This window comes from Streptococcus hepaticus, assembly GCF_043656315.1.
GTDB classification, from domain to species: domain Bacteria; phylum Bacillota; class Bacilli; order Lactobacillales; family Streptococcaceae; genus Streptococcus; species Streptococcus hepaticus.
This window is the reverse complement of record NZ_JBINIY010000001.1, coordinates 115344-229030: the sequence shown is the minus strand read 5'-3', so window position 1 is coordinate 229030 and position 113687 is coordinate 115344. Positions and strand designations below refer to the sequence as shown.

Below are 113687 nucleotides of genomic sequence, written 5' to 3'. Positions count from 1 at the left end.
GCCCTTCAAAATCCTTTAATTTAATATCCATTTTTTCTAAATTTTTCCAAGCTCGTCATCGACTTGAGCCCCAATTCTTTGACTAATTCTTCCAGACTTTTCCCCTGCTCAAGAGCATGTAAGATATACTGTTCCCGTAACTTTTGGGCTGTCCAAGTTGGTTGACCAAGAGAAGCCACATATTGGGACAATCGATTGAAAAACCATTGTCGTGAATAAGTATGTCCCTTTTTATCAAAGAGAAAGAGAGCACCTGTCTGATGTTCGAGATAGGGAATGATTTCCTTGGTCAGACTGACCACACGTCTGACCTGGTCTCGCTCCACCGTTAAGACCGAAAAATCTAAGACCAGATCTTCTGAACGAATTCCTGCAATTTCTGCCGGTGTCAAGCCCACCACTGCTATCAAGAGGGCAATCAACTGCCCTTCCTTCAAGTCGCTTTCTAACCAAAGGTCTGATAGGTCTTCTACTTTCAATGCTTGGTTTGTCTGCTTCATGGTTGCCTGCTTGATTTTCAATTTGACAAAGCGATCCAGCTGACCTTCTTCATACAGAAAATAGAGAAATTGATTGACTGCAGACAATTTTCGTTGCTGGGCAGTAGCTTTCAGTTGCTGTAAAGAAGCCAGATAAATTTCCAATTTCCCAGCAGAAAACTGCCCCTCACAAACCTCCCAAAACTGCTGAAGATCGTATTGATAGGCTAATTGTGAATTCTTAGAAAGATTCTTTTGCTGGAGAAAGGTGGAAATTAATTGGTTCATAAAACTTTCTATTTTTCTTCAAAATGAAAATGGTGGACTAGCGCATTGACCGCCTTGAGGATGGATTTTCGAGTAATAATTCCCAAAAACTCCTGATTAGGACCGACAACAGGTAGGAAGGCCTCGTCAATCAGCTCGCGCATAACCTCTTCTAAATCATAATCAGCCGGAACTGTTGGCCCGTCGGTCTTGGCAATCAAAGAAATATCCCGATTCAGTTCATCATCTGATAAGCCATTTTCAAGCTGATAAAGAGAAATTTCTCTGAGACTAATCGTGCCAAAATAGCGATTGTCCTCTGTCACAACAGGGACCCGTGAATAGGTCATGTGGCTAAGAAGGAGCTTGGCATGGTCAATATTATGACTATCTACGATGACAGCTAGTTTTTCTGCTGGCGTCAGAAAGGTTCCTTCTTGTTGCAACAAAAACTCTTTTATCTTAGGTGTAATCATCGGGCAATTTCCTTTGTCAGTGGAGTAAATACTTGATGATTACGGTTGAAGTATTCCACCAAGAAATTTTCGTCCGTCACTGTCACCAAAGCATAGAGGCATTCTCTGATCAGTCCACGTGGTTGACTAACAGAACCTGGATTGAGAAAGAGAGTTCCGCCTCGCACTTCCGCATCAGGCACATGGAGATGACCATAGAGACAGATATCTGATTCCATTTCCTGCGCCCAATAGTCTAACTTCTGCCAACCATAATTGATTCCGAAAAGGTGACCATGTGTTTGGGCAATACGCAGTCCATCCAAGTCTGTCAAAAGTGTATCTGGATAGCCACCAAAGTAGTCACAATTTCCACAAACGACCTGAATCTCGTCCCAAATGGAATCATCTGCTGGCAATTCTGAGTCTCCATTATGAAAAATAGCATCCACTTTTCCTAAGTAGGTCTTTTTAATCTCTTCCACAATCCCACGATCTCCGTGAGAATCACTCATGACTAAAATTCGTTTGCTTGCCATACTGGAAATACCTCCAAGAGTTTGTTCAATGCTTTCGCGCGGTGGGAAATCTTATTTTTTTCTTCCACGGTCAATTCGGCAGAGCGTTTACCCGTTTCTCCAACAATAAAGAGAGGATCGTAGCCAAAGCCGTGCTCACCCTTGGCTTCAAAGGCAATATAACCTTCCCAATCTGCTTCAACCACTAAACTATCTCGTTCAGGCGCTGCAATGACCAAGCAACAGTGAAACTGAGCAGTACGATCTTTTTGCTCGAAAACCATAGACAATTCATGCAAGAGCTTAGCATTGTTGGCTTCGTCTGTCGCATCTGCCCCTGAAAAACGAGCTGACCAAACGCCAGGCAGACCACCAAGTTTATCAACTTTTAGACCAGAATCATCTGCCAAGACCATTTTCCTAGTCAACTGAGCAATGGTTTCTGCCTTGAGTCGAGCATTTTCTTCGAAGGTCATACCTGTCTCAGCTACATCTGGTAAATCTGGATAGTTATTGAGATTTTCAACTTGATAGCCTAATTTTTCAAAGAATGAACGAAATTCCTTGGTCTTGCCTTCATTTTTAGTCGCAATCAGAATGGTATCTCCCAAAGTTTTCTCAGAAAAATTTCTTAGAAAATCAGCTAATTGAATACCGCCGGCTGGTAAGAGAACAGACAAAAGCTGGTCACCCTCTGTTACCAAAACTGTCCCTTGATGACGACGGACTTGGAGTTTTCGGTCAAATTCTTGATTAATCATATCCGTCAAAAATGACAAGAGTTGATAGTCCGAAGCCATTTTGACTACATGAATCTGAACGCTTGGTCCTTCGTCAAAACGTTTATATCCTGTATCTTCTAATACCTTGTAAATCATTTCAGAAATACGAGAAAATGAAGTATCATCAAAAAAACTGGTCACATAAGGATAGTCCCCAAGACTTGCAATAAACCAATTTTCCGCGTCTTTGTATTCGTAAATTTTCTTGGTCATAATGTCACATGCTCCACATCTATTACTGAACCGAGCCAGCTTTCCGCAATTTCTCGAAAGGCTGCCGGACTAGCTGTTGTATAAAATTTATGCCCTTTTTTCTCTGCTGTTCGGCTATGATTAATTTCAAAATAATTGAGCAAGACTGAAATATCCCGCGCGCATTCTGCACCACTGTCAATCAACTTAACACCTTGTCCCATGACATTTTGGATAATAGGACGCAAGAGAGGGTAATGCGTACAGCCCAGAACAAGCGTATCTACCTTGCCTTTCAGCTGTCCTAATGTCTCATAAACCACCTTTTTGGCCAGACTAGACTGGTGAGAATTAGACTCAACAAGAGGTGCAAACTTAGGGCATGCAAGGCTCAAAACCTGCGTCTCAGGGGACAGGTCCTGGATTTTTTGACGATAAATATCTGACTGAATGGTCATAGGAGTTCCCAACACACCTACGTTTCCTGCTCGAGTCGCCTTGATAGCCGCAGAAGCTCCTGGTAAAATCACGCCCAAAACAGGAATATCCAGTGCTTCTTTGACCTCTTCCCAAGCAACAGCTGTCGCCGTATTGCAGGCAAAGACAATCATTTTCACGTCCTTGGTCAAAAGAAAGTTGACCAACTGCCACGTAAACTCACGGATTTGTTCCGCTGGTCGAGGCCCATAGGGCGCTCTTGCCGAATCTCCAATATAGACAATTTCTTCATGTGGAAGCTGGCGCATGAGCTCACGCGCAACTGTCAAGCCCCCCACACCAGAATCCAAAAAACCGATTGGTCGATTATCCATCATTTCCTACTTTCGCTAAAAAAGGACTGGGATGTTCTCCCGAGTCCCATTTATGCTTATTTTTTGCTTGCAGTCTTTTGTGAAGCCTTGATTTGACGAAGTGTTTGTTGCACTTTTGCTTCGCTAGGCTTTTGACCCATTTGGCTCATCATCAAACGAAGAGCATTTTCATCCAAAACTGGCTTGTCCGCGATGTAGTCTTGTACTTGCTTACGTGAAAGGTACATACCCAAAGCCACACCACCAGCCAAAGCTGCCAAAATTAATACAATTGCTAATGCTAAATTCATATTTCTAAACTCCTTGATTTTCTTGTACTATTATATCAGAAAAATCAAAGTTTTCCAAGGTTTTATTATGGTTTTCAATCAGGCTCTTCCACAACAGAGAAATCCATTTGGCGCTTTCTTTATTAGAACTAAGCCGTCCCCTAAATCCTGCTCATTTATTGAAACATCGCAATCTCAATACTGGTGAGATAGTTAGATATTGATTTGTTAAACTTCTCATAGTCCGCCAAGCTGAACTCTTCTCCTACAGCAGCGATGCTAACATCGACATCTGGTACTTGATTATAGAATGTAATGGAGAGAGGAAGACCAAATATTTTGGACATTCCTCGAAAGGTTAGACTGGTACCTTCAGCTATACTTGCTATTTCTGTACTATCAGAAACTCCGATTTCTTGATTACCAACTAGCACTTGAGGTTGTTCATAAAACGGATAAGCCCGTTCTAATCCTTTTAATAATTGTTCCCAAGAAACACGATAGGTCAAGTGCCAGCGAGACATCAGCCAATTATTTTCCTTTGTTACTCCGATTAGTAGCATCTGACAATCCTCCTACTCCTCAAAATCAAAGCCATACAAGGTTGCGAAGTAGTCCTCTGGTGTCTCTGCGCGGCGAATCATGCGGGCTGTTCCGTCTTCTTGGAAGAGGATTTCAGCTGAGCGGAGACGGGCATTGTACTGGTAACCCATGGAAAATCCATGCGCTCCTGTATCGTGAATGACAAGGGTATCGCCCACACGCGCCTCAGAAATTTCACGCCCCTTAGCAAATTTATCATTGTTTTCACAGAGCGATCCAACTACATCCACGACTTCCAGCTGACCAGCAGGATTGGTCATATTGCTGATGTGATGGTAAGAGCCGTACATAGCTGGACGAAGCAAGTTAACCGCAGAGGCATCCACACCCACATAATCACGATAGGTTTTCTTGCGATGAAGCACCTTGGTCACTAGAACCCCGTGCGGTGCCAACATGAAGCGTCCCAACTCAGTGAAAATCTTGATATTTCCAAGACCATTTGGCGTTAGGACTTCCTCATAAACCTTGCGCACACCCTCACCGATGACAGCAATATCATTGGCCACTTCTTCAGGACGATAGTTGACCCCAATTCCGCCAGATAGGTTGATAAAGCTGAGTTCGACTCCCGTTTCTTCCTTGATTTCCACAGCAAGAGTAAAAAGCTGGCGCGCCAATTCAGGGTAATAATCGTTGGTCACTGTATTTGAGGCCAAGAAAGAATGAATACCAAATTCCTTGACACCTGCAGCCTTCAAATCCTTAAAACCTTGGATGAGCTGGGCCCGTGTCATACCAAATTTGGACTCCTCTGGATTGTCCATGATATCCGTTCCCAAAGCAAATACACCACCGGGATTGTAGCGGAGAGAGACCGTTTCTGGTAAGCCAGCTACTTCTTCCAAAAAAGCAATTTGCTCGTAAGCGTCCAAGTTGATAGTCGCACCAATCTCACGCGCATAACGGTATTCTTGGGCTGGTGTATTGTTAGATGAAAACATGATATCGGTAAAGCCCAATTTATGACTCATGAGCAATTCAACCTCAGTTGCACAGTCCACACCGCAGTTTTCTTCCTGTAAAATCTTCAAGATAGCTGGATTGGGCGTTGCCTTGACCGCAAAATACTCCTTAAAACCAGGATTCCAGGAAAAGGCTTGATTGACAGCGCGAGCTTTTTCCCGAATCCCTTTTTCATCATAAAGATGAAAGGGGGTTGGAAATTGATCTGTAATCGATTCTAGTTGCGAAGCTGTGATAAATGGTGTCTTGGTCATAGGTCTCTCCAAAATTCAGAATATTTAGTCATCATTATACCATAAAATGGAAGTTTTCTGCTAAATTCGTCTCAAAATCAAGTCCCGACTTGCATTCTAACTTCAAAGTCTTATAATGGAAGGGTAAAAAATTTATAGAAATGGAGTTATTATGACAGAATTAACACAAAATTTCACCGACAAACTCTACGCTGATTACTTGGCAAATCCAAAATATCAGGCTGTAGAAAATGCTGTTACCCACGCTGGGCTCCTCAAGGCCTTAAAAACTCGCCAAAGCGAAATCGAGACAGATCCTGTCTTTTCAATTGATTTGACAAAAGACGCCGTCTCAAACCAAAAAGCTTCTGGTCGTTGCTGGATGTTCGCAGCCCTCAATACTTTCCGCCACAAACTTATCAGCGAGTTCAAACTGGAAAACTTTGAGCTGTCACAAGCACACACCTTCTTCTGGGATAAGTACGAAAAATCAAACTGGTTCTTGGAACAAATCATTGCAACAGCAGATCAAGAACTCGGTAGCCGAAAGGTCAAATTCCTCTTGGACGTTCCTCAACAAGACGGCGGACAATGGGACATGGTCGTTGCCCTCTTTGAAAAATATGGTGTTGTACCAAAATCAATCTACCCAGAGTCAATCTCATCTAGCGCCAGCCGTGAAATGAACCAGTACCTCAATAAACTTCTCCGCCAAGACGCACAAATTCTCCGCGAAACTCTTGCAGCTGGCGGTGATGTTCAGGCTAAAAAAGAAGAACTTCTTCAAGAAATCTTCAACTTCCTGACTATGAACCTTGGTTTGCCACCGCGCACATTTGACTTTGCCTACCGCGACAAGGACAACAACTTCCACTCAGAGAAAAACTTGACACCGCAAGCCTTCTACGAAAAATACGTTGGCTTGAAACTGGAAGATTACGTCTCTGTTATTAATGCTCCAACTGCTGACAAACCTTATGGTAAATCTTATACTGTTGAGTTACTTGGAAATGTGGTTGGTAGCCGTGATGTTCGCTACATTAACCTAGACATGGACCGCTTCAAAGAATTGGCTATCGCTCAAATGCAAGCTGGCGAGTCTGTCTGGTTTGGTTCTGATGTCGGTCAAATGAGCGACCGCCAATCTGGTGTCATGGCGACAAATACCTATGATTTTGAATCTGCCATGGACATCAAATTAACCCAAGACAAGGCTGGTCGCCTTGATTACAGTGAAAGTCTTATGACTCATGCCATGGTCTTGACTGGTGTTGACTTGGACGAAAATGGCAAAGCGACCAAATGGAAAGTCGAAAATTCATGGGGGGACAAAGTTGGTCAAAAAGGTTACTTCGTAGCTTCTGATGCTTGGATGGACGAATATACTTACCAAATCGTTGTCCGCAAGGAATTCTTGACTGCCCAAGAACTCGCAGCCTATGAAGCTGAGCCAATCGTACTTGCACCGTGGGACCCAATGGGGGCACTTGCAAAATAATCTATCCGTCAATCAGTCACCTCAACGGTGGCTGATTTTTTGCATGCAAAAAGGCCAGGACAAGAGTCCTAGCCTCATTTTGTTATACTTTAACCCAGTGAAATCCAGTGATTGGTTGCTCCGCAATATCAATTTGTCACACTTCCTAATCTCTTGAACCAAAAAGCCGAAGAAGATTTAAGAAAAGGTTGATAAAATCAAGATAAAGCTGGAGAGCCATAGAAATAGCCCATCCTTGATTCACTTGTCCATTTGTTTCTTCAAAAACGTAACGGATACGTTGGTTATCATAGGCAATCAAGCCTGAGAAAATCAAGACAGACACGATTGAAATCATAAAACTCATACCTGAGCTGCTAAGAAACAGATTAACAAGGCTTGCAATGATAATCCCCCAAAGAGCTGCACGTAAAGCCTGACCCATAGCTGATAAATCCTTCTTAGTCGTCGCACCAATCACTGCCATGACTACAAACATAAGAGCTGAGGAAATAAAAGCATTCATGACTGCTGTTTGTGTGTAGAACAGAAGCACAAAACTCAAGGTATAACCGTTCAAAACAGAGTAGCCTAAAAACATAGGTAAAGCTGCTGGACTATTTTTAGCTGCCATGGCTGACGCTGCAAATACTAACCCGATTTCCACCAACATGAGCATCATGATAATACCAGAGCCTCCGCCTCTCAACAAACTAATTGTTGCATCTTGGAAAACTGTCAGCGCCAAAAATGATGTTAGAGCTGACAGACCAATTCCCGCAGCTACAAATCCGTAGATTTTTGCAAAAAAACGATTGAGGCCAACTGTATCGACCTGATTGATAATAAATGGATTGTTATTCATATATTTCTCCTCATTCTTTTTATGGTAATTTCAAATGTCTTGGTTTTCTTCGTTTAAAACGATGTCGTAAAGGCAATGTGGCTTCTCGAACCGCCCAGTACTTATCCACACAAGTGACAATCCAAGTCTCTTTGTAACGTGGTGGAGCGATGGTCGCACCAAACATATGCTTGACGATAATATCTTCTTCAATAGGATTGATATCCGTCAACTTCCTAGCATTTCTTAGGGCAATCCTTGGATGAACCCAAGCGTGACTTTTGGCAAATTTTTGTTCCCGCCAGTCATAGTAAAACAAATCATGAAGCAAGCCACCACGCGCAGCTGACCGAGCATCCCAGCCAAATTTCTTAGCCAGACGATAGCTTGTATAGGATACATTGATAGAGTGCTCTAAGCGATTTGAATAATAATGATGGGTAATATCAATCAGCTTCTGCACCTTAGGTGCCGCCAATAGGTGCCCCACATGTTCCATATATTCTGGATCATTTTTATAAGAAGTCATAGGCCAGCCTCCTTTGCCACTATTATACCACAGTATGGCACAAGCGCCTTAAATAAAGCTGAATAGCAGAATCCCTGCCGCCACAGCTACATTGAGACTTTCCGCCTGTCCCGACATACTGATGTGGACCAATTGGTCTGCCTCATGCGCTACCAAGTTGGAAATCCCCTGTCCCTCATTGCCCATAACGAGAACAAAATTTGCTGGCGCTGAGACCTCTTTATAATCTACCGACTCTTTTGATAGAGTAGTAGCCAGCATCTTCACACCATTTTCTTGGCAAAGGCGGAACAGCTCCTCCGTCGCTAGACGATAGATGGGCAGATGAAAATGACTTCCCTGCATGGAGCGCAGAACTTTGAGATTATAAATATCAGCTGACTTATCCGAGATGAAAACTGCATCATAGCCTGCTGCATCTGCAGTCCGAATCATGGTCCCGACATTCCCAGGATCCTGCACATCCTCTAAAAAGAGAAATTTCCCTTTTAACGCTGTCGGAAGTTCTTGTTCAGGAAGAGAGACTTGAGCCACCACTCCCTGAGGTGTCTGGCTATCTGCTAGGTCGATTAAGATTTCTCTAGAAACCGCGGTCACATTTGTAAGGTCTGCTACCCGATCTACATGGTCTTCCAAGACAAAAATGCGTTCAATCTGAGCACCACTTTTTTGTGCCTCTTCCAATAAATGCCATCCCTCAATCAAATAGGATCTTTTGCGGTATTTTTTCTGGTGTAATTTCTTAGTTTGCTTGACCAGTTGGTTGGCCTTCGAGCGAATAACTTCCATGATTTCCTCTTTTTCTTTGACTATTTCCCATGATATAATAAAGTGAAATACTTGTCAAAAAGAAAGAAGGACTCAAGCATGCATAAGGTAAAAATGATTGCTTCTGGTCGTGTGCAGGGAGTTGGATTCCGCTGGTCTGTCCAATTTTTAGCAGGAGAAATCGGAGATATTTATGGACGAGTGTGGAACAATGAAGATGGTACTGTCACCATCCTCGCTCAATCTGAAAAATCTGAAAAGCTCAGCCAATTTATCCAAGAAGTCCGAAAAGGTCCCTCACGCCTGTCCAAGCTCACCTATCTCGATGTACAATTAGCCAACTTCTCTAACTACCATGATTTTAAGGTGCAATAACCATCTTTAACTTGTATATTTTCCTCAAAAACAGTAAAATAGAAGGTATCTTGACAAAAAAGGAAGAGAAAAGTGAAACAATCTAAACGTTTATTTTTATCGGGCATGGCCCTCTCAATGTTAGTATTCTTATCTGGCTGTGTACAGCAGAAAAATGGTGTTCCAACTGGTGAAGGCTGGGTTTACAAGTTCTTGGTGGAGCCAATGGGGCATCTCATCAAGTTCTTCGCGGTTAACCAAGGACTCGGATTTGGTCTTGCTATCATCATCGTAACCCTCCTTGTTCGTACATTGATTTTACCACTTGGTGTTTATCAGTCTTACAAGGCTAGCTACCAATCTGAAAAAATGCGCTTCTTGAAACCAATCTTGGACCCAATTCAACAACGCATGCGCAATGCTAGCACCCAAGAAGAGCAAATGGCTGCACAGCAAGAATACATGGCTGCACATAAAGAACTCGGTGTCAGCATGTTCGGCGGTATGGGATGCTTACCAATCCTCATCCAAATGCCTTTCTTTACAGCTCTTTTCTACGCTGCTAAGTTTACTGAAGGTATTGCAGATGCAAACTTCTTTGGTATCGACTTGGGCGAACGTAGCTTGATTCTCGTGGCTATCGCAGGTGTCCTTTACTTCTTCCAATCCATGTTGATGACAGTCGGACTTGACGAAGAACAAAAGAAACAAATGCGCTCTATGCTCTATATCAATCCGATTATGATTGTTATGTTCTCGATTTCTGCTCCTGCTGGTGTGACTCTTTACTGGGTAGTCGGCGGTCTCTTCGGTATTATCCAGCAAATCTTGACAACCTTTATCATCAAGCCAAAAATTCGTAAACAAATTGAAGAGGAATTTGTAAAAAATCCTCCAAAACTATCAAAAACAGCAACTGTCAAAACAGCTGAACCAATCATTGACCAAGCTATCATCGCACCTAAAAAAGAAAAGCGAAACGCTGGCAAACAACGTTCAAAATGATACTTACCGAGGCTTAGACTAATGTCCAGCCTCTTTTGCCATCCTAGATCTTCATTACAAAAAGAAGCAAACTTAGGAAGTTGCTTCTTCTTTTTATATGGAGTTCTTAGTAAGAGTAGTCAATTAGTTGATTGCTGCAAGCTCTTGCAAAGTACGTGTGTAGCCTTCCAAAAGTGACAACTTCGTATTGACATCATTGCTCACTAGAACATTGTCATAGTTAACAGCTCCCTCAGATAGAAGGTTGTCAAATTGTTGTGCAATGACACGACCTTGTGTGCTTGCTTCATCATATGTTGCATAGTAGTCTTCATTATCAAAACCATACAGCTTATTTTTAACAATATTAAATTCACTAATCGCATCGTTCAACTTATTAACAAGTTCTTGTCCAAGTTGTTCTTTACGATCTTCCAAGTTTGCTCGTAAGACATCCAAGCGGTCTGTTGCACGTATCAATTCCGCTTCTGAAACAGCTTTAGAATCACTCAAGGCTGCTTCCAATTCTTTGAAGACTTTATTTCCCTCCGCAATCAAACCTGCTGCAGTTTCGTCAAAGTTATAATAGTGCATACGATTACGCATCTCAGCAAATTCTGTCATCACACGGTCTGCTTCTGCCTTATAGTAGCTAGAAAATTCATTCTTAATAACTGGCTCTGAAACTTCAACCACTTCTACTACTTGAGTAGCTACTTCAACTGAAATCGCTTCTACTTTTATTGGATTACCTCCCTCATCCAAATCATAGTAAACCTCTTTAGGAGAAACTGGCTGACCTTTTGAACTATCAATTGTTTCTCGCAACGAATCCCATTTTTTATCGATTTGTGATATTTTATCTGCATAATTTTGATTTGAAATTCTTGAATCAATCTCTTTTTGATATTCTTCAATCATAGGAATCTCAATTTTTTTGTTTAATTGAGTATATTTATTGTAAATGAATTCAAGATCTTTAATTTTATCATCAACTGCTTTAATTGTTGGCAAATCTTCTGCTAAAACAACTCTGTTCTTCGTAACAACATTGACAGTATCTTTATTTTTATCTAAAGCAATTTTATATTCTAATCTTAGTTCTTCAGCATTAGGAGTAGTTTGAATTAACGTCTCAAGTTTTTTTGCTGTACCATTCAATTGTTTCACTTTCGAAGTATATTCTGTCTCGTAATAAGTTGTATAAGAAATTAATTTCTGAAAGTTTTTAGAATGATGATCAAAATATCGATAAAATTCATCATAATAGCCATAGTCTAAGCGGCCTTGCATATATCCCATAGAAAGATTATTTTTAAAGTAAAGCGGGAAAGTAATTAAGTCTAAATTTTCAATTTGAATCTCAACGACATTATCAGCAAACTTGCAAATTGCTCTCTCTAAATTCTGAATCAACTGGGCATACTGTTTATGAGTTAGACTAGCAACTTGGTTTTCTTTCTTGGCTTTCACCTTATCAGTCTCTAAACTAACATTTTCTGTAACGTTGACATTTTTTAAATAATCATGGTGACTTAAAATAGTTTTCTTCAATTCTTCAACGCTTGTTTTATAGGCAGGATGAGAAAACTCTTCTTTAGAAAATAAATATCCACCCAAACCAAGCAAGAAATCAATTTCTGTTTTCTTTTGCTCAAAATATCCTCCAACATGATGCCCATAATTTAATGATTCCATTTGTGAGGTCAAAGTTTTGACTTCATCTTCATAATAATTTGTCACCGCACTTGCTGGTTGGGCCATTCCAAAAGCTGTGACGGCTAAGGATAATACTGCGACAGATTTGAGTGTAATTTTTTTCATTCTTTTCTTTTTCTCCTATAATTTTATTTTTAATTGTCAGAATGTAGTTGCAATGTTCGGATCTCGCTTGAACACTTTTCGTATTCTAGCGGAATTTGTTTTAGAAAACAATCAAAATCTTCCAGATTAATACATTTATTACCTTGTATAAAGGTTCTTTAGTTTATCTTAATCTTGTTTTGAAAGACTAAATCCTATTCTATCAACACTTCAACCATTTCTCCTATTCTTCTTAAACCCCAAAACCTTTCAATAACAGTCATTATCTATCACTTTATGTATCTTTCTGAATAATATTACAGAATACATCAAAACCACTATACAAAAAAGAAGACCGACTGATCTTCTTTTTTACTTATTTTGTCTTCTCTACCTTAAGGATTTTGATATCGTAGCTTCCTGCTGGAGTTTGAACAGTTGCTACTTCACCTGTCTTCTTACCAATCAAAGCTTGGCCAATCGGACTTTCATTTGATACTTTGTTTGCAAAAGCATCAGCACCTGCCGCACCAACGATATGGTAAACTTCTTCGTCAGTTTCTCCAACTTCTTGAACTGTTACTGTTTTACCGATAGCCACTTCATCTTTTGCAACTGCATCGCTATCAACGATTTCCGCGTAACGGATTTTTGTTTCAAGAGTTGAGATTTGGCCTTCTACAAAAGCTTGCTCGTCTTTAGCTGCTTCGTATTCGCTATTTTCTGACAAGTCACCGTATGAACGCGCGATTTTAATACGTTCTACGATTTCTGGACGACGGACCAATTTCAAGTCTTCGAGTTCTTGCTCTAATTTCAATTTTTCTTCCAAGGTCATTGGATAGGTTTTTTCTGCCATTATGATTTCCTTCTCTCTATTTCTGAAAACAAAATTATGCGGGAAACCCACATAACTTTGTTCAATTCTTTTAGTTATTAATCTGACTGTTTACATAGGTTGCAACGTTTTGTTCATGTTGCTCCAAGGTTTCAGAATAGTAAACAGTACCAGTTTTAACATCAGCTACAAAGTAGTAATTATTTGTTTTGTTTGGGTTAAAGGTCGCTTCGATTGCTGCCTGACTTGGGCTATCCACTGGACCAGGCATGAGGCCTGTATTGGTGTAGATATTGTAAGGCGAATCAATATTGGTATCAATTGTCGCATCTTCTGCCAATGTTGTTTTCTCACCTAATTTACCCATTGCATAAAGAATTGCAATGTTAGACTGCAAAGGCATGCCTGCGTTGATACGATTGTAGAAGACTCCTGCAATGGTACGACGGTCTTCGTCTGTAGAACCTTCTTTCTCAACCAATGAAGCCATGGTCAAGAGGGAATTAACGTCCAATCCCTTGGCTGCTAATTGATCATAGTAAGGTTTCAGACGCTCATCCATAGCCGCAATCATTTTTTCAACCATTTCTTCTACGGTTGTTGAATCCGTATACTCATAAGTCGCTGGGAAAAGGTAGCCTTCCAAACGATAAAGAACACCACTATCTGCTGCTGGGAGGCTAGCAAATAATTTTGGATAGGCTGCGGCCATTTTCTGGATAAAGGCCTCGTCTGCTACCAATTTCAAGAAATCTTCTGAAGTAAATGGTGTCTTGTCATCTGTCTTCTTAGTGTTGACATTGTTCGTCATAGCTTGGGCGATTTGTTTGATGGTTGAACCCTCAATAATTAAAACTTTACCAGCAATCGGCTCTTGAGGAGTTGCTGTTCCGCTTTCCTGCAAGGCTTTAGACAATTCGTCAACTGACATAGATTGGGACAAATTGTAGAAACCACTTTGGAAGTTATTGTAACTCTTTAACTTGGCATAGTAGTTAAAAATCGTTGCATTCTTAATCAAATTGTTTTTCTCAAGAATTTTACCGATCTCAAGTGTCGTAGAACCTTCTGGAATCTCAATTTGAAGTGCCTTTGTCGCCTTAGTATTGATTGGCTCGAGACTTAATTTGACATAGGCATAGCCTGCCACACCTGTTAGCACCACTGCCAACAAGACAACTGTTACAACGGTCATCACGATACGCGTTGCTGTCTTTTCTTGTTTTTTGCGGTGTTGTTTAATAGACGCACGACTTCTTGCATGCTTACGGCTTGCTTTTTCGCTCTCTTCTGCTACTGAAACTGGAGATACGAGTGTTTCTTCCAAAGTAGTTGTAGCTTCTGCCAGCGCGGCTTCATGCCCTTCCATTGAGAAATGATGTACAACTGTCGCATCCAAATCTTGCTCTTCTGAAAGAACTGGTACAACCTCTTCTACTGCTGGAATCTCTGATGCTACTTCCTCATTGTCTACAGCTGAAATTGGCTCTGCCACTTCTTCTCGTTCAAAGTTTGGAACGACTTCTTGGATCTCAGTTGCAGTTTCAATAACTTCCTCAGGAATTTCTTCTACTGAATCTTCTGAAACTTGCTCAACCAAAGGTTTTTCTGAAGTTTCTTCAAGTAACAAATCAGCTGCTTTAGCTGGTGTTTTGTCCATTTCTACACGGTCAACATCAAAACGCTTTCTCAAATCATCAACAGAAGGCATGGTCTCTTCTGCTGGTTGTTGTGCTAGACGTTCCTGTTTCAATTGTTCCAAATCTCGTAAAATCTGGTCCCGAAACGAGGATTTTTGTGTGTCTTTGTTTTCTAAGTTATCTGCCACACTTATTCTCCTTTCACACAATTACATGATATTATATCCTAAATAGGCTATAAAAGCAAGAAGAACCTTACTCTGATGGGCTTTCCCAGTACATTTCCACCCATTCTTCACCACCTAATTGGGACGACGAGAGACCCATTTCAGAAAATCCATTCATTTGGTAGTAGGAAATCAATTCTTCCTTACAAGTCAGACAAATCCCTTTAAAATGAGCAGCTACAGCAACTTCCTTGAGCGCAGCCAATAGGAGAGTCCCTAGCCCCTGTCCCTGATATTTTTTTGCAATTGATAAACTAGAAATCCCCAGATAAGATAAATCTCCCTTAGGCAAGGCAGTTTGTTCAAAAACAAAGTCCGTCAAACTAGATTCTGGCATAGGCGTCGCCAGTAAATGCCCCGCAACAACTCCCTCATCCTCTACTAACAAACAAGTCTGACCCAGATGTTCCACATAAAAAGACAAAACTTCACGTGCCATGCATTCCTGAGGCGGAAAATTCCCTTCTTCTAAGGCAATAATCGCCGGCAAATCAGCTGCTGTTACAAAACGTATTTCCATATTCTTTTCTCCATAGAAAGAACAGACAGCTGTTGGCTGCCTGTTTCAGTTTTATTGTACGTTGTTTGCAAGGTTGGACAAGAGTTGTTCAAAGGAATACTCATAAGATTGGATGTCGCCTGCTCCCATGAAGACATAAACTGCATTTTCATGATCCAAAAGTGGAGATGTATTTTCTACAGTGATGACTGCACCTTTTTTGTTAATCTTAGCCGCCAAATCTTCCACCTTGACTTGACCATTATCTGTTTCACGGGCTGAACCGTAGATTTGTGCCAAGTAAACAGCGTCAGCGTCGTTCAAAGCGCCAGCAAATTCATCCAAGAGAGCAATCGTCCGTGTGAAAGTATGTGGTTGGAAGACTGCTACGATTTCCTTACTTGGGTATTTTTGACGAGCTGCATCAATGGTCGCAATGATTTCTGTTGGATGGTGGGCGAAATCGTCGATAATCACTGTTCCATTGACTACTTTTTCAGTAAAGCGGCGTTTCACCCCACCAAAAGTCTTCATATGCTCTGCAACGAGTGCCAAGTCAAAACTAGCTACGTAAAGGTTCGCGATAACTGCTGTCGCATTCAAGATATTGTGACGACCAAAGGTCGGAATTTGGAAAGTACCCAATTCTTCTTGGCCATGACGAACTTTAAACGTTGAGCCAGTCGTTGAAGGCTGCAAATCATAAGCTACAAAGTCATTTTCCTCACCAAAACCATAGTAGTAAATTGGTGCTTCTGCTGTAATCTTGCGCAATTCAGCATCTTCTCCATAGACGAAAAGACCTTTAGTCACTTGTTTTGCATAGTCATTGAAAGCGTTGAAGACATCTTCTAGACTTGTGAAATAGTCTGGATGGTCAAAGTCCACATTAGTGATAATGCTGTATTCAGGATGATATGGCATAAAATGGCGTTCATACTCATCCGATTCAAAGACAAAATACTGAGCATTGGCCGAACCACGTCCTGTTCCATCACCAATCAAGTAACTAGTATCCGTGATATTTCGCATCACATGGGCTAAAAGACCGGTTGTTGATGTTTTTCCGTGAGCTCCTGCCACCCCAAAACTTGTGAATTGGCGCATAAATTGGCCTAAAAATTCATGGTAACGTTTGTAAGTGTAACCTTGAGCATCTGCGTAAGCAATCTCAACATTATTATCTGGACGGAAGGCGTTCCCTGCAATGAGTTCTACATCAGCAGAAATATTTTTTTCATCAAAAGGCAAAATGTCAATGCCTGCTTGCTCCAAGCCACGTTGTGTAAAATAATATTTCTCAACGTCACTTCCTTGAACATTATGACCCATTTGGTGTAACATGAGCGCAAGTGCACTCATTCCTGAGCCTTTAATTCCGATAAAATGATAGGTTTTGGTCATTCCATACCCTCTTCCATATGTGTTAAATTCAATTCCTGCGCAACTTGACGTTCCCGTCTCACTTGGCGTTCAGGATAATCATAAACTTGGCTGCGTTTCAAGAAATCATAAGAATTTCGTTGAAGGGGAGCCTCTTCTTTTGCCCGATCTTCTTTTTCCAAAGAATAAACCGCAGGCATGTCTGCTAAAATATAGCTATCTTGACGCAGTTTATCTGCTAAATGACTCAAATGTGTCATCTTATGCTCTGCTACTAAGGGCGCGGTCACTGGTTGACGAAGGGGCTTATGTAAACTAAGCTTTTCATCCTGTAGATACGCAGCTGATTTTTTGCGTTTCAAGTCTTCACGCGCCTGCTCACGCGCCAACTGTCCCTGTGTTTTCTCAGAATAAACTGCACGAGGTGGTGTCGGACGTTGGAGACGTTCTCGTCTTGAATAGCCACTTGGCTGACTAGAAAAGAGCGGTGGCAACAAGTCTTCTTGAGCAACTTCATGAGTCACTTTTTCTACACCAACCGGCTGACTAAAATCCTTGTCTTGATAAGGCCCTTTGATATTGCTGATGAGGTCTGATTCATCATAGAGAGTCATCTGCGGCGCTGGGCCAACTAGAACTTCATCATCCGCAATCAAGGGAAACATATTCTGTCGTCTCGTCATACACTTTTCCTTTCAATCTAGTATTATAGCATAATTAGCACATTTTCGGAAAATCTGGCTTAAGAAATCCCCAAAATCTCTCGTATTTCATCTACAGTCATGTTTACGCGGCTTTCATTTCCATCCAAAACAGTAGTGACAAGATTTTTCTTACTTTCTTGTAATTCCTGAATTTTTTCTTCAATGGTTCCGCGGGTAATCATACGATAAAATTCAACAGTCTCAGTCTGTCCCATACGGTGAGCACGGCTAATAGCCTGCTGTTCTGCAGCTGGATTCCACCAAAGGTCAACTAAAATAACCGTATCCGCTCCTGTCAGATTGAGCCCCACGCCACCTGCTTTCAGAGAAATCAAGAAAACATCGCGACTACCTGTGTTAAAGGCCGTCGTCATCTCTTGACGAAGATGAGTTGGCGTCGAACCTGTCAATTTATAACTAGTTAAACCAAGCTGATCCAGTTCGTGTTCAATAATATCTAACATCTGCTTGAACTGAGAGAAAATCAGCACACGATGATTGCCTTCCTTGAGTTGAAGCAATAATTCTTTCAAATTTTCTAGCTTGCCACTCTGACCATCAAAATCATCCATAAACAATTTTGGCGTATCGCAGATTTGGCGTAAACGCGTAATCCCAGATAAAATTTCAATCTTTTGGCGATTGATTTCAGACTCACTGGCTGTAGCCACCCGTTCTTGCATTTGGCGAAGTTGAGCCAAGTAAATTACCTTTTGGTCATCAGACAGTTCGTTGAGAACATTGACTTCAATCAACTCAGGCAACTCTTCTAGCACATCCTCTTTTTTCCGCCTGAGGACAAAGGGGCGAATAGTTTTAGCCACTTCTTCAGCTGACATTTTTCCAAAAGTTAATTTTGCTGGTAAAAGTCCCGGTAAGACGATTTGGAAAATAGACCAAATCTCATTGAGGTTATTCTCAATCGGTGTCCCAGACAAGGCAAAGCAATTTCCCACTTCAAACTCCCTCAAATGCTGGGCAATCTTGGTCTGAGAGTTCTTCATGACTTGCGCTTCGTCTAAGAAAAGATAGTCATAAGATTTGGCCTGATAGAGCTCAATATCCTGACGGAAAGAGGCATAGCTGGTCACTACAACTTGATGATTCTCCGCCAGCAAACTTTCTCGCTCTGCCTTATTGCCATAAATAACTGCCACATCCAACTGAGGAGCAAACTTATGGCACTCCTCCTGCCAGTTGTAAATGAGACTAGACGGCGCTAAAATCAATACCCGCGAGTCAGCTGTCGTATGACTTACTAGAAAGGCAATGGATTGCAGCGTCTTTCCAAGCCCCATATCGTCCGCTAAAATACCGCCAAAGCCATACTTGTCCAAGGTAGACAGCCACTGAATCCCCCGTTTTTGATAATCACGAATCTCCGCCTGAATTGGTAAATCCGGCAAGACCAAGTCCCCTGGGTGAGTCAGCTCATAGGCCATAGTCTGAAAATTCTCTGTAAAAGAAATGCGATCCTGACCCGAGAAGGTTTCAAGTAGTTGGTAAGAAGCCAGAGCCGATAACTGCAGACTGCCATTTCCAGCCGACTTCGCTCGTAAAAATGCCAAGGTCTGGCTGACCTTTTTACTCTCTTCATCGAAGACCAAGACACGGCCTGTTCGGCTAGTAAAATAAGCTTCCTCTGAAAGAAGCGCCTCCAAAGCTTCTTCTACTTCGTCTTCTTCAATCCCTGTAAAGTCAAAAGAAACATCCAAAAGCGAACCGCTACGGTCAATTTCTATCGTCGGCGGCTGCTCAACAAATAAGTATTGGATAGCATTTGACAAGACAACCTGTCCCAATCGCTTCAAGCCAGGAAGAGTTTTTACAAAAAATTCATACCAATCCTGCGCTGCTAAATTGGATTTCTGCCCTTGAAAATGCCTTGAAAAACCAGCCTCATGCAGAAGACTAAAAACCTGCTCCAAATGTTGATAATGATAAGCAAAGGGGAGTCTGTCCAACTCTTCTTGACTGCTAATCTGACACTTCTCAAATTTCAGCACAAGTTGAAGAGAAATACCATTCATTCCCTCTTTGTCAAACTGGAAGATGGGCTGAAAATCCTGGATGGTAAATCTCTTAGGCGCTGTGATTGTGCCAATTTTTCCAAATTCCAGGAGACTGATCGCTAACTTATCTCTATCTTGAAAATCAACTTGAACCGTTTTTCGTCCCTTGTCATCTTTGGACAAAATCTCTTTTACAGCCTTTATAATCCGCTCCTCTTGGGGCTGTACTTGGTAGAGACGGTTATCAACGATAACGTAGTGACCGTACAGCAGTTCCCGCTTAGGCTTCTCCTCAATCTGCAACTCAATCAGCTGGGGCTGCACCTCAACGCTAAAATGATAGAGTCCCGCATGGGCATCCAAAATTTGTAGCTCTACATTATCATAATCCACATTTTCATGATGAAAGGTAAAGGCTGACAAATCTTGCAAGAGGTCCAATCCTTCTTCAAAAAAAGCCAGAGGCAAACGAAGGTGACGACCAAAGTTCACCAAAACTTCACTTTCTAAAAGGGACTTTTCTGGAACGAGGCGCCATAAAAATTGCAAAAGATCCTGACTAGCATCATCAAAAGCCGTAAAGGATAGCTTTTCATAATAATTCTTACCAATCTGATAAGAAGCACCTTTTTGTACAATCTTCAAAAAAGCACCTATATCACGGATGATATAGGACCGCTGATCAGGTAAGCGGCTGATTTTCAAAGTCCAATCAATGTTTTGATCATAGAGCATGAGTTGCCCCTCAGCAGACAACTGATAACGCACTCCCACTTCTTCTTTAGAGGGTAAAATCTTATCTAAAAAAACACCGCCAAAATAAGTCCGTCTTTCTCTCTCTTCTTCTTGAGCACCAGTTTGTGTCAGGTTTTCAATAACCTCTTTTCCCTCTGGATCATTTTTTAAATAATATTCTACAGCTGCCAGGTGAGGACAGTAGGATCGTTGCGCGAAAAATGAACAAGAGCAACTGACCTTTTCTTCGTCCAGGGCATAGGAAAATTGCTCCCCCTCAATCTCAAAATCGAGACTTGCATGAGCAGATTTTATCAGCTTTAATTTTCCAGCCTCATAGAGCTCAATTCCCTCTTGACGGACCCGTCCCGGCATCATTCTGGCCATAGTTTCTCCTTTTCCTTATCTCTCTATTATAGCACAAGAAAAGGCTTTATTACAGGATTTGCTAGCAAAAAAGAAGGCCTAGACCTTCTTTGCTTTATCAAAAAATGGAGCCAAGGGGGATCGAACCCCTGACCTTTTGGCTGCCAGCCAAACGCTCTCCCAGCTGAGCTATGGCCCCGTGACTCCAGTTTAGCATAGACGAGGAAAACTGACAAGACTTGATTACTGGGTAAAATGGAAAATATTTTTCTCTAAGACAAATTGTAAGGCAAAGGTCATGGTTTTGTCGCCATAGAAGGTCACAATTAGCTTTTCATCTGTGAGATCCTTAATCTGTCCTGCCCCAAATTGAGGATGAACCACCATGCGTCCTCGGTAAAATTGTTTTTCTAGCACCTGACGGAAGGTCGGTAATTCTTCTTGAAAATCTGCTCTTCGTTCTCGATAAATAGCACATCTCGCAGAGCCCTGACAACGATTTTCCAGCTTCAAACATAAGCCCTTTTCAAAAAACTGGCAACGCCCTCGGTGACGCTTTTCATCACCCTCACTCCGCGTAAATTTCCCAACATGCCAAGAAGTCCCAGTTAATTGTCCCAATCCCATATACACACCTCTTTCAGATCAGTTCTTCTATTCTAACAATAAATAGGGAAAATCGCTAAATTTTAGTAAGAAAAAACCTCCCAAAGGAGGTTGGCTTCATTTATTTCCGCTTGCGGGCAATCAAGTGAATCGGTGTTCCTTCAAAGACGAAGGCTTTACGAATTTGATTTTCCAAGAAACGCATATAGGAGAAGTGCATGAGTTCTTCTTCGTTGACAAAGACCACAAATGTCGGCGGTTTTGTCGCAACCTGAGTCGCATAGAAAATCTTGAGGCGTTTACCCTTATCTGTTGGTGTTGGGTTGATGGCAATGGCATCCATGATGACATCGTTCAGCACAGCTGATGGAATACGGGTATTCTGGCTTTCGCTGATTTGCTTGATCAAGGCTGGCAACTTATGGAGACGTTGCTTGGTCAAGGCAGACACAAAGATGATTGGGGCATAAGATAGATATTGGAACTGGTCACGAATGTTGTCTTCCCAATTTTTCATGGTGTGATTGTCTTTTTCAATGGTATCCCATTTGTTGACAACGATAATCATACCTTTTCCAGCTTCATGGGCAAAACCAGCAATCCGCTTGTCATACTCTCGAATGCCTTCTTCTGCATTGATGACCATGAGCACTACATCCGAACGGTCAATGGCACGCATGGCACGCATCACAGAGTATTTCTCTGTATTCTCATAAACCTTACCAGATTTACGCATACCTGCAGTATCAATCATGGTAAATTTTTGACCTTCTGCATCAGTAAAATGTGTATCAATGGCATCACGAGTGGTCCCTGCAACTGGACTAGCAATAACACGGTCCTCTCCCAAAATCGCATTGATTAAACTTGATTTACCAACATTTGGACGACCAATTAGGCTGAATTTGATCATATCTGGATTTTGTTCTTCCACTTCATGTGGTAGGTTTTCTACGATTGCATCCAAGACATCCCCTGTCCCAATCCCGTGGACAGATGAAACTGGGTATGGATCCCCCAAACCAAGCGCATAAAAATCATAAATGTCACTGCGCATCTCAGGGTTATCAACCTTGTTAACTGCTAGGATGACAGGTTTATGGGTCTTGTAAAGAATGCGGGCTACATATTCATCCGCATCGGTAATCCCTTCTTTACCAGACACGACAAAGACGATGACATCAGCTTCATCCATAGCAATCTCAGCCTGGTGCTTGATTTGATCCATAAATGGCGCGTCAACATCATCAATACCACCTGTATCAATGATAGAAAATTTGCGATTGAGCCAGTCAGATGTCGCATAAATCCGATCACGTGTCACGCCTTCTACATCTTCCACGATGGAAATGCGCTCTCCCGCAATCCGGTTAAACAAAGTCGATTTGCCGACGTTAGGACGTCCGACAATCGCGATAGTTGGTAAAGCCATATGGCCTCCTTTATTTCAATAATTTCTGTTCTTTCAAAAATGCTGCTGTCATCGGATGTTCTGGATGACCAAACTGCTGAGCAATCCTCTCTGACCACAATTCCGTCTGACGAGCACCTGCGTAGTCTGTCATAACCTGGTCAAAATCCTGAATGACCTTTTCAGACTGCTCTTTGTAAACTTCATCAAAGACCAAGACTTCCTGTGGTAATCGAGGTTTGACTTCATTGTGCTTTTTAGGAACACCCAAAGCAATCCCAAAAATAGGATAAGTATAGGTTGGAAGTTGCAAAATGCTAGCAATTTCATCTGCATTTTGACGAATCATACCGATGAAGACACCACCATAGCCCATGCTCTCTGCAGCCAAGAGGACGTTTTGTCCCACCAAAGCTGCATCAACAGAAGTCACCAAGAGATTGTCCACACCATCCGCATGAAACTCCTCTTGATATAAGGTTACTGCTTTTTCCGCCCGATTAAGATCCCCTAGGAAAATCAAAAAAGTATCACATTTTAAAATCCATGGTTGAGGATGCACATCATATATTGCTTGTTTTTGTTCTGCCGAACGCACCTTGATAATCGAGTAGGACTGGAAATTTTTCCAGCTAGAAGCAGCTTGACCAGCCTCTAATATCGCTGTCAGGTCAGCAGCTGGAATAGTCTCCCCCGTAAAGGAACGAACAGAGACATGCCTTTTCATCAATTCAATAGTTTCATTCATGACGACGATTTCCCCCTTCTAAATGAAGTTCACGAGCTAGATAACGAATGCGCTCCATGACACGCTTGGCTTGCCAGGTTTCGTCCCCCGATTTCCCTGCTGAAAAATGTCGTTCCAAATCTGCAAATGAGAAATTAGAAGTGAAGAAAGTCGGCAAATTTTCCTGCATACGGTACTGTAGGATAACCTGCAAGACATCGTCTCGTACCCAAGATGAATGCTGCTCCGCACCAATATCATCTAAAATCAAGACTTCTGCTGTTTTAACTTCATCGATCCGTTCCTTAACTGAACCCGAACTAATGGCATTCTTAATATCCACAACAAAGGTTGGGTAATGAAGCATGGTCGTTGACATTTCATGACGAAGGGACAGCTGATGAGCTAGGTAGGCCATGAGATAACTCTTGCCAATTCCAAAATTTCCAAAGACATAGAGTCCTTTGTTATCACGTCCGACCCGACTCAAAAATTCATTAATTGCTTCGTAAATCGGCATACGATTGACATCTTCAAAGTCTAAATCTACTGCTGTGATAGACTTGAGACTAGCTGGCAACGAAATCAGCTGAATCCTGTTTTTAATAGCTTCTGCCTTGCGGTACTCGACCAATTCCAGCGTTTCTTGGTAAGAAACATCTGCGTACCCTTCATTCATAACCAAAACAGGCTTGTAACCAAGAGCAATGTAGGTTGGATCCTTGGCTAGGAATTTTTTCCGTTCATTGAGGTATTCAAAAAACTTAGAAAGGGAGCGACTGACCTCCTCTTCCGTCAAGCCATGCTGTGCGATAAAATCCGCCACTTCCACATCACTGACAATCTCAGCATAGAGCTCTTGAAATGATTTCCGTCCGCGATTTTCAGTTTTCATGTTTTCTTGCACTGGATTCATAGGTCACCTCCCTTACTTTCTTGCCCCAACATCTGGCGACGAAGCGCCTCCAGTTTTTCTTGATCTTGGGCTGTTTTTTCTTGCTTAACTTCTTTTTTGCTCCATTCAGGTACATTGCTACTTGTCGGAGTTTTTGAGTTTGGTTTGACAGGCTTTGTACCTTCACGTAGAGCTAATACAGCTGCTTCTGCCGAGTTTATGCCACGATAAGAGAAGTCATTGGCCACCTTGAGAGCATATTTTTCATTGAGATTGGCTGAATCTACCCGATTGTAGGTGTAAAGAACGATAGCGTTGATGACCTCATCAAGTAAACCTAGCTGCGCCATTTCTTTTAAGCAGGTTCGCTCAGTTGCTGTCATAGCTGCCTTACGACTATTTTTAAGCAACTGTAAGAAATCAACTGGCTTGTGTTTTTTACTTTCTTGAATCAATGAAAGTTCTTGACTAGAAAATTGCCCCTTGCTCACAGGTTTATTCTGTACTTTTTGTTCCATCCGCTTGGTGGAAATGACAAAATCAATCGCCGTTTCCTTAGCAACTTGATAGGCTTCAAACCAAGTCCATCCAGCTTTCTCAGACAAATGGTGTAAAGCCAGTGTATCTGCTTGTTCATCGTGAAAACGCAAGTAATCCCGTGCCATTAACTGCTTAAAAGAAACCATATCGAAGTCTTTTAAGGGCTTAATTGAAATCTGAACTTGTCCTTCCATTGAGAAAACATCTGAAAATTGCTTGGTGATTTTCTGCTCAATTGCGGGTAAATCCTGAGAGAGTAACTGAACTGCAGGTTCCCCAATTTTTTTCACGAGAAGAGAATGGTAGAGAGTATGTTTGAGAAATTCCTGCTTAGATAGGGGAGGGAGAACTTGCAGACGCACTTCCTCATCTACCTGATAAACGTCCAACAGTTTCATAGCAGACAAGAGATCCATAGCCGCTTCAACAGCCTGCGTCCCCAAGCCCAAATGATTGAGTACACGGCTAAATTTATAACGACCAGCCCCATTGTCATAAAAAGACCAGAGGTAATGATAGAGTGCTGTCGCCTCCAAACCTAGAATAGGCTGGTAACAAACTGCCAAACTAGCAAAATCTGGTGTCATCTGCTGACCAGCCAAGTAGGCATAGGTATCGTTTGGTTTCATAGCTTAATCCTGCTTTTTGTGCTTGCCCGATTTAGTAATCTGCTTAAGCAAAATTTCCAACTCACTGACATCCTTGAAAGAGCGATAGACAGAAGCAAAGCGAACGTAGGTAATCTCATCTAAATCCACCAGTTCTTCCATGACGAGGTTACCAATGACATCACTTTCCACTTCGTTGTCACTTTGGGCACGAACTTTTTGTTCAATGCGATTAACAACGTCATCAATTTCTGCACTAGAAACTGGTCGTTTTTGCGCAGAGCGGATAATACCGTTAAAGATTTTTTCACGCGAAAATTGCTCACGCGTGCCATCTTTTTTGACCACAACCAGCGTTTTTTCTTCTACGCGCTCATAGGTTGTAAAACGATAATCGCACTTTTCACATTCACGACGACGACGGATTGTATTGCCATCTTCAGCCTGCCGACTATCTACCACACTGGACTTCAAGCTATTGCATTTTGGACAACGCATCTTCTCTCCCCCATTTTATCATTATCATCTCATTGTACCATACTTCTAGGCATAATAAAAGGGAGTAAGCTGAACTCACTCCTCTTCCAAACTCTTTTTTTCCGCCAAGCGGTCATAGGTCCATTCACGAACCAAGCGATATAGAACTGCGAAAATCGGCGTAAAGAAAACCATTCCCAAAAGACCAAAGAGATTTCCACCGATTAAGGCTGCAGCGAGGGTAAACAAAGTCGGAAGACCAACGGATTGCCCCACCACACGCGGATAAATAACATTCCCCTCAATCAGCTGAATCAACTGAAAGAGAACAATAGACCACAGGGCCAAGAGCGGATTTTGCACCGCCACAAAAAGGGCACTAATCAAACAAGCCGACAAAGGACCAATGTAAGGCACAAAGGAAAGCACACCCGCCAAAATCCCTGCCATCGCTGCATAAGGAATCCCTGATAGCGAATAGCCTGTAAAAACCAAGAGTCCGATAATACAGGCTTCCACGATTTGGCTCATGAGAAAGCGGTCGTAAGTATCAATAATCACTTCCCCCACATAGGTCACATTCTGAACCACTCTTCTTGGAAAAATTGCATGGAGCAACTTAGAGGTCATATGCTGTAAGTGTTCCTTGCTGGCTAGAATACTCAGTGTGAAAAAGAAAGCCATAATCAAGGTTAAGACATTTGAAAAAATTCCCGAAACATTGCTTGCCAAACCTGTTAAAAACTTGGTAAGATAGCCCGACAAGCTATCCCAACCCGTAAACTTGCTGACATATCCATTAACCTGTTGCCCTACCTTACTTGATAGAATGCCATTTTCTTGTAGCGTAGAGACAAGCTTAGGAATCGCCTCATTGGTTACACTAACGAGTTGAGAGATGGTGGTCGTCAAGGTCGGCAGGATAATCATGACCAAGCCCGTTACAATCAAAGCAAAGGCTACCAAAACCCCAGCAATAGCTACGGGACGGCTGGATTTTTTTAAAAACGGCACCTTCTCGATAAGGTGCTCTAATTTTTTCATGGGAACGTTGAGGACAAAAGCAAAAATAGCTCCGATCAATAGCGAATTGACGCTTCCTAACAGAAGAGAAATCAACTTCAACATTTCCTCATATCGCAGCACCGCTAAGAGTACCAAGGCAGAAAAGGTAATCAGCAGTATTTTTTCTTTAAATGTAGTCTTCATAGAACTTCCTTTTTCACGAAATTTTTAACTATTATACACTAAATCTACCAAAAAATCAGATGAGAGAACCCTCATCTGATTGCAATTGATATTCCATTAGTCACGCATGGCATAGCCAACACCACGAATGGTTTTAATATAGGATAATTGACCTGGCAAATCTAGTTTTCCTCGAAGATAACGAATGTAAACATCCACGACATTTGTCTCCGTTCCAGATTCATACTGCCAGACCTTTTCCAGTAACTGTTCCCGTGTCATGGTATCCTGACTGTTCATCAGAGTCGCCAATAGGTCATATTCGCGACGGGTAAGGGAAATTAATTCTGCCCCACGCGTCACCGTCCGATTTTGAAAATCAATCTTTAAATCACGATAAGCCGCATGCAATTTCACCTGCTTACAATGCTCATCAATAAAATCACGACCACGGAAAATCATATCTACTTGACCAACCAAGTCTTGAATGACAAAGGGTTTTATGGTGTAAGAAACCGCATAAGAACGGATTTCATCACCATATCGTTCCGCTTCATCCGGCTCCGCAACCACAATGATGACCGTTGCTGGCTTGATTCTAAGAATACTAGCAGCCAAGTCCTTACTGGTCATATCAGATAACTGAAAACTCATGATAATAAGATCAAAATCTGTTTCATTTGCAAGCTGGAGCGCTTCTTGCCCCGTCGCTGCGTAATCCACAATATAGTCTTTTTTCTGCAATTCCATGGATACAAAATGCGACAGATTTCGCTCTTTACCTGCAATTAAAATCTTCTTGGCCATATCTTATTTTTCATCATACCATGAGTAATGGAAGATCCCTTCTTTGTCTTTACGTTCATAAGTGTGGGCACCGAAGTAGTCACGTTGTGCTTGGATTAAGTTAGCTGGCAAGTTTTCTGCACGGTAGCTATCGAAGTAAGTGATAGCTGCTGAGAAGGTTGGCACTGGCACACCTGCTTGAATAGCAAGACTCACAACGTCACGAACAGATTGTTGGTACTTAGCCGTTACATCAAGGAAGTATTCATCCAAGAGAAGGTTAGCCAAGTCTGCTTCACGGTTGTAAGCATCCGTGATTTTTTGCAAGAAACGTGAACGAATGATACATCCTGCACGCCAGATTGACGCGATATCTGCAAATGGCAAGTCCCAGTTGTTTTCTTTAGAAGCCACACGGAGCTGTGCAAAACCTTGTGCATAAGAAATGATTTTTGAGAAGTAAAGGGCTTGACGGATTTTTTCAATCAATTCAGCCTTGTCGCCTTCATAGTTAAATTGAGCTGGCTTTGGAAGAACCTTGCTAGCATGTACACGCTCTTCTTTGTAAGTTGAGATATAACGCGCAAACACAGACTCAGTGATGAGTGACAATGGCACACCCAAATCAAGTGATTGTTGGCTTGTCCATTTACCAGTCCCTTTGTTACCAGCGGCATCAAGAATATAATCTACGATTGGACCATCTTGACCTTCATCATCTTTGCGTTTCAAGATATCAGAAGTGATTTCAATCAAGTAGCTATCCAATTCACCTTGGTTCCACTCAGTAAAGATTTCAGCCATTTCGTCTACTGACAAACCAAGCAAGTGTTGCATAAGGTCATATGACTCAGCAATCAATTGCATGTCACCGTACTCAATACCGTTGTGCACCATTTTTACGTAGTGACCGGCACCGTTAGGACCGATATAGGTCACACATGGAGCCCCATCTTCTGGTGCTTTTGCTGAAATTTCTTCCAAGACATCCGCCACCAATTCGTAGGCTTCTTTTTGACCACCAGGCATGATAGAAGGACCTTCGAGGGCACCTTTTTCACCACCAGAAACACCTGTTCCGATGAAGTTAATACCTGAGTCAGCCAATTCATTTGAACGACGGATGGTATCTTCAAAGTAAGTATTCCCACCGTCAATTAAGATATCACCCTTGTCCAAATAAGGAAGAAGAGATTGAATCGTTGCATCAGTTCCCTTACCAGCTTGCACCATGAGCATGATACGGCGTGGTTTTTCAATCGAATTTACGAAAGATTCCACATCATAACTTGGTACTAATTTTTTACCTGGGTTGCTAGCAACCACATCTTCTGTTTTATCTGCTGAACGGTTGTAAATGGCAACTGTGTAACCACGTGATTCAACGTTGAGGGCGAGGTTGCGACCCATTACGGCCATCCCTACTACACCAAAGTTTGCTTTTGTCATGAGTTTGCTCCTCTGTAATAGTTTATCTTGTTTATTGTACACCAAAAGGGGCGATTTTGCAAATATTCTGTCAATTTCATTCTTGGTCAAAAAGCCCTTGTAACTGGGCAAAAGGACTAGCTGCTTCTTTTTTCTCCTGCTGACTTTCTTGGAAATCTTCTTCGGTCAAAAGAGTCCAGTCACTTCCAGAAGGCAAGTCTGCCCCTGCTTCTTCTTCGGGCGTTAAAATTTTCATCGGAATATTGAGTAAGATGTTGTCCGCTACGCTTTCATCCAAGCGAATTTGTTCATCTTCTACCACCAAGACCATATCTGCGTCCACCAAGTCTTTTTCCTTTAGGACGGATTCATCTGCCACAAAAATTTCATTAACCGTCACCGTTTCTACCTTCTCAACAGGCTTGAGCGAGCGACTGGATGCCAAGGTAATGGTATAGGACATGATATAGTCTAAGAAGTAAAAACCTGCTTCAAAGCGGACACTTCCTTGAGCATGAACAGCTGATAAATCAAGGATTTCACTATTTCGCGCCTTGAGCTCTTCCGTCACTTCTAGATTTTTCTCAAAAGAAATGCCTTCTGGATTTTTTTGAATATCATAAATATGAAACATGGTCCACCTTCTATCCTTCCAAGGCTGTCAAGTAATTGTAGACTTGCTGGCCAGCCATAGCGCCATCTCCAACAGCTGTTGTCACTTGGCGAAGGTGTTTTTGACGGATGTCGCCTGCGGCAAAAATCCCTGCTTGGCTTGTTTCCATCAGATCATTGGTTACAATCCAGCCAGCCTCATCTGTTATGTTCAAATCAGCTACCGCTTCTGTCATTGGATCTAGTCCGACATAGATAAAGACGCCGCCAAAGGCATGTTCTGACACTTCACCAGTTTTAACATTTTTCAAGACAACAGATTGAACCTTACGGTCGTCGCCCTTGATTTCTTCTACCACACTATCCCATATGACATTGATTTTTTCATTGGCAAAGGCACGATCTTGAAGAACTTTTTGCGCACGAAGTTGATCACGACGGTGAACAATGGTTACTGATTTGGCAAATTGAGTCAAGAAAGCTGCTTCTTCCACTGCAGAATCCCCTCCACCAACAACCAAAAGGTCTTGTTCTCGGAAAAAAGCTCCATCGCAGACAGCACAGTAAGATACACCGCGGCTGTTATATTCCGCTTCGCCAGGGACTCCTAGAAGACGGTGTTTAGCACCCATAGCAAGGACAATCGATTTTGTCTCCAAAGTCTCATCTTCGGTAATGACTTTCTTGACTAATCCCTCGTTTTCAATGCGAACTACTTGTCCAAAGAGGTGTTCTACACCAAACTTCTCAAGAGGTTCAAACATTTTTTCAGACAATTCTGGGCCTGAAATATTAGCATAGCCTGGATAATTTTCAATATCAGCCGTATTTTGCATCTGACCGCCGTAAATCCCACGTTCCAAAAGCGCCACTTTGAGGTTACTGCGACCAGCATAGAGAGCCGCAGTCATCCCTGCTGGCCCCGCTCCAATAATAATTGTATCGTACATATTTTCTACTTTCTAAACCTTAAACATGATGAGAATGCCGACAATTCCAAAAGCAAGTATCGGGATTGTCATAACATTAATCATCAACAAATCCATTAAAAACTGATGGCGGTCGTTAGCAGTCCTATCTAGCCCCTTCCCAGCTCGTCTTGCAAACCAAATCAGGCTTAGAAGCAAGACAATAATAGCTGAAAAAAGGAGACTTTGCAGATAGAGGCTTAAAATCATTTGCAACATATGCCCACCTCAATTAAAAGCTTTGGCGTTTAGCTTTACGCTCTGCACGTCCTTTAGCACGCGCTTCTACGCGCTTAGTCTTACGGCGTTTTTCATCCACAGCCCACTTAATTTTCTTTTTGTAACCTGGCTTGATTTTTTTCTTTTTCTTCTTGATCAATCCAATCATTTCCAAGTCCAGTTTCTCATTTGACTTTTCACGATTGGCACGACGGTCACGATCATAGGTATCTTGGAATTCGCCGTCTTTGATTTCCTTAGGTTGGAACTTGATATTCATCTTCTCCAACTCACGGATATCCGCATCATCGCTTGGTTGATAAAGAGTAATGGCAATTCCAGACAAGCCATTTCGCCCTGTACGACCGACACGGTGAACAAAGAAGGACAAGTCTTGCGGAATCGCATCGTTGATGACATGGCTGACACCTTCAATATCAATCCCACGCGCCGCTAAATCTGTTGCTACGATATACTCAAAATCCAAGTTTTTCACTTGGTTCATAATGCGTTTGCGTTCACGCGGTGGCACGTCTCCGTGAATTTTTGCCACTTTTAAGCCATTTGACAAAAGGTAATTGTGCAATTCGTCTGCACGTTCCTTGGTGTTGACGAAAATCATTGCCAAGTAGGGTTGCATGATTTTTGTCATTTGGAGAATTTGTGCATTCTTGTCACGACCTTTTGTCGATACCAACCAATTTTCAATAGTATCAGCAATGACAGTCTGAGTCTTGATTTTTTCCATGACAGGATTAGACAAATATTTCTTCAAAAATGGCTGCAATTTTTGCGGAATAGTCGCTGAAAAGACCATAAATTGCAAGTGTTTTGGCAAGCTAGATGCAATCTTATCTACTGTTTCTAAGAAGCCCATATCCAAGGTCATATCGGCCTCGTCCACCACAAAAGTTGTTGCCTTGTGAATCGCCAAATCACCAGATTTCACCAAATCGTAAATCCGTCCTGGTGTCCCGATAACGATGTGAGGCTGACTAGACTGCAACTTCTCAATCTGACGGTTCTTATCCGTCCCACCAACATAATTCACCACACGAATCTCTGTCTCAGAGTGGTCAGCAATTTGCTTGGCCGCTTGGTAAATCTGCGTCGCCAACTCACGCGATGGAGCAGTGATTACTGCCTGTACAAAGTCTTGATTCTCATCTAATTTTTGGAAAAGCGGAATCAAGAAGGTGTGTGTTTTCCCTGAACCAGTCTTGGACTCGCCAACCAAGTCACGTCCTGATAAGACAACCGGAATCAACTTTTCCTGTACTTCTGTCGCCGTGATAAATTGGATAGCTACTAGAGCTTCCTGAATGTAATTTTTTAATGTAAATTCTGTAAATTTCATAGTTTCCTCTTTTTCTACTTATTCCTATTATAGCAAATTTTTTCCTTTACTGGCAAAATCTGAACTGACCTTCTCTGACAAAAACAAAAACCAGCACTAGGCTGATTTTTTAAATTACAAATATAGAAAAGCTAGAGTGATCAAACTCATGACCAGACCAACTCCCCAAAGGAAGAAGTCAACTTGCCATTCCGACCATTTTTTAGTTTTACCAGTCAGGCCACCTAATTCCAAATGGTGATGGAAAGGAGTCATACGGAAAATCCGACGACCTTCCCCATATTTTTTCTTAGTGTACTTGAAGTAGCTCACCTGCATCATAACCGATGAGGTTTCAAAGACATAAACCAAGCCGATAAAGAGCAAGGTCCATTCTTGATGGAGGGCAATTGAAATAGTTGCAAGCATCCCGCCTAGAGCTAGACTTCCCACGTCACCCATAAAAATCTTAGCTGGCTTGTGGTTGAAGACAAAGAAGCCAAGAAGCGCCCCAATCATGGTTACACAGACAAGAAGAATATCGTATTGACCTTGTTTAACTGCAATAACTGAATAAGCTATAAGACTAATAGCAACCGAAATAGAGGCTAAGCCATCAATACCGTCTGTCAGATTAACGGCATTTGAAAAACCGACTAGCCAGAAGAGGACGAAAGCGATGTAGAGAATGCCCAAGTGAAGGTGATAACCGAAAATATTCAGTTCACCACCACCATTTCCAGCTACATGAACTGCATAGAAGACCAATCCTCCAACAATCTGCAAAATCAATTTTTGCTTTGGATTCAAACCTTCGTTGATTTTACGAAAAATTTTCAAGAAATCATCCAAAAAACCAACCACTCCGTAGAGCATGAGGATAAAAAGAACACCAAAGACTGCCCCTGTCATCCTATTTGAAACAAGAGCAAAGAGAAGACTGACCAGAATGGCTACTACCAAGAAGACAGTTCCACCCATTGTGGGGGTACCAGCCTTAAATTGATGTTGCTTGACATCTTCGTGCATCTGTTGACCTTCTATCCGCTTTTTCTGATAAAAGGTGATAAATTGTGGCATGAGGAGGACGGTTGCGACAAAGGCAACAATCCCTGCTAAAATAGCCGAAAACATATTATTCTCCTAGTGTAATGGTTAATTTTTTCAATTTTTTGAGAGAGGTGCCAGTGTCACTACTTTGCGCGGTAACCTTATCTCCACTTCCTTGGTAGGTGATTTCAATCCCCGTCCATTTTTCAAATATCTTGACATTTTCCTTGGTCCAACCGTACATATCAGGCAGTTCTGTAAAATCCGTGGTCAGTAGCAATATCTGCTGATCGGCTGATACGTTGCTGCCTTCTTTGACAGATACCTTCTTGATTTTTGAACCATTTCCTAAAATAACAGGTTGTACCAAATGGCGACGAAGATCATCTGCTGTTGTACCTGGACTTTGACCAACGATATTTCCTAATTTGTACTCTGTCTCACCGATGACAGTCGTCAAGGCTTGCGCTGGTGTATCCAAATTTAAACTATCCTTCAACAACATCGCTTCTTTTAGGACAGGATTAACAATTGATTGCCAAGAAAGAAGGGTGAAATTCGTTGGTTGCTGCAGGGTCACATACATAATGAACTGTGGATCTTCGGCAGGAATCATGGCTACAACTGAGTTGATGTAGTCGTTATTTCCTTCCATATAACCCGTCCCATCTAACTTGGCAATTTGGGCAGTCCCTGACTTAACAGCAATATCATAGCCATCTACTGTGATGACTGCCCCACCTGCCGCCTTAGAATAAAGCGTTCCATAATAGGGGTCTGTACCGACAGCAATCATATAATTTCGTGTCTGTCTAGCAGCATCAGCTGAAACAGGATTTCCCACCACTTCCTTCTGTGAAACCCGTGAAGTATCCGTATTGGGATCATAGGTTCCCGTGATAAATTTGGGTTCCAGCATAACCCCATCATTGGCAATCGCATTAAAGGAACGCAGCATTTGTAAATGGGTTACGTTAATAGCTTGACCGAAGGACGTCATAGCATAGGAAACGATGTTCTCTTCTGGCAACATCCCCCCTGACTCATCTGTCATTCCAAAACGTGTTGGAAAACCATAGCGGAATTTAGACAAGTAATGGAGCCAAAGGTCATCTCCCATAGCCTGCTCCAAACGTGTCATTCCCACGTTACTTGACAGGGCAAATCCTTGGGCATAGTTCAGGTATTGCGGTTCGCGACCAGTATTGACAGTCCAGTCTTTAATGGTTGCGTCGGCGATATCATACTTGTCATTATAGTAGACTTCATTGGGCTTGAATTTCCCACTATCAATAGCTGCTGCCAGCGTCATCACCTTCATGGTTGAACCAGGCTCATACTGAGATTGATAGAGAAGAGATAGCCATGAAAAGTCTTTTTCACTCAAGCCTTCCTTGGTATCTGCATCAAAAGTCGGGCGTTGCGTCGTCGCCAAAATTTCCCCTGTTTTAGCAGAAACTAGGGTAGCACTGGCATTAACAGCCTTTGTATCCTTGTAAAAGACATCCATATTGGTTTCCAAAGATCGTTGCAAATCAGCAGATAGCGTGGTATAAACATCCTGACCATCAATCGTTTCTTTTTTGATGTCAGCTGTATCTGGCAAAATCCGACCCTTGCTGTCTTTTTCATAGACAATCTCACCATCTTGACCAGACAAGATTCCATTCAAGGCAGATTCCATTCCCGTTTGACCAACCAGACTTTGTGAGCCATCATCATTGTCCGCTAACTGAGCGAGACCGACAAAAATACTAGCAAAGTTACCGTTTGGATACATCCGACCTGGGCTGGTGTCAAAATTAATCCCTTTAACTCCCGCCTTTTTCATGGTCGACTGAATCTCCGTCATGGTTGAATAGGAAATATTTTTCCCTGCAGTTCCAAAATAAACTTGGCTCAAATTAGGAAGATTCAACTGCTGGATGACAAACTCTTTCTTCATTCCCAACTTCTTGTTGAGAATTTCAGCTACCTTGTCAAATTGACTGCTTTGCACATACAGCGGTTCCTTCAAGGCCGAGACGTAATCCTTGTCAATAATTGCGTAGATCGTATAGGTTGTTGAATCCTGAGCAATCGGCATTCCTGTCCGGTCGTAAATTGTTCCCCGCTTTGCCTGCTTGGTAACCGTCATCCGATGGACTCTCGCTGCACCTTCAGATAAATTTTGACCAAACTTGGTATCTGTTCCAATGATAATCGCAAAATTTATCAAGAAAACAAAAAAGATAAAAACTGTCAAAAGAATGAGGCTTTGCCCCACTCTTCGACGGTTTTTAGAAGGATAGGAACGGTTCTTTAGCGCATACCGTATTATTCTATTTTTCCTATTTGCCATACTACTCAGCTACTCCGATATTGTTGTTATTAAAGGTCAAGCCAGCCTTCCCTGCAATTTCTGTCAAATGGTTCTTTCGAGTTAATTCATTGATAGCTTGCTGTGCGTCGCTTAACTCAGCTTGCTTGGCACTGATTTTTTGGTTGACCGTTGCCATATCTGACTGGACTTGCAAAAGACGGGTCTGAACAAAGACAATGCCAATAGCTAATACAAGACCTGAAAAAACAATACTAGCATAAAAAGCCTTTTCCACTCTTGAAAAAGTTCTAATTTTTTCCTCAATCACTCGTCTTGCGACATCTCTTCGTTTATCTTGTAACATGGATTTCTCCTAGTGTTTATGTACTTTTTTAGCCACACGTAATTTAGCAGAATGAGAGCGATTATTGGCTTCCAATTCCTCGATACTTGGCAAAATTGGTTTACGATTGACCAACTCAAGTGGCGCCTTCAAATCATCTGGAATGAAGGGCAAACCTTTCGGCACATCCACCGTACTGTATTCTTTGAATAATTGCTTGGTCAAACGGTCCTCCAAAGAATGGAAGGTAATCACCGAGATCCGACCGTCCAAAGCCAACAAATCAATGGCTTGCTGAATAGACTCATCGGCAGCGCCCAATTCATCATTGACCTCAATTCGGATAGCTTGGAAGATTTGCTTGGCAGGATGACCTTTTTTCTTGAGCTCCTTAGCAGGCTTAGCTGACTTAATGATGTCTGCCAATTCTGTCGTCGTCTCAATAGGTTTAACTTCTCTAGCCTGCTCAATTTTACGAGCAATTTGCTTAGAAAACTTATCTTCTCCATACTTGAAGAAAATACGCACCAAATCATGGTAGTCATAGGTATTGACCACCTCAAAAGCTGATAAGCTCTGGTCACGATTCATGCGCATATCCAGCGGAGCATCCTTTTTATAAGAAAAACCACGTTCCCGCTCATCCAGCTGTGGACTTGAAACTCCTAAATCATAGCAAATGCCGTCAATTTCACTTACACCTAGCTCCCCTAGACGTGACTTGAGATTGCGAAAATTATCCTTAATAAAGGTCACCATCCCCTTTTCAATAAAGGGCGCTAAACGAATGTGGGCGTTGTCAATCGCCGTCTGGTCTTGGTCAAAAGCATACAAATGCCCCTTGTCGCTCAACTGGCTCAGGAGATACTCACTGTGTCCAGCTCCACCCAAGGTTGCATCAACATATATACCATCTGGATTAATATCTAGTAAATCAACTGTCTCATGCAAGAGCACAGTTGTATGGTTAAATTCCTTTGTCATATCTGTTTATTATATCACACTTCCTAAAAAAGCTCCTTAAATTCCTGCCTTGAAAACTTTTTCAAAAAATATGTCAGATATAATTGACACACTTCTTCAAAAAATATGTCAGATATAATTGACACACTTCTTCAAAAGTTGTAAACTATCTGTATCAAATATAGTTGACTTTTTGGTAGAACACCAAAAAAATTTTATCCCAAAGTGTCGTGTATAATTGACACTATTCAGGAGGTCTTATGAATCGCGTTAAAGAATTTCGAACCAACTCCGGCTTGTCACAGCTAGCCTTGTCACAAGCTATTGGCGTGTCTAGGCAAACAATTAATATGATTGAAAACGACAAATACAATCCCTCCCTAGATCTCTGCATCAAATTAGCAGAAACACTAGAGACTGACCTCAATAGCTTATTTTGGAATAGGTAGGTGATTTGGATGAATGTTATAAAATGGATCTTTTCTAGTCAAGATTTACAATTACCAGAAGAAGAAACAATTATTAAACGCAGTAAAATCGTCTTGTATGCACTTCTGATTTTCACAGGAGCGGTGATGCTAAATAGTTTAATTCATAGCTTGTCAGGAAGTACTACGCCACTTCTCCTACTCTTGCTATCTACTCTTACCTTTCCACTATTCAGTGCAGTCCTTCAATACCAGAATGCTCTTTTCAAACACTGGTCTGATTTGGATGAAAAGATAAAGAAAACTTTACGCCTGCATTGGTACCTCATCCCTACCGTGCTTGCCTGGGCATGGCCGTTAAACAGCCTCCTGCAATATATTACAGGGAAGACATCTTTCTGTAATCCTATCGGTACCATTCCCGTGACCTTCCTCATTATCACTATCACTCAAACAGAAGCTCGTCTCAAAGAATTAGATAAAAAATAGGAGAAATATGATGAACAAAGAAACTTTCACAGAAAAGATGATTAAACGATTTTATGGTATTACTGGCCCACTTGATGAATACAAGCACCGCGAAGCTGATCGAATTGGCAATGTCTGCTTCATCTACTTATCTTGGTTGATTATAATTGGCAATGTCTTGGCTATCTTTCTTGGGATGAGATTTCCTGAGGTCGTTGCGATTGCCTATCCTGGTTTTCTCATGTTGGGGCTATTTGCCACCTTCTTTTATGTCATGATCAAATCAGATTTGACCGATATTAAAAAATTTGATGAAGAAGAACTCACTCCAGTCGAACGAAAAAAAATGAAGCACGCAGGACTCAAGTCCGGGCTCTTCTTTGGAATTTTCATGTATTTTTACCTTAGCATTCAAACAGCATGGTCAGACAACATCGCCTTTTTCCCACTCCTCCTAAAACCTCAATTCATCATCGGTGGAATTCTTGGTGGACTTGTCTTCGGCGCCTCTATGTCACTGATTGTCCGTGCTTACAAAGGAAAATAGGCTCAAAAGTTACCAAATTGGTAGCTTTCTCTTTCTTTTTTCTTAGAATGTGGTAGAATATCTTCATATTTAATTTTAACAGAAACTTTTTGAGGGAATCATGCCTATTTTTAGGACTAAACTAACCCCCACTCAGCGAATTATCATGAGTTTTCTTGGGGTTATTCTAACAGGATCTATTTTACTAAGCCTGCCTGTTTCCCAGCAAGCCACTTCACAGGCATATTACTGGGATAATTTATTTACTACCGTATCAATGGTCTGTGTAACAGGACTCTTTACAGTTCCCGTTGCTGAGACCTACACAACATTTGGCCAAATCATTTGTATGATGCTCATGCAAATTGGCGGGCTCAGTTTGATTAGTTTTATCGGCTTGTTTTCATTGCAAGCACGCCGAAGACTGAGCTTTATCAATATTGCAACACTACAAGAAAGTCTCAGCCGAGACGATACCCGTAACTTCCAACAATTTATCTTTTCTGTTTTTCAGTTTACCTTTGTAGTAGAACTGCTGGGAGCCTTGCTACTTTCTCTCCATTTCATTCCCAAATTTGGGCTTGCAAAAGGACTCTTTACTTCCTTGTTCTTGGCTATCTCTGCTTTCTGTAACGCTGGTTTTGATAATATGGGAGCAAGTAGTTTGATTGACTATGCGACTGTTCCAATCATCAACTTGGTGATTGCAGCTCTGATTATTATGGGTGGGCTTGGTTTTTCCGTCTGGTTTGACTTGAAAACCCATTTAACAAAGCAGGGACATTGCCGAAAGCTATCTTTCCATACCAAGGTCGTCGTTAGTTTAACAGCCTTTATTCTCGTCACTGGAACAAGCCTCTCTCTCTTAACAGAATTTAACAATCCAGCAACCATCGGTAACTTTTCTTTGGGACATAAGGTTCTCGCAAGTTTCTTCCAGACAGTTACAATGCGAACAGCAGGCTTTGCTACGATTGACTACACAAAAGCTAATCCGTTCACGCTTCTACTCTATGTCTTTCAAATGCTCTTAGGGGGCGCACCTGGGGGGACAGCTGGTGGATTGAAAATCACCACCTTCCTTGCATTAGTCCTCTTTGCTCGGAGTGAAATCCTTGGTTTAACCCATACAAATTTCATGTCACGGACCATTGACACTGTGACGATTCGAAAAACTGTCGCTCTCTTCAGTGTCTTTCTTATGACCTTTATCCTAGGCCTCTTCGCCATTACGATCACAGATCCTGAAAAACCACTTCTCTTTCTTATTTTTGAAGTCATGTCTGCCTTAGCAACTGTCGGAGTAACTGCAAATCTCACGCCTACTTTGTCCCATGCTGGGCAGGCTGTTATCGTAGCCCTCATGTTCTTCGGTCGTATCGGTCCTATGTCTATTCTCATGAGTATTTCAAACCGTAAATCTTCTCGCGAAGAAAATATCCAATATGCAAAATCAACTATGATCGTCTAAAAGGAGACAACATGCCTGTACAAACTATCGGAATTCTTGGCTTGGGAGTCTTTGGAACCAATATCGCCAAAACCCTCGCCAAATATAATAGCCATATCATTGCCGTTGACAACCATGAAAGCCAAATCAATCAAATGGAAGCCATTCTTGCTCGCGGTGTCGTGGGTGACATTACTGACAAGGATTTGCTTCGTGCAGCTGGTATCGGTTCTTGCGATACAGTTGTGGTTGCCACTGGTAATAACTTAGAATCAAGCGTCTTGGCTGTTCTGCACTGTAAAGCGCTTGGAGTCCCAAAAGTGATCGCAAAGGCAAAAAGTAAAACGACTCGCGAGGTTCTTCTCAAAATTGGTGCTGACCGTGTCATCTCACCCGAACGCGAAACAGGAATCTCTCTTGCTAAACACCTCCTCCACCACGATACAACAGAGTTGGTAGAACTAGATGGTAATATTTCTATCGTTGAATTCCAACCACCAACAAAATGGTTAGGAAAAACACTTGCTCAACTGAACCTGCGTCAAAAATACATGATGAACATCATCGGTTACCGCAGCAAATATGACAAGGATCGCCAACTTCATATTCAGCTGACACCTGATTATGTCTTCAACGAAGACGAACTCATCATGGCAGTAACAGATAATAATACTGTCGACCACTTTGAAGAATATACAAATAAGATCCTCTAAACCAGACAATTGTTCTGGTTTTTTTGATTGCAAAAATCCCCTCGCAACGATTTGCGAGAGGACCAGTCATTCTATGAATTCGGATCATCCAAACTACGACCATGGAGACCCTTTTCGCGTTGGACTTGGCGAAGTTTTTCAGGAGTCACATCATTTCCCTCTTCGTCCACCAATTTGATTCCTTCAACGTGGTGACGAACAGAACGACGGAAACCTTCAATGTATTCTTCGCGTAATTTAGCTTGCTCAACCTTTTCTTCACCGGTCAAGCCAACTGTTTTTTTCTTTTTGGCAAGCTCGTTAATACGAGCGATTTTTTCTGGTGACATTTAAGATACCAAGAGCGACCAGAAAGTGACTGAATTTTAGGAAAATCACTAGAAATCAGAATTTCTAGTGATTTTATCTAAATTCCTAGCTTTCCACTCGGGTTCAATTCCTTTCTCAATTTATAGTAAATCAATCTCCTATTTCGTATTCAACAAATTAAAGACAGCAACTTTCTTAGCTTTGGCAACTAGGCTGGCAAGGAGAGCCAAGCGGTTATTCTTCACAGCTTCATCTTCTGCCATAACCATAGTGTTGTCGAAGAAGTCGTTAATCACTGGGCTGAGGGCGAAGAGTTTGTCCAAGTTCGCTGCCATGTCGTCTGTCAATTCAAGTGAAGCGACAGCCTGTTCAAGGGCTGCTTCTTGGGCATTTTCAAAGAGTGAGTTGTCAACTGACACAGAAGCATCAGCTTTTTCTGCCAAGTTAAAGGCACGTGACAAGCTCTCAACAGCGGCCTTGTAGCCGCCTTCTTTGCTCTTTTGGGCAATGGCTGCGCTAGCTTCAAGAACGAGGCGGACCACATAAGTGTCTGACGCAAGAACCGCATCACGAATATCCTTAGCAATGGCTGAATCAATCATCTTCTCAATACGAGCTGAAATGAAAGTCATAACTTCTTCTTGATTAGCGTAAGTCAAGCTGTCAAATGACAAGTTGTAAAGGCTAGCCACCAACTCATCAAGTGGAATTTCCCAACCAAAAGCGTCAAGGATACGAACGATACCTTGTGTCGCACGACGAAGGGCATAAGGGTCGTTTGAACCACTTGGAATCAAGCCAACTGAGAAGAATGACAATAGGGTGTCCAATTTGTCAGCAAGGGCAAGAACGGCCCCAACCTTGCTTTCTGGAAGGTCACCATCAGCTGATATTGGCATATAGTGTTCACGAATAGCTGTGGCAACCGCTGCTTCTTCACCTGCAAGGAGGGCATATTTTTCACCCATGAGACCTTGAAGCTCATCAAACTCACCAACCATACCTGTCAAGAGGTCAAATTTGTAGATGTCTGCGGCACGAAGAACGGCTGCTTTCTCATCTGCAGCAAGACCTGCTTGGTCAGCAAGGTAGTCAGCAATAACTTTGGCACGGCCCATGTGTTCATGTAAGGAACCAATTTTTTCATGGAAGGTAACCTTTTTCAGTTTTTCAACCAAATCAGCGATAACCAATTTTTGGTCTTCATTCCAGAAAAATTCACCATCTTCAAGACGGGCAACAAGAACTTTCTCATTCCCTTTGATGACATTTTCGATATGCTCAGCGTTACCATTACGAACCGAGATGAAGTTTGGCAAGAGTTTGCCTTCTTGGTCACGAACAACGAAGTAACGTTGGTGGTTTTTCATTGAGGTTACCAAAACTTCTTCTGGAACATCAAGGTATTTAGTGTCAAATGAACCTACAAAAGCAGTTGGGTATTCAACCAAGTTAAGCACTTCGTTTAACAAATCAGCATCAATTTCAACTTGAACATTACGCTCAGCTTCAATAGCCTTGATTTGGTCAACAATCATTTGCTCACGTTCTTTAGCGTCAGCGATGACAAAGACTTTGCGCAAATCATCTTCATAAGAGTTGGCTGAAGCAATTTCAGTTTCTTGACCCAAGAAACGATGACCGCGACTAACACGTCCTGACTGAATATCAAGGAAGTCCATGTCCAAAGCTTGGTCATCAAGAAGCACTGTCAAAGTATGGACAGGACGGATGTACTCAAATGAGTTTCCAGCCCAGTGCATGTTCACTGGGAAAGTCATGCTAGCAAGAACTTCTGGAACACCAGCAAGAACTTCTACCACAGGTTTTCCAGCTTCATGTTTAGTGACGTAAACGTACTCTTCACCTTTAATCTCGCGGAATTCAATATCATCAACCGTCAAGCCTTTACCACGAACAAATCCTTGGGCTGCTTTTGAGAAGTTTCCTTCTGCATTCAAAGCAATCTTCTTAGATGGGCCTTTGAAATCTTCTGTCAAATCTGTTTGTTGGTCAGCCAAGCCTTTAACACGAACTGCCAAACGACGTGGGGTTGAAAAAGTTTGAACTGACTCAAAAGACAAGCGATTGTCTTCCAAGAATTTGGCCATTTTTTGACCCAATTGTTGCTCACTCGGTGTGACAACGTAGGCTGGTAATTCTTCTAAACCAAGTTCAACTAATAAATCTTTCGTCATGTGTTACTCCTTACTGGTAAAATGTTGCAAAAACAGCATCTAAATCTTTGGATGCCTTATCTAAAACGTGTTGAGGGTCAAGAATACTTGTCCCTTCTGCTCGGACAATTTGAAAACTTGCAAAGCCCATGAATTCTTCATAGATGGCTCTCAAATACATGGCTGGAAATTCATAAGGCGTGTAACGACCATTATCTGAATAAACAGACCCCGAAGCCTCTAAAAGCACCACGCGATAGTCATCTGACATGAGACCGACAGAACCATCTTCCGTGTACTTGAAGGTCTCGCCAGCAATCAAAATATTATCAATATATGATTTAGCACGGGCAGTCACATTGAAATTGTGCATGGGTGAGACAAAGACTTGACGCTTATGCGCCTTAAACTGCTCCAAAAGAGCTTTTGACTGCTCTGCCATTTGATCCTCAGCAGCGGTCAAAGATTCTCCTGCTCCCAATTTCTGCCAAATGGTCAACAAACCTTCCTTGGAAATTTCAGGAATAAGCGTATCGTAGAGGTTAAGAACCGTTAGCTTACTCTGCGGAAATGCCTGCGCAAATTTCTCACAAAAGAGGGACTGGATACGATGGGAAAAGGAATGGGAATTGTTAAAATCTGGATGACTGTTAATAATCAGCGTATCCATTAATCTTCCTCAGACAAAAGTTGCGCACGTGTCGCTTCATCCAAGAGTGGGAAACCATGTTTTTTACGTTCTGCCACAAAGGTCTTAGCCACCACACGTGCCAAGTTACGGATACGAGCGATGTAGCCAGCACGTTCTGTTACGGAAACCGCACCACGGGCATCAAGCAAGTTGAAGGTGTGTGAACATTTGAGAACATAGTCATAGGCTGGGTGAACCAAGCCTTCTTCCAAGGCACGCGCAGCTTCTTTTTCAAATTTCTCGAAGTTTTCAAGAAGCATATCTTGGTCCGAAATCTCAAATGAGTATTTTGAGTGCTCATATTCAGGTTGCGTGAAGATTTCACCATATTTAACACCTGGTGCCCATTCGATATCATAAACAGAATCCACTTCTTGGATGTATGATGCCAAACGTTCCAAACCATAAGTTACCTCAGCCGTTACAGGACCCGTCTGCAAACCACCAACTTGTTGGAAGTAAGTAAACTGAGTGATTTCCATCCCGTCAAGCCAAACTTCCCAACCAAGACCAGCTGAACCAGTTGATGGGTTTTCCCAGTTATCTTCAACGAAACGAATGTCGTGTTCAAGTGGATTAATGCCAAGCAATTCCAATGATTTAAGATAAAGTTCTTGGATGTTTGATGGTGATGGTTTCATAACCACTTGGAATTGGTGGTGTTGGTAAAGACGGTTAGGGTTTTCACCGTAACGACCATCCGCAGGACGACGTGATGGCTCTACATAAGCCGCATTCCATGGCTCAGGTCCGATAGCACGAAGGAAGGTGTAAGGTGACATGGTACCCGCCCCTTTTTCGTTATCATAGGCTTGCATGAGCATACAACCTTGGTCATTCCAATATTGTTGCAAAGTTAAGATAATTTCTTGGAAAGTTAGTTTTTTAGACATAAGTTTCTCTCTTTCTTAAATAATAATTTCTTGCGACATTTGTTAGTCAAAAACGATATTTTTTTGACTAACAAACTAGTGCATCGACTAGGTAAGTCGCCCCAGCGATTGCCGTTAGCTACTTAAAACTTTAGGTTTAGCATACAAGAAAAGAACCACGTCCTTCACTCCTATGCCATCTGACATAGGGGCGTCGAAACGCGGTTCCACCCTAATTTATTACTTCATTTATGTGACAAAAATACCGAAAGCGCCAGTTCATCAGGTAACCCGACCCGTCTTCCACTACCACGGGCTCGCTAGACAAGCGTCCTAAGACTTTCTTTCTTAGCGACTATTGTAGCAGAAAATAGGATATTTGTCTAATAATTATCTGCTAAAAATTGGTTTCATCAGGATTATAAGCCCCCGTCACGCCTTGGATAGCTGTAATTGATTCAATATCTTCAGCCGATAAAGCAAGGTCTTGGAAATCTAGATTTTCAACAATACGGCTATCCGTCACCGACTTAGGAAGTGGCAAGAAACCGTGCGCCCACGACCAAGAAAGGGCAATCTGAGCAACAGACTTACCATACTTTTCAGCCAAGGCAAGCATGGTCGGATGAGAGAATAATTCCCCACGACCAAGCGGGCTCCAGGCTTCAATGACAATGCCCTTATCTTTACAGTAGTTGACAATCTCTTCCTGATAAACACCTGGTGCTAGACGGATTTGATTGACCGCAGGAACAATTTTAGCTGTTTTCAAGAGCTCTTCCAAATGGTGAACCATAAAATTGCTGACACCGATTGTGCGGATAAGACCTGCTTCTAGCATATCTTCCATCGCTCTCCATGTTTCAGCATTGGCCGATTGCCAACGGTCACGAAGATTGACTGGATTTGGCCAATGAATGAGGTAAAGGTCCAAATAGTCTAACTGCAATTTTTCCAAAGAAGTTGCAAGCGCAGTTTTTGCTTCCTCATAACCATGGGCGTCATTCCATAATTTTGTCGTGATAAAAAGCTCTTCGCGCGGAAGGCCTGAATCCTTCAAAGCACGACCGATACTTTCTTCATTACCATAATAGGCAGCCGTATCGATATGACGGTAACCGGCCTTAAGAGCTGTCAAAACAGCATTGTAAACTTCCTCACCGTCGGCTGAATTAAAGGTTCCAAAACCCACCGCTGGAATGGTCAAACCATTGTTCATTGTATATGTTTTCATCTTCTACTCCTATTTGTGGCTCACTTTACGTGATAGGAAATCTCCGATAAACTGAATGGCGAAGATAATCAATAATATCAAGATAGTTGCTAGGAAGGTAACATCATAGTTGAAACGCTGTTGTCCGTAAACTAGGGCCACCATTCCCAAACCACCCGAACCAATGGCACCTGCCATAGCTGTATAACCAACCAAGGAAACCAGCGAGAAGGTTGTAACACGGATGATTTCTGGCAAGCCTTCACCCAAGTAAACCAAGACGATATCCCAGAAAGTTGCGCCTGAAGCTTCAGCCGCTTCAATAACACCGCGGTCCAATTCCGCCAAAACTACCTGTACTTGACGGGCGTAGAATGGAAAAACAGAAAGGGCAAGTGGCACCAAGGCTGCGTCTGTACCAATGGTTGTCCCTACAATTAACTTAGTCAATGGGAAAATCAAGGCCAAGAGAACGATGAAGGGAACCGCACGAAGAATTGATGAAACAGTATCCAAAATCCAGAAAAGGACCTTGTTTTCACGAATCCCACCAGGACCTGTTACCACCAAGGCTAAACCTGTCACCAAGCCCATGACTCCACCAACTGCAAAGGAAGCAAAGGTCATATAGAGAGTCAAGTAAGTAGCTGTCCACCAACCTGTCTGCCCGTCCCAGCCAATCTTGTAAACATCTGGGAAATTGGTTTGAATATACTGTAAAATGGAATCCAACATTTAGTTTCCCTCCTTCAAAATAGCTACTTCAACATTAGCCGTCTTAATTTCAGCCAAGGCAGCTTCAACATTTTCAAGCTGACCTGATAAGATGACGACCATTTCCCCAACAGGCGTATCATCCAAAATCTCAATATTAGCATAAAGAATATTAGCTGTAACCTGGTGATTCTTATAAACTTGATTGAGCAAGGGTTCGTCCGTCGCATGCCCAGCGTATTTAAGCTGAACTAATTTTTCACTAGCTTGCAAGTTGCAGACCACATCTTGTTTGTTTATTTTGACCATGGCTTCATCAATTCCTGTTGCAGTTGTAATAAAGTCTTGAGTCAAACTTTCTTTTGGATGTGAGAAAATTTCTAATACAGAACCTTCTTCAATGAGCTGACCATTTTGCATGACCGCCACACGATTGGCAATGTCTTTGACAATCTGCATTTCATGGGTAATCAGAACGATGGTCAAACCCAGTTTTTGATTAAGTTCTTGCAAAAGCGCCAAGATTTGCTTGGTTGTCTTAGGATCCAAGGCAGATGTTGCTTCATCTGAAATCAAGATTTTTGGATCGTTGGCCAAAGCACGCGCGATTGCGACACGCTGTTTCTGTCCACCTGACAATTGTGACGGATAGTTTTCCGCACGATCTGCCAAGCCAACCAAATCCAACAACTTGGCAACTTTCTCTGCCTTTTCAGCTTTTGATAAACCAGAATGTTTGAGGGCAAAGGCTACATTTTCTGCAGCTGTTTTTTGTGCCATTAAATTGAAATGCTGGAAAATCATCCCAATTTCACGGCGTTTTTGCCGAAGTTGACTCGGTTTCAAGACCACCTTGTCTCCTTCAAAGATGACATCTTCATCAATGGTAATCTTCCCCTTACTAGGTACTTGCAAGAGATTGACAACACGGACCAAGGTTGACTTACCCGCACCAGAATAACCCACAATCCCATAAATATCACCTTGATTGATGTGAATGGTCACATCTTTCACGGCTTCAATGGTGCGTTTTTTCTGGTGGAAGGTCACATCAATATGATCCAACTGAATCATTTTTTTACTCATAACTTGTGATTAACTCCTCAATTAGTTCAATGTGGCTAACATAGTCTGCAATACGGACATTTTCGTCGCCAGCGTGGTCACGGCTATTGGCATTGCCCATTCCAAAACCAGCTTGTGGTACACCAAGAGCATGGAAAACAGTATGCATCGGGCCAGTTCCTGGTGAAGTTGGCAAGATAGCCACACCTTCTGGGGTCAATTTTTTAGCCAATTCAATAACGTTCAAGATAGACGGTGCAGACATGTCGCTGCGGTAACTCATTTCTCCTAGGGTAAAGTCTACTTGAACCTTCTCAAAGTTATATTTTATCAAATGTTGACGAATCTTGTCCAGTACATCATGAGGTTCCAAACCTGGTACTAAGCGGACTTCCATTTTTGCAGAGGCTTGCGCTGGAATGATAGTTTTGACCCCTCGACCAAGATAGCCTGTGGACAATCCTTCAATGGTCATAGAAGGCTCGAAATAAAGGCGTTTGAGAAATTCCTTACGGTCCTCTACCAAGGTTGGCAAGGTCAATCCGTAAACATCCGTCACCGTTTGGCTGGTCGCTAAGGCAAACTCTTCTACTAAGGATAATTCACGTTCGTTAGGTTCTTGGACATTTTCATAAATGCCATCTACTAAAATGCGTCCGTCTGCAGCCCGCATAGATTGAAGGGCATTGAGCAAATACCAGGCCGCTGAGTCAATAACCCCACCAAAGGATGAGTGAATATCTAAATCCGCACTCTTGACGGAAACATCAAAGGTCACGATTCCCTTATTTCCACCAGAAATTTCCAGCTGGTCAAGAACATTGCGTGAACCTTGTTCCCAGACTAGCAAGTCAGCACCGACTAAGTGAGACTTGTATTTTTCTAAATATTTGTCCAAGTCAACAGAAGCCGACTCTTCAGCCCCTTCCATAATAAAGGTAATATTGACAGGAAGCTGACCGTGCTGTGCCAAGTAGCTCTTGACCGCCGTCAAGCGAGCAATGATATGGCCCTTATCATCATCCACACCGCGACCATAGATATGCCCGTAACGGACATCCACTTCAAAGGGTTTCCCTGTCCAAATCTGGTCCCCATCTGCTGGTACTGTGTCATAGTGATTGTAGAAGATAATGGTCTTGGCATCAGGCACTGGACTTTTGAACTTGGCCATGACAAAAGGCGCTGCATAGGAATCATCTAAGGTCACTTCGGCTCCTTCAGCTTCAAACAAGTCTTTCAAGAAAGTCGCAACCTCCAAAAGCCCGATTTGCTGGGCAAAGATAGACTTTTTCGAAATCAAGACTTTTAACACTTCAAAATAGTGCTGGATCAATTCATCCGACTCAAATTTTTGAATTTTTTCTACTTTTCCTGACATGGCTTACTCCTTTATAATAAGGCAAATGAGGCGTATGTGTTCACACGCCCCTTGTTATACGATCGTATTCCTGTTGTTGCTTTTTACCAAACTGGTTCATCCAAACCGTCTGAAGATTTTTCGATAACTTTTTTCACATCATCTGTGTGGTAAGCTTCGATAATTTTTTGGATTGCTTCAGCTTTATCAGATTTTTTCCAGTCTTTTTTAGCTGCAATGACGTTGTACCATTGCTCTGAATTTTCATCTTTTACTTCTTTGTAGATAGCATTTTTATAGTCCAAACCTGCTTCTTGTACGAAGGTATTGTTTACAACTGCTGCTGCTACTGATTGAAGAGATGAAGCAGTTTGGCTTGCGTCCAATTCTGTCACTTTCAATTTTTTAGGATTTTCTTTGATGTTAACAACAGTTGCCAATTCAGTACCTGATACATCCAATTTAATCAAGCCAGCTGATTGAAGGAGGTAAAGGGCACGGCTTTCATTTGTTGCGTCGTTTGGTACAGCAATCTCAGCTCCGTTTGGAATTTGGTCTACTGAAGTGTATTTGTTTTTTCCATTTTCAGTACCTGAGTAGAGACGGATTGGAGAGATGATAGTATCCGCGATTGCAACTAAGTCACCGTCATTTTCTTTGTTCCAGTTGTTCAGGAAGTTGTGGTGTTGGAAAGCGTTGATATCTACTTCACCTTCAGCAACGGCACGGTTTGGTTGTGAGTAGTCTGTGAACTCAGTGAACTCAACTTTGACATCATCGCCCAAGAGTTCTTGGATTTTATCCCAACGAGCTTCTTCGGTTGCGCTCAAGCCCATAACTCCAATTTTAACAGTGTTGCTGTCTGACTTACTTTCTTTCTTCGAACCACATGCTGCAAGAGCACCAATTGACAAGGCAGCAACCGCTGCTAATCCAAATACTTTTTTAAAATTCATAACTCTTCTCCTTTTTAAATGTGAACCATCTCTAGATACTTTCACATTCCTAAGTTTTTTAACTGTTCTTATCTTATCATAAACCAATAGCCCTGCCTAATATAGAATTTTTAAGTGCCACTTAAATTTCTTTTATCTCTTTTTTGTAAACGTTATAGTTAAAAACTATATCTGTTTTTGTAAAAAAAATCGGACCTTCATCCGACTTCATATTTCTAAAATTCTTGCACCAAATACTCAAAGAGGCGACGGTTGGCTTGGCTATTTTCCATGAGAAATTCTGGATGCCATTGGAGACCTAAAAGGGAATCTCCTTCATAGGCTTCAATCGTCTCGTCACGTGGATCTTTAGCTGTTACAACCAAGCCTTCTCCCAAGGTTTTGATACTTTGACGGTGAAGAGAGTTGACTTGACGACTTTCTTGAAAAAGACGGCTGACACGGCTACCAGGTCGAATCTGCAAATCATGTGAGGTGCCTGTCAAATCCTCCTGCCAATGATTTTCAATATCTTGATGAAGACTACCACCCAAGGCAACATTGAGCAACTGCATGCCACGACATACTGCAAAAATGGGCTTCCCTTGCTTCAAGGCTTCTTGGATAAGGGCCAGTTCAAATTCATCACGTTCAAGCGAATAATCGTCGCTATCAATGGATTTTTCTTCACCGTAAAATTTAGGGTGAACATTTTGCCCACCAGACAAAATAAGCTTATCAATCATGGCAACATAGTTTTTTGCTAAATCTGGCGTCCCCATAGGAATAACAATCGGAAGACCGCCAGCATGAGTCACGGCTTGAGAGAGATCTCGGCCTACCGCATCATAAACCATGCCTGACATGGCTGGTAGCACCTTGACATTTCCTGAAATTCCAACAATTACCTTAGCCATATCTAGTCCTCCTCTTTTTTGATATTCCTATCTTAACATGGGTAAATTTCTTCGTCTAATATATAAAATTTAAGAACAAATAAAGAATTTTAATAGGAAAAGCTGAGATTTTTATCCCAGCCTAGGTTTATTTATTTTTTCTAACAAAATGTCCTTCTTCTACCTCAACCCAGTCAAATGCTTCCGTCAAGGTAAAGTCTGAGACTTGGCTAGATAACTGACTTAATTGCTCTTTTGCACGAGCAGGATTCAGAGGCAGATTAGCGGCCAAAAGGTATTGGGTATAGGGATGTTGTGGATTAGCAAAAAGTTTATCCGCAGGTGCTAATTCGACCAATGCCCCCTTGTAGAGCACCGCAATCCGATCTGAAAAATGCTCTACCACTGTCAAATCATGCGAGATAAACAAATAAGATAATTGAAATTCATCCTGCAATTCTGCCAACAACTCTAAAATCTGAGATTGAATAGAGACATCCAAGGCTGATGTCGGCTCATCACAGACAATAAATTGTGGACGACTGACCACCGCACGCGCAATCCCAATCCGCTGGCGTTGTCCACCACTAAAGGATTTTGGTCGCTTATGAACGTCATTGCCACTGATACCAACCCGCTCTAAGACAGCCAAAGCCTGTGCTTCCGCCTCTTCCTTAGGCAATTTGAACAAGGGTTCTTTAACACTATCTAAGGCTGACAGGTAGGGGTTCAGGGCTGAAAATGGATCTTGGTAGATGATTTGAAGTGCTTGATTCTTCAATTCTTGATCTGTCAGACCCGGATAGGAAATTTGACCAGAACTTGGTTTTTCCAAACCTAAAATCAACTTAGCAAGCGTGGATTTCCCAGAACCCGACTCACCAACCAAGCCCAGGGTTTCCCCTTTATAAAGGTCCAAACTAACCCCATTTACCGCTAGGTGGCGCTGTTCTTGTCCTAGAAGATTTTTCTTGGCGTAAACTTTCTCTACATCACTTACCTGAATAAAGCTTGGCTTAGTCATGAACAATCTCCTTTCTAACACGATGAGTTGGAGTTAAGGCCACTAGCTCCGTTGCCCGCGTTGCTTGCATATCTGTAGTGACAGTGCTTGCCTCCAGACAAGCTGCTCGCAATAATTCCTGTGTATAGGAATGCTGAGGATTGTCGAAAATCTCTTCAACACTGCCCTCTTCCACAAACTCGCCTTGACGCATAACCTTCACTTCATCACAAAGTCCAGCAATCACACTGAAATCATGGCTTACGATAACAACCGTTAAACCAAGCGTTTCCTGCAACTCCTTGAGTAGCACCAAAATTTGGGCCTGAATGGTCACATCAAGTGCGGTTGTCGGTTCATCCGCAATCAAAACCTTGGGATTTGCTAATAGAGCCATGGCAATGAGAATCCGCTGGCGCATGCCTCCTGAAAACTCAAAAGGATATTGTTTGAGACGGAGTTGGGGATTTTGAATCCCTACTCGCCCCAACATTTCCAGCATTTTTCCCTGGCGCTCTTCCTTGGTCAAATTTGGCTGAAATCGTTTGAGCACTTCTTCTAGGTGATAGCCGATTTTTCGCAAAGGATTGAGCGAGGTCATGGGGTCTTGGAAAATCATCGCTACTGGAAGCGAGGATTGATTTTCAATCGGCAACCCTTCCACTTTGATGGTATCATAGGTAGCCTTCAATCCTTTTGGCAAGATACCTAAGACGGACTTCATGGTCAGACTTTTCCCACTACCAGACTCGCCAACAATTCCTAGAATACGACCCGACGTCAGAGAAACATCCACCCCTTTGACTAGAACTTGATTGGACTTCTTCCCAATCTTTTCAATTTTTAAATTTTTAATGGCTAAACTAGTTGTCACCGACAGTCACCTCCTTCTGTAGACTATCTCGGAGCAAGTCACCAAGATTATTGAAAGAATAAATAGTGAAGAGGATAAAAAACCCCGGTAAAATCGCCATATAGGGTGCACTTTGCAGGGTTGACTGGGCATTTTGCAAAAGACTTCCCCAGGAAGCCAGAGGCTGCTGAATCCCGATTCCCAAGAAGCTAAGAGCTGACTCGGTCATGATAGCCGAGGAAATGCTGGCTGACGCGGCTACAATCAAGGTTGGCAGAATGGCAGGTAAAATATGACGACGAATAATCACCGACTTTTTCACACCGATAAAGTCCGCATATTGCACATAATCATGAACCTTAGCAGCCAATGTTTCCGCACGAAGCAGACGAGCGATGGACATCCAAGAAAAGCCACCGATAACGATGATAATGGTCGTCAGACCTGGTTTCAAAAAGACACTGAGCACAATGACCAACACCAACCAAGGAATAGAAGACAAGCCATCCACTAGTCGCATGAGAACATTGTCCACTTTCCCTCCGAAAAATCCAGCAATAATCCCAATCACACTCCCAATGGTCACAGAAGCCAACATGGCTAAAACGCCAACCAAGAGCGACACACGTCCTCCATAAACAACGCGAATAAAGTAGTCTCGCCCAACATTATCTGTCCCAAAAATGTGCTCTAAACCGGGCGCTTGATTCATCTGACTGACATTGGTTGCATTAGGATTAATAGGAATAAGTGGTGCCACCAAAGACAAAATCAAAATAAGCAAGAGAAATCCCGCTGAAAAAAGGTAGAGAGGCGAAGCCAGTAACTCTTCTTTGAGATGTTTCAAAAATGTCATCCCTGACCTCCTTTCGTAATGCGTGGATCAACAAGTGAATAGAGAATATCGGATAAAAGATTACCCAAAATCACCAGAATAGCTGATAAAAGCATAGCTGCCATGATAACAGGATAGTCCAAACTCCGCGTCGCCGTCGTCAGATAGGGACCAACACCTGGCCAAGCAAAAATCGTTTCCGTAATCAAGGCTCCCGTTACCAACATGGGCAGAGCCATACCGATTTGCGTCACGATAGGAATCAAGACATTACGCGAAATATGTTTGCCAAAAATAGCCGCGCGCGAAGCCTGAAAAGCCTCCTGCACCGTCACATAGTCCTTATCCACTTCGACAATCGCTGCCGTTCGAATATAACGAATCAACTCTGGCATAAAAGCCATGGTCAGCGTGATATAGGGCAAAGTGAAATGAGCAAGAAAGTCTCCTAACTGCCCTTCTTTGCCCAAGGTATACATGCCGATAAATGGCAAAGCATTGAGACGATAGCCAAAGATATAAATCAAAATCATGGCAAACCAAAATGTTGGCACTGCAATCCCAAAGGAAGCAAAGCCATCAATGAAGCGGTCTGCCCATTTCCCACGATTGGCTGCAGACACCAAGCCCAAGACTATGGCCAAAACCAAGGCTGTCAGATAGGCTGGTAAGACTAAGGAAATTGTATGAGGAATTTTTTCTGCCAAATCTGCAGCAATACTATGCTGGGTCAAGAGCGAGTTTCCAAAATCACCCGTCAAAATCCCCTTGAGCCAAATCACATACTGGCTCAAAAAAGGCTGATTGAGACCGTGCTGCTCCTTCAAAATCTCTATCTGCTCTGGCGTCATATTGGGTGTTGTCAAAGAGTCAATGACATCATAGGGTGCCAGCTGAATCAAAGAAAATACGATAAAGGAAATAACCAAAAGCAAGGGGATGGCTTGGGCAATTCGCTTTAAAATATAGTTGAACATTTTTTCTCCTATAAATGCCTAAAACTGGAGCAATGTCCAGTCTCAGGTCTATGATTTTGTCCGTCTTAGTTTTCTACTGTCAATTTTGACGGATCTTCAAAAGTATAAATTGGAATCAAACCAGCTTTTTCAACGTTTCCAATCCGTTTGTTAACAGCCAAGATTTTCTTGTTGTCAACGATTGGGTAGATAGCTGCTTGATCTGCCAAACTTGCTTGCAAATCATCATAAATCTGATGACGTTTTTCCTTGTCCAATTCAACAGCACCTTGGGCAAAGAGCTCATCTACCTTGCTCGAATTCAAGTGGAAGTAGTTTGAACCACCGCCTGTTTTGAAGAGGCGAGCGTATTGGTCAGGGTCATTTCCCATGATATAACCATTCAAGAAGAGGTCATACATGGTTGAGTCTGGTTTGCGAATTTCAGTTGAGATAGCTGTTGAGTCACCACCAGCCAATTCGACGGTAATACCAACTTTGGCCAATTGTTCTTGAATCAAGGTTGCTTGCAAGGTTTGAGCAGCGTCAGAAGCTGAGTAGGCCAAATTGAGTTTCAAGTTAGAAACGCCTGCTTCTGCCAAGAGTTTTTTAGCCTTATCTACATTTTGGCTGTATTTCTCAACCTTCTTAGTCTGGTAAGGATTGGCAACTGGTAAGAATGAGTAAGGTGTTTCATAATATTCTTTGTCCAAATAAGCCGCTTGGTTCATCTCATCCTTATTGAGAGCGTAGAGAACCGCTTGGCGCACGCGCACATCTTTCAACTCATCAGTCAGAGTATTCAAGCCCATGTAGCCAACTCGATTTTCTGTATAGGCATAGGTCGCAATACTATTTTTATCCAAGTCTGCAATATCTGTTGGCAAGACGAAAGCTGCATCGACTTCACCTGTTTGAAGGGCAACTTTTGTGGTATCTGCGCTGGTGATAATTCGTAACACAAGATTTTCAATGCTCGCCTTATCCTTATAGTAATTCTCATTGGCTGCCAACTTGATGTACTCACCGTGCTTGTATTCAACCAGTTTGTAAGGACCAGTCCCCACTACATCATTGGTCAATTGGCTAACTGAGAAATCTGGCTCATCATTGTAGGCATGTTGAGGAATGATATAGGTTTCTGTAACGATATTATCCAAGGCCGCTGCACTGACAGACGGAAGGATGAATTTAACCGTGTAATCATCTACCTTTTCTACGGTAACCGGCTTGTCATTGATCCAAAGACCATCAGCATTGCCATTTTCTTTTTTCACTTTTTGCTCATAGGTAAAGACTACATCATCCGCTGTAAATTTCTCACCGTCTGACCATTTGACATCTTGACGCAATTTAACTGTAATGCTGAGACCATCTTCAGCAATGTCATAACCATCTGCCAATTCATTGACATAAGAACCGTCTGCTTCCACACGGACGAGCGGTGAATAGACCATATTTGCAAAGGTCAAGCCCCAGCGGTCACTCGTATTAATCGGATTTGTTGAACTCGGATCTCCATTGATGGCATAAGTAAAGGTATCTGAGCTTGCTGCTGAACGAGAGGAACTTGTCTTGCTACTATTGCCTGATCCACAAGCTGCTAGAGCCAAAACGGCTACAGCTGAGAGAAGGCTTGCTACTATTTTTTTCTTCATGTACTCTCCTTAAACTTTTCTTAATTGATATGGTCCTTATCTTAACAGTTTCACTAGTTCTTGACAAATATATAGTTTTAAAGAGTAATTAAAAAATTTTAATCGCTAAATAATTGACACAAAAATAGGGAGCAGACTCAGTCGTCTTCCTCCCCACTAACAAATAGCCTAGTTTATATCTTTTCGTAAGATAGGCATGTCACTCAATTTAACATTGGAAAATGCTGTGTAAAACTTCTCTGCCTCTTCATTATCAGCCCGAATCAAAAAATACTGATTTACCTGATTATCAACACAGATAGCCTCGAATGTTTTAAATAAGTATTGCGCAACTCCCTTGTGGCGATAGGCCGGTAAAACATATACCCAATTGACATAGGCCATTTTATACTGGTCTTGTATACAGGTATAAAAATGATATTCTAGTCTTCCGATAACTTGGTCCTGCTCAAAAGCTAGTAATGACTTGCAGACTTCGCTAGACTCTTTAGCTAGGGCTTCTACTATCTCTTTCTCATCAACAATATCCGTTGTCATCATTTCAGGCTCTAAGGAGAGAGCTAACTGTAAATAGTCTAAATACTTGCCCACATTTTGAAGTGACAATGTTTCAATCCTCATATTTTCACCCTTTTCAACTGTCCCATTGTTCTATGAAGTATTCCAAAAAAGCCAAGGAATATTCCCCAGCTTTTTCTCTCTTTAAAATCCTTCTACGTTTGTGTAGATTTTTTGTACGTCTTCATCGTCGTCCAAGGCATCATAAAGTTTTTCAAACGTTGCCAAGTCGTCGCCTTCAAGCACTACTTCTGATTGAGGAATCATTTCCAATTCAGTCACTTGGAATTCTTCAATACCGTTGGCACGAAGGGCTTCAATTCCTTTGTGAAGATCAGTTGGGGCAGTGTAAACAGTGATTGTACCATCTTCTGCTTCCACATCATCTACTTCGACATCTGCTTCCAACAATTGTTCAAAGACAGCATCCGCATCATCACCGGCAAAGACGATAACCCCTTTTTTATCAAAGAGGTAAGACACTGAGCCAGATGCACCCATGTTACCACCGTTTTTTCCATAGGCAGCACGAACATTAGCCGCAGTACGGTTGACATTTGATGTCAATGTGTCCACGATAATCATTGAACCGTTTGGTCCAAAGCCTTCGTAACGACCTTCCACGAAAGTCTCATCTGTATTTCCTTTGGCTTTGTCGATGGCTTTATCAATTACGTGACGTGGCACTTGTGCTTGTTTTGCACGGTCCACAACGAATTTAAGGGCAGCATTTGTTTCTGGATCTGGATCACCTTTTTTAGCTGCTACATAGATTTCTACACCAAATTTTGCATAAACTTTTGAGTTAGCACCGTCTTTAGCTGTTTTCTTAGCTACGATATTGGCCCACTTACGTCCCATGGGATTCACCTCATCTATATTTGTTTTTTCTTATTTTGAAAATAGCAGAGCTAGTTTCAGACTGCCCTATTATACCACATTCTTTCAGTTTTGAGAAGAAAGGAAATGGTCTCAACTATACAGTTGACATGTATAGTCTGATGATATATAATACAATTATAAAGTTCAACTGTATAGAAAGATAAAAATCCATCACTATGAAACGAAATAAATATTTACCACTGACCGAAACCACCTACTATATCCTGCTGGCACTTTTAGAGCCTGCTCACGGCTATGCAGTCATGCAGCAGGTGGAAGAAATGAGCGACGGTGATGTCAAAATTGCTGCCGGAACCATGTACGGAGCCATTGAAAACCTATTAAAAACTGGCTGGATTGTCGCTGTTCCTAGTGAAGACAAGCGTCGGAAAGTCTATCAAATAACAGCTAGTGGCAAGGAAATGCTTCAGTTAGAAACGGACCGCATCCGTAAACTAAGCAGCATTGCGCAAAAATTAAATTTTTAGGAGTTTATCATGAAAAAGCACAAAATTTTTACCTCATTGCAAGACGAAGAAAATTGGATCAACAGTATCCAAGCTCAAGGCTATCGACTGACTAAGGTCAATCCTTGGTTAGCCAGCTATACCTTTGAGCCAAGCCAAACAGAAACACAAGCTCTTATCCGCTTAGATTTTCGCGAAAGTTTTAAAAAGGAAGCCTACTTAGACTATCTGACCCTCTTTGCGGATAGTGGCTGGCAACTGATTGCCGGCAGTCGCTTTAGCGGAACCCAGTATTTTCGCCAGACAGAAAAAGCTTCGTCTGACCAAATTTTTTCTGACAGCGAATCTAAAAATGCCTTCTACACTCGTTACCGCAACTTTGCCTACAGCTATTTTCTTGTCTTTTTATCCATCTACTTTTCACAGACAACTGTGATGCACCAACACCATTACCAATTCTTTGCACCTAAAACCTGGTTCCTTACTCCTGGTATCTGGGACAGGCAGGGGTATCATTTTTGGGTTTCCTTTTTATTTGAACTTCCCTTTGCTATTGGAAGAAGCGGTATCTTCTCTTATTTCTTCCTTATCCTTGCTATTTTTTATTTCCAAATTGCCTATAAAAGCAAAACAAAAAAGAGTTGAGAAATGTCTCAGCTCTTTTTAGATGATAATCCCCTCCAAATGGTCCAGTTCATGTTGGACAATCTGGGCTGGAAAATCTTTTAAGGTCAACGTTTGCTTCTTCCAATCTTGATTGAAAAAGCTGACTGTGATTTCTTGATAACGTGTCGTCGGACGGCTACCAACCAACGATAGACAGCCCTCTTCTGTCTCATAAGGACCAGCCTTGCTGAGAAGAACTGGATTGTACATAACCAAATTGGTAAAACCCATATTGACAATGATAATCCGTTTCTGCACTCCAATCATGTTGGCTGCCATACCTACACAATGCTCCTGATGAGCCCGCAAGGTATCTTGCAAGTCAATCCCGACCTGTAAATCCGCCTGCGTCGCCACTTGTGACGGCTGTTGGAGAAAGAAAAAATCTTTCATAATTGGTTGAATCATCGCATCTCCTATTTTATTTTGCTCTGTGCCTTATGCAAAGCAGTAACAACTGGATTTAGTCGATAAAGCTGTGCATCAGCGTCTGTCATAATCGCTAAAATATAAGGACCACTTTTTGCATAGACGATTCCAGCATCACTAGCTGCGTGATAGCCTGGATAAGCAATCCAACCCGCTTTTGATTGCGTTCTATATTGGTCGCCAAGCACTGACTTGATGGGCGATAAATTTGGATTTTCAAACCAAGTACCGACTTGTTGACCAGTCTTACCATTCGTAAAATAAGTATAATTGCGTTGCCATAATTTATGTAATTCGCGACTACTGTAATATGGATAAAGAGCATCTACAACACTTTCTCGTACGCCTGCTTCTCTTGTCCAAGCGCGTAAACTAGAATCTCCATATGTATCTACACGTAAAGACCAGTAACCTTCATTGCTAGAATATTGCAAAACAGATTGCATCATAGCCTTTGAATAACGAATGGACATTGGATTTTTTGCCGCCAGACTTGCAACAAATGGCCCTTTCACGGTACTAGCAGCATAAAACTTTTGATCTGCATTAAATTCTAGACCTTGCTTCGTACGAACATCAACCATGATAAATCCTAATTGATAGCCCACATTTTGTATACTTCTAATAGCCTTTAATAAGTCTTTTTTGGTATCATAATCAATCTGATAGCCACCTATAGACTTAATTTGTGCAGCCAAGGCCTCATCGGCTGCATACTGTGTCCGAATTGGTTGACCTAAACGAACCGCCTGAAACTTAACACCTTCCTGACGCCAACCATGTTGTCGCAAAATATTGTACTCATTTTTATCTGTTGTCCAATGGTGGAGACCACGAAGTACTTGATTGTAGATGCGATAAATCGAAACCTCTCCCCCAGAATAAAATACTGGGCGACCATTATTATCCTTCGTCCAGCCATGTTGAAGGGTTAAGACATTCACTTCATTTGTATCTGTTGTATAGAGATGATTTTGCAATCCACGATTATAAAGACGGTAAACTGGAACTCCCTCGACTGGTGCAAACCAAGCAATCCCTTCATAGCCCCAGCCATGTTTTTCATAGAGAACAGTTTTCTCATTAGCATCCGTGGTATAAAGATGTTCTCCATTTTGAGAATTATACAAACGATAAACAGGTTTGCTTTCAATTTCTTTAGCTAGTGTAGCACTTTCTTCCTCGTTTTTTTCAGACTCAGTTGCTGGACTTGGAGTTGATGAGTCCCCTGTATCAGATGAAGGGACGGGCACAGAGTCATCAGACGTTAGCGCTGGCTCCTCTTGACTACTACTCTCCATCGTATCCGGATTAGTTACCGTCGTTCCTTCCGCATCCTGATCACTTGTAGAGTCCTCTTCCAATTCTACAGCTACTGTAATTTCATCTGCTTCTACAGCTTCTACAGGAACAGATGAAGAAGGTTGTGTGGCACTCTCTGTTCCTCCATTGCTCACTTCTCTTGCTGCGACAAAGTGGGAAGAGCCCAGTAGCATGATTCCAACCAGACTAGCTAAGGCAAAATAGAGCCACCGATGGATAATCTTGTCCATTTTAAAACAATCTCCTAAAAAATTTTACCTCTTCATTATATGCCACTTGATTCGTTTTGTAAATAGAGAAACCGCCCTGAAAGGCGGTTCTTTTATACTGCACAAACTACAGACAGTTGTAGTAAGCGACGTTTAAAACATATTAGGCTGCACTGATAAGCACTTGATTATCCACCAAATCAGCCTTAAGGTGCTGGGCATCTGTATGGTCTAGGTAAAAATCAGTGACCTTATCACGAATTTGATTTTCAATGACGCGACGGAGGGGGCGTACTCCCATGGTTTCATCATAACCTTCTTCAATCAAGTGCTGAACAACTTCATCACTGACCGACAAAACCAAACCTTTCTTGGCCAACGTCTGATTAACTTCCTTAAGCATGAGGTCTACAATCGCGCGCAGGTCTTCCTTGGTTAGTTTGTGGAATTCAATCACGCCGTTGAAACGATTGAGAAATTCAGGACGGAAGTAGGGTGCAATCCGCTCCATGATAGACAGCTCTGCCATTTCCCCAGAAGGATCATAGCCAAAACCAGCATTGGACGTCGCGATAATCACGGTGTTCTTGAAGTTAACGGTATTACCCTGACCATCTGTCAAATGGCCGTCATCCAAGACTTGGAGGAGAAGGGTAATGACCTGAGGAGCCGCCTTTTCAATCTCATCCAAGAGAATGATAGAGTACGGATTGCGGCGCACGCGCTCGGTCAAGGTATGCGAGTTATCATCGTAACCCACATAGCCAGCTGTCGTGCCAATCAGCTTAGAAACCGCAGTCCGGTCGCTATATTCCGACATATCCAAACGAATAATGGCTTCCTTGGTCCCAAACATATCCAGTGCTAACTGTTTGGCTAATTCCGTCTTACCGACCCCTGTTGGACCAACGAAAAGGAAACTACCGATTGGTCGATTGCCATCATCAAAGCCAGCACGATTACGACGAATAGCACGTGCCACAGCTTCAACTGCCTGATCCTGACCAATGACTTTTCCTTCTAAACGACTGGCCATTTCTTTGAGACGTTCAATGTCAGAAGTTCCCATTTGTGAAACAGGAATACCTGTCAAGCGCTCTACTGATTGAGCGATATCATTGGTTGTTGCCCTTACTTTCTTATTCTCAGTGTGGTTTTCGATTTGTTTTTGCAATTCTTCGATACGTACTTTGGCTTGGAGAGCTTTTTCATAGTCCTCCTCTTGGGCAAATTTTTCCTGTAAATCTTTCTGGCGAGCAATCTCTTCCTCAATAGACTTGACATCTGTCACAGGATGCTGTGCTGCCAAGTGAGCGGCCGTCATATCCACCAAGTCAATGGCCTTATCTGGCAAACTCCGTTGCGGAATGTATTGGATAGAATAGTCTACTGCCGCTTTCAAGACCTCATCTGGCAAGATAACATTGTGGTGATTCTCGTACAAATCGCGAATACCTTTTAAGATAGCCAAAGTATCTTCAGCCGACGGCGCATTGACCTTGACTTCATTGAAACGACGCGCCAAGGCTGCATTTTTCAAAATCGTATTGCGGTATTCATCCTGAGTAGAAGCCCCAATCACTGTCAACTCACCACGTGAAAGTGCAGGTTTGATCATATCCGCCAACCCCTTGGAACCAGAATCTCCACCTGTTGAACCCGCTCCTAAAATCTGATGAATTTCGTCAAAGAAAAGGATAATATTTCCAGCTACCTTGACCTCTTCCACCAATTTTTGGATATTTTCCTCGAAAGCCCCACGGTACTGAGTGCCCGCTTCCAAGCCTGAAATATCAATACTGATAATTTCTTTGTTTTTGATAGCAGCCGGTACATCACCAGCGACAATGGCCTGCGCTAAACCTTCGACAACGGCAGTCTTACCAACCCCAGCATCACCGACCAAGACTGGATTGTTCTTGGTACGACGAGAAAGAATTTCCGCAGTTTCTTGAATTTCCTTGTTACGTCCAATGACCGGATCAAGCTTCCCTTGCCGAGCCTCTTCTGTCAGATTAGTTCCTAACTTGCCTAAAATTCCATCTTCTTTTACAGTTCCATTTTTTTGTGAAATAGCTTGCGCGCCGTCTTCTTGTGGCAACTGACCCGTTTGACGGTAAACCGCAAATTCCTCCGGTGTCACCTCGCGACCATTGATGAGGTAGCGACGATTTTCAGAACGATAGCCTCCCATATTCCCCATGAGTTGATTGAAAATATCGTCCATATTGTTAAAGTTATTAAAATTGTTGTTCATGTGTTTGCTCCTTTTTGACTATTGCTGACCTTTTCTCTAAAAATAAAAACTAGGCCTGTCTCGGAATAATTTCAGGTTCAGTAATGTGTGTTTGACCAAAACTGACCTTTACTTCAAAAATGAAATGACTTGTCATACAGCCACCTCCAAAATCTCAATTCACTAAGGTTTTCTAACCTTATGTTGTTATTATACACCATTGATCAGCAAAGGTCAATGTTTTTGTTTGACTATTTTTGACCTATTGTAAAAAAATAAAAAATCACTCGAAACTATCGAATGATTCTCTATCAGTTTACCAACCAAAGGCATCTGTCGGCGCCTCTAAATAATCCAGCCAGATAGCCTCTTTCAGGCGACAGAGGGTAATCGACAGACCAGCCATATCCAAGCTCGTAATCAAATGACCTGCCTTAGAAAAGACAATATCCAGTTCATCTAGGGTCAAAAAATCAAGGACATCATTGGTGAAAATCAACTCTTCCATTTTAGAAGTGGCCCCCAGATTGTTGATCAGTAAGATAAATCGCTCTCCGTCCTGCCACTTCAACTTCATTTTGAGTTTATTAATCAATTCATTGGCAAGAACTTCGGAAGAATCAAATGGGACCGTCCGATAACCTGGTTCACCATGAATCCCAATCCCGAAGGAAATATTCCCTGGTTCCAATTGGAACATAGGATGATTGTCCCCTAAAATAGTAGCTGGTTTTGTTGCAAAACCTAGGGTCGCCATGGAAGTTGCAACCTCCAATCCCAAGGCCTCTAAATCATCCAAACTAGCTCCTTGATAGGCTGCTTGGCCTAAAATTTTATGCAGTAAAATTGTTCCTGCAACTCCACGGTGACGTAACTTGAAATTAGACGTCTCCACAGAAATATCATCATGGGCTACGACGTATTTTACTGGAATCCCTTCCGCACGCGCAACATGAATGGCCTGAGAAAATTCTTTTAAATCCGCTTCAAAATTCTTAATGATAACAAAAACACCCTTGCCACGATTCAAAAATCGAATCACTTCTAAAATATCCGCTGCACACGGTGGGATAAATATCGGACCACTAATAGCAGCTGTTAACATGCCTTGTCCCACATAGCCAAAATGAGCTGGCTCATGGCCACTGCCTCCACCTGATAAAATCGGGATTTGTTCCGCACCTACCTGGCTATTATAAATGGCTGGTAGATTGCCAATTTGTTTCAAATGTGGATGGATACGAGTGATAGCTTTGATACTTTCCAACACAAAATCCATTCCCTTATTACATACCTGTACCATACATTTCACCCTAATAATTTTCTAACGATGTTGTAATCAACTGCACAATCGCCTGATTGTCCAACTGACAAGAAGTCGTTGAACACGTTAACAAATGCTTGATGAGATTGGCCAAAGCTAAACTATGATAGGTCAAAAACAGTTCCTTCTCTTCTTCTGTCTCAAAGGTCCGAATCTGATAATCTGCTATCAACTTAGCAATCAATTGTTGACAGTAACCTTCAAAATAGGAAGAAAAATCATTCTGATCTTCAATTTCAAACAATTTTCTATAGAAATCCCGATTGCAATGGAAAAAATGCAAGAGTTCCGTCAATAATTGAATGCCTGAAATATAATCCAAATTATCCGTCACTTGCTCACGCAGCTCTGTTTGAAAAATCCACTCCAGCAGCTCATACTTATCCACAAAATGATTGTAGAAAGTCTGTCGCCGAACTCCAGCTTCTTCCATAATCACACTGACAGAAATTTTTTCAAAAGATTGACGAACAAACAACCTCTTGAAAGCCTTGGCTATCCGCTTTTTCGTAATCAATGAGGAGACCATACTTTCCCCCTTTAAACCGTAATCTATTTCCTCTAGTCTACCATGTTTTCTCCAGACTGAAAACTAATTCTAGGCGGACAGAACTTCTCTTTTGTCCATTCCAATCTTAGTCCCTCTTTTTTATAATAAATGTGTAAAAATCAAAAAAGGAGTTAGACTCATGAAAAAAATTATCAACAAACCAACAGACGTGCTCCCTGAAATGCTTGACGGTCTTGCCTTTGTCCACAGCGATTTAGTGCATCGTGTGGAAGGCTTTGACATCATTGCACGTAACGCTGAAAAAACGGGCAAAGTCGGTATCATCTCTGGTGGTGGTAGCGGTCACGAACCATCTCACGCTGGTTTCGTCGGTGATGGTATGCTTTCTGCAGCCATCTGCGGAGCAGTTTTCACTTCTCCTACACCTGACCAAGTCTTTGAAGCTATCAAAGAAGCTGACGAAGGCGCTGGCGTCTTCATGGTTATCAAAAACTACTCTGGTGACGTCATGAACTTCGAAATGGCCCAAGACATGGCTGAAATGGAAGGTATCAATGTAGCTAGCGTTATCGTTGACGATGACATTGCCGTTGAAGACAGCCTCTACACTCAAGGCCGTCGCGGAGTTGCTGGAACCATTCTTGTTCATAAGATTCTTGGGGAAATGGCTCGCGCTGGTAAATCTCTTGACGAGATCAAAGCTTGCGCTGATGAATTAGTGAAAAATATCCACACCGTAGGACTTGCCCTCAGTGGTGCAACGGTTCCTGAAGTTGGTAAACCAGGTTTCATTCTCGAAGATGATGAAATTGAATTTGGTATTGGTATCCACGGTGAACCAGGCTACCGCAAAGAAAAAATGCAAAGCTCTAAAGACTTGGCCAAAGAATTGGTTGATAAATTAACAGAGTCATTTGAGGCTAAAGCAGGAGACAAATTCGGTATTCTCATCAATGGTATGGGAGCTACCCCTCTTATGGAACAATATGTCTTTGCTAATGATGTGGCACAGCTAATGGCTGAAAAAGGACTTGACATCACCTACAAGAAATTGGGTAACTACATGACTTCAATTGATATGGCTGGTTTGTCATTGACCTTGATTAAATTGGAAAATGAAGACTGGCGTGCTGCCCTTGAAAGCCCAGTAACAGCCATCGCTTGGGGATAGGAGATACTTATGGAATTACAAACTGCAACAGCTTGGATGGCAGCCTTCAATGCTAAAATCCAAGAACATAAAGATTACTTATCAGAATTGGATACTCCAATTGGTGATGGCGACCACGGTGGCAACATGGCTCGTGGTATGGCTGCTGTTATGGAAAACATGGACGGCGCTGATTTTGCTAGCGCAGCTGATGTCTTAAAGATGGTATCCATGCAACTCTTGAGCAAAGTCGGTGGCGCTTCTGGACCTCTTTATGGCTCTGCTTTTATGGGCATGACCAAGGCAGAAACGGCTGGCACTGACATGGCCGATGTCCTAGCTGCTGGTCTAGAAATGATTCAAAAACGCGGCAAGGCTGAAACCAATGAAAAAACCATGGTTGATATTTGGACTGGTGTGATTGAAGCCATCAAATCAGGTACCTTGTCTGAGGAAGTCATCGATGGTTTGGTGGAAGCGACTAAAGACATGAAGGCAACCAAGGGCCGTGCCTCTTATGTAGGTGAGCGTTCTGTTGGTCATATCGACCCAGGTTCTTTCTCATCAGGCTTGCTCTTCAAAGCCCTTCTTGAAGTGGGAGGTGTCTAGATGGCAGATGTTGGAATTGTTGTTGTCTCTCACTCAAAAAACATTGCTCAGGGCGTCATTGACCTGATTTCTGAAGTGGCTAAAGATGTTTCTATCACTTACGTTGGCGGGACAGAAGATGGCGGTATCGGAACTTCATTTGACCAGGTACAAGCTGTGGTTGATCAAAATGACAAAGAGACCCTGCTAGCCTTCTTTGACCTAGGCTCTGCCAAAATGAATTTGGAAATGGTTGCTGATTTTTCAGATAAGGAAATCATTGTCAACTCAGTTCCGATTGTCGAAGGTGCCTATACAGCTACTGCTCTCTTGCAAGCTGGCGCTGACCTTGACAGTATTCAAGCCCAATTAGCGGAATTAACCATCAATAAATAAAGGAGATTATCATGACTCAATTTTTCGGTGAATTTATCGGAACCTTTATCCTAGTGCTCCTCGGAAATGGGGTTGTTGCTGGGAATATCCTCAGTAAGACAAAAGAAGAAGGCACTGGCTGGGTAGCCATCGTTCTTGGCTGGGGGATTGCTTGTACCGTAGCGGTCTACGTTTCAGGACTTTTTAGCCCTGCCCATCTCAATCCAGCTGTAACCCTTGCAATGGCTTCCATTGGAGCTCTTGCTTGGAGTCAAGTGGTGCCATTTATTTTGGCTCAGTTCCTCGGTGCCATGGCAGCATCTCTAGTCCTCTGGTTACACTACTACCCACATTGGAAGGAAACTAAGGATAAAGGGCTTGTCCTTGCTAGCTTCTCAACTGGACCTGCTATCCGCCATACACCTTCAAACTTCCTTGGCGAAGCCCTTGGAACAGCTGTCCTCATCATGACCATCATGGCTATCGGACCAAATAAAGTTGCTGCTGGCCTTGGTCCAATTATCGTTGGTTTGGTCATCTTCGCTGTTGGTTTCTCACTTGGTCCAACAACAGGTTATGCCATTAACCCTGCACGTGACCTCGGTCCACGTATCATGCACGCCATTCTCCCAATCGCTAATAAAGGCGATTCAGATTGGTCATACGCTTGGATTCCAGTTGCAGGTTCAATTGTAGGTGGTATCCTTGGTGCTCTCATTTACAACCTAGCACTCGGTATGCTTTAAGAAACAATCACCCCCCAGAAAGCTGACTTTCTGAGGGGTTCTTCTATTTACTGATTACTGACAATAGACTTCAATAGCTTCTGAGATAAATTGTGCTGTTTCTTGGCCACCTGTAGCGTCTATGTTTTTTAGAAAGCGCTCATCAGCCACATACATGAGCCCCAAACCTGCTAAAATATCATTGGTGCAGGTGTAGAAGTTGGCAGTGATGTAGTCCTGCAAAACCTTGACTTGCGCCTGAACCGCTTCATCTGATACTGGCAAGTCCTTCAATTTCCCGAAGCCTGCCATGATTTGGTTCATTTCTTGAGGGACTTGGGAAAAATCGCTGTCGCTGTGTTTGCGTTCAAATTCTTGATAAGCTGATGTCTGTCCCCAACGCTCTTTGGCTTCCTCTTGGAATGCGTCTAGTTCTGCCTGATCATAGGCGGTAAAATCGGTCATGTCTAGCCCTCCTTTCATGGCTTTAGCCTGATTAATCACGCACTCCAAGTGTTGTTTTTTGAGTTCTAACCATTTGATTTGGTCAGTCAACGCTTGGTTGCGGTCATAGTTTGGGCTATCCATGATTTCTTTAATTTTTTTGAGAGGGAACTCCAGCTCTCGAAAGAGAAGAATCTCCTGCAAACGAGCAAAGCTGTCGTCATCATAGTAGCGATAGCCATTTTCCCCTACAAAAGCAGGCGACAAAAGGCCAATCTGGTCATAATAGTGAAGCGTGCGCACGCTGATGCCTGTGATGGTGCTCATCTCTTTAACTGTCTTCATAGTTACCTCTCTATCAGTAGTATAAGCTATGACCTGACGTGAGGGTCAAGCAGTAAATGGAAAAAACGATTATTTGTCATAATCGCCTCTTCTCATCTGAGCCTACTCGCCAAACCAAATGGCAATTTCACGCTTGGCTGCTTCGACAGAATCTGAACCGTGAACCATGTTGCGCATGTCACCATTGTCATCAGGCCCCTGAGCAAAATCAGCACGGATAGTACCAAGTTCAGCTTCAGCTGGATTGGTCACCCCCATCGTCTTACGCCATGTTTTCACCGCATCTGAACCACAGAAAGTACCGACAACAATTGGTCCCTCCATCATATAGGTTTCAATCTGATGATAGAAAGGTTTCTCCAATAAATCCTCATAGTGCTGAGCTAAAATTTCCTTGCTAGCTTCTCTCATGACCATACGTGTCAATTTAAAGCCACGTCGCTCAATGCGTCGTAAGACCTCACCAACTAAACCACGTCTCACACCATCAGGTTTAATGATAAATAATGTCTCTTGCATAAGATACCTCCGTGTTTTTCTTTTATTATAACAGAAAAGGCTTTCATTGAGAATACTTCTTCTCCATATCCTCAACTCACCTCTCAATGACCATACCTTGCTTTCTATTTCTGCCTCTCACTCTCCTTTAATTTCATTCAACTATCCTGCTGTTATAATCCCCGCCGGTAAAGCAACAATAGCTATTCCCAACAGAGAAGATCGCATAGTAAAAACCTTACCCCAAAATGATACTGCGAAAGTATCCCCATAGCCAACCGTTGTTAATGTGACTTAAATGGAGTCGTAAGGGGAATTAATTATTTAACCTCCTAAGCCTTCTCCAATTTATGCTTTAGTAATCGGCACTCGTCCCCATGTCTGCTCCGCTATCCTCTTATCCCCCGACTGATAAACAGCGTCAGCCTGCTGGCTCACTGCGTCCCATGGCTCTGCTCCAATTCGAGCTACGATATCCACAGAATTTTTCACCGTTTTGAGGTGTTGGCGGCCTTTTTGTGTAAAACCTAGAACATAAACAGATTGAGGGAGTGGGGTTTCCACAGCGTTGACCAAGATGTAGGTTAAAATCCGTCGCACACGTGCTTTGGTATAGCGTTTTGTGGCTACCTTATCCACTAATTCTTCCACTGTTTTCACATGGCGGATGTTGGATTTGATGCGATTTGCTAGCTCATCATTAACTTGGTAAATCTGAGTCAGATCTGGGTTGGTTTGGATTTGATATTTGAGCAAATTAAAATAATTGTCCCATGAAACCTGCGGACTTGCAAAAAGAAGCTCTGCGTTTGGCATAAATGCATTCACGAAGTCCTTGTCGGCTTTGTGCTGACGGATACTTGTTGCCGAAGCATATGCCACGTTTTTTTCCTTGGAATGATAGCCTGCACCCTGACGTTGAATGGGATTCAAGCGGATGCCCTTTTGGCTTGCTGCCTTGGTGTAGGCAAGCCCCAAAATATGATTAGGGGTGTCACCTGAGAACTGGATGCCTGTGAAATGCTCCCACATGGCCTGGGTTTTCTGTGGATAAGAGAAGTGGGCGGGCTGATTGGCCAAAAAAGCCACCATTTCCTGGGCTTTTTCCACATAGATATCCCCAATGTGGTTGTAGTCTAGGACGGACTCGGTGCCGAAGGTCAAGTTGTCCACACCCAGCTTGGCAAGGATGTCAACAGCACCTTGGGCGAAGTAGTCAGCCGACTGGACCGCAACTAGAAAAGGGAGCTCAACCACCAGGTCGGCTCCATTCTCCAGCGCCATCTGAGCACGGGTCCACTTGTCAACAATGGCAGGCTCGCCACGCTGCATAAAATTGCCTGACATGGCAACGATTTTGACCCCCTCTGCCTGCTCTAAGAGGTACTTATGCCCGTTGTGAAAGGGGTTGAATTCGGCGATGATGCCTGTGATTGTCATAAGCTATTTCTCCACCACAAAGAACCAACGTGCCGATGTTTCAGTAGGTTCTTTATCTTCAAAATCTGCATAGAGTTTGAAAGACTTAAATCCAGCTTGCTCTAAGAGGATATCATAGGTCAAGACCTCGTAAGTGCGCTCTTCATGAATTTCATCATGACGGGTAAAGCTGCCATCCGCCTCTTGAACAAAAAAGGTCAACTCATGCACGATAGAATGTGGGGCCTCGTCCTCATAGGTATCCCAAAGCATGGCGAAGTTATCGGCATTTTCATGGTAAGAATAGCCTGGGAAAACCTCGTCGGTCTGGTAGGTTGAGTGGACGTCAAAGATGAAAACGCCGTCGTCGTTGAGGGTATCGTAGACCTGTTTAAAAACATCGCCGACCTCAACCTCGTCCTGCATGTAGCAGATGGAATCTGAATAGCATGTCACAAAATCGTACTTACCAGCCTGTGACAAGTCCAGCATATTACCTTGGAGAAAGTCAATTTTCTGTTTAGCAGAAGCCGCGCGTTTTTCAGCGATTTTGAGCATATCACCGCTCAAGTCAAGCCCTGTCACATCAAAACCAGCTTGCGCAAATCGAATAGACTGAATGCCAGTCCCACAAGCCAATTCCAAGAGTTTTTTACGATCTTTTGATTTTGGCAAATGGCGGAGCGAAAAATCCGTCCACTTGTCGTACAAAGAATCATCCATTACAGCATCATAGACTGATGCGAAAGTTTCATAAGTTGCCATATTTTTTCTCCACTTCTTCTAATGCCGCTTGACGTTTTGCTTTCATACATATCAATTCTTTGGCAGTAGGTTCTTTATCTTGATGGTACATGAGCTCCATAGGATACCACCATACTGGCCCTTTACCATTGTGACTATACTCTCTTAAATCTCCATCTTTCCGAGGAAAGAGGTGCCAGTGAACATGAGCATCACCATTCCCAAGTGATTCACAATTCATCTTATCCGCTTCAAAGGCCAATTTTACAGCTTCTGCCACATCTGCCATTTCAGATAAGAATAAGTCACGGTCAGGCTTTCTAAGCTGGTCCAACTCAGTGACATGATGCTTCCCAAGAAATAAGGTATAGCCTTGAAAATGTTGATGGTCTCCTAGTACAACATAGCCTGTCTCTAATTCTTTCACAAAATACGGATTTTGATTTTCTTTTATCATCTCAATACGAGAACAAATCAAGCATATTCTTCTACCTCTTCACGAAAAACCTTGTCTATTGACAAGGTTTTGATTACGCTAAATACTCCGCCACTTCCACTACTGGTGCGTCGTGCCAGAGTTTTTCAAGGTTATAGTGGAAACGTTGTTCTTCTGAGAAGATATGTACGACAACGTCGTTAAGGTCAAGAAGTACCCAGCCACTATTGCTGTCGCCTTCGGCATGACTAGCGTCGCCACCAGCTTCTTTGACCTTTTCACGGATATTGTCCGCAATAGCTTCCAGCTGACGGCTGTTGGTAGCAGAGGCGATGACAAAGTAATCTGTCACGCTTGTCAAGCCAGCCAAGTCCAGTGCCAAAATGTCTTCCGCACGTTTTTCATCTGCGGCCTTCACGACCACTTCCAATAATTGAGTTTTGTTCATATGATTCCTTTATTTTCTTACTAATTCTTCAACCATCCGATATAACTATTATAAGTTTCAATAGTTTGCGGGTGAATTGGGATGGCTTTCTTGGCTAAAAATGCTACCGTTTGAGCTGTCTCAAAGGCTACTGCCTTGTCCAGCTCTTCACGCGCAATAGCTCGCGCTTCTTCCACACCTGGAAAATCACGATTGGGTTCAATGTAATCTGCCACATAGAGCACCTTGTCCAAAAGTGTCATCTTGCCGGCACCAACTGTATGTCGTTGAATAGCTGTCAGGATTTCTTGGTCACTTACACCAAAATCCTCAGCAATCTTGTAGGCACCAACTACACCATGCCAGATATTATTACCCCAATTTTTCAAGTCTGCATCCAAGTCATACTTGTCAATCAGGTCTAGAAAAAACTGGTCATCTACTTCCTTAACATAATCATGGAGAAGGGCCGCTAGACTGGCTTTGACTGGGTCACAACCGCATTGCTCTGCCAATTCCAAGGCTGACTGTTCCACCCCAAGTACGTGTGTAAAGCGTTTCTGAGACATAGCGCCAGCAATTTTTTCCAAAAGCTCCTCACGGGAAAAGCTCACATAGTCGCTGTAGTTCATAGATAGAGTCCCTTTTCCTCAATATAGTCCAAGACCTCATGAGGAAGCATAAAGTTAGGCGTGCGCCCCTTTTTGATAAACTCGCGCACCATGCTAGAGGAGATGTCCATGAGCGGTACATCCACCCAGATGACCGGATAGGAAGTCCCAGCCTTGTAGCGCGGACGTTGCACCCCGACAAATTGCACCAGCTGCACCAAGTCATCAATCTTATGCCACTTAGGCAGGTAGTCCACCATATCACCACCGATAATGAAGTAATAATCCGTATCAGGATTTTTCTCCGTCAAAAGCTTCATGGTTTCGTAGGTATAAGAAATCCCTCGACGCTCTAACTCAATGGTTTCAATATCCAAGCCATCAATACCTGCAATGGCCATTTTGAGCATGTTAAGACGATGAAGCTCGTCAATGGTTTCCTTCTTATCCACATGAGGCGGTGTAAATTCAGGCATGAGGTAGACCTTATCTAGGTTCAACTGCTGGCGCACCTGATCAGCCACCACCAGATGAGCATTGTGGACGGGATTGAAATTCCCACCCAAAATCCCTACCTGCTTCCGCTTGGGGTTGCGCAATTCTGGTTCTATTTCAACTTTTGTAAAAGGGGTTAGCAATTCAATGGCCATAGGCTCTCCTTAAATTTCTCTCACTTTAACAGATAATTTTCGATTTTCTTTCTTAGCAGACACCTTGAAAAGGGTCAAAACGCGACCGGTTTTTGCCACTGACTCGACACCGATCTCTTCTTCTAGAATTTCAGCCACTTCATGGATATTTTCGTCCGTATTTTGGAGCAATTTAACCTTGATCAACTCGCGCGCATCAAGTGCGTTACGGATACTAGTTTTGATTTGGTCATTGAGACCGTTTTTCCCAATCTGTACAATTGGCTTCATAGCATGTGCTTGACTGTTCAGAAAAGCACGTTGTTTTGATGTTAATGTCATATTTTTTCCTTTTTGTAAAATAGCAGAGCTAGTAATCTAATTTTCCAGATAACCAGTCTGATAGTGAATGATCTAATTCATAAATACCAACATATGGACTTTCTAGATAAGTTTTCCACCCTTTTTGGTAAATATACAGTCTGACTGTTCCATTTTTTAATTTCAAATCAAACTGGTAAGGACTTAAATCCGAACTAGGCTGATCATTAATGCTCTCTTGGCGAGTTTTGTGGGAATCCTTGGTAAAGTAGATAAAGGAAGTGATTTTTTCTTCCATATCCAAGTGCACAACTGCTCCACTTGAATCTGTCATTTGGATTTCTTGAATTTCCCTTATCTTAGGCAAGGTCGGTGCCTCTCCTGAACTCGGTCTAAACCACCAGCATCCAACACCTGCACTGAGAAGGATAAGAAGAACTGCTATCATTATCTTTTTCATAGGATACCTCCGCTATTTCTAGCAAAATCCAAATTCTTCTAAAATAGCTTTCCCAGCTTTGAAAAAGTTTTTCTGGCTTCCCCAAGAGATGTCCAGTATTCCTACACCTCCTGCTGCCGCAGTAATATCTACCTGAACGTGTTCTTCGTCCGGTCGCAATAAGAGAATGGTCAGACAGGCGAAACTCCCTGTGCGGAAGTAGTATTTCTCGAAAATCAACTCCATGACTTCGACTTTTCCGAAACGCCGATGCACGATATTGACCGGATCAACAACTAATTTTTCACACAGTCTATCTTGAATGTCAGTGAATGAAACTCTTTGCGTGCTAACAAGTGTCGTTTTTTCAGCCATGGCGACCTCCTTCAGCCTAGATAATGGCTTTCCGCAAGACGACGTCCACTCCTTTTGGTGCCCAGGCAGCAATTTTTGCTCTGCCATTGATACGAATCCAGCCTAAGCCTGAGAAGACTACGTCTGTTTTTTCATTGATGGTAAATTCGTGACGAACCAATTCTGGGAAATCTGGCAATTCCTTCTTAGAAGGCGGTGTCAGCAAGGTTCCCGCATGTTTTTGATAAAATTCGTTTGCGCCTGCTAACTTGGTGCGGTGCAATTCCAAGGTGTTTTCAAAGAAAGCTGTAAAGCCTTGACGCTCTCCTTCCACGAAGTCGAAGCGTCCCAAACCAGCCAAGAAAAGAGTTTGTTCAGGATTGAGCTGATAGGTCTTTGGCTTGATTTCTTTTTTGGGGCTGATGTACTTGAGATTTTTTGCTGTTAAGTAATGGGCCATCTGGTGACGATGAATAATTCCTGGCGTGTCAAAAATGTAGGAACCATCATCTAACGGAATCTCAATTTTATCCAAGGTCGTACCTGGGAAACGCGAGGTCGTAATGACATCCTTATCCCCTGTAATTTCTTGGATAATCGCATTGATAAGCGTTGACTTACCAACATTCGTCACGCCCACTACATAGACATCACGTCCCTTACGGTGCTCTTCAATCTTCTTGATAAGGTCCTTGATAGCTTGCTTGTTTTGCGCAGATGTCAAGACAACATCTACAGGTCGCAAACCAACTTCGTGAGCCCGTTCGGTCAGCCACTGAGTAACTTTACCTGTCTTAACTGACTTAGGCAAGATATCCTGCTTATTTCCCACAAGCAGAACGTCATTGCCCGATACGAAGCGAGGCAGACCTGGAATCACAGAGCCGTTGAAATCAAAAATATCAATCACATTGACCACTAGGGCATGGCTATCCCCCACTTCATGAAGCAACTTCATAAACTCATCATCAGAGATATTGACATCTGAAATTTCATTGTAGTGGCGCAGGCGGAAACAACGTTGACAGTACAATTGCCCTGTTTCTAGTCCCTTTTCAAGGGCAGACTGAGGAGTATAGCCTGCTACTTCCTTTTGACTGGTCTGAATGGCCGCACCGCAGCCGATACAAAATAATTCTTCCACTTAAATTTCCTTTTTATACTGAATTGGGCCGTATTTTGCAATGATTTTTTTGAGCATACGGCGTTCGCGCCAGCGATTGAACTGAGTAACCCAAGCATCGGACACCACGAGAGGCTTGACCAAGATAGAACGAATACCTGCTCTCTTAGCGGCTCGAATATCTGTCATGAGCTGGTCTCCCACCATCACTACCTCGTCTGCTTGGACATCAAAGCGTTTCATAGCGCGCTTGATTCCCCGCGTAAAAGGCTTCATAGCACGCGATTCAAAGTCAATCCCAAACTTATCCACTGCTTTTTTGACACGGCCATGATTGTTATTTGAAACTACAACGACACGAATACCTGCGTCTCGTAAGTCATGCAGCCACTGGCGCATTTCTGGCGTTCCATCAGGATTGTTCCAGGCAATTAAGGTATTGTCCAAGTCGACAAAGACTGCCCGAATTCCTTCTTTTTTGAGACTTTCTACGGTCAAATCATAAGCCTTTTCTAAGGCAAAATCTGGCATATACTGTTCTACGCTCACTAGTCACTCCTCTTTTGCTAATTATTTTATTTTATCATAAATCGCTCTAAATAGCCATTAAATACGAAAACACTAGGTTTCCCCTAGTGCTCATTTTCCTTATTTTTTATCTAGAAAAAAAGATACCACTGCTATCACCACAACCGCTCCAGCAATTGATGGCAACAAAGCCATACCTGCAAGGCTTGGACCCCAAGAACCAAATAGACTTTGGCCCACTGATGAGCCAATCAAACCTGCCAAAATATTAGTAAAACAACCCATGGAGTTGCCTTTCCCTGTAATTCCTCCTGCTACAGCACCAATCAAGGCACCAACCATTAACGACCACAACATTTCTAAACCCTCGCTTTCTCTTTTGGCTATTTTACCGAATTTTTCACTAAAACACAAAAAGAAAACACCGACTATTTTGCCGATGCTTTCAGGAGATATATGAAAAAGAATAGATATAATATACACAGCCATCCTTAAAGAAACCTTAAAATAAAGAGTATTTTTTTACATTTACCAAACAAATGCCAAAAATGGTCCAAAACAAGTCTTTTCCGTCAACTCCCCAGCCTGATTCAATTGCTTTTGTAGCTGCTTGAACAGATGATGCTTTTGATGGTGCAGCAAGTAAATCCCCGCTTCCCCCTTCTCCATATCCACAAAACCATGACTTTCTTGCTCATGATGAACAAGATAGATTTCTTTTTGGTCTAAATCCGCTGTCAACAACTTCTGCACATCGTGAACTTGTGCTAGGTGAGACCGAAAGCCTTCTTTGTAAACTTTCTTGGTCAAAAATTGTTGTGCTAGTTGGTGAAATTGAGCAGTATCAGCTACATAAAATTTTTCTAAGTGAAGATGGTAGATCGCAGAGATCTCCTAAATTATTTTTGTTACAGGAATTATTCCATCTCATTTATGTTGTATTTGCAATAATTGCCGCCGGTAAAATATACAAAAAAACGCATGAAAATAATTCCACGCGTTTTAAACTTTATTCTTTATCAAGATTGCGCAACATCTGGTCAATCTTATTTCCGTATTCAATAGACTCGTCTTTGACAAAGACCAAATCTGGAATTTTATACATTTTAAGATTTTTACCCAATTCACGCTTAATAGTGCCTGTCGCCTTTTCCAGACCAATCTGGGCTTTCTGATTGTCAGAAGCCAAGGTAGAGTGGATGGTGTAATAAACCCGAGCAGCAGACAAATCGCCCAGCATTTGAACATCTGTAATGGTTACTTCCTGAACACGTGGGTCACGAACCTTGAGACGCAAGATTTCATTGACTTCGCGCTGAATTTCCATCCCAACGCGGTCAACACGAAATGAATTTCCCATACTATCTCCTTTCTCTTATCTTAGAAAAGCTGAGTTTCCTCAGCTTTGATTATTTTTTAATTTCTTCCATGATGTAGGCTTCGATGGTGTCGTCCACTTTAAGGTCGTTAAAGTTATCAATCATCAAACCACCTTCTTGGGCATTCCCAACTTCCTTCACATCATCCTTGTAGTGTTTCAAGCTAGCCAATTTACCATCAGCAATGACGACACCGTCACGGATAACACGGACGCTTGAGTCACGGGTAACTTTACCGTTGATAACCATAAATCCACCGATAGTTCCCACTTTAGAAACTTTGAAGGTTTCGCGGATAATAGCTTCACCAATGATTTTTTCTTGGTATTCAGGATCGAGCATACCCTTCATGGCATCTTCCACTTCCTCAATAACCTTGTAGATGATAGAGTGCAAGCGGATTTCCACTTCTTCATTTTCAGCTTGTTGGCGAGCAATTGGTGTCGGACGAACGTTGAAACCAATGATAACAGCATTTGAGGCAGCAGCCAAGGTCACGTCTGATTCGTTGATCGCACCAACAGCAGAGTGGACGACATTGACACGAACACCTTCAACATCAATCTTCAAGAGAGAGGCAGCAAGGGCTTCAACAGAACCTTGTACGTCGGCCTTGATGATGACATTAACAGTCTTAACTTCACCAGCTTTAAGGGTATCAAAGAGATTTTCAAGAGACACACGTTGTGTTGCTTGACGTTGTTTGAGAAGAGCACGTTTCGCACGTTCTTCACCGGCTGCACGAGCTGATTTTTCATCTTCGTAGACCGCGAAATGATCACCAGCCATTGGTGCTTCGTTCAAACCTGTGATGGAAACTGGGGTAGATGGTCCAGCTACTTTAACACGACGACCAAGGTCGTTTGCCATAGCACGAACACGTCCAAAAGTATTTCCGACAACGATTGGATCTTGAACATTCAAGGTACCTTGTTGAACAAGGAGGGTTGCCACCGCACCTTTTCCTTTGTCCAAATGCGCTTCGATAACAGTACCGATTGCACGAACAGTTGGATCAGCTTTCAATTCTTGCATTTCAGCTACAAGAAGAACTGTTTCTAAGAGCTCGTCAATATTTTGGTTAAATTTGGCAGAAATTTCTACGAATTCTGAGTCACCGCCCCAGGCAGTTGAGATGACACCGTGCTCAGCCAATTCACCAATAACACGCTCAGGGTTTGCACCTGGTTTATCGATTTTATTGATGGCAACGATGATTGGCACACCAGCTGCTTTTGAGTGGTTGATAGCTTCAATCGTTTGAGGCATGACACCGTCATCGGCCGCAACAATAAGGATGGTAATATCCGTTACAGAAGCACCACGCGCACGCATTGACGTAAAGGCCGCGTGTCCTGGTGTATCAAGGAAGGTAATTTTCTTGCCGTCTGCTTCGATTTGGTAGGCACCGATATGCTGAGTGATACCACCCGCTTCACCTGTTGCGACACGAGAGTTACGAAGAGTATCCAAAAGGGTTGTTTTACCATGGTCAACGTGTCCCATGATCGTTACAACTGGTGGACGTTCTGTCAACTCATCTTCATTGAGGTACCCATCTTCTACGAAGAAGCGCTCAATATCAGCGTTATCCACTTCCACTTTTTCCTTAGCTTCAATACCATAATCAACCATGAGGAGTTCAATCGTATCTCCATCCAAAGATTGGTTTTGAGTTGCCATAACCCCCATCATAAAGAGCTTTTTAACAATCTCAGCTGGTTCGCGCTTGATACGTTTTGCAATCTCAGCTACGGTCATACCTGAGGTATATTCAAATTCGGTTGGCAATTCATGGAACTTACGTTCTGTGACTGGTTTCACAGTTTGTTTATTATTGCCTTTTTTGTTTTTCTTATTATTGTTCCAGTTACTATTTCTTTGATTTCTCACTTGATTTTGATTATTTCGATTCTTTTGTTGTTTTCTTGGACCATCTTCAACATCACTATTAAAGTCACGTTTTTTATCTGGTCGTGCTTGTTTCTTACGACGGGTATCAGCAGCTGCTGGTTCTGCGACAGGCGCTGGACTTGGAGCGATTACAGGAGCTGCTTTAGGTGTTACAACTTCTTCTGGCTCTTCAAACTTAATTTCCTTGGGTTTGATTTGTTTTTGCTTCTTAGCTTCCTGCGCTTGACGGAAACGTTCCTCACTACTGCGAGCGTACTCTGCATTTTGCTCTGTCTTCAAGGCTGCCGCACGTGCTTTGAAATCAATCTTGGTACTTGGTACTGGACTTGAGGCTTGTTGGCGATTTTGATTAAAGTTTCCTTGGTTACGTCCTTGATCTGAACGATTATCACGACGGCGATCGTTGAAACGATTGTCTTGGCGACGCTCATTGTTTCGACCTGAGCCTTGATCATTGCGACGTTCTTGATTGCGATAATCGCGATGGTCTTTCTGATTACGGTCTTTATTGCGATCATTCTGTTGACGGTTATTGCCTTGACCTTGAGCACGTTTTGCAGCTTGTTCTTTTGCACGCGCTTCACGCTCGGCTTTAAAGTTACGACTCTGCGGACGTTGAACAGCAGGTTTAGCTGGCTCAGCGCTTGGCGTCACTGGTGTGGTCGCCTTTTCTACTGGCTGGCTTTCTACCTTTTTCTCTACAGGAGCTGGCTTTTCTGCCGGTTTTGACTCCACTTTTTTTTCTACTTTTGGACTTGTTACTGAGAAGCTAGCTGCAATTTTTTGAGCTGCATCTGCTTCGACTGATGACGCATGGCTCTTGACATCAAAGCCCAACTCTTGTGCCTTGGCGACAACTTCCTTACTAGTTCGCCCAATTTCACGAGCGATTTCATTCAATCTCTTCTTAGACAATCTCTTGTCCTCCTCTTCTATTCCATAATAGACCTCATCTTCTTCGTAAATCCAGCATCCGTAACAGCTAGAACTTTTCTAGCCTTGCCTAATGCTGCGCTTATTTCTAGCGTTGAAAAGGTGGTGTTGACTTCTACTTGATAAGTCTTGCTTTTGTCTGTAATTTTCTTGTGCAAATTCGGAGCGGCATCATGAGCCAAAAAAACCAGTTTAGCCTGCTTTTTCTGAATGCTTTCAACCACCAAGTCTTCACCTGAAGTGATACGACCTGCTCGTTGGGCCAATCCTAATAAACTCAAGATTTTATCTTTTTTATTCGAGTCCAAGTTCTCTCCTCTTGACCTTATGGTCAACGTAGGCAATCAATTCATCATAAAAAGCTGCCTCCACTTCCATACTGAAAGCTCGATTGAGAACTTGTTTTTTCTTGGCTTGAAGGGCTTCTTCATTGTCCAACTTGATGTAGGCACCACGGCCATTAGCCTTGCCTGTTGGATCAATAAATACTTGTCCTTCTTTATTTTTGACAATGCGAAGTAAATCTCGCTTGTCAATTATCTCGCCAGAAACGACTGATTTTCGTAAAGGTATTTTTCTAGCTTTTGCCATAGTACCTCCAACTTAGCCTTGGTCTTCGACGATTGTTTCTTCTACAACTTCTTCAGCGTCACCGTACAAGGCTGCTTCGATAGCTTCATATTCAGAAGCTGACTTGATATCAATACGGAATCCTGTCAAATGAGCTGCCAAACGTACGTTTTGACCACGACGACCGATAGCAAGTGACAATTTGCTATCAGGAACAACAACTGTTGCGTGTTTCCCGTCTTCTGTATCAAAGAGGACTTGATCAACCTCAGCTGGTGCAATCGCATTGTAGATGAATTCTGCTGGATCTTCTACCCACTCGATGACATCGATATTTTCTTCTGCTGGTACCATACGATCCAATTTAGCATCGTAACGCGCTGGGTGGAATTTGCTTGTAATTTTCTTGATGTTGCTACCACCGCGACCAACAATCGTACCGATAGCGTCCACGTTAGGATTATGGCTACGAACCGCAACCTTCGTACGGTCACCTGCTTCACGAGACACGCTCATGATTTCAACCGTTCCATCGTAAACTTCAGGAATTTCTTGTTCCATGAGGCGTTTGATCATTTCTGGGTGGCTACGGCTAACAAATACGTTAACACCGCGACCATTATCTTCTACCTTGTAAACGTAGACTTCGATACGGTCATGTGATTGGAAGACTTCCCCTGGAATTTGATCTTGTTTAGACAACTGCGCTTCCAATGTTCCCAAGTTAACGTAGATGAAACGATTGTCAAAACGTTCCACAGTACCAGTCATGATTTCGCCTTCGTGTTCTTTATAAGTGTTGAAGGTAATGGCACGAGTTTGCTTGCGCATTTTTTCCATGATAGTTTGTTTAGCAGATTGGGCTGCCACACGACCAAATTCACCTGGTGCCTCTTCAAACTTGATTTTATCACCCAATTCATAGGCTGATGAAATAGCTAGGGCATCTTTCAAGCTGATTTCCAAACGACTATCAAATACTTCATCCACCACTTCACGAACTGTATAAACACGGAAGTCACCTGTTTTCTCGTCAAATTCAATTGCAGCTGACTCAGACTGACCAAAACGACGTTTGTAAGCTGAACGAAGTGATTCTGTTACTGCGTCAATGATATCTTCTTTCTTAATCCCCTTGTCTTCCTCCAAAATACGGAAGGCTTCTAGCATTTCTTTACTCATGTTTTTTTCCTTTTGAACTTCAAAAGGTCCTTTCTTTCTTAAATTTTTACAGCAAGACGGGCTTTAGCCACTGTCTGATAAGGGATGGTTACTTCTTTCTTGCGGGTCTTATCCATGTATTCCATGACAAGGTTATCCCCGTCAAAGCTAAGAAGATTTCCTTCAAAAACCTTGATTTTATCAATCGCTTGATACAACTTGACATGGATATAGCTTCCAACAGCTTTCTCAAGTGCTTCAGGTGTTTTCAAAGGACGTTCCAATCCAGGACTGGTTACTTCCAACATGTACTGCTCTGGGAATGGGTCTGGCTTGATAGTATCCAAAAGTGGGCTAATGACTTCCGACAATTCTGCCGTATCATTAAGCGTAATACCACCTTCCTTGTCCACAAAGATAGACAAGACATAGTCACCACCGAGATTTCCATATTCCACGTCAACTAATTCATAGGGTGCTTGGATAGCAGGTGCTACCACTTCTGTCACCAATTCAACAATTGTTGCCATTCATACCTCCTCGCAAAATCCGAGAACAAGTCAAAGGGTTGGTACACGACCAACCCCTTTCTTCTCTATTTTCATTTATTATAGCATAGAATGACCAACTTGTCTAGGAATATGTGTTTTTAGGCGATTCTGAGAAAATCAAAAAAGGTCCGATTGCTCGAACTCTTTCTTTTTACTTCAATTAAAGACAGCCTCTACACGGTAGATAACCTGTCCCTTACTTGAGAACTTCGCCTCATACTCAGTCATGACATTTCCTTCGTAATTGCTGGCATGCAAGTCCAACCAGACTTGTTTCAAGGTCATACCGTATTGCGAGAAACTAGCAAGACTGTACTCAAACAAGCCACGATTATCTGTCTTGAAATGAATTTCCCCATGTTCTGGCAAAATTTGTTTGTAAGTATCAAGGAAGGTCTTATAAGTCAGACGACGCTTTTCATGCTTGGTTTTTGGCCATGGATCTGAAAAATTCAGGTACATCATGTCCACTTCTGCATCCTCAAAATAATTGGTTAAGCTTGAACCGTCCACACGGAGCAATTTAACATTGGTAGCTCCACTTTCCAAGACCTTGTCCAAGGCATAGCTGAGAACTGACAACTGAATATCAATCCCAATGTAGTTGATATGAGGATTTTGTAAGGCCATTCCTGTAATAAAGGCGCCTTTTCCTGAACCAACCTCGATGTGAATTGGGTTATTGTTACCAAAGACCTCATACCATTTCCCTTTGGCATCTTCTGGATTGAGGATGACGTATTGGGGGTGATTAGCTAGGTGCTCTTCCGCACCCTTTCGTTTTCTCACTCTCATAATTCTTTGTAAAATGTCTCCCTAAATTGACGAAGAGCATAAATTTCTTTATTAGCCGCTTCTAAATTGTAACTTTCTGCATACTTGGTAATCTGGTTGAGATAGCTCATCTGACCATACCAATAAACTTTACGCAAAACTGTCTTATTGTACTTGTAACCATACTCTTTAAGCCAACCTTCCCAAGACATACGAGGAATATAGTGGGTTAAAACGTAGGCAACATCCAACATACGATCCGTCAAACAAGCTGTTTCCCAATCTGTGAGGTAAACTAGGCCACTCGTGGTTTCAATCCAATTTTTATGGTGCAAATCGCCGTGAACGAAGGTTGCAGCCTCCTGTTGGAAGTTTGGCAAGTGCGCCAACAAATCCTTACAGACAGACTGTAAATAGGTGTTTTGCTGCAACCGATTTGGCACATCATTTTGCCATTTCTTAACCAAATCACGTGGTTCTTGGTAACTATAATTAAGCTGCAAGGCTTGATTCAACAAGATACGTGAAAAATGCATACGCACCAAAATCTGACGAACCTGCTTGCTGGTCATATCGACACGTTCCAAGGTGCGACCATTCAGCCACTCTTGTTCGACGCGTTGTCCCTTTCCTACTTCACGATTAATGGAAATAACGGGCGGTGTAATTTGCTCCCGTGCCAAGGCTGACACAATTGGAGGCATTTCGTACTTGACAAAGACAGGCGTACCATCTGATCTTAGGCCTTTAAAAGCTTTTCCACTGTTACCCGCAATTGATTGTAATTGTAGGCCTCTATTTTCAAACTGCATGCCTGACTCCTTTCTAAAATTCCTTACTATTTTACTAGTTTTCTAGCGGTTAGTCAAACAATTTTTTCGCTTTTATTGGTAAATAAATTTGCTGTAAAATGATACCGATTCCAACTATGACAAAAATGTATTTTTTATCTGTTAAGAGCATGACGGCAGTAATCGCCTGAAGAAAGAGCACCGCGTAAAATATCAGCCCAATCACGCGTTTACAACTCTGCCTTTTTTCAAAAGAAGAGAGAGGATAAAGCTGAGCTAGGTACTGGTAGTCATAGACCTTATAAAGAGGAAGTAACTGAAAGAGCAAAAGATAGTCAAAAAGTACCGTCAAACCCGTCGCTAGAAGCGACTCTTTGAGCGTCACAAGAAAAATAAGACTCATCCCCAGCAAGCGCAAGGTCAAGGGATAGAAATCTCCTGACCGTAAAAAGGCACGTAAAAATAGATAATCCCACGTTTTCCCTTTCTCTTTCTTAACCATTCCCAGCAAGAAATCTAGATAGGAACGACGTTTCACACTGCTAGTAATCCCCTTAACGGTGGTGAAAAGAGCAAAAAACTGAAGTATTCTTTGCTTGCGCCCATCTTCTTTGGAAATAGCCCTTGACCAGTTCAAACCATGTGAGGTTAACAGACTATGAATCTGTCTCTGATGCCAGAAAAATTTCCCTATCAGCAAGGCCAATAAAACAACCGCTATCACAAGAGGGGACCAGTTCAATTTCAGGTACAAAGGAAAGAAAAACAAGTAACCCAACATCAGAAGACCACCCCAAGTTAGAAAGGCGCGATGAGCAGCTCTTCCCAGTTCTTCCTTAACCTGATTTTCCTTAACTAAAAGAAAAAGCTGATCCGCATCTTCTAAATAGCTGGCAGGTTGCCCTACGAAAAACAAGAGTGTCAACACAGCAAGAATCAAGAGATAGACATACCAAGAATTTGCCGGAAAATGCAGCAACAATTCTCGATACTGAACGAGCAAGAAACCCAATAAAACCATAAGCACCAAGACAAAGTGGTCATTTAAGACATAGCGTAGATACTTGGCACAGCGCGATAGAAAGAGCTGGCGTCGTTGTTGAAAGACTGTCTTCATGCTCCGTCTCCTTCTTTGGTCAAGGTTAGGTAAATTTCGTTGAGACTAGCCCCTTTTTGATCAAAAACGTCTTGCAAGTCCTGCAACGTCCCCGCTGCTCGAACCTGTCCTTGGTGCAAAATCACAAAGCGATCACACATTTTTTCAGCTGAATCTAGGACATGAGTGGACATGAGAATGGAAGTTCCACGCGCTTTTTCTTCTACCAACAGGTCGATCAAATCTTGAATAGCCACTGGATCCAATCCTAAAAACGGCTCATCCACAATCAAGAGACTAGGCTCCACCATCAAGGCACAGATAATCATCACCTTTTGCTTCATCCCTTTTGAAAATTGCACTGGGAACCAGTCTAATTTTTGATCCAGACGAAAAATCTTCAAATATCTCTCGACTCTCGTCCATACTTGTTCCAAGTCCAAATCATAGGCCAAAGCCACTATTTCCAGATGTTCTCGCAGAGTCAATTCTTCATAAAGGCTGGGCGTTTCAGGAATAAAACCAATTTTCTTACGATAGTCTTCTGGCTGACTAGACAAGGTTAAGTCGTCAATGCTGATTGTTCCCTGATAAGGCGTCAACAAACCAATAATTTCTTTAATGGTGGTAGACTTTCCAGCCCCATTCAGTCCAATCAAACCAACTAGTTCACCATTTTTCACATCAAATGAAATATCTTTTAAGACAGGAATATTGGCATAGCCACCTGTCAGTTTCGTAACTTCTAACATGCTTTTCTCCGATTTTTTGATATAATCATTATAACAAAAATCTATAAAAGGAAGTTCAAACTATGTCAGATTGTATTTTTTGTAAGATTGTCGCTGGAGAAATCCCCTCATCAAAAGTCTACGAAGACGACCAAGTTCTGGCCTTCCTAGACCTTACGCAGGTCACAAAAGGACATACCTTGGTTGTTCCAAAAGCACATTATCGCAATATGTTGGAAATGGATGGTGACAGCGCAAGTTCCCTCTTTGCTCGTGTACCTAAAATTGCGCGCCAGCTCAAAAACAAATTAGGTGCTGCTGGTGTCAACATTATCAACAACAACGAAGAAGCTGCTGGACAAACTGTCTTTCACACCCATGTTCACCTCTTACCTCGTTTCGACCAAAACGATGGACTCAAAATTGACTTTGTTGCCAACGAACCAGACTTCCCTGCCTTAGCACAACTAGCTCAAGACCTCTACTTAGGAGAATAAGATGAAATTATCCCAACTCATAGCAGCCGGCGGAGCTGCTCTTGCTAGCTACTGGCTGGTCAGCAATCGTGAAAAGATTGCTCAAGAAACAAATGAAACGATTGACCTAGCAAAAACTGCCCAAGCTAGCTACCAAAACATCCAAAAACAACTCTCTACTATTCAATCCTATCAAGAACCCTTGCGAGCAATGACTGAAGATTTGCAATACAAAATCCGAACCTACCAACAAAGTATCGCTGGAAATCTTGAAGAAATTCAAAAAATAGCTGAGAAGTATGAACAAGAACAAAAATAACAGAACAGGGGAGCCCCTGTTCTGTTATTTTTTATTCAGTTGTAGTGGATTGACTACCATCTGTTGAATAGCTTTCTGACATAGTAACACTACTCATTTCTGTAATCTCTCCTGTTCCGTAGGTCACTTCGCCTGTAAAGACATCTTCAACCGTAATCGGATTCGCATAACCAAAGAGATTTTCATAAACTTTAACATTTGTTTTTAAAACAGTAGCAGGATCTAAGCCTAACGATGTCTTAATCACATTTTGCATTTCAAGTAAGTGTTCACTGGTTGGGATTTGATAAGAAATTTCATTAACCATTTGCCCCTCACCCGTGAGTTGGTAAGACTCAATTTTTTTCAAAGAATCCTTATAGCCCAGAAGACTTGGAATGGTCGATGAATTAATCTTCACATCCGTCTGCATATTGTTGGCTAAGACATCCAATATTTTTTGGTACTGGGTAATGCCATCCAATTGTAGAAGTTTATTAAGAAGGATTCCAATGACTTCACGCTGACGCTTTTGACGCCCATAGTCTCCTTCTGGGTCCTGGTACCGCATCCGTGAGTAAACCAGCGCCTGTTCACCATTGATATGCTGCTTACCTGGATCAACCGTAGCCGTATAACCAGGTTCTGTATCCGAAATAGAGATGGTGAAGCCCAAGGTGTTGTTGACTGTAATACCCCCAACCGCATCAACCAAACTACGTAATCCGTCCATATTAATCTGAACATACCGGTCAATGTGAACATCCATCATCTTTTCAATGGTCGCAATCGCCATCGGAGCTTGTCCATAGGCATAAGAATGATTTAACTTCTCTGTTGTTCCAGCTGAACTCCCATCGCTATTGGCTAATTCTACCATAATATCACGTGTCAAACTCATCATGGTTGTCTTTTGGGTTTTAGGGTTGACTGTCACCAAAATCATGGAGTCACTTCGTCCACCTTCCCATTCACCGCCACGAGTAGCTTGATCCATATCAACCCCCATTAACAAAATAGTTAAAGGTTCTGTCGCTTCGATAATCTTGTCATTGACATTGCGACCTAAATTATTATAGGTTTTGTCTGCTGCCAATGTAGATGATTGGTACAAGGTCCAACCATAAGTCCCGACTGCTCCTAATGTCAATAAGACAATCGCCAAGAACATCAGAAAAATTTTCTTCCCAATTCTCATCTTTAATCTACCATTCTCCCCATGTAGTACAGGTCTAACCAATCTCCTTGATCTGTCCGAGCACCGCGTTTTTGCAAGCCTTCAATCTCAAATCCTAGCGATTGATACAATTTGACAGCTCGCTCATTTCGCAACTGAACTGTCAACTCTAAACGCCCCAATACCTGATAAAACTCAGCCCAGTTAATGACTTCTTTCAATAAAATCCGACCAATCCCCTGTCCCCAATAAGCCTTCTTTACAGCAATAAAAACATTTCCAATGTGACTTACTCGGTAAGGTTGAGCTGTTTTCACATTCACAAGCCCGATAATTTCCGAACCTATCTTGGCTAAGAGGCAAAATTGATCTACCGATTCCAAATTGGCGGCAAAAATCTTCTTTATCGCTTCTAGGGACAAGTCAAACTCAGCACCGGACATATCCAAATAGTCCGTCTCATCAGCCACCTGTCTCATAAAATCAATAAAAACCTGGGCATCACTCGGACTTGCTTCTTCAAAAACAACTTCCTGCTCAGCCATAGACCATTTCCTCCACCAAGGCCTGACTACGAGCACCATGTCCTGCGAAGGTCAATTCACGACCATCTCCGCTTCGTTTGATCGTTACGGTCACATAATCATCTAAAAGGGACGCGTCTAACAATTCTCCCCATTCGATGACCGTTACCCCATCACCATACAAAAAATCATCCAAGTCAATCGAATCCGGTTCATCCCCAATCCGATACACATCCAGATGATAAAGAGGTAGGCGCCCTTCATATTCACGTACAATCGTATAGGTCGGACTTTTTATCATTTGCTCAATATCCAGCCCCGCTGCAATACCTTTCGTCAAGGTGGTCTTTCCAGCTCCTAAGTCGCCAGATAAAACTAGGATATCTCCTGCCTGTAGAAGATTCCCTAGACGCTGTCCAATGGTTGTTAATTCTCGTTCATTTTGGCTATACATAGGCCATATTATACCATAGAAGGTGGTTTTTGTCATTTTCTGGCAAAAGAAAAAACCGCCGATAGACGACGGTTTGAAATCTGATTAGATGATGGCTAAAATAATGAAGTTCAAGATAAACATAGCTGTCGCTGCCCAAAGAATTGGGTGGATTTCTTTTGTTTGTCTCTTCACGATTTTCACCAGGCAGTAGAAGATAAAGGCTGCTGCAATACCGTATGAAATAGAGTAACACAATGACATAAAGAATGCGGCGAAGAAAGCAGGAAGGGCATCTTCAAAATTGCTCCAATCCACATCAAGGAAGGATGAAACCATCATAACCCCAACGATGATAAGGGCTGGTGCTGTTGCAGCTGCTGGGACAATCCCAACAAGCGGCAACAGAAGAATGGACAAAAGGAAGCACACTGCTGTTGAAACAGCCGTCAAACCTGTACGTCCACCTTCAGCAATACCTGCAGCAGACTCAACATAAGTTGTTGTATTTGAAGTACCAAAGAGGGCTCCAATTGATGTACCGATTGCATCTGCAAAGAGAGCACGGTCCATTTTTGAAGAGAAACCTGATGAATTCTCAAGGGCTGCTTCATCTTCTGCTGAGAAGATACCTGTACGACGACCAGTACCGATAAATGTACCAAGTGTATCAAATGTATCCGACAAGCTAAAGGCAAAGATTGTCATCAAAACAAGTGGCAAACGGCTGCTATTGCTAAAGAGAGACTTCATGCCATCAAAGGCAGCAAGGAAAGTCGTCCCAAGTTCACCAAAAGCATCACCCATATGACTTGAGAATGAGATGGTTGATAGATCCACTACACCCATTGGAATACCAAGAAGCGTTGTGACTACGATACCAATCAAAATAGCACCACGAACATTTTTAATCACCAAAACAGCTGTTAAGAGAAGTCCGATAATCGCTAATAGAACTGCTGGATCTGTAAAGGTTGAAATGGCAGGCACTACACCACCATTTGCAGCGATTGATTGGACACCATTTGACAAATCAGCTGCATCTGGAGCAGCACCATTGATGCTCACGATATTTCCAGCTGACAATGAGAAATCAATAATATTAGCATTTTTGAAACCAAGATAGGCTACAAAGACACCGATACCACCACCAATAGCATGCTGAAGACTAACTGGAATCGCTTTGATGATGCTCTTGCGAACTTTTGTCACTGTGATAAAGATGTTAAACAAACCACAGAGGAAAACCATTGCGAGTGCTTCTTGCCAAGAAAAACCAAGTCCAAATACCACTGTATAGGTAAAGAAAGCGTTAAGTCCCATACCTGGTGCAAGGGCGTAAGGTACATTTGCAAACAAGCCCATGAACGTGGTTGAAATAACTGACGCAATGATAGTAGCCAAGAAAACAGCTTTAGTTGGCATTCCTGCTGCACCCAAAATAGATGGGTTAACAAACAAGATATAACTCATGGCGAAGAAAGTTGTCAAACCAGCCATGATTTCAGTTGATACGGTCGTGCCGTATTCTTTCAATCTAAAAAAACGTTCCATTTTTCTAAAATTCTCCTTTATTTACGAACGATATCCAAATTATACTATAAAACATTCACTTTTTCAAGAAAAATAACCAATGTTTTTTCAATGACTTTCTATTTTAGACGATTTTTGTTATACTTTTAGGAAAGTTAAAGGAGCTATTAATGAAGAAAAAATTGATTGCCTTAGATCTAGACGGCACCCTTCTCAATAACCAAAGTCAACTAAGCGATTACACCATTGAAACCATTCAAAAAGTGCAACAAGCTGGTCATACTGTCCTAATTGCGACAGGGCGTCCTTACCGCATGGCCTACCAATTTTACCAACAACTGAAATTGGATACTCCTATGATTAACTTTAATGGTTCCTTGGTCCATATTCCGGAAAAAAAGTGGGAATGGGAGCAAAATATCTTAATCGACAAGCAGTATTTGTTGGATTTTTTAGATAACAAGGAAAATTTTCAAGCTATTTTCATCGCAGGAGAATACAAGAATAAATTTTTCATTACCCAAGACCATTTGGATGAAATTCACCCTAGTCTCATGGGGGTTGAAAATATTACTCCTGATACCTTGATTAAACCCGAACTGATCACCAGTGACCCGCATTCTATCCTTATGCATACACGCGCAGAAGATCGCTATGAGCTAGCCCAAGACATGCGCAAATTGTTTAATAACGAGTTGGAAATCAACACTTGGGGCGGTCCGCTTAGTATTTTAGAAACCTGTGCTAAAGGCGTAACAAAGGCTTCAGCCCTGCAATACTTACTGGACCAATACCAAGTTGATGCCACAGACTTGATTGCCTTTGGCGATGAGCACAATGATGTCCAAATGCTACAACTGGCTGGTACTGGGTACGCCATGAAGAACGCTAGCGATACTCTCCTTCCACACGCCGACCGCATGACCGAATTTACCAATGATCAAGACGGCGTAGCACGTGAGTTAGAAAAATTATTCTTATAAATAAGCCAAAAGACTTCTCATTCAACAATCGGAGGTCTTTTTTTTAAGCAAACTGTACCGATACGCATGCACGATTTTAGTCACAAAGGGAAGCTCATCTGTTACAGCCGATTGAAAAATTTTAAAAATAGTATGTATCCCCCCTCATTCCTTGACAAATTCATCCACAGCAAGCTCATTAAGAAGGCAAATTCCTTTTCTATTTCTCTCAAATACATAGATTTTATCTATCTTTTTTAAGCGAACAACTTCATCACTTTTTTCATAATTCTTCCATAATATATGCCGAAAACTTGCACACACCTTGTGCACTTATAAGTATGTTTTCCGCTGGTGCCGGTTCCATTTTCCTATAATAAAGGATTGACAAAACTTCTGTAAGCGGTTTATAATAATGTATGTTTAGAAGAGAACAATTTTATTATAGTTAACTCTTCAAATCAAATATATTTAGGAGGATCAATAATGAGTATTGGAATCATTATTGCAAGTCATGGCGAGTTTGCTGCTGGTATTCATCAGTCTGGCTCCATGATCTTTGGCGAACAAGAAAAAGTACAAGTTGTTACTTTTATGCCAAGTGAAGGACCAGAAGATCTTTATGCTAAGTTCAATGCCGCTATTGACGCATTTGACGGTGATGACGAAGTCTTGGTCTTGGCCGATCTTTGGAGTGGATCTCCATTTAACCAAGCAAGTCGCCTTGCTGGTGAACGCCCAGAGCGCAAGATTGTCATCCTTACAGGTCTCAACCTACCAATGTTAATCCAAGCCTACACAGAGCGTATGATGGACGCATCTGCAGGCGTGGATCAAGTGGCTGCAAATATTATTAAAGAGTCGAAGGATGGTGTGAAAGCCCTTCCTGAAGAACTAAATCCTGTAGAAGAGGTAGCAGCTCCAGTTGCCGCAGCAGCTCCTCAAGGTGCTATTCCAGAAGGCACTGTCATCGGCGATGGTAAGTTAAAAATCAACCTCGCTCGTATCGATACTCGTCTTTTGCACGGTCAAGTTGCGACAAACTGGACACCAGCTTCTAAAGCTGACCGTATCATCGTAGCCTCTGACGCTGTTGCAACAGATGATTTGCGCAAAGGTTTGATTAAACAAGCTGCACCAAATGGAGTACGTGCAAACGTTGTTCCAATCAAGAAATTGATTGAAGCAGCAAAAGATCCACGTTTTGGAAATACTCACGCCCTTATCTTGTTTGAAACACCTCAAGATGCTCTTGCAGCAATCGAAGGCGGTGTGCCAATTACAGAATTGAACGTTGGTTCAATGGCTCACTCAACTGGTAAAACAATGGTCAACAACGTATTGTCTATGGACAAAGAAGACGTTGCAACCTTCGAAAAATTGCGTGACCTCGGAGTTCAATTCGACGTTCGTAAAGTACCAAACGATAGCAAAAAAGATTTGTTTGAGTTGATTAACAAAGCAAACGTACAATAGAAAGGAATACAACTATGTCAGATATTTCAATTATTTCTGCGGTCTTGGTTGTTATTGTTGCCTTCATGGCTGGTCTTGAAGGTATCCTTGACCAATTCCAATTTCATCAACCAATCGTTGCATGTACCCTTATCGGTCTTGCAACAGGAAACTTGACTGCCGGCGTTATGCTCGGTGGCGCTCTTCAAATGCTTGCTCTTGGATGGGCAAACATTGGTGCTGCGGTTGCACCTGATGCTGCTTTAGCATCTGTTGCAGCAGCTATCATTTTCATCAAAGGTGGCGACTTTTCAAACGTTGGGGTAAACGTTGCAACTGCGGCTGCTATCCCTCTTGCCGTTGCAGGTCTTTTCTTGACAATGATCGTTCGTACTATCTCTGTCGGTCTTGTCCACACAGCAGACAAGGCTGCAAAAGACGGTAATATAGCTGGTGTTGAACGCGCTCACTTGTTTGCCCTTGTCCTTCAAGGTCTTCGTATCGCCGTTCCTGCTGCCCTTCTTCTTGCAATGCCAGCTGAAGCTGTACAAGCAGTATTAAACATGATGCCAGAATGGCTCAAAGGCGGTATGGCTGTTGGTGGTGGTATGGTTGTTGCCGTAGGTTATGCGATGGTTATCAACATGATGGCTACTCGTGAAGTATGGCCATTCTTCGCCCTCGGTTTCGTATTCGCAGCTGTTACTGATTTCACACTTATCGCACTTGGTACAATGGGTGTAGCGATTGCCTTCATCTACCTCAACCTTTCAAAACAAGGTGGTAACGGTGGTGGAACTGCTTCAGGTTCTGGTGACCCAATCGGCGACATCCTTGAAGACTACTAGAAAGGGGAATGAACATGGCTGAAAAAATTACACTCTCTAAAGCGGATCGCCAAAAAGTTTGGTGGCGTTCACAATTCTTGCAAGGTTCATGGAACTATGAGCGTATGCAAAACTTGGGTTGGGCTTATGCACTCATCCCTGCAATCAAAAAATTGTACACTAAAAAAGAAGACCAAGCTGCTGCCCTTGAGCGTCACTTGGAATTCTTCAATACTCACCCATACGTTGCAGCTCCAATCATCGGTGTAACGCTTGCCCTTGAAGAAGAAAAAGCAAACGGTACTGAAATTGAAGATGCAGCAATCCAAGGGGTTAAGATTGGTATGATGGGACCTCTTGCTGGTATCGGTGACCCAGTCTTCTGGTTTACAGTTCGTCCTATCCTCGGTGCTCTTGGAGCTTCACTTGCTGCTTCAGGAAATCTTGTTGGTCCACTTCTCTTCTTCTTTGGTTGGAACGCAATCCGTATGGCCTTCTTGTGGTACACTCAAGAATTTGGTTACAAAGCTGGTTCTGAAATCACTAAAGACATGTCAGGTGGTATCTTGAAAGACATTACGAAAGGTGCTTCTATCCTTGGTATGTTCATCTTGGCTGTCTTGGTACAACGTTGGGTATCCATCAACTTTACAGTGGATCTTCCAGGTAAACAATTATCAGAAGGTGCTTACGTTGTCTTCCCAGAAGGTGCCGTTAAAGGTGCAGAATTGAAAGGTATTCTTGGACAAGCCCTCAGTGGCATGAGCTTGGATCAAGTACAAGCACAATCGCTTCAAGGTCAGTTGAATTCCTTGATTCCAGGATTGATGGGTCTTGCCCTTACTTTCCTATGTATGTGGTTACTCAAGAAGAAAGTATCTCCAATCACTATCATCATCGCATTGTTCGTTGTTGGTGTGGTTGCACGTTTCTTCGGTATCATGTAAGACACAAAAGAGTTTCCGTTTTTGGAAACTCTTTTGCTTATGATATAATAGAATAAAATCAGATAACAAAGTGAGTAAACATGGCACAGTCATTAAACAAAGAGATCGAATTTCAGACTACTGGTGTTTCCTATATGGGGATTGGTGGTAAGGTTGGAAAATTTTTAGTCGGCGATACTGCCCTAGAATTTTATCCAGATGTAAACGTAGAAATGTATATCCAAATTCCTTGGACATCTATCAAACAAATTGGGGCAAATGTTCACGGTAGCAAAGTTAGCCGGCATTTTGAAATCTTTACCGACCAAGGAAAATTTCTTTTTGCTTCAAAAGATTCTGGTAAAATCTTAAAAATTACCAGACATCATATCGGAAATGAAAAAGTAATAAAACTACCGACACTTCTCCAAATGATCGGTAGAAAACTCAAAGAATTATTTGCCAAAAACGCATAATTCCTGTATAATAATCTCAACGGATAAGTAGGTTGTTTCCTTCTTTCAGAAAGTCTGCGGTTGCTGTGAGTAGGCATTAGGAGCAAGTGAAATTCTACCGTGATTTAATTAGAATAACAATTAAGAGCACTTCGGTGAAGTTGGATGGAACCGTGCAATCGCACTCCAACACTTGACCGGAGTGTTTTTTCTATCATATTGGAGGGAAAATCATATGCTTGATTTAAAACGAATTCGAACAGACTTTGCTGCTGTTGCACAAAAACTAGCAACTCGTGGAGTATCTGAAGAAACATTAACCGAACTCAAAGAACTAGACGAAAAACGTCGCGATCTTCTGGTGAAATCAGAAGAACTCAAGGCTGAACGCAATACTGTATCTGCGGAGATTGCTCAAGCAAAACGTAACAAAGAAAACGCAGATGCCAAAATCACTGCTATGCAGACCGTATCCGCCAGCATCAAAGCTGTTGATGCTGAGCTAGCTGAGATTGATGACAAATTGACTGCTATCATCACTGTGTTGCCAAATACCCCACATGATTCTGTACCAGTTGGTGCTGACGAGGAAGAAAATGTTGAAGTCCGCCGCTGGGGGACACCTCGTGAGTTTGATTTTGAGGTGAAAGCACACTGGGACCTTGGGGAAGACCTTGGTATTCTTGACTGGGAACGCGGGGCAAAAGTGACTGGGGCTCGTTTCCTTTTCTATAAAGGTCTCGGTGCTCGTTTGGAGCGTGCTCTTTACAACTTCATGTTGGATGAACACTTGGCAGAAGGTTATGAAGAAGTCATCACACCATACATGGTGAACCGCGACTCAATGTTTGGAACTGGACAATATCCAAAATTCAAGGAAGACACCTTTGAAATCAATGACGACGAACGCCCATTTGTTCTTATCCCAACAGCTGAAGTGCCATTGACAAACTACTACCGTAACGAAATCATTGACGGCAAAGACTTGCCAATCTACTTCACAGCTATGAGCCCATCATTCCGTTCTGAAGCGGGCTCTGCTGGTCGTGACACACGCGGTCTTATCCGTCTTCACCAATTCCATAAGGTTGAAATGGTCAAATTTGCCAAACCAGAAGAATCTTACGAAGAATTGGAAAAAATGACTGTTAACGCTGAAAATATTCTCCAAAAATTGGGCCTGCCATACCGCGTTTTAGCTCTCTGTACAGGGGATATGGGCTTCTCAGCTGCCAAAACCTATGACTTGGAAGTCTGGATTCCAGCACAAAATGCCTACCGTGAAATCTCAAGCTGTTCAAACACTGAAGATTTCCAAGCACGCCGTGCCCAAATCCGCTACCGTGACGAAGCTGACGGCAAGGTTAAATTGCTCCATACCTTGAACGGTTCAGGTTTGGCAGTAGGTCGTACAGTCGCTGCCATCCTTGAAAATTACCAAAACGAAGATGGTTCTGTTACAATCCCAGAAGTTCTCCGTCCGTACATGGGTGGGGTTGATGTGATTAAACCTTAACCTCTACGGAAGGTAAAAATGAAAAAGATGATGTTACTTGCCGGAGTCCTCTTGAGTCTGTCCTGCCTCTCTGCCTGCCAGAAGGAGACAAACTCTACTATCACTACTTCAACCAGTCAAGAAACCTCTAGTACCACTACTATCAGCTCTGAAACTAGTACTAGTTCGAGCAGTCAAGATGAAACAACACAAACTTCTTCCAGCCAGCAAGCCCAACCTGTCCTTGATATCCTTGGCATTCAAGCAGGCGATTATTCTAGCCTAGCTGGCACTTGGAGAGACAACCTTGGAAATACATTGACTTTCGATAAATATGGAGCGTTGGCAGAATATCCTACTGTAAAAATGGGGCCAAATTCTAATATTCGCAACAATGTTTTGGAACTATCTGTCCAAAATTCCGAACAAACGGGTAGCTTCAGGATAGTATTTATCCCTCAAAACATCACCTATTCTCCTACCTACGAAGATGGTACAAGTAGTCCAGATACTTCTGACACTAGTAAAGATCGGATCCTCATCGGACAAAATATTATCAATTCAAATCCAGACTATGTCTATTATCGTGTTGACACACCGTAGAAAAGTAAACAATCAGCTCTTCCACCTGAGAAGAGCTGATTTTCTTATGACTTATAAATAGTAAAGTGCCACTACCGACCAGGCATTGTTGATAAAATGCACTGCAATAGGATAAATCAAGTAACCTGTCTTATGATAGAGAACACAAAAGATAAGACCTCCACCTCCATAAATCAGCCAAGAGGCAAAATCGGTCGGTCCATGAAGGGCTCCGAAAAGCAGGCTTGAAACAAGCATACCAATAAGTACCTGAGACCCAAACAATTTCTTAAAGAAGTAACCCCGCAATACGACCTCTTCTACAATTGCTGGTAAAAAAGCTGTTATTAAGAAGGCCAGCCAAAAAGGAACTCCCTTCAAAGATTCTATGATTAAAGCATCATTGGCTGTTGCGATAGCACTCTGCAATTCCAACAAATAATAACCTAACATATCCGTCAACTGCATGATAGCAAAGCCTAATACGACTATCGCCAGACCATCCCAAGTAAGAATTTTAGAGTCCCAAACAGGCAGGTCATTTCTTTCAGCCCGCCACCAGAAAAAGACCAAAAGTCCCAACGTCATCAACCCAACTATTACCAAGGTGACTTGCGACTTAGACTCTTCCAATAGGATGTCTGGAAGAACAGCTAACACTAAGAAACCAAACACTCTCAATAAAATCCAAAGTTTTCCACCAATCCATTTCAAACCTTGACCTAATTGTTCCATATTCTCTCCTTCATCATTCCTATCTCTATCCTGTTCAGGAACTATGAGTAGCAGAAAGCCACCACCGACCAGGCATTATTGATAAGATGTACTGCAATGGGGTAGATTAGATAATCCGTCTTATAGTACAAGTAAGCCAAGATAAAACCTGGACTAGTATAAATGATCCAAGAGCCTAGATTGGTTGGTCCATGCAAGAAGGCAAAAAACAGACCAGACACCTCAATTCCCAGAATCTTGTGCTTTTCAAACAACTTTTTGAATAGATAACCTCTGATAATGATCTCCTCGGTAATGGCTGCCTGACAGGCTATCCTTACAAAGGCTAACCCAAAGGGAATAGCTCTTAACAGCTTTTCAATGCCAATCTGATTTGCAGTATCTTCAATCCCTTGAAGGTCCATGATAGTATGCCCTAAGACAGTAGAAAGGCTGGTGAATAGTAAGGTTAGGGCGACCAGTCCAAGTTCCTGCCAGGTCAGGAATTTTCTATCCCAAATGGCAAGCCCTTTCCTTTCTGCCAACCAACACATAAATACCATAATTCCAATAGAAGATATGCCGGTAGTCCATTGAGCGACTGGCGAGGTGGATTGTTACAATATGAAAGTTGGAATGAGTTCAAGAAGCAACAATAGAAAGGCCTGCAGCAAAATCCAGATTTTCCGACAAAGCCATTCCAATCGTTGACTGAATGTTTCTAGCATTTCCAAACTCCTATCCTACCCACTTCTCCATATAGACCATATCCATACCCTCCTGCTCAGGCTCGGTTTTGATAGCCTTATAACCGAGTTTTTCGTAGAAAGTGACTAATCTAGGCTCCTGTAAAACCGTACAGAGCACCCAGCGTCTAACCGTCGGATAAAGACTTTCTAAGTCTAGCATTGCCTTGTAACCGTAGCATTTTCCTCTGTGGTCTGGATCGATGCCAATCAAGCCTAGCCAGCCCTGATCTGCATCTTCAGCGACCGTTGTTCGTACTAAACCGACTGTGTGCCCTTCCTCAACAATCTTGTAGTAGGTGCAATTTGGTCGTACAAAGCGTGATTGGAAGTGGTCCATAGTTTCAATAGCAGGGTTGTATTGGTCCTGATAGGTTTCATACAAGGCTGCAAATGCTCGGTGCTGAATAGGCAGCAATTCTTCTGCATTTGATAAATCTGCTTTTACTAACATGGAAAACCTCCTGAAAATTATTTTATCCATTGTATCAAATCTAGCAAAAAAATACTAGGTCTTCCTAGTATTTTCTAAAGCGTTGATAGCGGTTTTCGAGTAGCTCATCAAGTGGTAAGGCTTGTAATTGAGCCAACTGGCTGACTAGGTTTTCCTTGATGTCAGCCAAGACTTCCTTGGTAGCTCTGCCATTTTCCAAAACAACCCGATCGACCACTCGGAGCTTCTCCAACTCGTATGACGTGATCTTCATGAGTTCTGCTGCTTCCATAGCTCGACTGCCGTCTTTCCAGAGGATAGAGGCGAAACCTTCAGGGCTGAGGACGGCGTACATGGAGTTTTCCAGCATCCAGACCTGGTCTGCGACTGCCAGGGCAAGTGCTCCACCAGAGCCCCCCTCACCGATGATGATGGCGATAATAGGTACCTTGAGGTCGCTCATCTCCATGAGGTTGCGGGCAATGGCCTCGCCCTGTCCACGCTCCTCGGCACCGACGCCTGGATAGGCTCCAGCGGTATTGATAAAGGTGACAACTGGACGACCGAACTTCTCCGCCTGTTTCATGAGGCGAAGGGCCTTGCGGTAGCCTTCTGGGTGAGGCTGACCGAAGTTGCGTTTGAGGTTGTCCTGAAGGTTCTTCCCTTTTTGGATACCGATAACTGTCACAGGTTGACCTGCTAGAAAGCCGATGCCACCCACTACAGCTTCGTCATCACGGAAATTCCGATCGCCGTGCAGTTCGATAAAGTCATCAAAGAGTTGTGTGGCATAGTCCAAGGTCGTCAGGCGAGCTTGGTCACGTGCCAAACGGATCATACGTGCTACATCACTGGTCATCTGACACCTCCATGCATTCTCAACAAGCGACTGATGGTCGCTGGCAAGTCCTGGCGTTTGACAATGGCATCGACAAAGCCGTGTTCTTGTAAAAATTCAGCCTTCTGAAAATCATCTGGCAGATTTTCACGCACAGTTGACTCAATAACCCGTCGTCCTGCAAAACCAACCAAGGTCTGCGGTTCAGCCAGGATAATATCGCCTTCCATGGCAAAACTAGCCGTCACACCTCCTGTTGTGGGGTCTGTCAAGATCGTCAGGTAAAAGAGGCCAGCATTGGAATGGCGTCTCACTGCTGCCGAAATCTTGGCCATTTGCATCAGGCTCATGATGCCTTCCTGCATCCGAGCACCACCAGATGCGGTAAAGAGGACAACTGGCAAACGCTCTTCAATCGCCAACTCAAAGAGGCAGGTGATTTTCTCACCGACCACCGTTCCCATAGAGGCCATGATAAAATGCGAATCCATGATGCCAAGGGCAACTGGCTGACCACCGATTGTCCCCTTGCCTGTCAAAACAGCTTCATCCAAGCCCGTTTTTTGACGGGTAGCTGCTAATTTTTCTAGATAATCGGGGAAGTCCAAGGAATTTTTCGTTTCAATCCCTGTAAACAATTCCTCAAACGAACCGTCATCGACTGTCAGAGCCAGGCGTTCCTGGGCTGTAATCCGGAAATTATAGGAACAGTGTTGACAGGTTTTCTCTGGTCCCAAATCCCTCTTGTAGAGGATTTCCTTACAAGCTGGACATTTGGAAAAGAGTTCATCTGGCACCTCTGGCTTTGCTTGAGGTGCTGACTCTATCCGCGAACGATTGGGATTGATGCGGATATATTTGTCCTTTTTGCGAAACAAAGCCATAGCATTCTCCTAGTTTACTTTTTTAATTCTTCCTGATAGCGGGGTAAAAATTCTTCCATGAGGTAGGCAGTATCATAATGACCAGCCACCACTCGCTTGTCGGAAATCAAGTCCAGCTGGAAGTCTGTATTGGTCACCACTCCGTCAATTTCCAATTCGTAAAGGGCTCGCTGCATCTTCATCAGAGCTTCAAAACGATTTTCCCCATGCACGATGACCTTGGCAATCATCGAATCGTAGTAAGGCGGAATGGTATAGCCTGGGTAAACAGCTGAATCTACACGTAAACCAACGCCACCACTTGGCAGGTAGAGATTGGAAATCTTACCTGGACTTGGGGCAAAGTTAAAGGCTGGATTTTCAGCATTGATGCGGCATTCAATGGCATGACCTGTAATCCGCACATCTTCTTGGCGGACACTGAGTTCCTGACCAGCCGCAATCTTGATTTGCTCCTTGACAATATCCACACCGGTAACAAATTCGGTAACAGGATGTTCTACCTGCACCCGTGTGTTCATTTCCATGAAGTAAAATTCGCCCTTGGCTTCGTCCAAAAGGAACTCAATGGTCCCCGCATTTTCATAACCAACTGACTGGGCAGCCCGCACTGCTGCTTGACCGATACGTTCCCGCATGGTCTGGCCGATAGCAATCGACGGAGCTTCTTCCAAGACCTTCTGGTTGTTGCGTTGAAGGGAACAATCCCGTTCTCCCAGATGGATGACATGACCGTGCTGGTCCGCCAAAATCTGTACTTCGATGTGGCGGGCTGGATAGACGACACGCTCCATATACATGGCTCCGTTGCCAAAGGCTGCCTTGGCTTCGCTGGAAGCTGATTCGAAGGCAGGCACTAGGTCTTCAGCTTTTTCCACCTTACGAATCCCCTTGCCGCCTCCACCTGCCGATGCTTTGAGCATGACAGGGTAGCCAATCTTTTCAGCGATTTCAAGGGCTTCTTGGCTGGTCAAAACTTCACCGTCTGATCCTGGAATAACAGGCACCTGAGCCTTAATCATCTCCGCCCGAGCATTGATTTTATCGCCCATGGTATCCATGACCGTCCCAGAAGGACCGATAAACTTGATACCAACCTCTTCACAGAGGGTGGCGAATTTGGAGTTTTCACTCAAAAATCCAAAACCTGGGTGAATGGCCTGAGCACCTGTCGCAACAGCCGCCGAGATGACCGCCTGCATATTGAGATAGGAGTCTGTCGAACGAGCAGGTCCGATACAGACAGCCTCATCTGCCAACATGGTGTGGAGGGCTTCCTTGTCAGCCTCTGAACAGACAGCCACCGTCGCAATCCCTAATTCCCTGGCCGCACGAATGATCCGCACCGCAATCTCACCACGATTGGCAATCAAAATCTTCTCAAACATGATGAATCCTATCTCCTTTAGATACTAATTTCCAATAGCAAAAGTCAACACCCCCGACGCAGCCAGTTTTCCGTCCACTTCTGCCTTTGCTTCAACGACCGCAATGCTTCCACGGCGTTTGACAAATTTAGCTGTCATAATCAACTGGTCACCAGGTACAACTTGCTTCTTAAATTTGACCTTGTCCATGCCGGCATAAAAAACCAGCTTGCCCTTGTTTTCTTCCTTGGATAATTCCAAGACACCAGCCGTTTGTGCCAAAGCCTCCATGATGAGAACTCCTGGCATAACAGGGTATTCTGGGAAATGCCCGTTGAAGAAGGGCTCGTTAATGGTCACATTTTTAAGGGCGACAATCTCATCTTCCGATACTTCAAGGACACGATCGACCAAGAGCATAGGGTAGCGATGAGGAAGAGCCTCTTTAATTTTCAAAATATCAATCATTTGATGCGTACTAATCCTTGTCCAAATTCTACAACGTCTTGGTTGGCCACCAAAATCTCTGTGACCACACCATCACGATCAGCAGGCACTTCGTTCATGACCTTCATGGCTTCGATAATCATGAGAGTCTGCCCTTTTTTGACCGTATCGCCAACTGCTACAAAGGCTGGCTTGTCAGGGGCTGGTGACAAATAAGCCACACCAACCAGTGGACTTTCCACTACCGCACCTTCTGCCACGGGGCTGGCACCTGCTTCTACTGGAGCTGGCTCACTGGTTTCAACTGCTGGCACAGGGGCTGGGCTTGCAGGAGCTACTGGAGCAAGCGGAGCTTCTACGATTGGACTCGGAGCCGCTGTCGCCTGTTGGTTTTTACTGAAATGCAAGGTTTCCCCAGCATTGCTATATGAAAATTCTCGCAAACTTGACTGGTCAAACTGACTCATCAGGTCCTTAATTTCTGTAATATTCACTTAAGCCTCCCAACGTTTGAAAGCAATCACCGAGTTGTGACCTCCAAAGCCAAATGTATTTGAAATGGCATGGCGGATTTCCATATCACGCCCCTGTCCATAAATGACATCCGCTTCAATATCTTCAGATAATTCTGTCGTACCAGCTGTCTTTGGTGCATAAGAATGACGCATAGCCTCAATGACAGCTGCCGCCTCAACGGCACCCGCTGCCCCCAACAAGTGCCCTGTGAAGGACTTGGTAGAAGAAACTGGCGTGTTCTTGCCGAAGACAGATACGATAGCTTGGCTTTCCCCTTTTTCATTAGCCGGTGTCGAAGTACCATGGGCATTGATGTAGTCAATATCAGCTGGCTCTAAACCTGCTTCTGAAATGGCCAACTTCATGGCCTTAATAGCACCCAGACCTTCTGGATGTGGAGAAGTCATGTGGTAAGCATCGCAGGTATTTCCATAACCAACAATTTCAGCCAAAATCGTCGCCCCACGAGCTTCTGCATGTTCCAAACTTTCCAATACTAAAACCGCGGAACCCTCTCCCATGACAAAACCATTGCGGTCCTTGTCAAATGGAATAGACGCACGTTCTGGATCCTCAGTAGTCGACATAGCTGTCAAAGCTTGGAAACCACCGATTGCAAACGGAGTAATGGCTGCTTCTGCTCCACCTGCCAACATGACATCTTGGAAGCCAAACTTGATTTCACGGAATGCTTCTCCTAAGGCATCATTTGACGAAGCACAGGCTGTGATAATACACTTGCAGACACCATTGGCACCGACCTGCATGGCAATATTTCCGGCCGCCATATTTGGAAGAGCTTTTGGAAGAGCCATGGGACGAATGCGTTTTGGACCTTTTTCGTTCATCCGAGCCACTTGCTCTTCAATTTCCAAAATACCACCGATACCTGTTGATAAGATAACACCGAAGCGATCGCTGTCAACTTTCTCTGTATCAAGCCCCGCATTTGCAACCGCCTCACGAGCTGCATAAAGTGCATACAAGGAGTAGTTGTCATAGCGGTTGCTATCCTTTTTCACAAAATATTTATCAAAAGGAAAATCTTTCAGCTCTGCTGCATTGTGAACATTGTAGTCACTAGTATCAAATTTTGTAATGGGACCAATCCCAATCTGACCTGTTTCAAGACTCTTCCAGAAGTCCTCTGGTGTGTGGCCAATGGGTGAAGTCACTCCATAACCTGTTACCACAACTCGATTAAATTTTGTCATTCTTTTCTCCTTATTTATCGGATTTATCGGAAAACCAGTCCAATTTACATGGATAGTCCGCCATCAATCGCAATGACTTGTCCTGTCATATATTCTTGTCCTGCAAGAAAAGCCGCAACCTCCGCAACTTCTTCTGGCTGACCAAATCGTTTCATCGGAATCTGTCCTGTCATCGTTTCTTTGATTTTGTCTGACAAAACAGCTGTCATATCGGACTCGATAAAGCCTGGTGCAATCACATTCACACGAACATTACGACCTGCTACTTCACGTGCTAAAGACTTAGAAAAACCAATCAAGCCTGCCTTAGAAGCCGCATAGTTAGCCTGCCCAGCATTTCCAATAAGGCCAACAACACTAGAAATATTAATAATTGCACCCTCACGCGCCTTGGTCATGGGTTTTAAAACTGCCTGTGACATATTGAAAGCACCTGTCAAGTTGATTTTGAGAACTGACTCAAAATCTTCTTCTGACATACGTAAAAGCATCCCATCCTTGGTGATACCGGCATTGTTGACCAAAATATCCACTGATCCTAGTGCTTGGGTAGCTTCTTCTACCATGCGCTTAGCATCTTCGCTAGAAGAAATATCTCCTGAGATCCCCGCCACTTTGACACCATAGTCTGCAAATTTCGCCAGCAAGTCTTCTGACAAAGCAGAGCGACCATTCAGCACTACATTGGCACCGAGACTGGCAAATTTATGAGCAATGGCAAGCCCAATTCCACGACTAGATCCTGTTACAAATACATTTTTATTCTTAATTTCCATTCCATTCTCCCAAAAGATTTTCAAAGCTTGCCACATCTTCAACAGAGACAACTGGCACTGTTTTATCTATTTTTTTGATAAAACCAGACAAAACTTTCCCTGGTCCAATTTCGATAAATCTTTCTACGCCTAGCTCTGTCAAACAAGCAATAGACTCATAAAAACGAACTGGCTCCATGACCTGACGTGCCAACAAGCCCGCAATCTGGTCTTTTTCCATGATCTGTGCTTCCGTATTTCCAACCAGTGGCACTTGAAAGTCTGCAAAGTCAATCGAAGCCAATTCAGTTGCCAATTGTTGACTGGCTGGTTTTAACAAGGCTGTGTGAAAGGGACCAGAGACATTGAGAGGGATGAGGCGTTTACAGCCTGCTTCTTTCAATAATTCTACAGCCTTATCCACAGCCTCCACTTCTCCACCGATAACGATTTGAGCTGGTGTATTGTAGTTTGCTGGAGCAACTAGACCTACCGCCGATGCTTCTCGGCAAACTTCTTCAATCAAAGCGGCATCGGTATTCAGCACTGCAATCATTTTCCCACTACCAATAGGCGCAGCCTCCTCCATGAAGACACCCCGCATAGCAACCAGTTTCAAAGCGATCTCAAAATCCAAAGCACCCGCTGCCACTAAAGCCGAGTATTCCCCCAAGGAAAGGCCAGCTACTGCACCAGGCGCAATTCCATGCTCCAAAAGTAGGCGATAAATCGCTACCGAAGTCGTCAAAATAGCTGGTTGCGTATAGCGTGTCTGGTTCAACTTATTTTCATCTTGGTCAATCAAGCTACGAACATCGTATCCTAGAATTTGACTTGCCTGGTTAAAAGTTTCCTGGACAAGAGCAAAGCGGTCATACAAATCCCGCGCCATGCCCAAACCTTGTGCACCTTGACCAGCAAATAAAAAAGCTGTTTTTGTCATCTTACTCTCCAACTGATGCCCAGCGAGCAGCTTCTTGACGAATGACCTCGGCAGCACCTTCGTAAATATCTTTCAAAATTTCTTCACAAGTTTCTTCAGCCTTGACCAAACCAGCAATCTGTCCCGCCATAACTGAACCGTTCTCCACATCCCCATCTACAACAGCATTGCGAAGGGCACCAGCTCCTAGAACTTCAATGTCCTCTGCTGTTTTTTCCCCACGAAGGAAATCTTTTTCAGCCGCTGAGTAGGCTGTGGATAATTTGTTCTTCAAGGCACGAACAGGATGACCGACAATAGAAGCTGAAATAACAGTGTCAATATCCCTAGCCTTCAAAATTTTCGCCTTAAAGTTAGGATGAGCATTGGATTCTTTGGCAACGACAAAGCGAGTACCGACTTGAACGGCCTCAGCACCCAACATAAAACCAGCCGCCGCACCACGTCCGTCAGCAATACCTCCTGCTGCAATGACAGGAATCGAAACGGCATCTACCACTTGACGTACCAAAGTCATGGTCGTCAATTTTCCGATATGACCACCTGCCTCCATTCCTTCTGCAATGACCGCATCTGCACCTAGTTTTTCCATACGCTTGGCCAAGGCAACACTTGGTACAACTGGAATAACTGTAATCCCTGCTGCATGGAAACGTTCCACGTACTTCCCAGGATTTCCAGCGCCTGTTGTTACCACCTTGACACCTTCTTCAATCACCAAATCTACAATGTCATCAGCAAACGGAGAAAGTAGCATGATATTTACACCAAAGGGCTTATCTGTAATGGATTTCACCTTATCAATATTGGCTTTCACAACTTCTTTAGGAGCGTTTCCCCCACCAATAATCCCTAAGCCACCTGCATTTGAGACTGCACCTGCCAAGTCTCCATCTGCTACCCATGCCATTCCTCCTTGGAAAATTGGGTATTTGATTTGTAGTAATTCTGTAATCCTTGTTTGCATGTCATCCTCATTTCATTTGCTTAGATAATCCTTTGAAGTTCAAAACATTACCTAAACAAGAGGGAGGCATCTCCCTCCACTCATCTCTTTGATACTTTGATAAACAAAAGTTTTGAAGATCAAAGTATTTTGCCCAATAAAATGCTATATTAATAGCATTTTAAACTTATTTTGTTTGCTCTTCAACGTAAGCAACCAAATCTGCAACTGTGTTCAAACCGTCTTCTGACTCGATTTGGATATCAAATGCATCTTCGATTTCTGAGATAACTTGGAACAAATCCAATGAATCTGCGTCCAAATCTTCAAAAGTTGTTGACAATTGAACTTCTTCAGTTTCCTTACCAAGTTCTTCTACGATGATTGCTTGTACTTTTTCAAATACTGACATGTTTCTGTCTCCTTTTTATATAAAATATTTTTTAATAACTGTAAAACAGTTCATTAACTAAAGTTTGAGTAGGATGGCGCCCCATGTGAGACCTCCGCCAAATCCACTTAAAAGTAGAGTTTGGCCACCATCCAATTGTAAAGTTCCATTCTCTACTAATTCAGACAGTAGAATCGGAATGGAGGCTGCACTGGTATTGCCATAACGATGAAGGTTGGTCGGAAATTTTTGACGATCCACTCCAAGCTTTTTAGCAATTTTTTCCAGAATACGAACATTGGCCTGATGAAGTAGGAAATAATCTACTTGACTTGTCTCTACTTCTTCTTGGTCCAATAACTGAGCAATGGTTTTAGGGAGATCACGAGTAGCAAAATCGAAAATCATCCGTCCCTCCATTTTCAGATAAGCGCTCCCCTCCTTTCCTTCTGAGAAGGGGGAAGTGAGCGATGATGTCCCAGAAGTCAACCCCTGGCCTCTAGCACCATCTGCACGAAGAAATTCGCCTAAAAAATGCTTTTCTTGACTTGCTTCAAGAAGCACACCACCAGCCCCATCACCGAAAAGAACAGCTGTTGACCGGTCAGACCAGTCCACTGTTTTAGACAAGACCTCTGCTCCAATCACCATGCCTTTTTTGTAGGCACCCGACGCAATCAGCTTATCTGCCATTGAAAGGGCAAATACAAAGCCTGAACAAGCTGCTGACACATCTAGGGCAAAGGCATTATGAGCACATATATTTGCTTGCACCAGGGCAGCCGTTGAAGGCATCTGGCTATCTGGGCTAATAGTCGCTACGAGAATAAAATCTACCGCATCTGCAGATAAACCACTTTTAGCAAGGAGTGATTCTGCTACCTTGGTTGCCAAATCACTGGTTTGCTCTGTTTTTACAATCCGACGCTCCTCAATCCCTGTCCGACTCACAATCCAGTCGTGACTGGTATCCATGATTTGCGCCAAATCATTATTGGTTACAATCTGCTCAGGCAGATAATGTGCAACCTGACTAACTTTTGCATAAGTCATTACTTCAAATCCTCTAAGAAATCGTAAAGATTACGCAACCCTCTTTTCATAGCCTGAAGCTCTATCTCGCTCATACCACTGGTAATCTTCTTCACCATTTCGTTATGAAAACGCTGGTGGAGACGATAAACCAAGCGGCCTTTTTTTGTGAGATAGAGGTGAACAACTCTTCGGTCCTTTGTCGAACGAACTCGCTCAATATAGCCTTTTCGCTCAAGATTATTCAGACTAGTCGTAACCGTCCCTAATGTCACCATTAAAGCACGGGATACATCACTTGGTGTCGCATCTTTCTTGTCTCCAATCACATCTAAGGTATGGACTTCTTTGATTGACACATCGTTAAAACGACTACTACGAAGGGTTGCTTCTTCTATGATTAAGACATTGTTAAAGACTGATGTTAGGTAATCATTAATCTTTTGGTCTTCCAAAATAAGCACCTCCTGTATTTTTGCAAACAAAGTATACATCAATACCGTTTGATTGTCAAACTTTTTTATCTATCTAATTATTAGTTTCCTTTGAATTGTGGGCGGCGTCTTTCAGAATGAGCTCGAACGCCTTCTTTAAAGTCTTCCATAAAGGCTAATTCTTTCTGTAAAGACAACTCCAAATTCTTGTAGGCTTCCCACTCTTCAAATTGACTCTTCCAAACCATTTCCTTAATAGCTCGGTAAGAATTTACAGAACCTCGTAATAATTTTTTGACGGTCTGCGCCACTGTTTTATCAATTTTTTCAGAGTCAACTACCTTGTAGACCAGGCCATACTCTTGCGCTTTTTCTGCTGATAAGCTCTCACCTGTCATGGCTAACTGACTAGCACGGTTGGCGCCAATAGCCCTTGTCAAAAGGAATAAACCACCCGCATCCGGAGCCAAACCAACGCCAACAAAAGCTTGAATAAACTTGGTTTTCAGAGAAGAAATGACAAAATCTGCCGCAACCGCCATATTAGCAGCCGCACCAGCAACTGCACCATCTGTCACCATTAACACTACTTTCGGCAGTTTTTTAATGGCAAAGGAAATATCGTTGACCAACTCTGCGATCTGGACCAATGAAGAAATATCATCCTCATCCACAGCTCGCTTCATTTCTACCAAATCCCCACCAACCGAAAAAATAGGTCCATTGGCCTGAATTTGCAAAATAGAAACTGCTGGATCCTCCTCTACCAAGGATAAGGCACTTAAAATTTCTTGACACATAGGAATGTTAAAGCCGTTTGAAACCGCAGGTCGGTTCAAGGTTAGAACAGCAACTTTATCCAGTACCTTGTATTTAATCGTTGAAAATTCCATCTCTCCTCCTTAGTTTGAATGTTAAAACATTTGAAAATCAAATTTTAATTATTGTAACATAGTTTTTTGAAAATTTATACAAAACTTTTCATGAATTTATGTGACATCGGATGAAATTCCTTAGGTATCGAAAAAAACGCTAGCCTTTGACTAACGTTTTCTAGCGATTTCTTCAACTACTTCGCTCAAACTTGAAAAGAGACGATCCGCCTGACTTTGGTCAAGTCCCATTTGTTTATCTTCAATAGCCCAAATTTCCAAACCTGCACTCACAGCTGCCTGAATTCCTTTGGTCGAATCTTCAATAACCAAGACTTCCTCAGCAGGATACCCTAAATATGCCTGAGCTTTTTGATAAACTGCTGGATGAGGCTTGCAAGCAATACAATCCGTTCCAGAGAATACTTTTTTAAAATATGGAGCAATTTCTGCATCTTCAATAGCTTTCTGCACATCACTCTTGTCTGTATTCGAACCAATGACCAGTTCAAGCCCCATATCTACTAATGTTTGTAAACTCTTCTTGGTGTCTGGAAAAACCAATTCTTTATAGGGCGCCGGATGCTCTTCCTTATAAGCTGCATATTCTTGACTTAGCTGGTCAATATCCCAGTTAACAATATCCTCTCGTAAAATCAATTCCCAAACTTGACTGGCTCTACCTCCCACAAACGTTGAAGGCGCGAGGTGTTCAATAGAAATCCCTTTGCTAGCTAGAAAATCTTTCCGTCTCTGATAATAAAAAGTCTCCGTATCAAATAAAACACCATCCATATCAAAAATAATGCCCTTGTAAACCATTGTAATCCTCCAGCAAATTTTCACTAATCCTTTCTTATTTTACCACAAAATAGGCTATAACTATAGCTTTTAATAGATTTCTAATATCACTAGAAGCTTTAGGGTCTACTGACAAGCCCCCCATATTTTGCTATAATAGTAAAAAGTTAGAAGGAGCCCTTATGAAAGTTATAAAATTTGGTGGTAGTTCACTCGCTTCCGCTGCTCAAGTCAAAAAAGTTTTTTCAATCGTCCAAGCTGACCCCGAACGTCGTTTCGTGGTGGTATCGGCTCCAGGAAAACGCGAGGTGTCCGACACAAAGGTTACAGACGCCCTTATTAAATACTACAAAGAATACATTGATGGTAAAGACGTTACCGCTAGTCAGGAATGGATTGTCAAGCGTTACCAAGATATGGTAGACGAACTTGGTTTCCAAGCCAAATCCATCAAAAAAATTGCGCAAGATATTGAAGCACTCGCCAGTCTTCCAATTGAAGACAATGAATTTCTTTACGATGCTTTCTTGGCTGCCGGGGAAAATAATAATGCTCGCTTAATCGCAGAATACTTTACTCACTCAGGACTCCCTGCTCGCTATATCCACCCTAAAGAAGCAGGTTTGATTGTTAGTTCTGAACCTGGAAATGCACGTATTTTGCCTTCTAGTTATGACCGGATTGAATCCTTGCGAGACGCTGAGGAGGTCCTCATCATCCCTGGTTTCTTCGGCGTGACAGTAGATAACCAAATTTGTACCTTCTCTCGTGGCGGATCAGACATTACTGGCTCAATCATTGCGGCCGGTGTCAAGGCAGATCTCTACGAAAACTTCACCGATGTTGACGGTATCTTTGCTGCCCATCCTGGGATTATCCACAATCCGCATTCTATCGAGGAATTAACTTACCGTGAAATGCGAGAATTGGCTTATGCTGGCTTCTCTGTTCTGCATGACGAAGCACTCTTGCCTGCCTACCGTGGTAAAATCCCTTTGGTCATCAAAAACACGAATAATCCTGACCACCCAGGTACTCGAATTGTTCTAAACCACACCAAGGAAGCTCAACCAGTTGTTGGAATTGCGGCTGACGACGATTTTGTCAGCATTAACATTTCCAAATACCTCATGAACCGTGAAGTTGGTTTTGGTCGTAAAGTTTTACAAGTTCTAGAAGATCTCAATATTCGTTGGGAGCACATGCCAACAGGAATCGATGACCTGTCAATCGTCCTTCGTGGTCGCGAACTCACTCCCATCAAGGAAGAAGAAATTCTCCGCCAATTGAACCACAAGTTGGAAGTAGATAAGGCAGAAATTGAACGCGACCTTTCGATCATCATGATTGTAGGGGAAAAAATGAAGAGTCATATCGGTGTTGCTGCTACTGCGACACGTGCTCTTTCTGAAAAACAGGTCAACTTGGCCATGATTTCACAAGGTGCCAGCGAGGTTTCTGTTATGTTCGTTGTAAAAACTAGCGAACGTGACACAGCCCTCATAGCTCTCTACGAAGCCTTCTTCAATGAAAAATAATGAATGAAAGTTTGAAGACTTGTCTGCCACCAGCTAGGCTGGTGGTTTTCTTATTTCTTCTTCCAGAAAAACTGGCTCGAAGCCATAATAAAAAGCAACAGATTCGATGCCGTTGCTTTTTGTCTTATTTGAGCTATATAGACCTCAAATTTTTCTTATTTTTCAAATCGTTTGATACCATCCAGATAAGTCGCTTTGAGGTGACCTTGGTCATCAACTAGAATAAAGTCTGCTGCACATCCAGTAGCAATTTGTCCACAGATATGGTCGATACCTACAGATTTTGCAGGCGCAAGCGATGCCATACGAAGGGCGTCAGGCAAGTCAACCAAGCCCCATTTCACCACATTTTCAACGGCTTGAATCAACTCTAAAATAGAACCTGCTAGGCTACCAGAATCTTTCAACCGTGCCGTTCCATCTTTCACAATAACCTCAAATTCACCAAGGCGAGACATGCCTTCACCTTGACCGCCAGCCCGCATGCAGTCTGTAATCAGAACGGTTTCTTCCGCACCACGCGCTTTAACAACAATATCTGCTGCTGCTGGATGAACATGGTGACCGTCACAGATCACTTCCGCAAAAACATTATCCAAGTCCAAGGCAGCACCAACCATACCAGGCTCACGGTGATGAAGACCACTCATGCCATTATAGACATGGACAAAGATATTTGCACCTGCCTCTACAGCTGCCTTAGCCTGATCAAAAGTAGCGTCACTATGAGCAAGAGCTGTGCGAATTTCCTTACTATTAGCAAATTCGATAAATTCCTTGACCCCTTGACGCTCAGGAGCAATGGCAATTTTATTGACCAGTCCCTTAGACAGACTATGCCACTTGTCCAAGCGTTCAATCACTGGATCACTCATGTATTTTGGATTTTGTGCGCCCTTGTATTTCTCCGTGAAGAATGGTCCCTCCAAGAAAATACCTTGAATTTTAGCACCTTTTTCTTCACCAGCATGAAGGCCAATCGTTTCACAAACTGCATCCAAATTCTCGGTTGAATCTGTCAATGTCGTAGGTAACCAAGAAGTAACCCCACATGATAACAATCCTTCTGAAATGACCTTGATCCCCTCAAAATCATTGTCCATCACATCGTGAGAAGCATATCCATGAATGTGAGTATCTACCAAACCTGGTGCTAAGATATAATCGCTGTAATCTTCTATTTGCCCTTCTGGTTTTTCAAGTAAAATGTCACCAAAGAGACCATCTTCTGTCACTTCAAGATAAGCATTGTCTACTTCCTTATCTGCTAAGACAAGGGTTTTCGCATGAATATATCGAGACATTTCTTCCTCCTTTTTGGTCTATACCGATATTTTTCTTCATTATACGCCTGATAAGCTAGCTTGTCAAGTCAGAAAAAGGAGCTGGGCAAGATCCTCACGCGGACATTATCCTCGTGGACGTCTTTCCCACTCCCTCTTTTACTATTCATACCTTCTAGGAATGCGGTCTGATAGAAGACAAACCACTTCGTAGTTAATGGTATCAATGTGATCTGCCCAGTCTTGGACTGAAATCTCTTTGTCCCCATCCTGACCAATCAGAGTTACTTTAGTACCGATAGCATAGGCTCGGGGTAAACTCAGAGTCATTTGATCCATAGACACACGACCCACAATCAGACAAAACTGACCATCCACCAAGACTTTGAAGCCCTGCATTTTTCGAATA

At 42.6% G+C, this 113687-nt stretch carries 129 protein-coding genes, 1 tRNA gene and 3 pseudogenes (2 of these 133 cut by a window edge); 24 read left to right on the top strand and 109 right to left on the bottom strand.

Features of this window, described 5'->3' with window-relative positions; genetic code table 11:
• The 9 genes from ACHUFA_RS01235 to ACHUFA_RS01195 form a co-directional block, all read right to left on the bottom strand.
• Positions 1–31: the 5' end (the start) of a segregation/condensation protein A gene (locus tag ACHUFA_RS01235; RefSeq protein ID WP_222346989.1), read on the bottom strand. 689 nt of this gene lie to the left of the window's left edge; the window shows 31 of its 720 coding nt (coding positions 1–31); the start codon lies at positions 29–31; the stop codon falls past the left edge of the window.
• On the bottom strand, positions 21–767 hold the full coding sequence (gene xerD / locus ACHUFA_RS01230) for a site-specific tyrosine recombinase XerD (protein WP_222346990.1): 747 nt from the start codon (positions 765–767) through the stop codon (positions 21–23). Before xerD ends, ACHUFA_RS01235 begins: the two co-directional genes overlap by 11 nt.
• 8 nt (positions 768–775) lie before the next feature.
• Complete coding sequence (gene cbpB, locus ACHUFA_RS01225; protein WP_394404678.1) at positions 776–1222, bottom strand: cyclic-di-AMP-binding protein CbpB; 447 nt, start codon at positions 1220–1222, stop codon at positions 776–778.
• Positions 1219–1740, bottom strand: a complete 522-nt coding sequence (locus ACHUFA_RS01220) for a metallophosphoesterase (RefSeq protein WP_222346992.1) — start codon at positions 1738–1740, stop codon at positions 1219–1221. The genes cbpB and ACHUFA_RS01220 overlap by 4 nt, the downstream gene beginning before the upstream one ends.
• Entirely contained in the window at positions 1719–2714 is a 996-nt protein-coding gene (locus tag ACHUFA_RS01215) for a nucleoside-triphosphate diphosphatase (RefSeq protein WP_394404677.1), read from the bottom strand. Before ACHUFA_RS01215 ends, ACHUFA_RS01220 begins: the two co-directional genes overlap by 22 nt.
• Positions 2711–3505 (bottom strand): glutamate racemase, encoded by a 795-nt coding sequence (gene racE, locus ACHUFA_RS01210; RefSeq protein ID WP_222346994.1) that lies wholly within the window; start codon positions 3503–3505, stop codon positions 2711–2713. Before racE ends, ACHUFA_RS01215 begins: the two co-directional genes overlap by 4 nt.
• A 56-nt stretch (positions 3506–3561) precedes the next feature.
• Complete coding sequence (locus ACHUFA_RS01205) at positions 3562–3795, bottom strand: YneF family protein (RefSeq protein WP_222346995.1); 234 nt, start codon at positions 3793–3795, stop codon at positions 3562–3564.
• Positions 3796–3950: 155 nt separating this feature from the next.
• The gene (locus ACHUFA_RS01200) at positions 3951–4337 is read right to left on the bottom strand and encodes a hypothetical protein (RefSeq protein WP_222346996.1); all 387 of its coding nucleotides are present in this window, start codon (positions 4335–4337) and stop codon (positions 3951–3953) included.
• A gap of 12 nt (positions 4338–4349) precedes the next feature.
• Positions 4350–5597 carry a diaminopimelate decarboxylase gene (locus ACHUFA_RS01195; RefSeq protein ID WP_222346997.1) on the bottom strand — a complete coding sequence of 416 codons (1248 nt, stop codon included), beginning with the start codon at positions 5595–5597 and terminating at the stop codon, positions 4350–4352.
• A gap of 151 nt (positions 5598–5748) precedes the next feature.
• On the opposite strand from ACHUFA_RS01195, the gene pepC reads away from it, so the two are divergent.
• The gene (gene pepC, locus ACHUFA_RS01190; protein ID WP_394404676.1) at positions 5749–7074 is read left to right on the top strand and encodes an aminopeptidase C; all 1326 of its coding nucleotides are present in this window, start codon (positions 5749–5751) and stop codon (positions 7072–7074) included.
• Positions 7075–7219: 145 nt separating this feature from the next.
• On the opposite strand, the gene ACHUFA_RS01185 is transcribed toward pepC, so the two are convergent.
• From ACHUFA_RS01185 to ACHUFA_RS01175, 3 genes are read right to left on the bottom strand one after another with little or no spacing between them, the layout of a single operon-like run.
• Complete coding sequence (locus ACHUFA_RS01185) at positions 7220–7918, bottom strand: Bax inhibitor-1/YccA family protein (protein WP_394404675.1); 699 nt, start codon at positions 7916–7918, stop codon at positions 7220–7222.
• Between the two features lie 19 nt (positions 7919–7937).
• Positions 7938–8426: an HD domain-containing protein gene (locus ACHUFA_RS01180; protein ID WP_394404674.1), complete on the bottom strand. Its 489-nt coding sequence runs from the start codon at positions 8424–8426 to the stop codon at positions 7938–7940.
• Between the two features lie 48 nt (positions 8427–8474).
• The gene (locus ACHUFA_RS01175) at positions 8475–9215 is read right to left on the bottom strand and encodes a TrmH family RNA methyltransferase (RefSeq protein WP_222347001.1); all 741 of its coding nucleotides are present in this window, start codon (positions 9213–9215) and stop codon (positions 8475–8477) included.
• Between the two features lie 78 nt (positions 9216–9293).
• On the opposite strand from ACHUFA_RS01175, the gene ACHUFA_RS01170 reads away from it, so the two are divergent.
• The gene (locus ACHUFA_RS01170; protein WP_222347002.1) at positions 9294–9569 is read left to right on the top strand and encodes an acylphosphatase; all 276 of its coding nucleotides are present in this window, start codon (positions 9294–9296) and stop codon (positions 9567–9569) included.
• A 72-nt stretch (positions 9570–9641) separates the two neighbouring features.
• Positions 9642–10553: a membrane protein insertase YidC gene (yidC, locus tag ACHUFA_RS01165; protein WP_222347003.1), complete on the top strand. Its 912-nt coding sequence runs from the start codon at positions 9642–9644 to the stop codon at positions 10551–10553.
• Positions 10554–10676: 123 nt separating this feature from the next.
• Here the strand turns inward: yidC and ACHUFA_RS01160 are convergent, their stop codons facing one another.
• The 25 genes from ACHUFA_RS01160 to rsmH all read right to left on the bottom strand — a co-directional run bounded on the left by ACHUFA_RS01160 (position 10677) and on the right by rsmH (position 37219).
• Positions 10677–12356, bottom strand: a complete 1680-nt coding sequence (locus ACHUFA_RS01160; protein WP_222347004.1) for a hypothetical protein — start codon at positions 12354–12356, stop codon at positions 10677–10679.
• A 355-nt stretch (positions 12357–12711) separates the two neighbouring features.
• Positions 12712–13194 carry a transcription elongation factor GreA gene (gene greA / locus ACHUFA_RS01155; protein ID WP_222347005.1) on the bottom strand — a complete coding sequence of 161 codons (483 nt, stop codon included), beginning with the start codon at positions 13192–13194 and terminating at the stop codon, positions 12712–12714.
• 70 nt (positions 13195–13264) lie between these two features.
• Complete coding sequence (gene mltG, locus ACHUFA_RS01150; protein ID WP_394404673.1) at positions 13265–15001, bottom strand: endolytic transglycosylase MltG; 1737 nt, start codon at positions 14999–15001, stop codon at positions 13265–13267.
• Between the two features lie 67 nt (positions 15002–15068).
• The gene (locus ACHUFA_RS01145) at positions 15069–15560 is read right to left on the bottom strand and encodes a GNAT family N-acetyltransferase (RefSeq protein ID WP_222347007.1); all 492 of its coding nucleotides are present in this window, start codon (positions 15558–15560) and stop codon (positions 15069–15071) included.
• A gap of 51 nt (positions 15561–15611) precedes the next feature.
• Positions 15612–16943 (bottom strand): UDP-N-acetylmuramate--L-alanine ligase, encoded by a 1332-nt coding sequence (gene murC / locus ACHUFA_RS01140; protein ID WP_222347008.1) that lies wholly within the window; start codon positions 16941–16943, stop codon positions 15612–15614.
• On the bottom strand, positions 16940–17605 hold the full coding sequence (zapJ, locus tag ACHUFA_RS01135; protein WP_394404672.1) for a divisome accessory protein ZapJ: 666 nt from the start codon (positions 17603–17605) through the stop codon (positions 16940–16942). Before zapJ ends, murC begins: the two co-directional genes overlap by 4 nt.
• Before the next feature lie 59 nt (positions 17606–17664).
• Positions 17665–20760 (bottom strand): pilus expression-regulating Snf2 family helicase, encoded by a 3096-nt coding sequence (locus ACHUFA_RS01130; protein WP_394404671.1) that lies wholly within the window; start codon positions 20758–20760, stop codon positions 17665–17667.
• Positions 20761–20865: 105 nt separating this feature from the next.
• Positions 20866–20938 (bottom strand) — tRNA-Ala (locus ACHUFA_RS01125).
• Positions 20939–20982: 44 nt separating this feature from the next.
• Complete coding sequence (locus ACHUFA_RS01120) at positions 20983–21366, bottom strand: hypothetical protein (protein WP_222347011.1); 384 nt, start codon at positions 21364–21366, stop codon at positions 20983–20985.
• A 100-nt stretch (positions 21367–21466) separates the two neighbouring features.
• A complete protein-coding gene (der, locus tag ACHUFA_RS01115; RefSeq protein ID WP_394404670.1) occupies positions 21467–22777 on the bottom strand; it encodes a ribosome biogenesis GTPase Der in 1311 nt (436 codons plus the stop codon).
• Between the two features lie 10 nt (positions 22778–22787).
• A complete protein-coding gene (locus ACHUFA_RS01110; protein ID WP_394404669.1) occupies positions 22788–23504 on the bottom strand; it encodes an NADPH-dependent oxidoreductase in 717 nt (238 codons plus the stop codon).
• On the bottom strand, positions 23497–24399 hold the full coding sequence (gene dnaI / locus ACHUFA_RS01105) for a primosomal protein DnaI (RefSeq protein ID WP_222347014.1): 903 nt from the start codon (positions 24397–24399) through the stop codon (positions 23497–23499). The genes ACHUFA_RS01110 and dnaI overlap by 8 nt, the downstream gene beginning before the upstream one ends.
• Positions 24396–25547 (bottom strand): replication initiation and membrane attachment family protein, encoded by a 1152-nt coding sequence (locus ACHUFA_RS01100; protein WP_394404668.1) that lies wholly within the window; start codon positions 25545–25547, stop codon positions 24396–24398. Before ACHUFA_RS01100 ends, dnaI begins: the two co-directional genes overlap by 4 nt.
• 3 nt (positions 25548–25550) lie before the next feature.
• Positions 25551–26024 (bottom strand): transcriptional regulator NrdR, encoded by a 474-nt coding sequence (gene nrdR, locus ACHUFA_RS01095; protein WP_222347016.1) that lies wholly within the window; start codon positions 26022–26024, stop codon positions 25551–25553.
• A gap of 75 nt (positions 26025–26099) precedes the next feature.
• Positions 26100–27212 carry an AI-2E family transporter gene (locus tag ACHUFA_RS01090; RefSeq protein WP_394404667.1) on the bottom strand — a complete coding sequence of 371 codons (1113 nt, stop codon included), beginning with the start codon at positions 27210–27212 and terminating at the stop codon, positions 26100–26102.
• 96 nt (positions 27213–27308) lie between these two features.
• Positions 27309–27998, bottom strand: coding sequence for a response regulator transcription factor (locus ACHUFA_RS01085; RefSeq protein ID WP_222347018.1), 690 nt, complete (start codon positions 27996–27998; stop codon positions 27309–27311).
• Positions 27999–28001: 3 nt separating this feature from the next.
• Entirely contained in the window at positions 28002–29426 is a 1425-nt protein-coding gene (gndA, locus tag ACHUFA_RS01080; protein WP_394404666.1) for an NADP-dependent phosphogluconate dehydrogenase, read from the bottom strand.
• A 76-nt stretch (positions 29427–29502) separates the two neighbouring features.
• Positions 29503–30039: a YceD family protein gene (locus ACHUFA_RS01075; protein ID WP_394404665.1), complete on the bottom strand. Its 537-nt coding sequence runs from the start codon at positions 30037–30039 to the stop codon at positions 29503–29505.
• A gap of 10 nt (positions 30040–30049) precedes the next feature.
• Positions 30050–30967, bottom strand: a complete 918-nt coding sequence (gene trxB, locus ACHUFA_RS01070; RefSeq protein WP_394404664.1) for a thioredoxin-disulfide reductase — start codon at positions 30965–30967, stop codon at positions 30050–30052.
• A 12-nt stretch (positions 30968–30979) separates the two neighbouring features.
• Positions 30980–31204, bottom strand: coding sequence for a DUF4059 family protein (locus ACHUFA_RS01065; RefSeq protein ID WP_222347022.1), 225 nt, complete (start codon positions 31202–31204; stop codon positions 30980–30982).
• A gap of 13 nt (positions 31205–31217) precedes the next feature.
• A complete protein-coding gene (locus tag ACHUFA_RS01060; protein WP_394404662.1) occupies positions 31218–32561 on the bottom strand; it encodes a DEAD/DEAH box helicase in 1344 nt (447 codons plus the stop codon).
• A gap of 114 nt (positions 32562–32675) precedes the next feature.
• On the bottom strand, positions 32676–33674 hold the full coding sequence (gene mraY / locus ACHUFA_RS01055; RefSeq protein WP_394404661.1) for a phospho-N-acetylmuramoyl-pentapeptide-transferase: 999 nt from the start codon (positions 33672–33674) through the stop codon (positions 32676–32678).
• A gap of 1 nt (position 33675) precedes the next feature.
• A complete protein-coding gene (gene pbp2x / locus ACHUFA_RS01050) occupies positions 33676–35931 on the bottom strand; it encodes a penicillin-binding protein PBP2X (protein ID WP_394404660.1) in 2256 nt (751 codons plus the stop codon).
• Between the two features lies 1 nt (position 35932).
• The gene (gene ftsL, locus ACHUFA_RS01045) at positions 35933–36256 is read right to left on the bottom strand and encodes a cell division protein FtsL (RefSeq protein ID WP_394404659.1); all 324 of its coding nucleotides are present in this window, start codon (positions 36254–36256) and stop codon (positions 35933–35935) included.
• A gap of 9 nt (positions 36257–36265) precedes the next feature.
• Positions 36266–37219, bottom strand: coding sequence for a 16S rRNA (cytosine(1402)-N(4))-methyltransferase RsmH (rsmH, locus tag ACHUFA_RS01040; RefSeq protein WP_222347027.1), 954 nt, complete (start codon positions 37217–37219; stop codon positions 36266–36268).
• Between the two features lie 239 nt (positions 37220–37458).
• On the opposite strand from rsmH, the gene ACHUFA_RS01035 reads away from it, so the two are divergent.
• The 5 genes from ACHUFA_RS01035 (at position 37459) to ACHUFA_RS01015 (ending at position 40783) form a co-directional block, all read left to right on the top strand.
• Entirely contained in the window at positions 37459–37647 is a 189-nt protein-coding gene (locus ACHUFA_RS01035; RefSeq protein WP_222347028.1) for a helix-turn-helix transcriptional regulator, read from the top strand.
• A gap of 9 nt (positions 37648–37656) precedes the next feature.
• Entirely contained in the window at positions 37657–38115 is a 459-nt protein-coding gene (locus ACHUFA_RS01030) for a hypothetical protein (RefSeq protein WP_394404658.1), read from the top strand.
• 10 nt (positions 38116–38125) lie between these two features.
• Entirely contained in the window at positions 38126–38641 is a 516-nt protein-coding gene (locus ACHUFA_RS01025) for a DUF3278 domain-containing protein (RefSeq protein WP_394404657.1), read from the top strand.
• A 100-nt stretch (positions 38642–38741) separates the two neighbouring features.
• Positions 38742–40091, top strand: a complete 1350-nt coding sequence (locus ACHUFA_RS01020; protein WP_222347031.1) for a TrkH family potassium uptake protein — start codon at positions 38742–38744, stop codon at positions 40089–40091.
• Positions 40092–40102: 11 nt separating this feature from the next.
• On the top strand, positions 40103–40783 hold the full coding sequence (locus ACHUFA_RS01015; protein ID WP_222347032.1) for a potassium channel family protein: 681 nt from the start codon (positions 40103–40105) through the stop codon (positions 40781–40783).
• Between the two features lie 71 nt (positions 40784–40854).
• Here ACHUFA_RS01015 and ACHUFA_RS01010 read toward each other — a convergent pair whose 3' ends face one another.
• From ACHUFA_RS01010 to ACHUFA_RS00930, 17 genes are all read right to left on the bottom strand, one after another.
• Entirely contained in the window at positions 40855–41112 is a 258-nt protein-coding gene (locus tag ACHUFA_RS01010; protein ID WP_222347033.1) for a DUF896 family protein, read from the bottom strand.
• Positions 41113–41250: 138 nt separating this feature from the next.
• Entirely contained in the window at positions 41251–43290 is a 2040-nt protein-coding gene (gene glyS, locus ACHUFA_RS01005) for a glycine--tRNA ligase subunit beta (protein WP_222347034.1), read from the bottom strand.
• A 10-nt stretch (positions 43291–43300) separates the two neighbouring features.
• On the bottom strand, positions 43301–43939 hold the full coding sequence (locus ACHUFA_RS01000) for an FMN-dependent NADH-azoreductase (protein WP_394404656.1): 639 nt from the start codon (positions 43937–43939) through the stop codon (positions 43301–43303).
• Positions 43939–44853 carry a glycine--tRNA ligase subunit alpha gene (gene glyQ / locus ACHUFA_RS00995; RefSeq protein WP_222347036.1) on the bottom strand — a complete coding sequence of 305 codons (915 nt, stop codon included), beginning with the start codon at positions 44851–44853 and terminating at the stop codon, positions 43939–43941. Before glyQ ends, ACHUFA_RS01000 begins: the two co-directional genes overlap by 1 nt.
• A 376-nt stretch (positions 44854–45229) precedes the next feature.
• Positions 45230–46066 carry an aldo/keto reductase gene (locus ACHUFA_RS00990; RefSeq protein ID WP_222347037.1) on the bottom strand — a complete coding sequence of 279 codons (837 nt, stop codon included), beginning with the start codon at positions 46064–46066 and terminating at the stop codon, positions 45230–45232.
• Between the two features lie 9 nt (positions 46067–46075).
• Positions 46076–46768: a methionine ABC transporter permease gene (locus tag ACHUFA_RS00985; RefSeq protein ID WP_394404783.1), complete on the bottom strand. Its 693-nt coding sequence runs from the start codon at positions 46766–46768 to the stop codon at positions 46076–46078.
• A gap of 12 nt (positions 46769–46780) precedes the next feature.
• Entirely contained in the window at positions 46781–47845 is a 1065-nt protein-coding gene (locus ACHUFA_RS00980; protein WP_222347038.1) for a methionine ABC transporter ATP-binding protein, read from the bottom strand.
• On the bottom strand, positions 47838–49205 hold the full coding sequence (locus tag ACHUFA_RS00975) for a M20/M25/M40 family metallo-hydrolase (protein WP_394404655.1): 1368 nt from the start codon (positions 49203–49205) through the stop codon (positions 47838–47840). The genes ACHUFA_RS00980 and ACHUFA_RS00975 overlap by 8 nt, the downstream gene beginning before the upstream one ends.
• Before the next feature lie 83 nt (positions 49206–49288).
• Positions 49289–50140 (bottom strand): MetQ/NlpA family ABC transporter substrate-binding protein, encoded by an 852-nt coding sequence (locus ACHUFA_RS00970; RefSeq protein ID WP_394404654.1) that lies wholly within the window; start codon positions 50138–50140, stop codon positions 49289–49291.
• 215 nt (positions 50141–50355) lie between these two features.
• The gene (locus tag ACHUFA_RS00965) at positions 50356–51036 is read right to left on the bottom strand and encodes a gamma-glutamyl-gamma-aminobutyrate hydrolase family protein (RefSeq protein ID WP_394404653.1); all 681 of its coding nucleotides are present in this window, start codon (positions 51034–51036) and stop codon (positions 50356–50358) included.
• Between the two features lie 127 nt (positions 51037–51163).
• A complete protein-coding gene (locus tag ACHUFA_RS00960) occupies positions 51164–52039 on the bottom strand; it encodes an ATP-binding cassette domain-containing protein (protein WP_394404652.1) in 876 nt (291 codons plus the stop codon).
• The gene (locus tag ACHUFA_RS00955; RefSeq protein ID WP_394404651.1) at positions 52032–52892 is read right to left on the bottom strand and encodes an ABC transporter ATP-binding protein; all 861 of its coding nucleotides are present in this window, start codon (positions 52890–52892) and stop codon (positions 52032–52034) included. The genes ACHUFA_RS00960 and ACHUFA_RS00955 overlap by 8 nt, the downstream gene beginning before the upstream one ends.
• Positions 52882–53727 carry an ABC transporter permease gene (locus tag ACHUFA_RS00950; protein WP_394404650.1) on the bottom strand — a complete coding sequence of 282 codons (846 nt, stop codon included), beginning with the start codon at positions 53725–53727 and terminating at the stop codon, positions 52882–52884. Before ACHUFA_RS00950 ends, ACHUFA_RS00955 begins: the two co-directional genes overlap by 11 nt.
• On the bottom strand, positions 53724–54683 hold the full coding sequence (locus tag ACHUFA_RS00945; protein ID WP_222347045.1) for an ABC transporter permease: 960 nt from the start codon (positions 54681–54683) through the stop codon (positions 53724–53726). The genes ACHUFA_RS00950 and ACHUFA_RS00945 overlap by 4 nt, the downstream gene beginning before the upstream one ends.
• 65 nt (positions 54684–54748) lie before the next feature.
• The gene (locus ACHUFA_RS00940; protein ID WP_394404649.1) at positions 54749–56320 is read right to left on the bottom strand and encodes an ABC transporter substrate-binding protein; all 1572 of its coding nucleotides are present in this window, start codon (positions 56318–56320) and stop codon (positions 54749–54751) included.
• 168 nt (positions 56321–56488) lie between these two features.
• Positions 56489–56941 carry a GNAT family N-acetyltransferase gene (locus ACHUFA_RS00935; RefSeq protein ID WP_394404648.1) on the bottom strand — a complete coding sequence of 151 codons (453 nt, stop codon included), beginning with the start codon at positions 56939–56941 and terminating at the stop codon, positions 56489–56491.
• An 81-nt stretch (positions 56942–57022) separates the two neighbouring features.
• A complete protein-coding gene (locus ACHUFA_RS00930; RefSeq protein ID WP_394404647.1) occupies positions 57023–57739 on the bottom strand; it encodes a YebC/PmpR family DNA-binding transcriptional regulator in 717 nt (238 codons plus the stop codon).
• A 197-nt stretch (positions 57740–57936) separates the two neighbouring features.
• Here ACHUFA_RS00930 and ACHUFA_RS00925 point away from each other — a divergent pair, with 197 nt between their 5' ends.
• Both ACHUFA_RS00925 and ACHUFA_RS00920 read left to right on the top strand, forming a co-directional pair.
• Positions 57937–58248: a PadR family transcriptional regulator gene (locus ACHUFA_RS00925; RefSeq protein WP_222347049.1), complete on the top strand. Its 312-nt coding sequence runs from the start codon at positions 57937–57939 to the stop codon at positions 58246–58248.
• A 9-nt stretch (positions 58249–58257) separates the two neighbouring features.
• The gene (locus tag ACHUFA_RS00920; RefSeq protein WP_394404646.1) at positions 58258–58872 is read left to right on the top strand and encodes a DUF2812 domain-containing protein; all 615 of its coding nucleotides are present in this window, start codon (positions 58258–58260) and stop codon (positions 58870–58872) included.
• Positions 58873–58890: 18 nt separating this feature from the next.
• Here the strand turns inward: ACHUFA_RS00920 and ACHUFA_RS00915 are convergent, their stop codons facing one another.
• The 5 genes from ACHUFA_RS00915 to dhaS form a co-directional block, all read right to left on the bottom strand.
• On the bottom strand, positions 58891–59301 hold the full coding sequence (locus tag ACHUFA_RS00915; protein WP_222347051.1) for a peptide deformylase: 411 nt from the start codon (positions 59299–59301) through the stop codon (positions 58891–58893).
• An 8-nt stretch (positions 59302–59309) separates the two neighbouring features.
• Positions 59310–60875 (bottom strand): serine hydrolase, encoded by a 1566-nt coding sequence (locus tag ACHUFA_RS00910; protein WP_394404645.1) that lies wholly within the window; start codon positions 60873–60875, stop codon positions 59310–59312.
• A gap of 142 nt (positions 60876–61017) precedes the next feature.
• Positions 61018–63111 carry an AAA family ATPase gene (locus tag ACHUFA_RS00905; RefSeq protein ID WP_394404644.1) on the bottom strand — a complete coding sequence of 698 codons (2094 nt, stop codon included), beginning with the start codon at positions 63109–63111 and terminating at the stop codon, positions 61018–61020.
• Positions 63112–63406: 295 nt separating this feature from the next.
• A complete protein-coding gene (dhaQ, locus tag ACHUFA_RS00900) occupies positions 63407–64393 on the bottom strand; it encodes a DhaKLM operon coactivator DhaQ (RefSeq protein ID WP_394404643.1) in 987 nt (328 codons plus the stop codon).
• 10 nt (positions 64394–64403) lie between these two features.
• A complete protein-coding gene (gene dhaS / locus ACHUFA_RS00895) occupies positions 64404–64943 on the bottom strand; it encodes a dihydroxyacetone kinase transcriptional activator DhaS (RefSeq protein ID WP_222347055.1) in 540 nt (179 codons plus the stop codon).
• Positions 64944–65103: 160 nt separating this feature from the next.
• Between dhaS and dhaK the strand changes: the two genes are divergently transcribed.
• Genes dhaK through ACHUFA_RS00875 form a run of 4 tightly spaced genes read left to right on the top strand, consistent with a single transcriptional unit; the run spans position 65104 to position 67784 of the window.
• Positions 65104–66096: a dihydroxyacetone kinase subunit DhaK gene (gene dhaK / locus ACHUFA_RS00890; protein ID WP_222347056.1), complete on the top strand. Its 993-nt coding sequence runs from the start codon at positions 65104–65106 to the stop codon at positions 66094–66096.
• Positions 66097–66105: 9 nt separating this feature from the next.
• Entirely contained in the window at positions 66106–66684 is a 579-nt protein-coding gene (gene dhaL, locus ACHUFA_RS00885) for a dihydroxyacetone kinase subunit DhaL (protein WP_394404642.1), read from the top strand.
• On the top strand, positions 66685–67059 hold the full coding sequence (dhaM, locus tag ACHUFA_RS00880; RefSeq protein WP_222347058.1) for a dihydroxyacetone kinase phosphoryl donor subunit DhaM: 375 nt from the start codon (positions 66685–66687) through the stop codon (positions 67057–67059). It abuts the gene before it with no gap.
• Positions 67060–67070: 11 nt separating this feature from the next.
• Positions 67071–67784 carry an MIP/aquaporin family protein gene (locus tag ACHUFA_RS00875; RefSeq protein WP_222347059.1) on the top strand — a complete coding sequence of 238 codons (714 nt, stop codon included), beginning with the start codon at positions 67071–67073 and terminating at the stop codon, positions 67782–67784.
• Between the two features lie 54 nt (positions 67785–67838).
• Here the strand turns inward: ACHUFA_RS00875 and ACHUFA_RS00870 are convergent, their stop codons facing one another.
• From ACHUFA_RS00870 to ACHUFA_RS00740, 27 genes and pseudogenes are all read right to left on the bottom strand, one after another.
• Positions 67839–68552: a MerR family transcriptional regulator gene (locus ACHUFA_RS00870; protein WP_394404641.1), complete on the bottom strand. Its 714-nt coding sequence runs from the start codon at positions 68550–68552 to the stop codon at positions 67839–67841.
• Positions 68553–68654: 102 nt separating this feature from the next.
• The gene (ndk, locus tag ACHUFA_RS00865; protein WP_222347060.1) at positions 68655–69071 is read right to left on the bottom strand and encodes a nucleoside-diphosphate kinase; all 417 of its coding nucleotides are present in this window, start codon (positions 69069–69071) and stop codon (positions 68655–68657) included.
• Between the two features lie 141 nt (positions 69072–69212).
• Positions 69213–69344, bottom strand: a pseudogene (locus tag ACHUFA_RS00860) (ion channel); the annotation flags it as partial.
• Positions 69345–69398: 54 nt separating this feature from the next.
• A complete protein-coding gene (locus tag ACHUFA_RS00855; protein ID WP_394404640.1) occupies positions 69399–70490 on the bottom strand; it encodes a nucleotidyltransferase in 1092 nt (363 codons plus the stop codon).
• Positions 70491–70493: 3 nt separating this feature from the next.
• On the bottom strand, positions 70494–71234 hold the full coding sequence (locus ACHUFA_RS00850) for a class I SAM-dependent DNA methyltransferase (protein ID WP_222347062.1): 741 nt from the start codon (positions 71232–71234) through the stop codon (positions 70494–70496).
• Positions 71221–71697, bottom strand: coding sequence for an HIT family protein (locus tag ACHUFA_RS00845; RefSeq protein WP_222347183.1), 477 nt, complete (start codon positions 71695–71697; stop codon positions 71221–71223). Before ACHUFA_RS00845 ends, ACHUFA_RS00850 begins: the two co-directional genes overlap by 14 nt.
• A gap of 46 nt (positions 71698–71743) precedes the next feature.
• Positions 71744–72097 carry a ribosome silencing factor gene (gene rsfS / locus ACHUFA_RS00840; RefSeq protein WP_222347063.1) on the bottom strand — a complete coding sequence of 118 codons (354 nt, stop codon included), beginning with the start codon at positions 72095–72097 and terminating at the stop codon, positions 71744–71746.
• 20 nt (positions 72098–72117) lie between these two features.
• The gene (gene yqeK, locus ACHUFA_RS00835; RefSeq protein WP_394404639.1) at positions 72118–72708 is read right to left on the bottom strand and encodes a bis(5'-nucleosyl)-tetraphosphatase (symmetrical) YqeK; all 591 of its coding nucleotides are present in this window, start codon (positions 72706–72708) and stop codon (positions 72118–72120) included.
• A complete protein-coding gene (locus ACHUFA_RS00830) occupies positions 72705–73337 on the bottom strand; it encodes a nicotinate-nucleotide adenylyltransferase (protein ID WP_222347065.1) in 633 nt (210 codons plus the stop codon). The genes yqeK and ACHUFA_RS00830 overlap by 4 nt, the downstream gene beginning before the upstream one ends.
• Before the next feature lie 9 nt (positions 73338–73346).
• Positions 73347–73658: a ribosome assembly RNA-binding protein YhbY gene (yhbY, locus tag ACHUFA_RS00825; protein ID WP_222347066.1), complete on the bottom strand. Its 312-nt coding sequence runs from the start codon at positions 73656–73658 to the stop codon at positions 73347–73349.
• A gap of 28 nt (positions 73659–73686) precedes the next feature.
• Entirely contained in the window at positions 73687–74097 is a 411-nt protein-coding gene (locus ACHUFA_RS00820; RefSeq protein WP_394404638.1) for a DUF5301 domain-containing protein, read from the bottom strand.
• Positions 74098–74115: 18 nt separating this feature from the next.
• Entirely contained in the window at positions 74116–74451 is a 336-nt protein-coding gene (locus tag ACHUFA_RS00815) for a DUF6054 family protein (protein ID WP_222347068.1), read from the bottom strand.
• Positions 74452–74467: 16 nt separating this feature from the next.
• Positions 74468–75574, bottom strand: a complete 1107-nt coding sequence (yqeH, locus tag ACHUFA_RS00810) for a ribosome biogenesis GTPase YqeH (protein ID WP_394404637.1) — start codon at positions 75572–75574, stop codon at positions 74468–74470.
• Positions 75575–76102: a YqeG family HAD IIIA-type phosphatase gene (locus ACHUFA_RS00805; protein ID WP_394404636.1), complete on the bottom strand. Its 528-nt coding sequence runs from the start codon at positions 76100–76102 to the stop codon at positions 75575–75577.
• Positions 76103–76201: 99 nt separating this feature from the next.
• Positions 76202–76438 (bottom strand): GlsB/YeaQ/YmgE family stress response membrane protein, encoded by a 237-nt coding sequence (locus ACHUFA_RS00800; RefSeq protein WP_222347184.1) that lies wholly within the window; start codon positions 76436–76438, stop codon positions 76202–76204.
• Between the two features lie 171 nt (positions 76439–76609).
• Positions 76610–76891, bottom strand: a complete 282-nt coding sequence (locus ACHUFA_RS00795; protein WP_394404635.1) for a hypothetical protein — start codon at positions 76889–76891, stop codon at positions 76610–76612.
• Positions 76892–77090: 199 nt separating this feature from the next.
• On the bottom strand, positions 77091–77441 hold the full coding sequence (rbfA, locus tag ACHUFA_RS00790) for a 30S ribosome-binding factor RbfA (RefSeq protein WP_394404634.1): 351 nt from the start codon (positions 77439–77441) through the stop codon (positions 77091–77093).
• Between the two features lie 49 nt (positions 77442–77490).
• Positions 77491–79995, bottom strand: a pseudogene (gene infB, locus ACHUFA_RS00785) (translation initiation factor IF-2); the annotation flags it as partial.
• A 173-nt stretch (positions 79996–80168) separates the two neighbouring features.
• Positions 80169–80289, bottom strand: a pseudogene (locus ACHUFA_RS00780) (translation initiation factor IF-2 N-terminal domain-containing protein); the annotation flags it as partial.
• A gap of 17 nt (positions 80290–80306) precedes the next feature.
• Positions 80307–80615, bottom strand: coding sequence for a YlxQ-related RNA-binding protein (locus ACHUFA_RS00775; RefSeq protein WP_222347074.1), 309 nt, complete (start codon positions 80613–80615; stop codon positions 80307–80309).
• Positions 80602–80898, bottom strand: coding sequence for an RNase P modulator RnpM (rnpM, locus tag ACHUFA_RS00770; protein WP_222347075.1), 297 nt, complete (start codon positions 80896–80898; stop codon positions 80602–80604). The genes ACHUFA_RS00775 and rnpM overlap by 14 nt, the downstream gene beginning before the upstream one ends.
• 12 nt (positions 80899–80910) lie before the next feature.
• Entirely contained in the window at positions 80911–82059 is a 1149-nt protein-coding gene (nusA, locus tag ACHUFA_RS00765; RefSeq protein ID WP_222347076.1) for a transcription termination factor NusA, read from the bottom strand.
• A 38-nt stretch (positions 82060–82097) separates the two neighbouring features.
• On the bottom strand, positions 82098–82568 hold the full coding sequence (gene rimP / locus ACHUFA_RS00760) for a ribosome maturation factor RimP (protein ID WP_222347077.1): 471 nt from the start codon (positions 82566–82568) through the stop codon (positions 82098–82100).
• A 177-nt stretch (positions 82569–82745) separates the two neighbouring features.
• Positions 82746–83384 carry a tRNA (guanosine(46)-N7)-methyltransferase TrmB gene (trmB, locus tag ACHUFA_RS00755; RefSeq protein ID WP_222347078.1) on the bottom strand — a complete coding sequence of 213 codons (639 nt, stop codon included), beginning with the start codon at positions 83382–83384 and terminating at the stop codon, positions 82746–82748.
• A complete protein-coding gene (gene ccrZ, locus ACHUFA_RS00750) occupies positions 83381–84175 on the bottom strand; it encodes a cell cycle regulator CcrZ (RefSeq protein ID WP_394404633.1) in 795 nt (264 codons plus the stop codon). The genes trmB and ccrZ overlap by 4 nt, the downstream gene beginning before the upstream one ends.
• A gap of 49 nt (positions 84176–84224) precedes the next feature.
• Positions 84225–85271, bottom strand: coding sequence for an ABC transporter permease (locus ACHUFA_RS00745; protein WP_394404632.1), 1047 nt, complete (start codon positions 85269–85271; stop codon positions 84225–84227).
• A complete protein-coding gene (locus tag ACHUFA_RS00740) occupies positions 85268–86002 on the bottom strand; it encodes an ABC transporter ATP-binding protein (RefSeq protein ID WP_394404631.1) in 735 nt (244 codons plus the stop codon). Before ACHUFA_RS00740 ends, ACHUFA_RS00745 begins: the two co-directional genes overlap by 4 nt.
• Before the next feature lie 62 nt (positions 86003–86064).
• On the opposite strand from ACHUFA_RS00740, the gene ACHUFA_RS00735 reads away from it, so the two are divergent.
• A complete protein-coding gene (locus ACHUFA_RS00735; protein WP_222347082.1) occupies positions 86065–86478 on the top strand; it encodes an HIT family protein in 414 nt (137 codons plus the stop codon).
• A 1-nt stretch (position 86479) separates the two neighbouring features.
• Complete coding sequence (locus ACHUFA_RS00730; RefSeq protein ID WP_394404630.1) at positions 86480–86776, top strand: chemotaxis protein; 297 nt, start codon at positions 86480–86482, stop codon at positions 86774–86776.
• A gap of 31 nt (positions 86777–86807) precedes the next feature.
• Here the strand turns inward: ACHUFA_RS00730 and lytR are convergent, their stop codons facing one another.
• From lytR to ACHUFA_RS00710, 4 genes are all read right to left on the bottom strand, one after another.
• Positions 86808–87953, bottom strand: coding sequence for a glycopolymer--peptidoglycan transferase LytR (gene lytR, locus ACHUFA_RS00725; protein WP_222347084.1), 1146 nt, complete (start codon positions 87951–87953; stop codon positions 86808–86810).
• A gap of 2 nt (positions 87954–87955) precedes the next feature.
• Positions 87956–88477, bottom strand: a complete 522-nt coding sequence (locus ACHUFA_RS00720; RefSeq protein ID WP_394404629.1) for a GNAT family N-acetyltransferase — start codon at positions 88475–88477, stop codon at positions 87956–87958.
• Positions 88470–88910: a tRNA (adenosine(37)-N6)-threonylcarbamoyltransferase complex ATPase subunit type 1 TsaE gene (gene tsaE / locus ACHUFA_RS00715; RefSeq protein ID WP_318530318.1), complete on the bottom strand. Its 441-nt coding sequence runs from the start codon at positions 88908–88910 to the stop codon at positions 88470–88472. The genes ACHUFA_RS00720 and tsaE overlap by 8 nt, the downstream gene beginning before the upstream one ends.
• An 84-nt stretch (positions 88911–88994) precedes the next feature.
• Complete coding sequence (locus tag ACHUFA_RS00710; RefSeq protein WP_394404628.1) at positions 88995–90443, bottom strand: NCS2 family permease; 1449 nt, start codon at positions 90441–90443, stop codon at positions 88995–88997.
• Between the two features lie 149 nt (positions 90444–90592).
• On the opposite strand from ACHUFA_RS00710, the gene ACHUFA_RS00705 reads away from it, so the two are divergent.
• The 7 genes from ACHUFA_RS00705 to ACHUFA_RS00675 all read left to right on the top strand — a co-directional run bounded on the left by ACHUFA_RS00705 (position 90593) and on the right by ACHUFA_RS00675 (position 97145).
• Positions 90593–91405 (top strand): Cof-type HAD-IIB family hydrolase, encoded by an 813-nt coding sequence (locus ACHUFA_RS00705; RefSeq protein ID WP_222347088.1) that lies wholly within the window; start codon positions 90593–90595, stop codon positions 91403–91405.
• Between the two features lie 465 nt (positions 91406–91870).
• Entirely contained in the window at positions 91871–92860 is a 990-nt protein-coding gene (locus ACHUFA_RS00700) for a PTS sugar transporter subunit IIB (RefSeq protein ID WP_222347089.1), read from the top strand.
• A gap of 14 nt (positions 92861–92874) precedes the next feature.
• Complete coding sequence (locus ACHUFA_RS00695) at positions 92875–93687, top strand: PTS mannose/fructose/sorbose transporter subunit IIC (protein WP_222347090.1); 813 nt, start codon at positions 92875–92877, stop codon at positions 93685–93687.
• 14 nt (positions 93688–93701) lie between these two features.
• Complete coding sequence (locus ACHUFA_RS00690; RefSeq protein WP_222347091.1) at positions 93702–94613, top strand: PTS system mannose/fructose/sorbose family transporter subunit IID; 912 nt, start codon at positions 93702–93704, stop codon at positions 94611–94613.
• Between the two features lie 80 nt (positions 94614–94693).
• Complete coding sequence (locus ACHUFA_RS00685) at positions 94694–95068, top strand: DUF956 family protein (protein WP_222347092.1); 375 nt, start codon at positions 94694–94696, stop codon at positions 95066–95068.
• Positions 95069–95282: 214 nt separating this feature from the next.
• Complete coding sequence (serS, locus tag ACHUFA_RS00680; protein WP_394404627.1) at positions 95283–96563, top strand: serine--tRNA ligase; 1281 nt, start codon at positions 95283–95285, stop codon at positions 96561–96563.
• 18 nt (positions 96564–96581) lie between these two features.
• On the top strand, positions 96582–97145 hold the full coding sequence (locus ACHUFA_RS00675; protein ID WP_222347094.1) for a DUF6287 domain-containing protein: 564 nt from the start codon (positions 96582–96584) through the stop codon (positions 97143–97145).
• A 51-nt stretch (positions 97146–97196) separates the two neighbouring features.
• Here ACHUFA_RS00675 and ACHUFA_RS00670 read toward each other — a convergent pair whose 3' ends face one another.
• The 17 genes from ACHUFA_RS00670 to ACHUFA_RS00590 form a co-directional block, all read right to left on the bottom strand.
• Positions 97197–97859, bottom strand: a complete 663-nt coding sequence (locus ACHUFA_RS00670) for a CPBP family intramembrane glutamic endopeptidase (RefSeq protein ID WP_318530317.1) — start codon at positions 97857–97859, stop codon at positions 97197–97199.
• Positions 97860–97900: 41 nt separating this feature from the next.
• Positions 97901–98383, bottom strand: coding sequence for a CPBP family intramembrane glutamic endopeptidase (locus tag ACHUFA_RS00665; protein WP_394404626.1), 483 nt, complete (start codon positions 98381–98383; stop codon positions 97901–97903).
• 193 nt (positions 98384–98576) lie between these two features.
• Positions 98577–99038, bottom strand: coding sequence for a GNAT family N-acetyltransferase (locus ACHUFA_RS00660; protein ID WP_394404624.1), 462 nt, complete (start codon positions 99036–99038; stop codon positions 98577–98579).
• A 64-nt stretch (positions 99039–99102) separates the two neighbouring features.
• The gene (locus tag ACHUFA_RS00655; protein WP_394404623.1) at positions 99103–99876 is read right to left on the bottom strand and encodes an acetyl-CoA carboxylase carboxyl transferase subunit alpha; all 774 of its coding nucleotides are present in this window, start codon (positions 99874–99876) and stop codon (positions 99103–99105) included.
• Positions 99873–100739, bottom strand: coding sequence for an acetyl-CoA carboxylase, carboxyltransferase subunit beta (gene accD / locus ACHUFA_RS00650; RefSeq protein WP_394404622.1), 867 nt, complete (start codon positions 100737–100739; stop codon positions 99873–99875). Before accD ends, ACHUFA_RS00655 begins: the two co-directional genes overlap by 4 nt.
• 14 nt (positions 100740–100753) lie before the next feature.
• Positions 100754–102127: an acetyl-CoA carboxylase biotin carboxylase subunit gene (gene accC, locus ACHUFA_RS00645; protein ID WP_394404621.1), complete on the bottom strand. Its 1374-nt coding sequence runs from the start codon at positions 102125–102127 to the stop codon at positions 100754–100756.
• A 24-nt stretch (positions 102128–102151) separates the two neighbouring features.
• A complete protein-coding gene (fabZ, locus tag ACHUFA_RS00640; protein ID WP_394404620.1) occupies positions 102152–102574 on the bottom strand; it encodes a 3-hydroxyacyl-ACP dehydratase FabZ in 423 nt (140 codons plus the stop codon).
• A complete protein-coding gene (gene accB, locus ACHUFA_RS00635; RefSeq protein WP_024389246.1) occupies positions 102571–103047 on the bottom strand; it encodes an acetyl-CoA carboxylase biotin carboxyl carrier protein in 477 nt (158 codons plus the stop codon). The genes fabZ and accB overlap by 4 nt, the downstream gene beginning before the upstream one ends.
• Entirely contained in the window at positions 103048–104283 is a 1236-nt protein-coding gene (gene fabF, locus ACHUFA_RS00630) for a beta-ketoacyl-ACP synthase II (protein WP_394404619.1), read from the bottom strand. It lies immediately after the preceding gene.
• Between the two features lie 44 nt (positions 104284–104327).
• Positions 104328–105059, bottom strand: coding sequence for a 3-oxoacyl-[acyl-carrier-protein] reductase (gene fabG, locus ACHUFA_RS00625; protein ID WP_222347101.1), 732 nt, complete (start codon positions 105057–105059; stop codon positions 104328–104330).
• Entirely contained in the window at positions 105049–105981 is a 933-nt protein-coding gene (fabD, locus tag ACHUFA_RS00620) for an ACP S-malonyltransferase (protein ID WP_394404618.1), read from the bottom strand. The genes fabG and fabD overlap by 11 nt, the downstream gene beginning before the upstream one ends.
• Position 105982: 1 nt before the next feature.
• A complete protein-coding gene (gene fabK, locus ACHUFA_RS00615) occupies positions 105983–106948 on the bottom strand; it encodes an enoyl-[acyl-carrier-protein] reductase FabK (protein WP_394404617.1) in 966 nt (321 codons plus the stop codon).
• Between the two features lie 166 nt (positions 106949–107114).
• The gene (locus tag ACHUFA_RS00610; protein ID WP_222347104.1) at positions 107115–107339 is read right to left on the bottom strand and encodes an acyl carrier protein; all 225 of its coding nucleotides are present in this window, start codon (positions 107337–107339) and stop codon (positions 107115–107117) included.
• A gap of 57 nt (positions 107340–107396) precedes the next feature.
• Positions 107397–108371, bottom strand: a complete 975-nt coding sequence (locus ACHUFA_RS00605) for a beta-ketoacyl-ACP synthase III (RefSeq protein ID WP_394404616.1) — start codon at positions 108369–108371, stop codon at positions 107397–107399.
• On the bottom strand, positions 108371–108844 hold the full coding sequence (gene fabT / locus ACHUFA_RS00600) for a fatty acid biosynthesis transcriptional regulator FabT (RefSeq protein WP_394404782.1): 474 nt from the start codon (positions 108842–108844) through the stop codon (positions 108371–108373). Before fabT ends, ACHUFA_RS00605 begins: the two co-directional genes overlap by 1 nt.
• 41 nt (positions 108845–108885) lie before the next feature.
• Positions 108886–109677, bottom strand: a complete 792-nt coding sequence (locus ACHUFA_RS00595; RefSeq protein WP_222347107.1) for an enoyl-CoA hydratase — start codon at positions 109675–109677, stop codon at positions 108886–108888.
• 150 nt (positions 109678–109827) lie between these two features.
• Positions 109828–110478 (bottom strand): HAD family hydrolase, encoded by a 651-nt coding sequence (locus tag ACHUFA_RS00590; protein ID WP_222347108.1) that lies wholly within the window; start codon positions 110476–110478, stop codon positions 109828–109830.
• Between the two features lie 161 nt (positions 110479–110639).
• Here ACHUFA_RS00590 and ACHUFA_RS00585 point away from each other — a divergent pair, with 161 nt between their 5' ends.
• Positions 110640–111995: an aspartate kinase gene (locus ACHUFA_RS00585; protein ID WP_394404615.1), complete on the top strand. Its 1356-nt coding sequence runs from the start codon at positions 110640–110642 to the stop codon at positions 111993–111995.
• A gap of 155 nt (positions 111996–112150) precedes the next feature.
• Here ACHUFA_RS00585 and nagA read toward each other — a convergent pair whose 3' ends face one another.
• On the bottom strand, positions 112151–113299 hold the full coding sequence (gene nagA / locus ACHUFA_RS00580; protein ID WP_394404613.1) for an N-acetylglucosamine-6-phosphate deacetylase: 1149 nt from the start codon (positions 113297–113299) through the stop codon (positions 112151–112153).
• A gap of 141 nt (positions 113300–113440) precedes the next feature.
• Positions 113441–113687, bottom strand: partial view of an alanine racemase gene (gene alr / locus ACHUFA_RS00575; protein ID WP_394404612.1) — the 3' end only. Its footprint extends 854 nt past the window's final position; the window shows 247 of its 1101 coding nt (coding positions 855–1101); the start codon falls outside the window, past its right edge — the gene reads right to left on this strand; its stop codon occupies positions 113441–113443.

Coding starts and splice junctions, on each gene's coding strand:
- xerD (WP_222346990.1), bottom strand. CDS start 767: ATGAACCAATTAATTTCCACCTTTCTCCAGCAAAAGAATCTTTCTAAG.
- cbpB (WP_394404678.1), bottom strand. CDS start 1,222: ATGATTACACCTAAGATAAAAGAGTTTTTGTTGCAACAAGAAGGAACC.
- ACHUFA_RS01220 (WP_222346992.1), bottom strand. CDS start 1,740: ATGGCAAGCAAACGAATTTTAGTCATGAGTGATTCTCACGGAGATCGT.
- ACHUFA_RS01215 (WP_394404677.1), bottom strand. CDS start 2,714: ATGACCAAGAAAATTTACGAATACAAAGACGCGGAAAATTGGTTTATT.
- racE (WP_222346994.1), bottom strand. CDS start 3,505: ATGGATAATCGACCAATCGGTTTTTTGGATTCTGGTGTGGGGGGCTTG.
- ACHUFA_RS01205 (WP_222346995.1), bottom strand. CDS start 3,795: ATGAATTTAGCATTAGCAATTGTATTAATTTTGGCAGCTTTGGCTGGT.
- ACHUFA_RS01200 (WP_222346996.1), bottom strand. CDS start 4,337: ATGCTACTAATCGGAGTAACAAAGGAAAATAATTGGCTGATGTCTCGC.
- ACHUFA_RS01195 (WP_222346997.1), bottom strand. CDS start 5,597: ATGACCAAGACACCATTTATCACAGCTTCGCAACTAGAATCGATTACA.
- pepC (WP_394404676.1), top strand. CDS start 5,749: ATGACAGAATTAACACAAAATTTCACCGACAAACTCTACGCTGATTAC.
- ACHUFA_RS01185 (WP_394404675.1), bottom strand. CDS start 7,918: ATGAATAACAATCCATTTATTATCAATCAGGTCGATACAGTTGGCCTC.
- ACHUFA_RS01180 (WP_394404674.1), bottom strand. CDS start 8,426: ATGACTTCTTATAAAAATGATCCAGAATATATGGAACATGTGGGGCAC.
- ACHUFA_RS01175 (WP_222347001.1), bottom strand. CDS start 9,215: ATGGAAGTTATTCGCTCGAAGGCCAACCAACTGGTCAAGCAAACTAAG.
- ACHUFA_RS01170 (WP_222347002.1), top strand. CDS start 9,294: ATGCATAAGGTAAAAATGATTGCTTCTGGTCGTGTGCAGGGAGTTGGA.
- ACHUFA_RS01160 (WP_222347004.1), bottom strand. CDS start 12,356: ATGAAAAAAATTACACTCAAATCTGTCGCAGTATTATCCTTAGCCGTC.
- greA (WP_222347005.1), bottom strand. CDS start 13,194: ATGGCAGAAAAAACCTATCCAATGACCTTGGAAGAAAAATTGAAATTA.
- ACHUFA_RS01145 (WP_222347007.1), bottom strand. CDS start 15,560: ATGGAAATACGTTTTGTAACAGCAGCTGATTTGCCGGCGATTATTGCC.
- murC (WP_222347008.1), bottom strand. CDS start 16,943: ATGACCAAAACCTATCATTTTATCGGAATTAAAGGCTCAGGAATGAGT.
- zapJ (WP_394404672.1), bottom strand. CDS start 17,605: ATGACGAGACGACAGAATATGTTTCCCTTGATTGCGGATGATGAAGTT.
- ACHUFA_RS01130 (WP_394404671.1), bottom strand. CDS start 20,760: ATGGCCAGAATGATGCCGGGACGGGTCCGTCAAGAGGGAATTGAGCTC.
- ACHUFA_RS01120 (WP_222347011.1), bottom strand. CDS start 21,366: ATGGGATTGGGACAATTAACTGGGACTTCTTGGCATGTTGGGAAATTT.
- der (WP_394404670.1), bottom strand. CDS start 22,777: ATGGCTTTACCAACTATCGCGATTGTCGGACGTCCTAACGTCGGCAAA.
- ACHUFA_RS01110 (WP_394404669.1), bottom strand. CDS start 23,504: ATGAATGAAACTATTGAATTGATGAAAAGGCATGTCTCTGTTCGTTCC.
- dnaI (WP_222347014.1), bottom strand. CDS start 24,399: ATGAATCCAGTGCAAGAAAACATGAAAACTGAAAATCGCGGACGGAAA.
- ACHUFA_RS01100 (WP_394404668.1), bottom strand. CDS start 25,547: ATGAAACCAAACGATACCTATGCCTACTTGGCTGGTCAGCAGATGACA.
- nrdR (WP_222347016.1), bottom strand. CDS start 26,024: ATGCGTTGTCCAAAATGCAATAGCTTGAAGTCCAGTGTGGTAGATAGT.
- ACHUFA_RS01090 (WP_394404667.1), bottom strand. CDS start 27,212: ATGAAGACTACATTTAAAGAAAAAATACTGCTGATTACCTTTTCTGCC.
- ACHUFA_RS01085 (WP_222347018.1), bottom strand. CDS start 27,998: ATGGCCAAGAAGATTTTAATTGCAGGTAAAGAGCGAAATCTGTCGCAT.
- gndA (WP_394404666.1), bottom strand. CDS start 29,426: ATGACAAAAGCAAACTTTGGTGTAGTAGGGATGGCCGTAATGGGTCGC.
- ACHUFA_RS01075 (WP_394404665.1), bottom strand. CDS start 30,039: ATGTTTCATATTTATGATATTCAAAAAAATCCAGAAGGCATTTCTTTT.
- trxB (WP_394404664.1), bottom strand. CDS start 30,967: ATGTACGATACAATTATTATTGGAGCGGGGCCAGCAGGGATGACTGCG.
- ACHUFA_RS01065 (WP_222347022.1), bottom strand. CDS start 31,204: ATGTTGCAAATGATTTTAAGCCTCTATCTGCAAAGTCTCCTTTTTTCA.
- ACHUFA_RS01060 (WP_394404662.1), bottom strand. CDS start 32,561: ATGAAATTTACAGAATTTACATTAAAAAATTACATTCAGGAAGCTCTA.
- mraY (WP_394404661.1), bottom strand. CDS start 33,674: ATGTTTTCGGCTATTTTAGCAGGGATTGTTGCCTTTGTCGCAACCGTC.
- pbp2x (WP_394404660.1), bottom strand. CDS start 35,931: ATGGCAAATAGGAAAAATAGAATAATACGGTATGCGCTAAAGAACCGT.
- ftsL (WP_394404659.1), bottom strand. CDS start 36,256: ATGTTACAAGATAAACGAAGAGATGTCGCAAGACGAGTGATTGAGGAA.
- rsmH (WP_222347027.1), bottom strand. CDS start 37,219: ATGACAAAGGAATTTAACCATACAACTGTGCTCTTGCATGAGACAGTT.
- ACHUFA_RS01035 (WP_222347028.1), top strand. CDS start 37,459: ATGAATCGCGTTAAAGAATTTCGAACCAACTCCGGCTTGTCACAGCTA.
- ACHUFA_RS01030 (WP_394404658.1), top strand. CDS start 37,657: ATGAATGTTATAAAATGGATCTTTTCTAGTCAAGATTTACAATTACCA.
- ACHUFA_RS01025 (WP_394404657.1), top strand. CDS start 38,126: ATGAACAAAGAAACTTTCACAGAAAAGATGATTAAACGATTTTATGGT.
- ACHUFA_RS01020 (WP_222347031.1), top strand. CDS start 38,742: ATGCCTATTTTTAGGACTAAACTAACCCCCACTCAGCGAATTATCATG.
- ACHUFA_RS01015 (WP_222347032.1), top strand. CDS start 40,103: ATGCCTGTACAAACTATCGGAATTCTTGGCTTGGGAGTCTTTGGAACC.
- ACHUFA_RS01010 (WP_222347033.1), bottom strand. CDS start 41,112: ATGTCACCAGAAAAAATCGCTCGTATTAACGAGCTTGCCAAAAAGAAA.
- glyS (WP_222347034.1), bottom strand. CDS start 43,290: ATGACGAAAGATTTATTAGTTGAACTTGGTTTAGAAGAATTACCAGCC.
- ACHUFA_RS01000 (WP_394404656.1), bottom strand. CDS start 43,939: ATGGATACGCTGATTATTAACAGTCATCCAGATTTTAACAATTCCCAT.
- glyQ (WP_222347036.1), bottom strand. CDS start 44,853: ATGTCTAAAAAACTAACTTTCCAAGAAATTATCTTAACTTTGCAACAA.
- ACHUFA_RS00990 (WP_222347037.1), bottom strand. CDS start 46,066: ATGAAAACATATACAATGAACAATGGTTTGACCATTCCAGCGGTGGGT.
- ACHUFA_RS00980 (WP_222347038.1), bottom strand. CDS start 47,845: ATGAGTAAAAAAATGATTCAGTTGGATCATATTGATGTGACCTTCCAC.
- ACHUFA_RS00975 (WP_394404655.1), bottom strand. CDS start 49,205: ATGTCAGGAAAAGTAGAAAAAATTCAAAAATTTGAGTCGGATGAATTG.
- ACHUFA_RS00970 (WP_394404654.1), bottom strand. CDS start 50,140: ATGAATTTTAAAAAAGTATTTGGATTAGCAGCGGTTGCTGCCTTGTCA.
- ACHUFA_RS00965 (WP_394404653.1), bottom strand. CDS start 51,036: ATGGCTAAGGTAATTGTTGGAATTTCAGGAAATGTCAAGGTGCTACCA.
- ACHUFA_RS00960 (WP_394404652.1), bottom strand. CDS start 52,039: ATGACTAAGCCAAGCTTTATTCAGGTAAGTGATGTAGAGAAAGTTTAC.
- ACHUFA_RS00950 (WP_394404650.1), bottom strand. CDS start 53,727: ATGACATTTTTGAAACATCTCAAAGAAGAGTTACTGGCTTCGCCTCTC.
- ACHUFA_RS00945 (WP_222347045.1), bottom strand. CDS start 54,683: ATGTTCAACTATATTTTAAAGCGAATTGCCCAAGCCATCCCCTTGCTT.
- ACHUFA_RS00940 (WP_394404649.1), bottom strand. CDS start 56,320: ATGAAGAAAAAAATAGTAGCAAGCCTTCTCTCAGCTGTAGCCGTTTTG.
- ACHUFA_RS00935 (WP_394404648.1), bottom strand. CDS start 56,941: ATGAGGATTGAAACATTGTCACTTCAAAATGTGGGCAAGTATTTAGAC.
- ACHUFA_RS00930 (WP_394404647.1), bottom strand. CDS start 57,739: ATGGGACGTAAGTGGGCCAATATCGTAGCTAAGAAAACAGCTAAAGAC.
- ACHUFA_RS00925 (WP_222347049.1), top strand. CDS start 57,937: ATGAAACGAAATAAATATTTACCACTGACCGAAACCACCTACTATATC.
- ACHUFA_RS00920 (WP_394404646.1), top strand. CDS start 58,258: ATGAAAAAGCACAAAATTTTTACCTCATTGCAAGACGAAGAAAATTGG.
- ACHUFA_RS00915 (WP_222347051.1), bottom strand. CDS start 59,301: ATGATTCAACCAATTATGAAAGATTTTTTCTTTCTCCAACAGCCGTCA.
- ACHUFA_RS00910 (WP_394404645.1), bottom strand. CDS start 60,875: ATGGACAAGATTATCCATCGGTGGCTCTATTTTGCCTTAGCTAGTCTG.
- ACHUFA_RS00905 (WP_394404644.1), bottom strand. CDS start 63,111: ATGAACAACAATTTTAATAACTTTAACAATATGGACGATATTTTCAAT.
- dhaQ (WP_394404643.1), bottom strand. CDS start 64,393: ATGGTACAGGTATGTAATAAGGGAATGGATTTTGTGTTGGAAAGTATC.
- dhaS (WP_222347055.1), bottom strand. CDS start 64,943: ATGGTCTCCTCATTGATTACGAAAAAGCGGATAGCCAAGGCTTTCAAG.
- dhaK (WP_222347056.1), top strand. CDS start 65,104: ATGAAAAAAATTATCAACAAACCAACAGACGTGCTCCCTGAAATGCTT.
- dhaL (WP_394404642.1), top strand. CDS start 66,106: ATGGAATTACAAACTGCAACAGCTTGGATGGCAGCCTTCAATGCTAAA.
- dhaM (WP_222347058.1), top strand. CDS start 66,685: ATGGCAGATGTTGGAATTGTTGTTGTCTCTCACTCAAAAAACATTGCT.
- ACHUFA_RS00875 (WP_222347059.1), top strand. CDS start 67,071: ATGACTCAATTTTTCGGTGAATTTATCGGAACCTTTATCCTAGTGCTC.
- ACHUFA_RS00870 (WP_394404641.1), bottom strand. CDS start 68,552: ATGAAGACAGTTAAAGAGATGAGCACCATCACAGGCATCAGCGTGCGC.
- ndk (WP_222347060.1), bottom strand. CDS start 69,071: ATGCAAGAGACATTATTTATCATTAAACCTGATGGTGTGAGACGTGGT.
- ACHUFA_RS00855 (WP_394404640.1), bottom strand. CDS start 70,490: ATGACAATCACAGGCATCATCGCCGAATTCAACCCCTTTCACAACGGG.
- ACHUFA_RS00850 (WP_222347062.1), bottom strand. CDS start 71,234: ATGGCAACTTATGAAACTTTCGCATCAGTCTATGATGCTGTAATGGAT.
- rsfS (WP_222347063.1), bottom strand. CDS start 72,097: ATGAACAAAACTCAATTATTGGAAGTGGTCGTGAAGGCCGCAGATGAA.
- yqeK (WP_394404639.1), bottom strand. CDS start 72,708: ATGAACTACAGCGACTATGTGAGCTTTTCCCGTGAGGAGCTTTTGGAA.
- ACHUFA_RS00830 (WP_222347065.1), bottom strand. CDS start 73,337: ATGGCCATTGAATTGCTAACCCCTTTTACAAAAGTTGAAATAGAACCA.
- yhbY (WP_222347066.1), bottom strand. CDS start 73,658: ATGACATTAACATCAAAACAACGTGCTTTTCTGAACAGTCAAGCACAT.
- ACHUFA_RS00820 (WP_394404638.1), bottom strand. CDS start 74,097: ATGAAAAAGATAATGATAGCAGTTCTTCTTATCCTTCTCAGTGCAGGT.
- ACHUFA_RS00815 (WP_222347068.1), bottom strand. CDS start 74,451: ATGGCTGAAAAAACGACACTTGTTAGCACGCAAAGAGTTTCATTCACT.
- ACHUFA_RS00800 (WP_222347184.1), bottom strand. CDS start 76,438: ATGTTGTGGTCGTTAATGGTTGGTGCCTTGATTGGTGCTGTAGCAGGA.
- rbfA (WP_394404634.1), bottom strand. CDS start 77,441: ATGGGAAATTCATTTCGTGTTGACCGCGTTGGGATGGAAATTCAGCGC.
- rnpM (WP_222347075.1), bottom strand. CDS start 80,898: ATGGCAAAAGCTAGAAAAATACCTTTACGAAAATCAGTCGTTTCTGGC.
- nusA (WP_222347076.1), bottom strand. CDS start 82,059: ATGAGTAAAGAAATGCTAGAAGCCTTCCGTATTTTGGAGGAAGACAAG.
- rimP (WP_222347077.1), bottom strand. CDS start 82,568: ATGGCAACAATTGTTGAATTGGTGACAGAAGTGGTAGCACCTGCTATC.
- trmB (WP_222347078.1), bottom strand. CDS start 83,384: ATGAGAGTGAGAAAACGAAAGGGTGCGGAAGAGCACCTAGCTAATCAC.
- ccrZ (WP_394404633.1), bottom strand. CDS start 84,175: ATGCAGTTTGAAAATAGAGGCCTACAATTACAATCAATTGCGGGTAAC.
- ACHUFA_RS00745 (WP_394404632.1), bottom strand. CDS start 85,271: ATGAAGACAGTCTTTCAACAACGACGCCAGCTCTTTCTATCGCGCTGT.
- ACHUFA_RS00740 (WP_394404631.1), bottom strand. CDS start 86,002: ATGTTAGAAGTTACGAAACTGACAGGTGGCTATGCCAATATTCCTGTC.
- ACHUFA_RS00735 (WP_222347082.1), top strand. CDS start 86,065: ATGTCAGATTGTATTTTTTGTAAGATTGTCGCTGGAGAAATCCCCTCA.
- ACHUFA_RS00730 (WP_394404630.1), top strand. CDS start 86,480: ATGAAATTATCCCAACTCATAGCAGCCGGCGGAGCTGCTCTTGCTAGC.
- lytR (WP_222347084.1), bottom strand. CDS start 87,953: ATGAGAATTGGGAAGAAAATTTTTCTGATGTTCTTGGCGATTGTCTTA.
- ACHUFA_RS00720 (WP_394404629.1), bottom strand. CDS start 88,477: ATGGCTGAGCAGGAAGTTGTTTTTGAAGAAGCAAGTCCGAGTGATGCC.
- tsaE (WP_318530318.1), bottom strand. CDS start 88,910: ATGTATAGCCAAAATGAACGAGAATTAACAACCATTGGACAGCGTCTA.
- ACHUFA_RS00710 (WP_394404628.1), bottom strand. CDS start 90,443: ATGGAACGTTTTTTTAGATTGAAAGAATACGGCACGACCGTATCAACT.
- ACHUFA_RS00705 (WP_222347088.1), top strand. CDS start 90,593: ATGAAGAAAAAATTGATTGCCTTAGATCTAGACGGCACCCTTCTCAAT.
- ACHUFA_RS00700 (WP_222347089.1), top strand. CDS start 91,871: ATGAGTATTGGAATCATTATTGCAAGTCATGGCGAGTTTGCTGCTGGT.
- ACHUFA_RS00695 (WP_222347090.1), top strand. CDS start 92,875: ATGTCAGATATTTCAATTATTTCTGCGGTCTTGGTTGTTATTGTTGCC.
- ACHUFA_RS00690 (WP_222347091.1), top strand. CDS start 93,702: ATGGCTGAAAAAATTACACTCTCTAAAGCGGATCGCCAAAAAGTTTGG.
- ACHUFA_RS00685 (WP_222347092.1), top strand. CDS start 94,694: ATGGCACAGTCATTAAACAAAGAGATCGAATTTCAGACTACTGGTGTT.
- serS (WP_394404627.1), top strand. CDS start 95,283: ATGCTTGATTTAAAACGAATTCGAACAGACTTTGCTGCTGTTGCACAA.
- ACHUFA_RS00675 (WP_222347094.1), top strand. CDS start 96,582: ATGAAAAAGATGATGTTACTTGCCGGAGTCCTCTTGAGTCTGTCCTGC.
- ACHUFA_RS00670 (WP_318530317.1), bottom strand. CDS start 97,859: ATGGAACAATTAGGTCAAGGTTTGAAATGGATTGGTGGAAAACTTTGG.
- ACHUFA_RS00660 (WP_394404624.1), bottom strand. CDS start 99,038: ATGTTAGTAAAAGCAGATTTATCAAATGCAGAAGAATTGCTGCCTATT.
- ACHUFA_RS00655 (WP_394404623.1), bottom strand. CDS start 99,876: ATGACCAGTGATGTAGCACGTATGATCCGTTTGGCACGTGACCAAGCT.
- accD (WP_394404622.1), bottom strand. CDS start 100,739: ATGGCTTTGTTTCGCAAAAAGGACAAATATATCCGCATCAATCCCAAT.
- accC (WP_394404621.1), bottom strand. CDS start 102,127: ATGTTTGAGAAGATTTTGATTGCCAATCGTGGTGAGATTGCGGTGCGG.
- fabZ (WP_394404620.1), bottom strand. CDS start 102,574: ATGATTGATATTTTGAAAATTAAAGAGGCTCTTCCTCATCGCTACCCT.
- fabF (WP_394404619.1), bottom strand. CDS start 104,283: ATGACAAAATTTAATCGAGTTGTGGTAACAGGTTATGGAGTGACTTCA.
- fabG (WP_222347101.1), bottom strand. CDS start 105,059: ATGGAAATTAAGAATAAAAATGTATTTGTAACAGGATCTAGTCGTGGA.
- fabD (WP_394404618.1), bottom strand. CDS start 105,981: ATGACAAAAACAGCTTTTTTATTTGCTGGTCAAGGTGCACAAGGTTTG.
- fabK (WP_394404617.1), bottom strand. CDS start 106,948: ATGCAAACAAGGATTACAGAATTACTACAAATCAAATACCCAATTTTC.
- ACHUFA_RS00610 (WP_222347104.1), bottom strand. CDS start 107,339: ATGTCAGTATTTGAAAAAGTACAAGCAATCATCGTAGAAGAACTTGGT.
- ACHUFA_RS00605 (WP_394404616.1), bottom strand. CDS start 108,371: ATGACTTATGCAAAAGTTAGTCAGGTTGCACATTATCTGCCTGAGCAG.
- fabT (WP_394404782.1), bottom strand. CDS start 108,844: ATGTATACTTTGTTTGCAAAAATACAGGAGGTGCTTATTTTGGAAGAC.
- ACHUFA_RS00595 (WP_222347107.1), bottom strand. CDS start 109,677: ATGGAATTTTCAACGATTAAATACAAGGTACTGGATAAAGTTGCTGTT.
- ACHUFA_RS00590 (WP_222347108.1), bottom strand. CDS start 110,478: ATGGTTTACAAGGGCATTATTTTTGATATGGATGGTGTTTTATTTGAT.
- ACHUFA_RS00585 (WP_394404615.1), top strand. CDS start 110,640: ATGAAAGTTATAAAATTTGGTGGTAGTTCACTCGCTTCCGCTGCTCAA.
- nagA (WP_394404613.1), bottom strand. CDS start 113,299: ATGTCTCGATATATTCATGCGAAAACCCTTGTCTTAGCAGATAAGGAA.